Here is a 106,796-nt window from a genome sequence, read left to right on the forward strand (position 1 = left end):
ATCTGAGGTTGTCTTACTCTGTGGGGTCTTTTGTTTCTGTCTTTGAGGCCTTCTAAACCGTACTTTTTGTATCTATTTTTCCATTTGTAGAAGGTAGTTGGACTTATTCCGAAGTATCTGCAGGTTAGTCTTGCATTTTGGTGTTTTTCGTAATGTTGAATCCATTTAAGTCTTTTTCTCACGTTTGGGTCTTTTGTTAGGTCGAGTTTTGTTTTTATTTTCGTTCCTCTTTTGATTGTTTTTTTGAAGGGTGTATTTGATATGTGCAGGGATGTTCCTTTGAATTTCTTTAATTGTTTCATTGGTGGACACCTCCTTTTGTTGGAGTTCAAATCTTATTTTAGGGTGTCCACCTTCTTTCTGAACTTCAACAGTATTCCAGCTATAATTTTCTAACTTTTTAAAATTCCTTTTGGAGGAGCTCTTGAAAAAAACGGTCTGTACGTACTGTGGTGTTGGTTGTGAAATAGGTTTTGATAGGTCTTCTGTAGTTCCTATTCGTTCAGGAGTTGTCAGTAAGGGAAAGCTCTGTGTAAAGGGAAGGTTTGGCCATGAATTTGTTAACCATCCAGATAGGATAAAGGGAGCTCTCGTAAAAAAAAGGCTCTTAGATGAGTTTAAAATAGATACTTCCTACTTTGATAGGAGAGGAGAGTTTTTCTCAGTTCCCTACGAAACTGCCTATAAAATTGTAGCTGAAAAGCTTAAAGAAATAGTTTCTACCCATGGTTCCCGTTCCTTTGCAGCAGTCGGAGGAGCCAGAACCAACTGCGAAAGTGCATATCTACTTCAAAAATTTACAAGGGAAGTTGTAGGGTCTCCGCACGTTGATAACTGCGCAAGAATATGCCACGCTCCCTCTTTAAAGGGATTGAAGGAGACGGTTGGGGAAGGAGCAGCTTCGGTTCCCTTTGACGAGATTTACAACTCAGAGTTCATCTTTGTTTTGGGCTCAAACACAACTGAAGCCCATCCAATTGTCGCTCACAGGATTGTGGAACAGGCAAGAAAGGGTATCCCTTTAGCAGTTCTTGACGTTAGGGAAATAGGTCTTTTTAAGTTTGCCAAGTATAAGCTTGTCATACCATTTGAGTCCAATCTTCTATTTTTAAATGCAGTTGCAAGGGTAATAGTCGAAAACGGACTCTACGATAGAGATTTTGTTGAGAAAAGAGTTTCAAACTTTGAGGAGTTTAAGGAGAAAATACTCTCAGATGAACTCTCTAAACCTGAAGTGTTCAGGAAAATTCCTGGATACGAGTACTTAACCGAGGAGATTTACAGATTAGCTGAGGAAATTTCCAAGAAGAAGACACTCTTTATGTGGGGACTTGGAATAACTGAGCATGAGGATGGAAGTGAAACAGTTATGGCAATTGCAAACTTAGCTCTTTTAACGGGCAACGTGGGAAGAAAAGGTACAGGGCTTCTTCCCCTCAGGGGACAGAACAATGTCCAGGGTGCCTGTGATGTGGGAATGCTTCCATACTACCTACCGGACTATAAGAAACCAGAGGAAATCGGATACATGACTCCAGATATCATTGATGCCGCTTTAAGGGGGGAAATAAGAGCTCTCTGGGTAATGGGGGAGGATTTGGCCCACGTACATCCAAATTCAAACAAAGTGAAGAGAGCCCTTGAAAGTTTGGAGTTTTTAGTTGTAAATGAGCTCTTCCCCTGTGAGGTAACAAAGTTTGCCGACGTTGTATTTGGAGTCAAGAGCTGCTATGAGAAGACCGGTGTTTACATAAATGCAGAGAGGAGGATTCACCTTTCACAACCCGTTTTTGATTCTGAACTTCCGGACGATTGGGAGGTTATTTCAGCCGTTTCTCGGGAAATGGGAGTTGACTTTGGGTTTAAAACAAGCGAGGATGTTTGGAATGAGCTGAGGAAGGATGCTCCAGAGAGGTTCGGAGAAGCTTCCTACGAACTCTTGAGGAAAAACTTTGAGGAAGCTCCCCAGTGGCCCGTTAAGGATGGAAGGGGAACTCCTGTTCTCTACGAGGAAAAATTTTCAACTCCAGATGGAAAGGGGAGGTTGATTTATAACAGATACAGAGTAAGGGGAATGGTTGAGGAGCTCTTAGAAAAAAGGGAAATCGAAGGGTTCTACTTAACAACGGGTAGGGTTTTACCCCACTACAACAATGCGAATCAAACCTCCCGTTGCAAAACGTTAGAAAAGTTTAAGCTCTTTAAGGAGGACGTTGTCTATGCAAGTGAGAAGGACAGGGAAAGGTTAAAAAATGGGAAGAGAATAAAGCTCAAAACAGAAAACGGTGAAACTCCTTTTCTACCCCTTGAGTTCAACAAGCACGTAAGGAAAGGAACTCTCTTTGTTACATTTCACAGGGCTAAGAGTTCAATAAACTCCCTCTTTGGGGACGAATCCGACAGGTTTGTAAAAACTGCAAAGTTTAAGTCAATTAAGGTTGATGTTACTGTGGAAGAGTAATGAAACTAAAGAAGAGGTTCGGACAGCACTTTTTAAGGGACAGGAACGTAATAAGAAAAATTGTTGACTCTGGAAGTGTTTCAGAAAAGGATAGGATAGTTGAAATCGGCCCTGGAGGGGGAGCTCTCACCGAGGAAATACTGAGCAGAAATCCGAAGGAACTCCTCCTAATTGAAGTAGACCCCGATTGGGTAAACTACCTGAAGGAGAAATTTGGCAGTAAGGTCAAAATTGTTAAAGGGGATGCAACGAAGTTTCCATTTTCAGAGCTCCCCGGAAAGTGGAAGTTCTTTGGAAACCTCCCCTACAACGTATCGACTGCAATAATAAGAAATCTTCTGAGACACAGGAAGGTTTTTGACTCCGGTGTCTTTATGGTTCAGAAGGAGGTTGCCGATAGGCTGACTTCAAGGAGCGGAAAGAACTACGGCTACCTTCCAGCCCTACTCTCTCCCTTCTTCAAAGTAGAAAAGCTATTTGACGTTCATCCAAAATCGTTCATACCCCCTCCAAAGGTATTTTCAACAGTTATTAGAATAACTCCAACGGGATTTAGTATGGAGGACAGTGAATTAACGGAGTTTGAGGAGTTTTTAAAAAGGGCTTTTTCTCAGAGGAGAAAGAAACTAAAGAAGAACGTTGAACTGCCGGACGAGTTTAAAAGTTACGGAGAGAAAAGGGCTGAGGAGGTCTCTCCGGATGAGTTCTTAAGGATTTTCAGAGCTCTCAAGGAGGAATAAATTTTCCCCAAAAACTTAAAGGAGGTAGCCATGGAGCTCTGGGTTAGAGACGGAGGAAAGACCGTTAAGATTCAGGGTTCTTTAAAGGCTATCTCTGAGAAAATCTTAGAGCAGTTCAAGGAATCTCCGGAAATCCTCGCCTTTAACGGAACAAAGAAGGAGAGAAGGAGATTTAAGAGGGAGCTCCGCTGTTCTAAAAGGGACCTGATAAAGGCTGCTCAGAACTACCTCAACTGGTACAGGAACTGTAAGAGACTCTTCAGCTAAAGGCCGGGAACTTCCCGGTCTTTTAAGTTCTCCCTCCAATTCCCCTTTTTGTTTATAATTCCCTCCTACAAACAGAAGGAGTTTAACAAATGGCCGGAATTGAAAACCTTCAAAGATTAAAGGAAGAGTTTTTCAAAAGACTTGACGAATCCTCAAACCTTCAGGATGTTGAAAACTTAAGGGTTGAGTACTTGGGAAGAAAGGGAAAGGTTACAGAGCTCCTAAAAAAAATTCCTACACTTCCACCTGAGGAAAGGAGGGATTTTGGAAGAGCCTGTAATCAGCTGAAGGGAGAACTTGAAAGAGCTCTAAAGGAAAAAATTAAAGAGTTCAAGGAAAAGGAGAAACTTGAAAGACTGAGAAAGGAAAAAATAGATGTAACCCTTCCCGGAAGGAGAAAACCTTTAGGAGCTCTCCACCCTGTTACAAAAACACTCAAGGAGATAGTAAAAATTTTCACCTCAATGGGATTTTCAATTGCCGAAGGTCCCGAGATTGAAACTGACTTTTACAACTTTGAGGCACTAAACATTCCTAAAGGCCACCCTGCAAGGGAGATGCAGGATACGTTCTACATATCAGATGAGATTGTTCTAAGAACCCATACATCTCCCGTTCAGGTCAGGGTAATGGAAAAGCACCAGCCTCCCATTCAGATAATTGCTCCCGGAAAGGTTTACAGAAAGGATGCAGACGTTACACACACTCCAATGTTTCATCAGGTTGAAGGCTTAATGGTTGACCGGAGTGTTACGTTCTCAGATTTAAAGGGAGTTTTGGAACTCTTCCTTAAGGAAATTTTCGGCTCAGATACAAAGGTCAGATTCCGTCCATCGTACTTCCCGTTTACGGAGCCAAGTGCAGAGGTTGACATAGGTTGCGTTATATGTGGAGGAAAGGGCTGTAAGGTATGTAAGGGAACCGGTTGGCTTGAAATCTTAGGGTGTGGAATGGTAGACCCTGCAGTATTTAAATCGGTAAACATAAATCCAGAGGTTTATCAGGGATTTGCCTTTGGAATGGGGGTTGAGAGGATAGCAATGCTGAAGTACGGAATAGACGACCTGAGGCTCTTCTTTGAGAACGACCTGAGATTCTTAAGACAGTTTAAAGGAGTATAGGAATGAAGGTTACTTACAACTGGATAAAGGAGTTTATTGATATAGATGACCTTTCTGCAAATGAGGTTGCAGAGATACTTACAGACGTTGGAATTGAGGTTGACAGCGTAAGGTACGCCGGGGAGAACATCGAGAAGGTAGTAACGGGAAAAATCATAGAGATTTCTAAACACCCAAATGCCGATAAATTAAGGATTTGTCAGGTAGACATCGGTGAAACGGTCCTTCAGATAGTTACAGGTGCAGATAACGTCTTTGAAGGAGCCGTTGTTCCTGTAGCCCTCCACGGCTCAAAGCTCCCAACGGGAGTTAGAATAAAGAGGAGCAAGCTCAGGGGAGTTGTCTCAAACGGAATGCTCTGCTCTGAGGAGGAGTTGGGTCTAACGGAGAGCTCTTCAGGAATAATGATTCTCCCGGATGACACTCCTATAGGAAAGGACGTTAAGGAAGTCCTCAACTTGGACGACTGGATAATTGAGTACGAGATAACGACAAACAGACCCGACGCCCTCTCCGTCTTAGGAATAGCGAGGGAACTGAAGGCAGTTTTAGGGAGGCAATTAAAACTTCCAGATACATCATTTGATTTAGGGGACTTTAAGGCCGAAGATGAGGCCTCACTCTCCGTTTTAGACCCGGCAGGATGTCCGAGGTACGAGGGGTTCGTTGTTAAGGGAATTGAGAACAGGGAATCACCACTCTGGATGAAGGTAAGGCTCTATCTGGTAGGTTTAAGACCTATAAACGCTGTTGTTGATGTTACAAACTACGTAATGTACGAACTTGGACAGCCCCTTCACGCCTTTGACCTTGAAAAGATTTCAGAAAGAGAGGTTGTTGTAAGGAGAGCAAGGGAAGGAGAGAAAATAAAAACACTTGATGGAGTGGAAAGAGAACTAACAAAGGACGACCTCGTCATTGCCGATTCCGAAAAGCCCATTGCAGTAGCCGGCGTTATGGGCGGAGAGGAGAGTGGAACGGACTTTACAACAAGGGAGCTCTTTTTAGAGTCTGCCCACTTTGACCCTATGTCAATAAGGAGAACATCAAAGAGGTTGGGCCTATCAACGGATGCATCCTACAGGTTTGAGAGGGGAGCTGACATAGAGGCTTGTAAGTTTGCGGCTGAGAGAGCTCTCCACCTAATTCAAAGGTTAACAGGTGGAAAAGTTGCTCAGGGGAACCTCTCCTTCTACCCCAAACCCTACACCCCAAAGGTTATTGCATTTAATCCCGAGAGGGCGACTAAGCTCTTAGGCGTTCAAGTCCCTGCAAGGAAGTCATTTGAAATTCTTTCAGGTCTTGGCTTTCAGGTTAGAAAGGAGCAGGACTACATAGTTGTGAAGGTTCCTTCCTGGAGAAGGTACGACGTTTCGAGGGAGATAGACCTAATTGAGGAAGTTGTAAGAATTTACGGAATGAAGAACGTTGTAAGTACATATCCCCTCATGCACAGTGAAATAGAGAGGAACTTCGACTACTTTAAGGTCTCTGAGTTAAAGGATTTCCTATCATCGTTAGGACTAAACGAGGCCATAAACTACAGCTTTATAGGTGAAAGTCTGTACTCAAAGTTTGGACTACCCGTTGAAAACTTAGTGAAAATTTCGAACCCGCTCTCTGAGGAGTGGGTCTACATGAGGAACTTTATCTTTCCAAGTCTTGTAAAAAATGCCGTAACGAACATAAACAGGAACGAAAGGGACGTTTTCCTCTTTGAGGTTTCAAAGGTTTTCAACCCTACGGGAAAGGAGCTCCCCGAAGAGGTCTTAAAGTTGGGGGTTTTAATTTCTGGAGAGGTTCCGGAGCTCTGGAAGAGAAGAAGGGTAGATTTTTATGACATTAAGGGAATAGTTGAGTCGTTAGGGGAATACCTGAAGTTAAGACTTGAATTTAAAAGAACAGAGAAGTTTCACTTCCTCCATCCGGGACAGTCTGCAGAAGTTCTTGTTGATGGAAAGCATGTAGGTTTTCTCGGAAAGCTCCATCCGGACGTTAATGAGGCCTTTGATGTCAATGAGGAAATCTTTGTTGCCGAGGTTAACCTTGAAGAGTTCCTCAAACTTTCAAAAGAGACAAGAACAACCTTTAAGCCAATTCCAAAGTTTCCTCCCGTTAAGAGGGACCTATCACTGATAGTTGACAGGGATGTACCTGTTTCAGAAATTGAACAGGTGATAGAGGAAAGCGGAAAGTACCTTGAAAGGTTGGAACTCTTTGACGTCTACGAAGGGAAGGGAATTCCTGAGGGTAAAAAGAGTGTGGCATTTTCACTTACATTCAGAGCTCTAGACAGAACTCTTTCAGATGAGGAAGTTAACAGAATTGTGGATGGTATAATTAAGGAGCTTTCTAAAATAGGAGCTACGTTAAGGGGCTAAGAGGAAGGAAGATTGAGCTTACCGCAGACAGTTGAAGTTATAATAAATGGAAGGAAGTTTAATATAAAGACCGATAAGGACCCCGAATACGTTAAGGGGCTGGCAAGAAAGATTGAGTCCATGGTTGAGAGAATAAAATCTGGCAACAGCAGGGTTACGTTTGACAAGGCCCTGGTTGTTGCCTGTTTTTACCTATTGGACGAAAATGAGTCACTCAAGAAACAAATCAGGGAACTTGGCGATGAGATAAAGCGCCTTGAAGAGGGTGCAAAACTCCTCGTTAACAATCAGAAGAAGATAGCTCCCTAACACTTCCTCTTGCCCCTTTAAAGGGGTAAACGTTGAAGTTTCAAATCAGACATAGAATCCGCCAGAGAAGACTCCTCCTTACTGAAGATGAAAGGGAAAAGCTCAGTAGAAGGCTAATTGAGAGGCTCTCGAATCTCCTATCCCTAATTCCACACGCTGAGAGCTTCCTCTTCTTCTATCCAATAAAGGGAGAGCCAAACCTACTTCCTCTTGCAGAGAAACTTCTAAGGTTGGAAAAAACTGTTTCATTCCCAAAGGTTGAAGGGAAAGAGTTAATTCCCATTTCGATTTCTTCCCTAAGGGAACTAACTCCGGGTAAGTTCAACATTCCTGAACCACCTATGGACGTAAAGAGGGTCGTTAAATCGATAGATGTTGTTTTTGTTCCAGGCCTTGCCTTTGACCTTTTCGGATACCGAATAGGTTACGGAGGAGGCTTCTACGACAGATTTCTTTCAAAGAACCGCTCGTCAAAAAAGATAGGGGTTTGCTTCAGCTTCCAGCTATTTTCAGAGCTCCCTCACGACCCATTTGACGTTCCAGTGGACTACATTGTAACAGACAAAAATTGGACAAGGAGGAAAGAATGGAGACAATCTTAGTTGCCATATTTGCAGTTGTAGCAGGTCTTGCAGGGGGATACGTCTTTGGCTCCAAGAAGGGGCAGGTCGTAAGGGAGGAGTTGGAGAGGAAAATCCTTGAGGAGGCCAAGAAGGAGGCTCAGGGAATTATTAGCAGGGCAAAGGAAGAGGCAGAAGAGCTAAAGAGAAGGGCGGAGAAGTTAGAAAAGGAAGCCGAAACAAAGTACGAGGAGATGAAGAAAAAGGCCATTATTGAGGCTAAGGAGGAGCTCCTTAAGGAGAAGGAAAAGTTAGAGGCCGAACTAAAGGAGAAGAAGAGGGAACTCTCTGAGCTTGAAAAGAGGTTGCTCAGAAGGGAAGAGTACATAGAGAAGAGGGAGGAGAACTTAGATAGAAGAGCAACCTTTTTGGACAAAGTTGAGGCAGAATTGGAGGAGAAGAGGGCAGAGGTTGAAAAGTTGGAGGCAGAACTCCTTGAGAAGGAGGTTAAACTCAGCCAGCTTCTTGATGAGGAGATGAAGAAGTTAGAGGAAATTGCCGGAATGACCAAGGAGGAAGCTCAGGAAGAGCTCATGAAAAGAATGGAAGACGAAATAAGGAGGGACTTGGCAGTCAGGTACAAGCAGATTGAGGAAGAGTTTGAGCAGACTGTAGATAGAAGGGCGAAGAAGATTCTTGCAACAACGATTCAGAGGTTGGCTACAGACGTTGTTGCCGAAACGACAGTTTCTGTCGTTGACCTTCCAAACAACGAGATGAAGGGAAGAATTATAGGAAGGGAAGGAAGGAACATTAGAGCTTTTGAGCTTTCAACCGGTGTTGACCTCATCATCGATGACACTCCTGAAGCAGTAACAATTTCATCGTTTGACCCTGTTAGGAGGGAGATAGCAAGGATTGCCCTTGAGAGGCTCGTTGCTGACGGGAGAATTCACCCTGCAAGAATTGAGGAGGTTGTTGAGAAGGTCAAGCAGGAGATAGAACAGGAGATGATGAGTGCTGCTGAGGAGGTCCTCTTTGAGTTGGGAATAGAGAGGGTTCACCCTGAACTTAAAAAGCTCTTGGGAAGGTTAAAGTTTAGAACAAGCTACGGCCAGAACGTCCTTCAGCACGTTAAGGAGGTTGCTTACTTGGCCGGAATGATTGCTGCAGAGATAGGTGCGGATGAAAAACTTGCAAGGAGAGCGGGACTCTTCCACGACATAGGAAAGGCGGTGACCCATGAGGTTGAGGGTTCCCATGCAATAATTGGAGCAGAGCTCCTCAAGAAGTACGGAGAGCCTGAAGCAGTTGTCAATGCCGCTGCCGCCCACCACGGAGAGGTTGAGTTTACAACTGTTGAATCTGTGTGTGCTGCAACTGCCGATGCCCTTTCAGCAGCAAGGCCTGGAGCGAGAAGGGAGAGCTTAGAGGCCTACATAAAGAGAATTGAGAAGTTGGAGAGCATTGCAGAGTCGTTCCCCGGAGTTATGAAGGCCTTTGCAATTCAGGCAGGTAGAGAGGTCAGGATAATGGTTGAACCCGACAAGATAACCGACGAGGAGGCTGAATTCCTAGCTCACCAGATTTCAAAGAAGATTGAGGAGGAGGTTCAGTACCCCGGTCAGATTAAGATAACAGTTATAAGGGAAACAAGGGCAGTTGACTATGCAAAGTAAGAAGTTTTTGGTTGTTGGAACCGCAGGACACATCGACCACGGAAAAACGAGTCTAATCAGAGTTCTCACTGGGGTTGATACCGATCGTTGGGAGGAGGAAAAGAGGAGGGGGATGACTATCGATTTGGGATTTGCCCACTTAGAGCTCCCCAACGGCGTTTTGGCCGGAATAGTTGACGTTCCGGGACATGAAAAGTTCATAAAGAACATGCTTGCAGGGGCTCACGGCTTGGACTTAGTTCTATTTGTTGTTGCGGCAGACGAGGGGGTAATGCCCCAGACTGAGGAGCACCTGACTGTCTGCCAGACACTTGGAACAAAGAGGGGAATTGTAGTTCTTACTAAAAAGGACCTTGTAGATGAGGAGTGGTTAGAACTTGTAAAGGAAGAGGTAAAGGATTTTGTAAAGGGGACGTTTTTGGAGGGAGCTCCCATAGTTCCCGTCTCCTCAAAAACGGGAGAGGGAATAGATGAGCTCTTAGAGGAACTCTCAAAGGTTTCCTCACAGGTAAAACCAAAGAGTTCTGAGGGTTTTCTGAGACTTCCTGTTGATAGGTCGTTTACAGTTAAGGGATTCGGAACAGTTGTTACGGGAACTCTACTTTCGGGGAAGTTGGAGGTAGGGAAAGAGGTCGAAATACTTCCGAAGGGAATCAAATCAAAGGTCAGGGGAATTCAAGTTCACGGTAAGCCTGTTGATAGGGCATTTGCCGGCCAGAGAACGGCTGTCAATTTGGCCGGTGTCTCAAAGGAGGAGGTTAAGAGGGGAGACCTAATTTCAGCTCCCGGATACCTTAAGCCCACGAAATTGGTCGATGTTGTCTTAGAAGTGTCAAGGAGCGCAGATGTAGTTGTCGAATCCGGTTTTAAAGTTCACTTCCACCACTTAACGAGTGAAACGGAAGGAGAAGTTTACCTTATTGATAAGGAGGAGCTCCTTCCGGGAGAGAAAGCCCTTGCCCAGATAAGGTTGAGGGATGAGGTCGTTCCCGTTTACGGCGATAGGTTTATAGTCAGGAACTATTCACCTGCAAGGGTTATCGGAGGAGGGTGGATAGTAAACCCTCTACCTGAGAAAAAGTTTAGGAGGAGGTTCAGGGATAGGTGGATATCCTTTCTTACTCCCTTAACGGAAAGGGAAAAGGTTGAAGGGAAGTTAATTTATTTGGTTGGTAAGTTTCCGGGGAAGTTCTCCTACGGCGATTTTGTCCAGAGGTTGGCCTTATCTCCAAGGGAAGCTAAAGAATTGACAGAAAAACTCATTTCAGAGACTAAGATTAATGAATTCAACAGAAAACTCTATCCTCCAACGTTTAAGGAGGAACTAAAGAGGAAAATTTTGGAGGAAGTAGAAAGGTACCATGAGACTTATCCTGTTTCTGAGGGAATAAACAGGGAGTCCTTGAGGACAAATTTAAACATTCCTCAGGAACTCTTAGAAACGGTAATTTCAGAACTTTCAAGTGAAGAAAGGATTGAAGAGGTTGGCTCTCAGTTAAAACTAAAAGGATTTAAGCCAGAACCAAAGGGGGAGTTTTCAGAAATTGCAGACATACTGAGAAAATACTCTAAAAAAAGTTTGTTCTCTCCACCATCATTAAAGGAGATTTCTAAGGAAACGGGAATTTCTGAAACAAAGGTATACATGACTGCCGACTACTTAGTTAGAAATGAGGGATTTCACAAAATAGGCAACTTCCTTTTCTCTCCAGATGCCTTTAAGAAAATTGTCAAAATCCTGAAGGAGCACTTCTCAAGGGAAGAGACTCTATCGGTTTCCGAATTTAAGGACTACTTAGGGGTGAGCAGAAAGTTTGCAATTCCGATACTGGAATACCTTGACTCTATCCAACTGACCGAAAGAAAAGGTAACGAGAGAATAAGGGGAAGAGCTCTCTGATGGAGGAGCTCCTACTGAACGTCATTTTCCCCATTTACATTCTGATTTTTTTAGGATACGCTTTTGGAAAAATCTGGAAATCCTTGGAAACAAGGACAATCTCAACGTTAGTCCTCTACATTTTCGCCCCAGCTCTCATCTTTGACTCATTCAGGGAATTAAAAAGTTTTGAAAACTTAACATCTATTTCACTCTCTGGGCTAATTGTTTTTTTAGGTGTTTACTCTCTTTCGCTCCTCGTTGAAGGCCTCCTTTTAAAGGAAAAAAACCCGGCTTTTGAGCTCTCCTCAACGGTGATGAATGCCGGTTATTTAGGAATTCCCCTTATCTACTTAATGTTTGGAGAAGAGTCATTACCTATAGCTTTAACTTACATGGTTGTAATGGCTATATACCACTTTACTTTAGGAATTGTCATTCTAAATAGAGACCTATCATCGGGCTTTAAGGAGGCATTAAAAATCCCCCTTATATATGCGGTTCTTTTGGCCTTTCTCCTAAGGGAAGTTTCACTTCCCTCCGGAGTTGAGAAGATGATTAAGCTTACGGGAAATGCAACAATGCCATTAATGCTTGTATCCATAGGTATATCTCTTTCAAAAGTTGATTTAAAGGGATTGGAAGTAGGAGTGCTATCGACTTTGGTTAGATTTTTGGGAGGAACCGTTTTCTCGATATTTTCCGTTGAAATTTTAGGATTGAAGGGATTGATATCAAAAGTTTTAATTGTCCAATCGTCACTCCCTTCGGCAGTCCTCAACTACGTTCTCTGTGAAAGGTTTAACAAATCCCCCGAAATCGCCGCTTCCTCAATCTTCATTTCAACCATTCTTTTCCCCATCTATCTAATTCTTCTGAAGTTTCTATTGATATACTTATAGTTAACTGAATTTTAGAGGTTAAATATGAAATGGATTTTCATTTTTCTTTTTAGTTTTCCATTAAGTGTTTTTTCCGCTGAAACTCCGAATAAAACAACTGTAATCAAGGATACCGTAGAAGTAAGCAAAAGTGTTCAGCCGGACGTGTATTCCCTTACATTTAAGGTCTCCTCAAGGGGAAAAAGTGAAGAGAACGTCCTTAAGTCCCTCTCAACAGCAGATGAATACATTAGAGGGTTAAACCTCCCCTATTCTGGAGGGAACTTTATAATCTACCCACTAAAGGAGTGGGATTCCGTTAGGAAAGTTTACAGAATAGACGGCTTCTCAGGCGAGGTGCTTTACAGATTTAAACTAAAGAATGTTCTCCAGCAGGAGGATATTTTTAGAGCTCTAAACATGGCAAAGGAGAAGTCTCCCATTTCCTACTCTATTTTATACTCAAAATGGGTCGTTTCTGAGAAAAAAAAGAGTGGAGCATTAAAGAGTTTAAAAGTTGGAATTTTGAATACAGCAAGGCAGGAAAAGAAAATCTTTGAAAGGGAATTAAATAAAAGGTGTTTTATAAAGTCTATAAGCTTTAGTTCTGTTAATCCTTTCCCAATATTAGAAAATGTAAGAGCTTTTAAAATTACAGCTCCAAAACCTAAAAGAGAGAGGGAAGAAATTAAACTTAGGGCAAGGGTAGTTTACATCTGTTACTAAGGAGGAACCTTTGATAAGTAAGGAAACACTTAAGGAATGGGATAAGAGGTACGTCTGGCACCCCTTTACTCAGATGGCAGAGTACGTTAAGTACGAGCCGATAGTTATTGAGAGGGGAGAAGGATGCTGGCTCATAGATATTGATGGAAAGAAATATTTAGACGCTGTAGGTTCCATATGGTGCAACGTTCACGGCCACAATGTTAAGGAACTAAACGATGCTCTGTGTGAACAGGTTAACAGGATTGCCCACTCAACGCTCTTGGGACTTGCAAACGTACCTTCCATCTTACTTGCCAAAAGATTAGTTGAAATAACCCCTAAAGGGTTGAATCACGTTTTCTACTCTGACGATGGCTCTACTGCAATGGAAGTTGCCCTGAAAATGGCCTATCAGTACTGGCAGTTAAAGGGAGAAAAAAGAAGAACAAAGTTCATAAAGCTTGAGGAGGCATACCACGGAGATACAATAGGCTCTGTAAGTATTGGAGGAATTGACCTCTTCCACTCAATGTTTAGAGAACTCATGTTTGAAACCTTTAAGGTTCCAGCTCCCCATCCATACAGGTTTAACGGAACAGTCGAGGAGTGTAAAGAGTACTCGTTAAACAGATTGAAGGAAATTTTGGAAGAACACGGTGAGGAAGTTGCTGCAGTTGTTATGGAGCCCTTAGTCCAGGCAGCTGCAGGGATGATTGTCCACCCGGAGGGCTTTTTAAAGGGAGTCAGGGAGCTCTGCGACGAGTTTGGAGTTTTACTAATTTTAGACGAGGTTGCAACGGGATTCGGAAAGACAGGAAAGATGTTCGCATGTGAGTGGGAAGGTGTAGTTCCAGACATCATGGCAATATCTAAGGGATTAACTGCCGGATACATGCCGTTGGCAGCTACACTTTCAACTGATGAAGTTTACAGTGCCTTTTGGGGAGGAGACTACGGCAGCGGAAAAACGTTCTTTCACGGACACACCTTTACAGGAAATCAGCTTGGCTGCTCCGTTGCCTTGAAAAACTTAGAGCTCTTTGAAGAAAAGGATTGGCCAGAAAGTTTACGAAATAAGATTGATTATCTCCACAAGAAACTCTACGAAGAACTCTCGGAATTGAAACACGTTGGAGATATAAGGGGAAGGGGATTTATGGTAGGAATTGAGCTTGTAAAGAACAAGGAAACGAAAGAGAGCTTTAGCTGGAAGGACGACGTTGGAAGACGGGTTTCAAGGAGAATAGTTGAAAAGGGAGTATTTACAAGACCTTTAGGTCCTGTCCTTGTAGTAATGCCTCCCCTTGCAATAAGCAAAGAGGAGATAGACTTTATGATTAGAACCTACAGGGATGCCATTTTTGAGGAGTTGGAACGCTAAATCTCCTCGTTTCCTTCCTCCTCCTTTGTTTTTACTATCAGAATAGGAGATTCAATCTCCTTTATTATGTCAAGGACCTTTCCGACCTTGAAAAATGAGAGGGATTCATCCGTTATTCCAAGAGCTACGAGCTTGATGTTGTACTCCTTTGTATACCAACTGAGACTCTCTGCCAACTCACCTGAAATTAAGGAAACTCTTGTTTTTATTCCCCTTTCCTCAAACTCCTTAGCTAAATCCTTCAATTTCCTGTAGGTTCTTAAGAGGGCATCTACATAACCATCATCAATAGTTCCTCGTAGGGCCTCAATCTTATCTTCAGAATCGTACTCCTCTTTCTCCAAGATTCCCCAGTCTGATGGAATTAAAACGTAAACAATGTGAACCTCAATACAGCCGGCCTCTTTCAATTTTAGAATGTAAGGTTTAACGTTAATACTTGCTCTTCTAAGGTCTACCGGGTAGAGAATTCTCTCAAAAAGCATCACTCCTCCCTATTTTTAACTATTAGAACTGGACACTTGGCATTCCTTATAACGTCAGTTGAAACACTTCCTAAGAGAATTTCAGTTAAAAGGCCCTTTCCGTGAGCTCCCATCACTATTATCTTAACTTTCTCTTTTTCTGCTACATCAACTATCTGCTTCGGGATATTCCCGTATTTTAAGTAAATTTTTACAGATAACCCTTCCTCCTCTAATATCCTTTTCACAGCTTCCAACCTTTCTATCAGTGAAGTAACGTACTCCTGGTCAACCTCAGGAAGAATCTTGTAGAGCTCCTTGTCGTTTAAAAGGTCTGCCCCGTCGGGGAGCTCTATTGAAAGGTCATCAACTACGTGAACAACAACAACCTCCTTTTCTCCAGCCTCCTTTAGTTTTTTAACGTAGTCTAAGGCAAGCTCGGCAAGTGGTGAAAAATCCGTCGAGTAAAGAACCTTTTCAAACAGCGGCATCTCTCCCTCCTTATCCTGTTACAGAAAATTCCTTTGTATCAAATAGAGGTTCAACAGTTAATTCTTTAAATAGTTTACCATTTTTATACAGGGCTACTTTAACCTCCTTTTCACTCTTTGCATCGGAATATCTTGCAACTATCCCTGCAGCTTTTTTTAGAAGTTCTACAGATGGCTCCTCCTTACACCTCAAAATTGCCGTTGGGGATGGAACGTTTGGAACTTTTATAACAATATCCCCCCCCCTTGAGAATTCCTCTAACCTTTTATTCTCTTCTCTATTTCTTCCTACAATCAGTTTACAGTTTCCGAGTCTAAAGTGCCTTCCTATTTTCAGCAGCCTTACGTTTTCCCAGGAGAGCTCTCCGTGTTCCAACAGGTCCTTAACCTTCTTTGAGAAGGAGGGTTCGGTTAAAAGGCACCCCCCAGCTGGTGTAGGAAGCTCCTCAATGTTTACTCCTAACTTTTTTAAAATCTCAGGATACTTCTTCCTTGAACGTCCCCTTATATCAAGGAGTTTTTCCCTGTTGATTACTCCTTCCTTCTCATAATCTGTCTCCGGCAAAAGTTTCCCAGATAGTGGCCTTAAAACTCTACCTTTCAGACCTGAAAGCTTTTCGATTGAGTTAAAGGCTTGAAGGTGTTGAGACATAGGTCTCTGTCCTAAAACCTCTCCAGTTGCGATGATTCCATTCTCTCCTGCAACTTCCTTAACCTTCTTCAGCATGTAGGCCTTACAGTCAATACAAGGGTTGAGGTTCTTTCCATATCCGTAAACGGGACTCTTTAGCATTTCAAGATAGTCATCCCCCGCTTCAACAACTTTAAGCTCTATTCCCAGTTTGTTGGCTAAATCCTGCAGCTTTTCTAAGTCCTTTTCAAAGAACGGGGAAGTAATGTGGACACCCACTACGTCAAATCCAAGGTTCTTCAGCAGTTTTGCCGCAATTATACTGTCAAGCCCTCCTGAGAAGAGGAGGTAGACCTTCTTTCTCTCCATAGACACTCTCCCGATTTGGCCTTAATTTAAAGTTAGGAGATAAAAGAAAAGGAGGAAGGGATGGCCCAACTAAAGCTCAATCTCATAGGTCACGGAATCGACCTAACGGGGGCAATAAAAAACACCTTGGAGGAAAAATTTAAGAGGCTTGAGAAGTACCTGGGAAACGACGATAGGAGAGAGGTCTTTGCAGACGTTATTGTAAACAAGGAGAAGTACCGCTCCTCTGTGGAAATCGTTATCTACAACGTATTTGACCACACGTTAAGGATAAAGAAGGAAACTGACGACCTTTACACTGCCGTTGACTACGTTGTTGACTCTGCGGAAAAGCAGCTACGCCGTTTAAAGGATAAGGTTAAGACAGCATCAAAGAAGGAAGCCCAAAAAACAAAGCAGTTAACTTTGGTTGAGGAAGAGGCCGTTGAGAAGCCCATAGAAATCATTGAGGTTGAGCCCGAGCTCTACAAACCCATCTCTGTGGAGGATGCAGTTGTCCAGCTCCTTGGCTCAAAGAGGGAGTTTGTAGTATTCTGCAATGCCGAAACTGGAAATGCAGCCGTTGTCTACAAGAGAAAGGATGGAAACGTTGGTCTGATAGAGATGCCTTCGTGTAAGTAGGAGGGGGAAGTTTCCCTCCCTTACTCCACTTTTAAAACTGCTAAAAATGCCTCCTGGGGAACCTCAACTTTTCCTAACATTTTCATCTTCTTCTTACCCTCTTTCTGCTTTTCGAGGAGCTTCTTCTTCCTCGTAACGTCTCCACCGTAACACTTTGCTAAAACGTCCTTTCTCAGTGCCTTTACGTTTGAGCGGGCAATTATCTTGTTTCCTATTGCCGCCTGAATGGCAACCTCAAAGAGCTGCCTTGGAATTATCTCCTTCAGCTTATCAACCAACTGCCTTCCCCTCTGGTACGCTTTATCCCTGTGAACTATTACAGAGAGGGCATCAACAGGCTTTCCGTTTATCAGGATGTCAAGTTTAACGAGGTCTCCAGGCCTGTAACCTGCGAACTCGTAGTCGAACGATGCGTACCCTCTTGAAACGGACTTTAACTTGTCAAAGAAGTCAAAGAGAATCTCTGAAAGTGGTATATCGTAGCGGAGCTCCACCCTTTGCTGGTCTAAGTACGAAAATCCCGTTTGGATGCCTCTCCTATCCTGACAGAGCTGCATAACTGGTCCTACGTACTCTGAAGGAGTAATTATGGAAGCGGAAATGTAAGGTTCCTCAATCCTTTCAATCTTTTCAGGGGGAGGCATCTGGGCAGGGTTCTGGACATCAACAGAACTTCCGTCCTTAAGGTAAACCTTGTATATAACACTCGGGGCTGTTGCTATGAGGTTAAGACAAAACTCCCTCTCAAGTCTCTCCTTTATTACCTCCATGTGTAGGAGTCCCAAAAATCCACACCTGAAACCGAAACCTAAAGCTGCCGAAGTTTCAGGCTCAAAGAAGAGGGCAGCATCGTTCAGCTTTAACTTTTCTAAAGCTTCCTTAAGGTTTTCATAGTCGTCCGAATCCACAGGATACAGTCCGGCAAAAACCATCGGCTTTGCAGGTCTGAAACCGGGGCAGGGCTCATCTGTGGGATTTTCGGCATCGGTTATCGTATCTCCTACCTGGGTATCCTCAATGTTTTTAATGTTTGCAGCTATCCAGCCAACCTCACCTGCAGAGAGCTTTTCCGTCTTGACCATATTCGGAGACTGAGTTCCAACCTCTACAACTTCAAACTCCTTGTCGTTGGACATGAGCTTTATTCTCATTCCTGGCTTTATCTCTCCGTCAAAAACCCTTATGTAAGGGATAACACCCCTGTAGTTATCGTAAAAGGAGTCAAAAATCAGAGCCTTTAACGGCCTATTAGGGTCTCCCGATGGGGGTGGTACTTTCTTAACAATAGCTTCAAGAATCTCCTTTATCCCTATTCCCTCCTTTGCTGAGGCAAGTATGGCATCGTCTGGATCCAATCCCAAAACGTCTGCAATCTGCTCCTTTACCCAGTCGGGATTTGCACTTGGAAGGTCTATTTTGTTAATGACGGGAATTATCTCAAGACCGGCATCCAAGGCTAAGAAAAAGTTTGCAATTGTCTGGGCCTCAACTCCTTGAGTTGCATCTATGACTAAAAGAGCTCCCTCACAGGCAGACAGGCTCCTCGAAACCTCGTACGTAAAATCAACGTGGCCTGGAGTATCTATTAGGTGCATCGTGTAGGTCTTCCCGTCATCTGCAGTGTACTTCATTCTAACGGCGTTGAGCTTTATCGTGATTCCCCTCTCCCTCTCAAGCTCCAAAGTATCCAACATCTGCTCCTTCAGCTCTCTTTTAGAAACAGTACCAGTAAACTCAAGAAGCCTATCTGCCAACGTTGACTTTCCGTGGTCTATGTGGGCAATTATGCAAAAGTTCCTAATAAGCTCCTGGTTCATTCAACCTCTCCAAATGATTTTGTCTAAAAATATACGTTTTTAGAGTAATGAGTACAGCTGTTTAGCTCCACTCAAGAGTATTGATTTTCTCCTGTACTCCTCTAAGAACTTTGAACTTTCAAGAAATGCCTCACTTAGGGGTTTTCCCTTTGCAAGTAGTGCCGTTAGTGAAGATGAGAATGCACACCCCGTTCCCCTCACAACCCTACCGTCCCTCCTGTGACAGACCTCAGAAACAAGTTCACCCTCAATAAACAACCTATCACAAACAAGGTCACCCTTCGGAATTCCCTTTACAACTAAATTCTTCCCTCTAACAAAATCTCCTATCAATTTGTATTCATCAACGTTCGGCGTTAAGACGGTTGCAACATCTATCAAGGGAGAAATTACAGAAATCCTGTCTATAAATGACTTTCCAAAGGTAGGTGATAAAACGGGGTCAAAAACAACAGGTACATCCAAACTTTTCAACCTTTCTGCTATTTCTTCATTAACATCTCTATCCCTGTGAGGAATTCCGACTTTTACCCCCCTTACATCAATCTCGTCAAAAATCAGGTCAATCTGCTGTAAAAGGAGCTCCCCATCTGTGAATGAAACCGACAGAACTCCCTTAGTATTCTGTGAGGTGTTTACCGTAATAACGGCAGTTCCCAAAAAGCCAAAGATGTTAAAGGTTCTAACGTCCCTTAGTATCCCTGCTCCACCTGTAGGATCAAATCCTGCAACTGTTAGAAGGAAGTCCTTCATAACATCTCCAATAGTATAATCTGGGTTCAAAGCTAACAAATTAACTCTGGAGAGGCAATGAGGGAAATAGTAAAGGAGAGAGTCTTAAGTGCAGTAAGGAAAATTTACGGAGAGGATGCTGTAGGAGTTCTTGAAAGGGCAACTTTTGAGAAACCTAAAAGGAAGGAGTTTGGAGACCTTGCTACAAATGCAGCGTTTTTGCTTTCAAAGTTGACTAAGCAGTCTCCCACGGCTATAGCAGAAGAGATAAAGAAAGTTTTAGTGGGAAGTGGTGACTTTGAGAGCGTTGAAGTTGCCGGAGGGGGATTCATAAACTTCAGGCTCTCTCAAAAATTCTATATGGAGCTCCTTGAAAAAATAGTTGAGGAGGATTTTTATTTATCAAATATTGGAAAGGGGGAGAGGGTTCTCTTAGAGTACGTTTCTGCAAATCCAACAGGCCCTCTACACGTAGGACACGGAAGGGGAGCCGTTGTTGGAGATGTCCTTTACAGGATAATGAAGGTTACAGGCTACAGTCCTGAAAGGGAGTTCTACATAAACGATGCAGGAAGGCAGATAAGACTTTTAGGAGTTTCAATTTACCTTAGGATAAAGGAGTTAAAAGGAGAAAAGGTAGAGCTCCCCGAGGATGCCTACTCCGGCGAAATTGAAATCTGGGGAAGGAACTACATCAGGGAGCTTGCAGAGAAGCTCCTCAAGTTAAAACCTGAAATTCTGGAACTCCCTGAGGAGGAGGCTGTTAAATTAGCTGCCGAATTTGGGAAGGAGGAGATACTTAAGTGGATTCAGGAAGACTTGAAGGAGCTCCGCGTTGAGTTTGACAACTGGTTCAGTGAGAGGGCGCTCTACGAAAAGGGAGAAGTAGAAGAGGTCTTAGAACTCTTAAAGGAAAAGGGATACGTGTACGAAAAGGATGGAGCCCTCTGGCTTAAGACAACCCTGTTTGGAGACGATAAGGATAGGGTCGTAAAGCGCTCAAACGGTGAGTATACCTACTTTGCCTCAGATATTGCCTACCACTACAACAAAATTAGGAGAGGTTACGACAGAGGAATAGACGTATGGGGAGCTGACCACCACGGCTACATTCCCCGTGTTAAGGCCGCAATAGAAGCACTTGGAAAGAATCCTGATTGGCTTGAGGTTATACTCATACAGTTAGTTAAACTCTTTAAAAACGGTGAAGAGATAAAAATGTCAAAGAGAAAGGGAAACTTTATTCCCCTGAGATGGCTTATGGATGAAGTTGGTGTTGATGCTGTCAGGTTTTTCTTCCTCCTCAAGCGCCACGATACTCCCCTTGACTTTGACATTGACCTTGCCCTCTCCCAAAAGAGTGAGAACCCCGTTTACTACGTCCAGTATGCCCATGCAAGGCTCTGCAGTGTAATGGATAAAGCAAGGGAGAAGGGGTTCTTACCTAAAAAGGAAAACTTAAACCTTCTTAAATCAGAAGAGGAGAGGGAACTGATTCTCAAGGCTTACGGATTCAGGTACGAACTTCAGCAGTCCGCCTTGAAGAGGGAGCCCCACAGGATTACCTACTACTTAATAGATTTAGCCTCATCTCTTCACAGGTTTTACAACAAGCACAGGGTTATTGATGAGGAGAATAGGGAGCTCTCTGAAGCCCGCCTCTATTTAATAGAAGGGATTAAAAGGGTGATTAAATTAGGGCTTGGAATCTTAAATATAAATGCACCGAGGAGGATGTAATGGACGGGGATAGGAGATTTCAGGTGATTTTTGTCGTTATTTCAGCACTGCTTTTTGGATTTGCCTACGGGATAGGTTACTACGTTGGAAAGGGAAAAGGTATAGAAGAGGAAAAAAAGATATGTGAAATTGAGAAAAAACAGATTGTTAAAACACTATCAAGAATTGCCCCTGTATCAAGGCCAGAACCTATTGAGGAGAAAGTTGTTAGTGAAAAAACAGAGGTAGAAGCAGAAAGTGAGAATAAGTCGGAAGTTGCTTCAAATGGAACAGGTTCAAACGGGACAGGAGAGGAGATTACTCAGGTTGCACAGGTTACAAGTAATCAAACAGAAGTTGAAAAGACAAAAGAGATAGCAGAAGAAGAGGTTAAAAACAGGGAATCAGAAGAAAAAACTGAAGAGGTTAAAAGTAAAGAGGAGAAAATCGAGAAAGAAGGAGAGGTCAAACAAAACCAGTCTGGTAAGTACTATCTTCAAGTTGGCGTATTCAGAAATAAAGAAAATGCCTTAAAGCTTGCTGAGCGTTTACAAAAATTAGGTTTTAAGCCCAAAACCATATATACCAGCCGTTACGTAAAGGTAGTAGTTGGTTACTTCCAGACTAAGAGAGAAGCTTTAAAGGCCAAAAAGGAACTTTCCTCACATGGAATAAGTGCCATTTTGAAGAGGAGGAAATAGTGATAGACACCCATGCCCATATTCACTTTCCACAGTTCGATGAGGACAGGGAAGAGGTAATAAAGGAGTGTGAGGAAAAGTTAGATGCCGTTATAACGGTAGGTTGCGATTTAGAGGACAGTAAAAGGGCAATCGAGGTTGCAAACTCAAGCAAAAAAGTCTACGCATCTGTAGGAATTCATCCTCACGAGGCAAGGAACTATTCTGAGAGGGACTACGAAAGAATCGTTGAACTTGCCCAGAGTCCAAAGGTGGTTGCTCTTGGAGAAATGGGGTTAGACTTTTACAGAAACCTATCCCCGAAGGAAAGACAGTACGAAGTATTCCACATGCAGGTTGAAATAGCAAAGGAGCTTGACCTTCCTGTAATAATCCACACGAGGAATGCTGCCAAGGAGATGGCAGATTTCATAAAGAAGCACTTTGACGGGGTTAGAGGAGTTATCCACTGCTTTAGCGGTGAAAGAGAGCTCCTTGAATCCGCATTGGATGCGGGACTGTTTATCTCCTACGCTGGCATAGTAACGTATCCAAAGAACAGGGAGTTGAGGGAGACGTTAAAGTACGTTCCATCTTCAAGACTCTTGATTGAAACAGACTCCCCATATTTAGCACCTCAACCTGTAAGGGGAAGGAGAAATAAACCCACCTACGTCGCATATACGGCAATGACAGTAGCAAGAGAGTTGGGACTTTCGTTTAAAGATGTGGACAGAATAACAACCGTTAATGCAAAGAGGCTCTTTAACCTACCTCTAACAGGTGAAGAGGAAAAGAAGAGGTTGGTTTACCAGGTTGGAGATAAACTCTACATCAATTTAACCTCTAAATGTCCCTGCTCCTGTAAGTTCTGTTTTAGGGGGACAGAGGACTACGTCTTGGGATACAACCTACACCTCAAAAGGGAACCTATTCCGGAAGAGTACATGTACAGAATAAAAAACCCGGGAGTTTATAGTGAAATAGTCTTCTGCGGGTATGGAGAAGCATTTGAAAGGTACGAAGCCTTAAAGAAGGTTGCCGAGTGGGTCAAAAAGTTTTCAAAGGATACGCCAATCAGGGTTGATACCTGCGGGTTGGGATATCTGATAACAGAAAACGAGAAAATTTTGGAGGAATTGAAGGGACTAATTGACTCCTTCAGTATCAGCGTTAATGCTTCCAATAAAGAAGAATACCTGAGAGTTGTAAGGCCTAAATTCGGAGAAAGAAGTTGGGACTCGCTGGTAAAATTTATAAAGGATGCAAAGGAGCTTGGATTTAATGTGAGGGTAACTGCTGTTGACTACCCTGGATTTAATAGGAATGAGTTTGAAAAATTTGCAAGGGAGTTGGGTGTGGAGTACAGAATACGGCCATTCAAGAGGTTTAAGAAATGGGAAGAATAGTTAGGTTAACGGTCTCCCTTGAGGAAAAGTTATTTGAGAAGTTTGAGAAGTTTATCGAGGAAAAGGGATACCTCAGCCGTTCAGAGGCGATAAGGGATTTAATTAGGGCTGCCCTAATAGAGAAGGACTTAAAGCCTGAAAGCTTTGCCTTTGGAACGATAACCGTTGTCTACGACCACCACCAGAAGGACTTGGTTGATAGACTAACAGAAATTGAGCACAACTACTTGGAAAACATTATCTCTACAATGCACATTCACATAGACCACCACCACTGTTTAGAGGTAATAGCAGTTAAGGGGAGAGTAAAGGAGATAAAGGAGCTTGCTGACAAGATAACTTCCCTGAAGGGAGTTAAGCACTCAAAGTTAGTATTTACAGGAATTGAACCTTAACTTCACAGGTTTATATTCTCTGTAGCAATCAATTGGGAGGTTAGGATGGCTGGACACTCCAAATGGGCAAACATTAGACATAAAAAGGCAGCACAGGATGCCAAGAGGGGTAAAATCTTTACAAAACTTGCAAGGGAAATTACAGTGGCTGCAAAGGAGGGTGGAGGAGACCCTGAAAAGAATCCACGTCTAAGGGCAGCAATAGAGAAGGCCCGTAAGTTTAACATGCCAAAGGAAAACATAGAGAGGGCTATAAAGAGGGGAACAGGAGAGCTTGCAGGGGAGTCCTACGAAGAGGTAACCTACGAGGGTTACGGACCCGGAGGAGTTGCAATAATCGTTAAGTGTCTAACAGACAACAGAAATAGAACCGCAGCCGAGGTGAGACACGCCTTCTCAAAACACGGAGGAAACTTAGGAACTTCAGGTTGCGTTTCGTGGATGTTTGAGAGAAAGGGAGTAATCCTCATTCCGGCTGAAAACTACGACGAAGAGACCGTTATGATGGCCGCAATTGAGGCCGGAGCAGAGGACGTTGTGAGGGAGGACGATAAGTTTGTAGTTTATACAGAGCCCTCCGAGCTTGAAACGGTCAAGGAGGGGATTTCAAACAGTGGAATAGAGATAGAGGAGGCCAAGTTAGACCTCATCCCAACAACTACAACTAAAGTAGAGGGTGAAACCGCCTTAAAAGTCTTGAAGCTTTTAGAGGTTCTTGAGGACTTGGACGACGTACAGGAGGTTTACTCTAACTTTGATATGCCTGAAGAGGTTATGAATAATGCGTAAACTTTTCCTTACCGCTCTTTCTCTTTCCCTCCTTCCTCTCCCCTCCCTTTCCCATAGCTTGAAGGACTCTGTTTATACCGAGTCTAAAATTCTCCTTGAGTGTTCACTTAATAAAAATTCCTGTGAAACGTTGTTGGACATTCCCTGGGACAAACCGGCCTTTCAGTTTTGGCTCTCCTACTACAAAAATAGGTGGAATAAACTAAAACTGCTTTCACAAATTGACTCATTTAAGCTTTTCTATCCAAAAATTGTTGAAATTTTTAGGAAGGAGGGAATTCCTGAGGACTTGGCTCTCCTATCCATTGTAGAAAGCCAAGGGAACCCATCGGCCGTTTCAAAGGCCGGGGCTGCTGGGCTTTGGCAGCTTATGCCTTCAACTGCAAGAAGGCTCGGACTTAAGGTCAACTGGCTAATCGATGAGAGATTTGACCCTATAAAGTCAACAAAAGCTGCAGCTAAATACCTAAAGGAGCTCTACTCCATCTTCCACAGGTGGGACTTGGCAATAGCTGCCTACAATGCAGGTCCCGGAAGGATTAAGACCAGGTTAAAGAAATTAGGGAATGCAGACTTTTGGGACTTAACGAAACTTCCCGATGAAACTCTCAACTACGTTCCAAAATTTTACGCCGTTCTTTCTGTTGTAAAGGGAAGTAACATACTGAGAAATGGAAGTAAGGAAACACTAGTTACGATAAAAGTAAAAAGCAGAACAACCCTTAGGAGAATAGCAAAAGCCCTAAACGTTCGCTATTCAACGGTAAAAAAGTACAACAGGTTTTTTAGGAGAAACATCGTTCCTCCAAACTACTACATATACCTTCCGTCTAAATCAATAAGAAACTATCACTTATTGAAGTATGCAAAGTCAAAAAAAATCTTTATCTATGTTCCAAAAAGAAGGGAAACTATTACTCTGATAGCGAGAAAGTTTGGAGTGAATCCAAAGCTAATTAGGGAGATTAACAGGCTTAGGAATAACAGAATCTACTTTGGAAAGCCAATAATAATAGTTAAATTAGGTGAAAAAGGAAGAGATGGAAAGAGTTAAGGAAAACGACACAGTTATTCTTTTTGACCCAGAGAAGAAAAAGAAGTACTTCTTAAACCTATCACTGGCAAAGGGAAAGTTCAACACGGACAGAGGAGAGGTCAAACTGAGTGAAATTGTAGGAAAACCCTACGGTTCGAAGATAGAAACCCACAAGGGATTTTCCTACGTAATTCTCCCCGTTTCCATCTATGAGTTTATAATGAACAAACTGAACAGACTGACACAGATTGTTTACCCCAAGGATGCAGGGTACATCCTCTTGAGGCTCAACGTTAAACCTGGGGATACAGTAGTTGAGAGCGGCATAGGTAGTGGAGCTCTTACCTCAGTATTCGCTCAGGCAGTGGGAGAAAATGGTAAGGTTATTAGCTATGAGAGAAGGGAGGAGTTTATAAAGAACGCCCTGTCAAATCTGAGAAAGTTGAACCTTGAAAGTAGAGTTGAGGTAAAATACAGGGATATATCCGAAGGGTTTGATGAGGTTGAATCTGCCGATGCCCTCTTCTTAGACGTTAGAGAACCATGGCTATACGTAGATAAGGCCTATAGAGCCCTTAAAACGGGCCATTTTTTGGGAATTTTAGTTCCTACCGTGAACCAGGTAATTGAAACGCTTAAGGAACTGAAAAAACATCCATTTATGGACGTTGAGGTCAGTGAAATTCTACTTAGAAAGTACAAGAGGGTGCCTGAGAGGTTGAGGCCTGAGGACAGAATGCCTGCCCATACTGCATACCTAATTTTTGCGAGGAAACTTCCAGAGGATGTGAGGATTGAATGGGAGGAGTAGAGCTCTTAAACAAGGCGGGAATATCGGGCTATCTCATACTTCTTCTTTCCATTGTCTCATTGGCCATTGTATTTGAAAAGCTGTACGTATTGAGATTGGGAAAGTTGGTTCCAAAGGACGATTTGAGACTCTTGGTTGAGTTTTTAGGACAGGGAAATATAGGGGATGCTGTAGAGCTTTGTAAGAGAAGGAGGAGCCTCCTTTCGGCGGTCGTTTTCGATGCAATAAAGAACATGGGAAAACAGACGAGGGAAAACTTCCTCCACGCTTTTGAAGTTAGTGCAAGGAGGCACTTCATTGAGCTTGAAAGGGGAATGGCACTACTTGCGATAACTGCAGCAACCTCTCCCCTTTTGGGACTGTTGGGAACCGTTTTGGGGATGGTTAAGATATTTGGAGCTCTGACAGGCGGAACTGGGATGGGAAACCCTCAGGAGCTCTCTGCGGGAATAGCTGAAGCTCTCCTTACAACCATTATGGGACTGATAGTTGCTATTCCAGCAATTGCCATGTACAACATATTTAACAAAAAGCTTGACAAAATAGCTGCAGAAATTGAGGCTGCAGGAGTTCTCCTTGCAAACAACTTCAAAGGCCTGTCATGAAAATAGCTACGTGGAACGTCAACTCAATAAGGGTAAGGCTCCCTTTAGTTATTAACTGGCTTAAGAGTACAAAAACTGACGTTTTAGGAATGCAGGAGGTGAAGGTAGAGGAGGAGCTCTATCCTTTTTCCTACTTTGAGAAAATCGGATACAGGTGCTCCGTTCACTCACAGAAGGCCTACAATGGAGTTTCAACCTGTTCAAAAATTTCACCAAAGGAAGTTTTTAAGGGATGGCCGGACGGAGAGGATGATGAAAGGAGAGTTCTAATAACAAAATTTAACGGATTCTCTGTAATTAACGTTTACGTTCCAAGGGGTGGAAAGAGGGGAACGGAGAGACATGCTTATAAAATCTACTTCCTCACAAAGTTAAAGGTTCTCCTTGAAAATATGTTTTCTCCCGATTACCCCCTAATTCTTTTGGGCGATTTTAACGTTGCCCGCTCAGAAATGGACATTTACGACCCGACAATCTGGAAGAACAGACCGGGATTTATGGACGATGAGAGAGAAGCTTTGGAAGAGCTCCTCTCCTTCGGACTTTACGACCTTTTCAGGGAGAAACACCCAGATGAGAGAAAGTACTCATGGTTTGATATAGAGACGGGAGGTTTTAACAGAAATCAAGGATTGAGAATCGACTACATCTTTGTAACAAAGCCATTACTTGAAAAGTGTTTAGAGTGTGATATTGATTACGAGGCCAGGAAAAAGAGGGAAAATCTCCTCCCATCAGACCACGCACCAGTCTACGCAGTCTTTAATATATAATTCAATCTCCACAAAACCTTGGAGGTAAAAATGGAAGAACTGAAGGGACTCATTGAGGAAGCCTGGGGAAATAGGGAACTTTTAAAGGAAAAAAAGTACCAGGATGCGGTAAGGGAGGTAATTGAACTTTTAGATAAAGGAAAGGTTAGAGTTGCTGAGAGAGTAAGTGTTGGAAACTGGAAGGTTAACGAGTGGGTTAAAAAGGCAATACTCCTCTTTTTCCCAATTTCAGAGATGAAGGTTATGGAAGTAGGACCCTTTGAATACTACGACAAGATTCCCCTCAAAAAGGGCTGGGATAAATTGGGAGTTAGAGTAGTTCCCCCGGCAACTGCGAGGTACGGCTCCTACATAGAGCCTGGTGCTATTCTGATGCCGTCCTACGTAAACATCGGAGCTTATGTAGGTTCTGGTACAATGGTTGATACCTGGGCAACCGTTGGTTCATGTGCCCAAATAGGAAAGAACGTTCACCTATCCGGTGGTGTAGGAATAGGAGGGGTTTTAGAGCCACCAAACGCAACTCCAGTAATAGTTGAGGACAACTGCTTTATCGGTTCAAGGTGCATAATTGTTGAGGGAGCTGTTATTGAGGAGGAGGCAGTCTTAGGCGCTGGAGTTGTAATAACTGCCTCAACGAAAATTATCGACGTTACGGGAGATGAGCCTGTTGAGTACAGGGGAAGGATTCCTGCAAGGAGCGTTGTTATACCGGGAACGAGGGTTAAGAAGTTCCCTTCAGGAGAGTACCACATTCCATGCGCCCTCATAATTGGAAAGAGGAAGGAATCAACGGACAAGAAGACCTCTCTCAACGAGGTTCTAAGGGAATTTAACGTTCCCGTCTAAGGAGGGAGAATTGGAAAAGTTCTACGTGACAACACCTATATACTACGTTAACGATAAGCCCCACTTGGGGCATGCCTATACAACAACAGCTGCAGACGTTATTGCGAGGTTTAACAGGTTTTTGGGAAGAGACGTATTCTTCCTAACAGGTACAGATGAACACGGCCAAAAGATACAACAGGCTGCAGAAAAAAGGGGAATGTCCCCAAAGGAGTTTGTTGATTCACTCGTTCCAACGTTCAAGGAGCTCTGGAAGAGGCTAAACATCTCCTACGACCATTTCATTAGGACGACGGATTCTTATCACGTAAAGGCCGTTCAGCACATCTTTATGAAGTGTTACGAAAACGGGGACATATACTTAGGAGAGTACGAAGGTTGGTACTGTATACCTTGTGAAACCTACTACACGGAAAAGGACTTAATCGATGGAAGGTTGTGTCCAGCATGTAAGAGGGAAGTGGTTAGAGTAAAGGAGGAGAGTTATTTCTTTAGGTTGAGTAAGTATCAGGATAGGCTTTTAAAGTTCTACGAGGAAAATCCTGAATTTATAGCCCCTGAGTTTAGAAGAAACGAGGTTATAAACTTCGTAAAACAGGGATTGAAGGACCTCTCAATCTCAAGGACGAGCTTTACCTGGGGAATTCCCGTACCGATTAACGAAAAACACGTAATATACGTTTGGTTTGATGCCCTAACAAACTACCTTTCCGCTGTTGGCTATCCCGATGATACCGAAAGGTTCAACAAGTACTGGCCTGCGGATTTACACTTGGTTGGAAAGGACATTTTGAGGTTTCACGCAGTTTACTGGCCTGCTTTTTTAATGTCTGCAGGGCTTCCTCTGCCAAAAAGGGTTTTTGCCCATGGATGGTGGACTGTAGAAGGGGAAAAGATGAGTAAATCTAAGGGGAACGTTGTTGACCCCTTTGAGATTGTAGATAAGTTTGGTGTTGACCAAATAAGGTTTTTCCTCTTTAGGGAAGTTCCCTTTGGGCTCGATGGAGACTTTTCATACGAAAAACTTGTCAACAGAATAAACGGTGAACTTGCAAACGACTTAGGGAACCTGTTTAATAGAACCCTATCGATGGTAAAGAAGTACAGGGGCAGTATCGTTCCCGAATCCAAGGGAGAAGAGAGGGAGATTGACGTTGAGCTTAGAGAAAGGGCTCTTTCAACACTTGGTAGAGTAAAAGAACTCATTCCAAAAGGTGAAGTTTCGAAGGCTTTGGACGAAATCTGGAAGTTTGTAGGTTTTGTTAACTACTACATCGATAGGAGAGCTCCCTGGCAGCTCAACAAGGAGGGGAACGAGGAGCTTGACAGAGCTCTCTACAACATGGTTGAGTCCCTTAGGTTTATAACGGCATTTGTCTATCCCTATATGCCGGACTCAGCAGAGAAAATGGCTGAACTCCTGAACCTCGGAAAAAAAGCTGAGGAACTCCGAATTAGTGATTTCAATTCATGGGGAGGCTTTAAACCGGGAACCGAAGTCAAAAGGGGTGGAATCCTCTTTCCGAGAATTGAATACAACCCTGAAACGGGAGAGGTAAGGTTAGCCAAGACAAAGAAAGGAAATTAAAAGGGAGGGTACCCTCCCTTTTATACACTAAGTGCCCATCTCCCAGGAGTTTAGATATCTTATTTGTTCCTCTGTAAGTTGGTCTATCTCTATCCCTAAGGCTTTCAACTTAAGTTCTGCAACCTTCTTATCAATATGCTCGGGAACCACATAAACGTTAGGCTCCAAATTTTTCCCTTCCTTAACAATGTATTCAGCTGAAAGTGCCTGATTTGCAAAGCTCATATCCATAACAGACGCCGGATGCCCCTCAGCTGCAGAGAGATTGACGAGTCTTCCCTCGGCCAATAGGTAAATTCTCCTACCATCGGAAAGTTTGTACTCATCAACAAAAGGCCTAACCCTTCTCTTTTCAACTGCCAAGGACTCTAAAGCCGGAATATCTATCTCAACGTTAAAGTGTCCGGAGTTACAAACTATTGCTCCGTCCTTCATCCTTTCAAAGTGTTCCTTCCTTATAACGTGAATGTTCCCAGTAACTGTACAGAAGATATCTCCTTTTTCAGCAGCCTTTTCCATAGGCATAACCCTGTATCCGTCCATTCTTGCTTCTATTGCCTTGATTGGGTCAACCTCTGTAACTATCACCTCAGCTCCCATTCCCCTTGCTCTCATTGCAACGCCTCTACCGCACCAGCCGTAACCGGCAACAACGAAGATTGAACCTGAAAGAAGCCTGTTTGTAGCTCTCAAAATTCCATCTATCGTTGACTGACCTGTTCCGTACCTGTTGTCAAAGAGGTGTTTCGTCATTGCCTCGTTAACTGCAATAACAGGGTAGCGGAGAGCTCCATCCTTTGCCATTGCTTTCAGTCTAATAACTCCTGTAGTTGTCTCCTCAGTTCCACCAATTACGTTTGGAATCAAGTCCTGGTGCTTCATGTGAAGAGTAGATATTAAATCTGCTCCATCATCCATCGTTATGTGGGGTTTTCTCTTAAGAACCTCCTCTATGTGCATGTAGTATGTTTCCTCGTCCTCCCCCTTTATTGCAAATACGGGAATGTCGTAGTGCTTAACGAGTGCTGCTGCGACATCATCCTGTGTGGATAGGGGATTTGAAGCACACAGGTAAACCTCAGCTCCTCCTTCCTTTAAAGTCCTCATTAGGTTTGCAGTTTCTGTTGTAACGTGAAGACATGCCCCAATTCTAATGCCCTTGAGTGGCTTTTCCTCAACAAATCTCTTCCTGATTTCCTTCCTTAAAACGGGCATGTCCATTTCTGCCCATTCAATCCTGTTCTTTCCCAAGTCGGCAAGTGATAAATCCTTAACGTGAAACTCCACCGTTTCCTCCTAAAAGTTTCTTTATTTTTTCATAGACTTCGGGAAGTCTGTCTATAAGTACCTGCAACTTCCTCCACTCCCTGTAAGGTTTGGCAGGAAACCCTGCATAGACACCTGGCTCCTTCAAGCTTTTTGTAACTCCCGACTTTGCTGCAACCGTTATGTTGTTGCCAATCTCAATGTGACCCGCTACACCTACTTTACCAGCCAACGTAACGAAATCACCAATTTTTGTACTTCCAGAAATTCCAACCTGTGAGACAATAAAGCAGTACTTTCCGATTTTTACGTTGTGGCCAATTTGAACTAAGTTGTCTATCTTCGTCCCCTCTCCAATTACGGTTTCTCCAAGGGTTCCTCTATCTATTGTCGTATTTGCTCCAATTTCTACAAAGTCTTCGATAACTACCCTTCCAACCTGGGGAATCTTGTAGATTTTTCCCTCTTTTTTGCTAAAGGCATAACCAAATCCGTCAGAACCTATAACAGCTCCAGAGTGGATTCTGACAAATTTTCCAATTTCGGAATTATCGTAAATTGTTACATTTGAAAAAATTACCGTTCCATCACCTATCTTACAATTTCTTCCAATAAACGTTCCTGGGAAAATAAAAACGTTACTTCCAATTTCTGTACCTTCACCTATGTACGAAAAGTCACCTATGTAACATTCTTTTCCAATCTTTACATTTTGAGAAATAGTTGCTCTTTCAGAAATTTCCGGCTTTGGGAGATTTTCGGGATAAAATCTCTGAAGGAGCTTGGCAAATACGACGTAGGGCTCCTCGCAGACAACCTGAGGAATTTTTAATCCCTCAATGACACTACCTGTTAAAACTGCCGAGGCTTTTGTTTCCTTGAGGAACCTTTTGTATTTAGGGTTTGTTAAAAACGTTAAGTCACCTTTCTTTGCCCTGTGAATTTCCGAAATTCCCTCTATTTCAACGTTACCGTCACCTACAAGTTTGCAGTTGTACTCCTTTGCTATCTCCTCTAACTTCATTTTCCTGCCTGCTCATTGTAGAGCTTGATTATTCTATCTGTTAAATCGTACTTCTCATCGGCAGCTATTACTCCTGCCTCCCTCACCTCAACAATCATAGGAATGTTCTTTTCCTTTCTGTAGTTTTGAATGAGTTTTACAACTTCCTTAATAATTTCGGTTGTGTACTTCCTCTCTAAGTTGGCAACCTCCATCTGAGCATCCTGCTGAAATCTCTGTAAATCCCTTATCTTCTGCTGAAGCAAATCCTCCTTCTTCTCCTTTTCCTGCTTGCTCAGAACTGGGCTTTGGAGTTCCTGCTTAATCTTCTCAATCTCCTTCCTCATCTTCTCTATTTTGCTCTTTGCCTGATTAATCTTTGACTCTATTAAGCTCTTTGCCTGCTTACCTTTATTTGATTCATTGATAATTTTCTGCATATCCACGTAGTAAACTGCAAAGTTTTTTACATTTAAGTTCTTTTTCTCCGCTGATAGAGAAATATTTGGATTTACAAATGTTGCCAAAAGTAGAGCTGTAACTGTTAAAAGCCCCTTTCTCATAAAAACCTCCATTATTTAGAAGTAACTTCCCATTCCAAAGTGCCACTCTGAGGAGCTCTCTCCGCTCCTCCTGTCAAGCTTCCAACCCAAATCGAGCCTGATTGGTCCCATCGGTGTTAAAACCCTGAGTCCTATACCGGCAGACTTCCTCATATCGCCCAATTTATACTCGTCCCACCAGCCGCCACCTACATCGATGAAGCCTATGAGCCTCAACATCCTTGTTACATCGTAGCCTAATTCAAAATTGAAAATTAACTCCCTGTTTGCACCTTCAGGGTCACCATTTCTGTCCTTAGGACCGGCCTCACCCCACTTGAATCCCCTAACGCTCGTATCACCTCCAACGTAGAACCTATAATCAATGGGAAGTTTACTCGTATTTCCAAAGGCATCTGCATAACCTACTTTCGCGTGGACCGATGCAATGAAGGGGAGCTCCCAATCAACAGGCAGGTCGTTAAAGTTAAAGTAGTAAGCATACTCACCAACTAACTTGTAAAAGTCCTTATCCCCACCTAAGAAGTTTCCTGCCAACTGAGTGGTTAATTTAAAGTAATCCCCTTTATGGGGTAAGAACTTATTATCCCTTAAGTCCCTTGAAACAAAAAAGGTTGACATTCCTATTGTTTCCGTTCCTTCCTCATCCTTGACAATTTCAGGGGCATCCTCATCGATATCCGTAATCTTGTCCCTCTCTATCAGGTATCCCAATCCTACCTTCCAGTCCTCCCACAGTCTCCTACTTACGAGAGCTGAAACACCTGTCTTTTTCGAAGTGTACGTAAAGTACTCATACCTATTGTTGTAAGCACTCGTAGAGAGAGTCTGCGGTCTATCCAGCCACCACCTGTGGTTGTAGTTGATGTAGAAGTCCAAAACCCTTGAACCAAACTGTAGGTTAACAGAGCCTGAGTCTCCCGTTCCAAAGAGGTTACCCTTTGAAACACTTACCATTCCAACAAGCTTTGAAACAGAACTGTAACCTGCTCCTACTGAAAATACTCCCGTCAATCTCTCCTTAACATTAACTTTTACATCAACTTTGTTGCTCCCTCCTACTACTTTTGGCTTAACATCAACATTTTCAAAATATCCTGTATTGAACAGTCTCCTAATAGACCTTTCAAGGCGTACCGTGTTGAATATCCCAGTTTCGTAGAGGTCCAACTCTCTTCTTATTGTTCTGTCTCTCGTTGCAACGTTACCGGTTATGTTAATCCACCTAACGTAGGCTCTTTCTCCTTCATATATGTAAAAAGTGACATCTGCCGTATGTTTTTCCCTGTTGAGGGAAACCTCTGGAGATACATTTGCAAATATAAAGCCAATCTCTCCGTACTTTCTAACGATTTTCCTTTTTAGTTTCTCAATCTCCTTCTGGTTGTACCTCTTACCGGGGCGAATTCTCTTATCCAACTTTAGAAAGTCCTTTGAGGAGAACAGTTTGTTTCCAACAAACCTGATTCTGCCAAACCTGTAAGGCTTTCCCTCTCTAAGTATCCTGTAAACTACCTTGTAGCAGGAGTTACCCATACTGACGACTTCTGGTTCTCCTATCTCAACGTCCAAGTATCCCCTTTCCTTGTAGAGCTCCTCTATCCTCTTAACGTCCTCCTCAAGGTTTTCCCTTGAAAGGGGTGCATTAAACCTCAAGTGGAGAATGGATTTCTCCTTTGTTAGAAGGACATCTTTTATATCACCGGAGCTAATCTTTTTATTTCCCTTAATTTCTATCTCACATACGTTTGCTTTCCTTCCTTCGTTTATAATAAACGTAACAACAGCCCTTGTGGGAGAAATCCTGTCTATTGTATAGTAGACCTCAGTTCCGGGGAAACCTTTCTTGAGGTAAATCTCCTGGATTTTCTCCTTTAGAGTATCCAAGTACTTGTAATCAAGAGGCTTTTTAAGTTTAGTCTCCTCTCCCTCTTCAGTTACAAGTCCCAGTTCTTCCTTCAGTTTTTTACTCGATATGGACGAGTTTCCCTTGAATACAATATCCGTGATAATGGGTTTCTCCTTGACAAAGTATCTTAAGATAAGTCCCCTCTTTCCTTCCTTTACATCGACAGATATGTTTTCAAAATACCCCAATTTAAAGAGTCTCTTTATGTCTTCGGATACTGCTTTAGGGGAAAATTCCCTTCCAGGTTTTTCAGATATGTAGTAAAGAATCGTACTTTTGGGAACGGATTCATTACCTATAATTTCAACTTTTTCTATAATTTTTTCCTTCTCTGTAGCTTGAGAATATCCGGAAAAGGCAGTGATTAACGTTAAAAACAGTACTATGATTAGCCTCAATTCCACCCCCGATTCTAATCGTCGGTGCTAATAATACCACACCTCCTTGGCAGAATAATAGAAAAGCAAGAGCCCTTTCCCTCTTCACTTTCAACCCTTACCTTTCCCCCTAACTTTTCTACGGCTAATTTAACGATTGATAGACCTAATCCCGTTCCTCCCATTTTCCTTGACCTTGACTTCTCTACTCTGTAGAACCTCTCAAATATGAAGGGAATGTGTGACTTTGGAATTCCAACGCCGGTATCACACACTCTCACTTCATCCTCATTCTGGTGTTTTATGTAGGTTATTTCAACCCTTCCCCCATCTCTGTTGTACTTTACTGCATTGTCTATTAAATTCTTGAGTGCTGCATGGAGGAGTTTTCTGTCTGCACAAACCTCAGTATTTTCATCAACGTTGACAGAAAATGTTATACCTCTTTTCTCAGCTATTTCCATTAGATGGCTTGTAATACTGTTTATAATTGGTAAAAGTTTCAATTTTTTCGGCTTTAACGTTAAATTTGTGCTTTCAAGGAGGGAAAGGGTTATAAGGTCTTCGATTAACTGTTCCATGTATTCTATCCTCTCCTGAGCTTTTTTTATGTATTTAATCGCCCTTTCGTTTCTTCTACAAACATCCTCTAAAGTTTCTAAGGATATCTTAAGTGCTGCAAGTGGGGTTTTAAGCTCATGAGAAGCATTAGCTATGAAGTTCTTCTTTAAGTTTTCGTACTTTCTCATCGGTGTCTGGTCAATTAGGAGGAGAACTTTTTCATCGAGGTCTGAACCAAAAATAACTTGAACGTATCTATCGTTAATTTTCTTATCGTTCCATACTCTGTAACTTTCGTTGAAGGCCTCGTTTATCAGTGATACTACGTCGAAATTTTTTATTACCTGGTAAAAAAATTTGCCTGTATCGTTCTCATCTATTCCAAGGAGTTCCCTTGCAAACCTGTTTGTAAATACGATTCTTCCGTAAGGGTCCATAATAACAATTCCTTCCTTTATAAGGCTGAGAGCTCTACCAAGTAACTTTGACCTATCTATGTATTGAGCTTTTTTTTCCTTTTTCTTTTCCTCTCTAACCCTGAAAAGGACTTCTTCCCTCTTTCTCTTTTCCCTAACGGCAATTCCCATGAAAATTACCATGAGAAAAAAGGAAAAGAGAAAAAGCGCTAAAAAGAGCCCACTCAATACCTCTGTTTGTTATCGTCTAAAGAATAGTTTATCATTAACTTAAAAATTTTCCTTATTTTGGGAGGAATTATGGCTGTTAGAGTAGCAATTAACGGTTTTGGAAGAATTGGGAGAAGTTTCTACAGAATCGTTCACAACGACCCTGAAATTGAGGTAGTTGCAATCAACGATTTGACAGACGCTCCTACCCTTGCACACCTCTTAAAGTACGACTCTGTCCACGGCAAGTTTGAGGCCGAGGTTACGTGCGATGGAGATGAGCTTGTTATAGATGGAAGGAGAATAAAAGTCCACGCAGACCCGAATCCCGAGGAGCTTCCATGGAAAGATTTAGAAGTTGATGTTGTTTTAGAGGCCACGGGAAGGTTCAGGGATAGGGAAGGAGCGGGAAAGCACCTCAAGGCTGGTGCTAAGAGAGTTGTAATTTCAGCCCCGGGGAAAAATCCCGATGCTACCTTTGTTATGGGTGTTAACCATAGGGAGTACGACCCTGAAAAGCACAGAATCGTCTCAAACGCCTCCTGTACAACAAACTGTCTCGCACCTATTGCAAAGGTTCTACTTGAAAATTTTGGAATAGTTTCCGGATTCCTAACTACTGTACACGCCTACACGATGGACCAGAGACTCTTAGATGCTCCCCATAGGGATTTAAGGAGGGCAAGGGCAGCGGCCGTTTCAATGGTTCCAACAACAACAGGAGCAGCAAAAGCTGTAGGTCTTGTTATTCCAGAACTTAAGGGGAAATTTAACGGAATTTCCATAAGGGTTCCAACTCCTGACGTTTCTCTTGTGGATTTTGTGTGCGTTTTAGAGAGGGAAACGACGATTGAGGAGGTGAACGGAGCTCTTAAAGCTGCTTCAGAAAATGAGCTAAAGGGAATTCTTGCCTACTCTGAGGAACCTTTGGTCTCAATTGACTACCTTGGGAATCCCCACTCATCAATTGTTGATGGACTATCAACGGACGTTATAAATGGAAACTTGGTAAAGGTAATTGCCTGGTACGACAACGAATGGGGATATTCAAATAGACTTGCAGATTTGATTAAGTACATGGCTAACGTTGGAGTTTAAGGGGGAAAATTCCCCCTTTTAAATAACGTTTAAAAATAAAGTTTTTCCACAAGGTTTCCCTTGCTATCTTCCACTTCCTTATGATTGGGTCTTCATTCCTATGTTTCATTGGCAGATAATGAATAATCCTATCCATTACAGGAACAGCAATACCACCTAAGGAACTCTTTTTAACAAGGTAACTGTTTGGAGCAACAACAGATACTCCAAAAACAATTAAAGAGCATATAAGAATTCCTCTAAAAATTCCAAATAAGAAACCTAAGATGTGATTGATAAATCCCAAGTTCGTTTTATTTACCAGTCTATTTACAGAAAATGCAATGTACTTTGTAATTAAAAATAGGATAAGAAAGATAAGTAATCCCGATACAAATACCTCTCCTGTTTGAGGTTGGGATTCTGAAACTATAAATTTCGCTACCGGATGAGCGAAAAGGTATGAAATGTAGATATCTAAAATAATTCCAGCTATTGAGATAATTTCCTCAATAAATCCCTTGTTAAATCCCCTTACAAAGTTCCATCCTAAAGTAACAATTATTAACCCGTCAAGGACGTTAAGAGGTGTTAAGTCCATTCTACCTCCAGGCTGAGATCTATCCACCTTGCAGCCGTTACGATTTTACTCGTTGAAACGAAATCCACAGGTAAATTCCTGATTTTTGGAAGCCTATCTATCGTTATTCCACCTGAGAGCTCTATTCTTACTTCCTCCTTCTTCTCCTTTATCCTTTTTACACCTTTCTCAACGTCCTCATCCCTCCAATTGTCAAGCATAACTATATCAACGAGCTCAATGACCTTTATTAAATCCTCTATCTGCTCCATATTTTCAACTTCCACCTCAATCTTTGTAGTTACAGGAATGTTTTTAGAAATTTCCCTTACAGCCCTTTCGATACTTCCAAATGCCTTAATGTGATTGTCCTTTACCATAACTGCATCGTAAAGGCCAAACCTGTGGTTGAGAGCTCCTCCAACCTTAGTTGCATACTTTTCAAGAACCCTTAGTCCTGGGGTTGTCTTCCTCGTATCAAGAAGCTTAATCTTTGAACCCTTTAACCCATCTACATACTTCCTTGTCTCGGTAGCTATTCCTGAAAGCCTTTGAACAATGTTTAAGGACGTTCTTTCTCCCGTTAGAATTACCTTTAAGTTTCCCTCCATCTCACAGATAACGTCACCCTTCTTAAAGGGTTTTCCCTCCTCAATGTACCAATTAAAAGAGATTTCCTTAGATAGAACCCTGTAAACCATTTCGAAAAATGGAGCCCCGCAGAAAATTCCGCCTTCCTTAGCTATTAGACAGGCCTTACCTGAAATGTCTGAAAGGGAGGAGGTGGTAATGTCTCCCAAGTAACCTAAATCCTCGTTTAAAAAGTTTAGAATTAAGTTTTTAACGTAGAGCTCATTCATTAAAACCCTCCGGAGGAAGTATGGTAAATATACCCAATATAATAACCTTAATCAGAATATTTTTAGTTCCGGTATTCATCATGTCCGTATTCTACGGAAAATTTAAAGAAGCTTTAAGTATTTTCTTCTTCGCAGCCTTAAGCGATGCACTGGATGGATTTTTAGCGAGAAAGTTCAACAAGGTAACAATGTTGGGAGTAATATTGGACCCCCTTGCCGACAAGGCACTTATAGATTCCGGCTATTTCCTTCTCTCCTACACGGGAAAGTACATTCCTATCTGGCTAACAGTTATAGTTTTAAGTAGGGACGTTTTAATACTAATGGGAAGCTGGATTCTTTCAATCTTTAACAAAATGGATAGGATTAAGCCTACCTATTTAGGAAAGGCTACTGCATTTCTGCAGTTCTTCACACTTCTTGCAACCCTTCTAAAACTCAACTGTGGTTTTCCAAATGGTAGTATTTTAGGTGTACTGTTTTTTACCACTGCAATTTTTACAGTTGCTTCAGCTCTCCAATATACCTATAGGGGGATTAAGGAGCTAAACGGTGCGTAACTATCTTACCGAAATTTATCTTACATCAACGGTAATTCTCCTTCTAATTTTACTATTTCTGTTCGAACCGGCCCTCTTGCCATTCTTCATCGCTTCTGCAGTAGCCTACGTGTTCTATCCGGTTTTCCTCTTCTTTAACAATTTAACGGGAAATAGAAGGAGATTCTCAGCGTTTTTGACTTTACTCACAATGTTTTTAGTCCTTTCCTTTGCACTGTTTATTCTGATTCCATCGATAATTGAGCAGATTCAGAGTTTCCTAAATTTCCTCCCAATCCTGTTTGAAAAATTGGATTCATTCTTTATTAAATTTTTCGGCAAGCATTTCCCACTTCTACACCCGTTCAAACTTACAACATTGAAGGAAATAATCAACGAAATTTATCAGAAATTTGGAACTATTCCAATAGCAAACCTAATTTCAAAACTCTTTTCTGGATTTTTTTCTGCAATATCAATTATTATTAATCTGATTGTTATTCCGTTCCTCACCTACTACCTTCTCATAAATTCCAGAAAAATTGTTAGAATTTATCTGTTAATCGCTCCCTGTTCAATTCAGAAGGAGTTAAAACTACTCCTCCAGAAAGTCCACAGCTCCCTTTCAAGCTATCTAATAGGCCAGATGGCAGTTGCCCTCTTTGTCGGTCTCTACATTGCAATAGGACTCCTTTTTGTCGGTATCAAGTACTCACTGCTCATTGGCTTTGTTGCAGGAGTCCTCAACATGATACCTTACGTGGGTTTCTTTTCAGGCCTTGTACCATCACTACTCCTGGCTATCTTTGACAACGGAACACTTGAAGCAGTGATTGGAGTTCTTACAGTCTTTTTAACGGAGGTGGGGCTCGAAAATCTCATATATCCGTTAATTATGAGCAGAACAACGGGAGTCAACCCTATACTCATCCTACTCTCCATATTCTTGGGAGGTTACTTAGGCGGTCTTTTAGGTATTGTAATTGGAGTTCCCTTAGCTGTTATTTTGGTTCCCATTTTTGAAAGCTTTATAGAAAAGAAGGAGAGGTTAAAGAGTGCTTGTGGGAGTAACGGGTAACATCGGTTCCGGGAAGTCAACTCTATGTAAATTTTTAGAACTTGAGGGCTTTCCTGTATTTTATGCAGACATCATCGGAAAGAGGGCCTTATACAGAGTGAAGGAAAAACTGTTAGAAACCTTTGGTAGTGAAATTTTCAAAGAAAAAGGGGAGATTGATACTAAAAAGATTTCAAGTATCGTATTCTCCTCACCGAAAAAGTTGAAAACTCTTACAGAAATAACACACCCGTTGATAAAAGAGGAAATATTGAGAATAAGGGACGAGTTTTCTGACGAGGTTGTATTTGTTGAAGCTGCAGTTCTAATAGAGGCAGGCTGGATGGATATCTGCGATAAAATTGTTTTGGTTTTTGCATACAGAGGACAGAGAATTCTAAGGGCTTCGAGGAAGTTTGGCTTAAGGGAAACTTTAAGGAGGGATTCCCTTCAAAAACCCTACAGTGAAAAGTTAAAATATGCCGACTACTTAATCTGCAATACGGGGGATTTAATCCACCTGAAGGAGCAGACAATTTCCCTACTGAAGGAGCTCCAATGAGAATTTTACTGGTGGGAGATGTTGTAGGAAGGCCGGGGAGGAGAGCTCTCCACCTCTACCTTGAGGAGAACAGGAATAAGTTTGACGTATGTATAGCAAACGGTGAAAACGCAGCAGGGGGATTTGGGTTAACAGAGAAGATTGTCAATAAGCTACTTTCTTACGGTGTAAACGTTATAACTGGGGGAAACCACACGTTTGACAAAAAGGAAATTTACCAGTTCATAGATAAGTATCCGATTCTAAGACCGGCAAACTATCCTGAGGGAGCTCCGGGAAGGGGATTTCTAACCTTTGATTTTGAGGGTACAAAAATCTCAGTTATCAACCTCATGGGTAGGGTATTTATGGAGTGCCTCGATAACCCATTTAGGAAGTTCGATGAAATTTACGAGAGTAACGAAGCGGATATCGTTATTGTTGACTTTCACGGTGAAGCATCATCTGAGAAACAGGCCTTTGGGTTCTACGTGGATGGGAAGGCAACTGCCGTATTTGGAACCCATACACACGTTCAGACCTCAGACCTGAGAAGGTTACCCTCAGGCACCCTATACATAACGGATGCCGGAATGTGCGGAGCTCTCAACTCAGTAATAGGGATAGAACCTAAAGAGGGAATAGAGAGGTTTGTTAAACAGTTACCTGTAAGGTTCAAAGTTCCAGAGAAGGCTGAACTCATTCAGTTCTGCGGTGTTCTCTTTGAAGTCGACGACAGATTCAGAGTAGTTAGGTATGAGAGAATTTACGAAATATACGAGAGGAGAGAGGATGGCAGTTATACTAGACGGGAAAGCCCTATCTAAAAAGATAAGAAACTCTTTGAAGAATGAGGTTAAGGAACTGAAGGAAAAATTTGGAAGACCTCCCTCTTTAGCAGTTGTACTGGTTGGAAACAACCCTGCAAGTGAAATTTACGTGAGGAACAAGATAAAGGCCTGCAGTGAAGTGGGGATAGATTCCATAGACAGAAGGCTTCCCGAGACGGTAACACAGGAGGAGCTTAACTCCATTGTAAAGGAGCTGAACGAAGACCCCAACGTTGATGGAATAATCGTTCAACTTCCACTTCCCAACGGTCTGTCCTGCAGGGAGGTTGTCAACTACATATCACCTGAGAAGGACGTTGATGGCTTCCACCCCGTTAATGTTGGAAAGTGTACTTTGGGGCTGTACGACCAGGGACTAATGCCGTGCACTCCTGCAGGCGTTATGAAGTTTTTTGAGGAGTACAATATCCCACTACAGGGAAAGAACGCAGTAATGGTTGGTCACAGTAACATAGTCGGAAAACCCCTTGCAAATATGCTGATAAATGCAAATGCAACGGTTTCTGTCTGCCACGTCTATACTAAGGACCTTTCCCACTACACAAGGTACGCAGACGTACTCTGCGTTGCTACAGGTGTTCCAGGCCTAATAAAGGCAGACATGGTTAAGGAGGGAGCTGTAGTCATTGATATAGGAATCAGCAGGGTAAATGGTAAGATTGTTGGTGATGTCGATTTTGAGGGTGTAAAGGAGAAGGTCTCAGCAATAACTCCAGTTCCTGGAGGAGTAGGACCTATGACGATTACGATGCTCCTTTACAATACGGTAAAAGCCTTTAAGATGAGGAACGGTATTTGAAGGTAATCCCCTACGTTGATAACGAAAAGTGTATCGGTTGTAAAATCTGTGAGGAGGTTTGTCCTCACGGAGTATTTGTCATGAGTGAGAGCAAGGCAGTGGTTATGTATCCCGAAAGGTGTAACGGTTGTGGTCTCTGTGTGGAGAACTGTCCTGTCGATGCCATAACGTTGAAGTGGACAGACCTGTAGAAGGAGAGAAAAATGATTTTTCTACTTAAGTCCATTTATCTTTACTCAATTTCTCTGTGGGTAGGAGCTCTCTTCTTCTTTACTGCAGTTGGAGCTCCATTGGCATTTAGAGTACTTCCCAAGGAGGAGGCTGGAAAGTACACAGGAGCCGTCTTTCCGAAGTACTTCTCCTTAGGATACATTTTTGGAATTTTAGCCCTCCTCTCGTTCTACCTTTTGGTCAGGGAAAATTTAGGAGTTGTTTCTTCAGTAAACCTACTAATTTTGATATTGATGAACCTGTCCAACTTTATAAACGGCCTGTTAATCGTTCCAAAGGCGGGAATTCTAAAGGCTGAGTTTTACATGACGAAGGAAAAATCCCTTTACGACAGATTTTTAAAACTCCATGCAGTTTCAATGGCCCTAAACGGAATAAATGTTATTTTAGGCCTTATGTCTGTCGGTTTAACCTCTCTCTACTTAACATTTTAGGGGAAGCAATGACTTTAAAGCAGTACTTTTACTCAGTTGTTGTAACTTCAATTGTTTTAGCCGTTTCCCTCTTTGCCCTTCAGAACTTTCAGGATGTTGAGGTTACAATTCCATTCATCGGTGTTTTTAAAACAAAGCTCTTTGTTGTTATAGTTTTCTCCTTTTTTTCCGGATTTTTAACTGCCGGATTTCTCTCACTCATATTTAAGATTTTTTCAATTCCTTCAAACATAAAACGAAAAAGGGAAAAGAACGTTGAGGATAGACCAGTTTCTAAAGGTAGCGAGAATAGTAAAGAGGAGAAGTCTGGCAAAGGAGCTCTGTGACGACGGCGTAGTTAAGGTTAACGGAGCTCCAGCCAAGCCCTCGAGGGAAGTAAAAGTAGGAGACGTTGTAGAGGTTGATACGATAAGCAGGTTTTTAAAGTTCAGAGTCCTTGAAGTTCCGATTTCAAAGTCAGTCTCAAAGAAAAAAGCCAGAGAGTTAGTAGAAGTTATCGAAGACAGAAAGAAGGATATAAGGGACATTATTGACCTTATATAGGGGTTACAGGATGGGAAGTTTTTTGGAAAGAGTCCTTGAAAATATTGAGGAGAGTCCTGAAAAGACGGCCTTTGTTAGGAAGGAAAATGGTAAATACAGGGAACTAACATTCAGGGACTTTGGGAACCAGATATCAACGTTGGAGGAGCTCCTTAGGGGAATCTCTCCTGAGGACAGGGTTGTCATCTTCATGGAGAATAGACCCGAGTGGGTATCGTCACTCTTTTCTATTCTTTTCTTAGGGGGAATTGCCGTTCCCGTTGACTACCTCCTCACTCCCGAGGAGCTCTTTAACATTTTAAAGGACTCACAGCCCAAGTACCTCATAACAAGCTCTCAAAACTTAAAGACTGCGGAGAAGGCGGTCTCAAACTTGGGCTACCACGTGAGAGTGATAAACGTTGACGATATCGAATGGAGGGAGGGGAAAATTCAGTACAGAAGGAGACGTTTGGACGAGGTAATCCTCATCCTCTACACATCCGGAACCACAGGAAACCCTAAAGGGGTTATGCTTACACTTGGAAACTTAGACCACAATATAAGGGCTGTTGAGAACTTGGGATTTTTAAGGGAGGACGACAGGTTTGTCGCAATACTTCCCTTCCACCATACGTACCCCCTCATGGCAACTGCAGTCCTGCCGGTTTCACTGAAGCTTCCACTCGTCTTTATTGAAAAGCTCACCCCAACAGACATCCTATCAACGGTAAATGAGCAGAACGTTACGATAATGGTGGGAGTTCCCAAACTCTACCAGGTGATACACCACAACATAATGGCAGAAATTAAAAAACTACCTCCGGTAAAGAGAAGGTTGATAGAGGGAGCCCTTAAGCTCTTCAGGAAGGGAGCTCCAACTTCTGTCAAAAGGAGGTTCTTCTCAAAGGTTCACGAGAGGATAGGTAGGAACTTACGGTTTATGATAAGTGGTGGAGCAAAGCTGAGCGAGGATGTCTGGAGAGACCTTGAAGCTATGGGATTTAACATTTTGGAAGGGTACGGTTTGACCGAAACCTCACCTCTGATATCTGTCAACAGGCCCGATAGGAAGAGAATAGGAACGGCAGGACCTCCTGTCGATGAGGTTGAAGTAAAGGTTACGGAGAAGGGAGAGATAATTGTAAGGGGCCCTAACGTTATGAAGGGCTACTACAACAAACCTGAGGAGACCAGAAAAGTCATAAAGGACGGCTGGTTCTACACGGGAGACCTTGGGTTTGTCGATGAGGATGGATTTATACACATAACGGGAAGGACCAAGGAAGTAATAGTCCTTGAGAGTGGCAAGAATGTGTATCCAGAGGATATAGAGATAGAGCTCCTTAAAAGTCCCTACATCTTAGAGGTGGGGGTTTTCTACTCTGATGGAAGGCTCAGAGCTCTCGTTAGGCCCGACTTTGAGCTCTTAGTTGACGAGGGCGTTTCAGACGTTAAATCCTTCATAAAAAAGGAGATAAACAGACTTTTAAGGGGATTTCAGCCCTACAAGAAGATTAAGGAGTTCAAGATTGTTGACAGGGAGCTCCCAAGGACGAGGATAGGAAAACTGAGGAGGTTTCTCCTTCCTAAAGTTTGGGAAGAGGTAGAGTGATGGAGTTTTCAAAGATTCAGGGAACGGGAAACGACTTTATCATTATCGACAACAGGGACGGCAAGTTTGATAAATTCTGCGGAGATTTCCCAGTTGATTCAGTGGTAAGAAAAGTTTGTGAGAGGAGAAGGGGAGTAGGGGCAGACGGTCTTATTCTGATTGAAAGTTCAGAAGTTGCAGACTTTAAGTGGAGGTTCTTTAACTCAGACGGCTCCGTTGCTGAAATGTGCGGAAACGGAGCAAGGTGTGCATCGAGGTTTGCCTACGAAAGGGGAATAGCTCCTGAAAGAATGAGGTTTGAAACGCTGGCCGGAATTGTTGAATCTGAGGTAAGGGGACCTTCAGTAAAGGTTAGATTAACCCCACCTACCGATTTAAAACTGAACATAAATGCGGAGGGGTTAAACGTTCATTACATAAATACGGGAGTTCCTCACGTTGTTGTACTTGTTGAAAGGTTAGACCAGATTGACGTTGAGAAGTTGGGAAGGAAACTGAGGTTCTCAGAGGTCTTCTCTCCAAAGGGTGCAAATGTCAACTTTGTTGAGGTAATGTTGGATAGGATTAGAGTAAGAACTTACGAAAGGGGAGTTGAGGGGGAGACGTTGGCCTGTGGGACAGGTTCTGTTGCATCTGCAATTGTCTCATCGCTCATCTTTAAACTTAAACCTCCCGTTGAGGTTGAAGTAGGAATGGGAGAGAGGTTAAGGGTTTACTTTGATGGTGAACTAAGGGAGGTTTTTTTGGAAGGTCCTACAGTATGGGTCTACGATGGTAAACTAAGGGAGGAGCTCCTTGGAGGAGCTTAAAAAGTTTGTTGAATTTCTCAACCTCATAGGTTACAACGAAGTTAGATTAAGAGAGAAAACTGGAGATGGGGCAATGAATCCGATTGAGGAACTTGAAAAGCTGAAGGAAGAGGCACTTAAGTGCTGTAGGTGCAGACTCTGTAAACACAGGACTCACGTAGTGTTTGGGGAGGGAGACCCTCAAACCGACCTCATGTTTGTAGGTGAGGCTCCGGGAGAACAGGAAGACCTTCAGGGAAGACCCTTTGTCGGAAGGGCTGGACAGCTGCTTACGAGGTTTTTAAACCTTTACGGCGTTTCAAGGGAGAAAATCTACATAACAAACGTTGTTAAGTGCAGACCACCTAACAACAGAAACCCTGCTCCTGACGAGATAGAGGCCTGCTACCCTTTCCTTGAGAAACAGATAGAGTTAATCTCTCCAAAGGTTATCTTCTGCTTGGGGGCTTTTGCTGCAAGAACTGTTCTGAACCTCCCTGAAAAAACTCCGATTTCAAAAATAAGGGGAAAGGAACAGAGAATAAGAGTAGGTGATAGAGAAGTTACTGTTATACCTACGTTCCATCCGGCATACCTACTTAGGAACAGAAGGGGGGAGCCTGAATTTCAGAAGGATTTGGAAAGAGCTCTTTCAATTGCAGGTTTCCTAAAGTGATGGAAAGGGAAGCTTTAATCGAAAGGGTAAGGAAGGTTAAGGAAATTTTGGATAGGTACTTTCCCGAGGCCTACAAACCAAGGAGAACACCATTAGAACAGGCTGTCTTTACCGTTTTAAGCCAGAACACAACTGACAGACAGGCAGAAAGGTGTTTAGAGAATCTGAAAAATTTGACAGGGAACAGACTCCTGTTAATCAAGGACCTCCCTGAAGAAAAAGTCATTGAGGCAATTAAACCCTGTGGGATGTACAACCAAAAGTACAGAGCTCTCAAATCTCTACTTTTTGACTGGAAGGAGTTAGAGGAAAAGTTAAGGGTTCTTCCAGAGAGGGAGGCAATAGAGCTCCTCAAGTCCTACCCATTTATCGGCTCAAAAACGGCAAGGGTTATACTTACGTTTGGATTTGGAAAGAATACATTTCCAATAGATACCCACTGCAGGAGAGTGCTGAGCAGGTTGGGAATTTTTCCCAAGGACTGGAGTTTGGATGAGATTTCGGAGTTTATGGAGGAAAACTTTTCGGCAGAATTCAACAGGAAGCTCCACTACGACCTGATAAGAGTTGGAAGGAAGTTCTGTAAACCTAAAAAACCAAGGTGTGAAGAGTGCCCCCTTAGGGAAGTTTGCAAATTTCACAAAGTTTAAAAGGGAGAAAATGGAGTTTTACATAGGCTTTGACAGAGCTCTTGAAATTATCTCCTCACAGGAATTTTTACTTCCTTCAGAATTTGCTTCCCTCTTTGACTCGTACGGCAGGGTTTTGAGGGAGAATTTAATTGCAGATAGGGACGACCCGCCTGCCCCGGTTTCTGCAATGGACGGCTATGGAGTGAAGAAGGAAGATATTAAATCAATCCCTGCGAAATTGAAAGTTGTTGGAGAGGTTCCAGCAGGAAAAATTCCTAACATTAAAGTTAGCAAGGGAGAGGCTGTAAAGCTCTTTACCGGCTCCTTAGTTCCAGAGGGGGTTGATACTGTAGTTCCCGTTGAGGAAACTGAAGGCTCGGGAGAGTTCGTCGTTATAAAAAAATCGTATCCACAGGGGCAGAATGTTAGGTTAAGGGGTGAAAACTACAAGGTTGGCGATATTCTTGTAGAAGAGGGAGCTGTTCTGAGAGCCCCAGAGGTTGGAATAGCTGCATCTATTGGAAAACCTTATCTAAGGGTGTCGTCCAAACCGAGAGTAGGAATTATCACAACGGGAAACGAAATTTTAGAACCCTGGGATGATTTGGATTCTATCTCTCAGATACACAATACAAATGCCTATACTCTTTACTCCCTTGTAAAGGAATCGGGAGGAGAGCCTATCTATTTAGGGATATTGAAGGACTCAAAGGATGAAACGGCTGAAAGAATTCACAAGGGAATAGAGACCTGTGATGTCCTCATTACAACCGGTGGCGTTTCAATGGGAGACTACGACTTTGTCAAACAGGTTGTTAAGGAATTGGGTATAGAGGTTCTATTTTACAAAGTAAGAGTAAAACCGGGAAAACCTGTCCTCTTTGGAAAGAGGGGAAGTAAGTTTTTCTTTGGACTACCGGGATTTCCCGTTTCTACAGTTGTTAGCTTCAACCTCTTTGTTCTTCCACTGTTAAGAAAAATTCAGGGAGCAAGGGAACTGTTTAGAAAGAGGGTTAAAGCAAAACTTTTAATGGATTTCAAGAGAAGAAAAGCAGAAAGAAGGGAGTTTGTCAGGGCAGAACTTATCAATAAAGACGGTAAATTTCTTGTAAAACCCCTAAGGAAGCAGGGGTCAGGAGTTCTAACTTCCCTTGTTGGGGGTAAAGTTCTCATGATGGTTCCTGAAGGAATAAGGGAGATAAAATTCGGTAGTGAAGTTGAGGTTGTTCTTATTTAAGGGAGGATGAATGGTTCCTGTAGTTTCCTTTATTGGCTATCACAACTCAGGTAAAACAACGTTTGCAACAGAGGTTGTAAAGATTTTAAAGGAAAGAGGATATAAGGTAGGAGTTCTAAAGTCCACGAAACACAGACAGTTAATAACCGATACTCCTGGAAAGGACTCATTTAAGTACAGGGAAGCAGGGGCTGACGCTGTAGGAATAGTTTCTCCAGATGAATTGGTTTTATTTCAGGATATAGATAGGGATAGTTTAGATCTTAATTTCCTATCCTTTCTGCTCTTTGGCGAATACGATATAGTTGTGTGTGAGGGATTCAAAAATGCCGACGTTCCGAAAATAGAGGTTTTAAAGAAGGAAAACTCCGAAAAACCCCTGTTTAAGAAGGTGGAAAACGTAATAGCCGTTATTTCCGATTTTCCCGTTGAAGAAGGAATTAGGAGATTTAATAGAAATGACTACGATAAGGTAGCAAAATTTCTAATAGAAAACTTTATAGAAAAAGGAACAGAAGGATTTGAGAATGAGGTGGAGCTCTTCATAAATGGAAAGAAAATCCCAATAAAATACTACGATGGAGAAACGCTGAGAGAGATTCTTAACAGTTTTATAAAGCCTTTAAAGGGAATAGAGTATCCTGTTAAGAGAATGGACGTTAGGATTGTTAGAGGGAAGGGAAGGAGAAGTTGAACTCTGATAGCAAATTTTGAAAGGAACCAACAAATTTGACCTTTCCTCTTTCTAAAAAGATGACTCTATCGGAAAGTTCCTTTATTTCAAATGGGTCATGGGTTATGTGTATTACCGTTGTTTTTTCCTTAAGGTCTTTGAGAAAGGGTATTAGTGACGTCTTTGTAAAAAAATCGAGTTGATTCAGTGGTTCGTCAAGAATTAGAAGATGGGGTTTTGAGAGAAGAGCTCTAACTATGGCTACCCTTTGAGCTTCTCCCCCGGAAATTTTGGAGGGTATCTCCTGAAGAATTTCTGAGATTCCAAAGTGTTGAGAAATTTCTTCTATTTCTCTTAGTTTAGGTTTTAGACCTCTCACTTTAAACGGGAAACACAGATTTTCTAAAACGTTCATATGAGGAAAAAGAGAAGGGGTCTGGGAAATATAGGCTATCCTTCGCTCTTCAATGGGAAGGTTTGTAATGTCTTTTCCATTAAGGTAAATCCTTCCTTTGTCAGGTTTTTCTATTCCAGTAATTATTTTTACAGTCATGCTCTTACCTGCACCACTCCTTCCGAAGATGAAAAAGTACTCCTTTTCCTCTACCTCAAATGAAACCGATAGTTCAAACTTAGAGAGCTTCTTTTTGAAGTTGACCTCAAGAAACACGGGAATATCTCCTGTAAGGTAGGGATAGAACGATGGAAAAAATTACCAAACTCAGAAAAGTTACAAGAGCAGCTATCGGCGTTGAGGAACTTAAGCCGTAATTTTCAAAACGCTCGTACATCAAGATAGGAATCGTCTTTGGATAGTAGGCTACTATTAGGAGAGCTCCCATTTCACTCACAGCCCTGGCAAAGGCAAGAACGGCTCCCCTTAAAATAAAGGGAATACTCAGAGGAAAAATTATCAACCTGAAAACTTTAAACGGAGAGGCACCTAAAGTCCTGGCTGTCCAGATTAACTCCCTATTGACAGATTCAAACCCGGCAAGTGATGATGCTACAATGTACGAGATACTGACAAAACACATAACAACAACTATTCCGTAGATAGTATCTACAAACGTTATTCCCAACTTGGAAAGGAGCTCTCCTAAAAGGGACTTTGAATTTAGAAGTTCCAGAAATATTATTCCAACGGCAGCGTGTGGAATTACTATAGGTAAGTCAAAGAGTCCTTCTAAAAATTTCCTTCCTTTAAAGTAGCTTTGAGAGAGAACGTATGCTACAGGAACTCCCAACGTAACTCCTAAAATCGTTGAAAGGGTTGCTCCCTCAAACGTAGTAAAGAGGGCATTCCAAACTTCCCTGTCCTTTAGAGTTTTAAGGAAACTTTCCGTGTTAAGGGAAAAAAGTAGATGAAGAATAGGGAGGATTACAAATAAGAACGATAAGGTAGAAAAGGTTAAGATTAAGAACTTAAAGTAACTTCTTTTTCTCATTTCTTAATTAAAATAGGAGGATACATAGGTTCCTGATAGTTCCTCCTTAAAATTTCTGCTCCTTTTCCTGAAATTATAAAATCTTCCCAGAGTTTAGCCTCTTTTGGATGGGGAGCTCCCAACACGGTAGTAATTCCGTAAACTATTGGTTTTCCCTTAATCAACTTCCCATTCGCCAACTTAACATAAACTTTTGAATAAAAGTCCTTAAACTTGATACTGGATAAGTTTATTTCAGGAGGTAACTCTACAAATTTTAGCTTGTGTTGAAGAGCTACACTTTTGTACTCGAATGCGTAATCTATAGTGCCACTCTCGAGTAATCCTAAGAGAGCAACAGCTTTTGGTCTTATAAAAATGTGATGGTTCGTCTTTAAGCTATTTGGAACGGTAATTAAGATTCCATCCTGTTCCCTTGCTAAAGAGAGATTGGAATTTGACAGGAGACTCTCAAATATTGGCTTTTTGTAGTAAAAATCAGCCAAACTTAAGGCCATAAGAGTTCTGTATCCACAAGGGTCAAGGTTCGGATTTGAGAAACCCCATTTAACATTACTTTTCTTCAGAATCTCGTACCAGTTGTTCTCATTAATTTCATTAGAGTATTTAGAACTATTAGTGTAACAGAGAACGAGTTCGTTTCTTGCGAATGCATAAACGTGGTTTGAGAACTTTGGAAACATCAACTTGGGAATCAATGAATAATCGGCACTTGCAACAACATCACAAGGCTTCTTTAAATCTATTACCTTTCTTATTGCCTGTACACTACCACTCGGTTCAAGTCTTACATCAATTTCAGGATGTAAACGTTCAAACTCCTTCTTAGCAGCCTCAAACGGCACAGTTAAACTGCCTGCATGAAATACTATTAAATTGACTTTATCTGCTGAAAAAGAAGGAAAAGGGAAAATAGCAAAAAATAACAAAATAAAATGAAAATATTTCATCATACAATCTCCTATAAAGCTAAATAAAAATCTATTCTTTCTCCACCTTAATTAAGTGGTGGGAGAGTCCTGCCTTGTCCTTATCAATTCCGAAAGCGTAGGCCATTATCTCCGGTAAAAAGGAGGATGGAACGTTTGGGGGATTTTCCATGTTTGTTTGGTAAATATCAAATGATTTGAAACATAAAGGACAGGGTGTAGCAACGATGTCCGCACCTACTTTTTTAACTCCTCCCAAAATTCTACCAAGCTTTTTTAAAGTCATTGATTTGTCCGTAAAGAAGGCGTGATATCCACAGCAGGCATCTTTTCCCTCAAAGTCATCAACAACCTCAGCTCCTAATGCCTTAAGTATCTCCTGAAGGGAAGATGGGTTGTCACTATTATCTATTGCTATTTCTTTTGGATAGAGAACGTGGCAACCGTAGTAAGCCGCAACTTTCCAGCCTTTTAAAGGTCTCCTTACAGCCTTTTTAATTCTTTCGTATCCTACAACATCCCTGAAAAAGTCCAAAAGGTGATAAATTTTATTTGTTCCTCTGTATTCGAGTCCTTCTTCCCTTAACAGTTCGTTTATCTCATCCCTGAGTTTTTTATTGGTGTCGAGAGCTCTCTTTGCTTTTGCAATAACCATGTAACACGTATTACAAGAAATCAGCATATCTAAACCTTGAGCTTCGGCAAGAGCAATGTTCCTTGCATTTATTGCATAAGATAGTTTTCTGTTCTCCTCATCAATTGTATTCCCACCACAACAGGTAGTTTCCTCTAAAAGGCCAAGGTCAACGTCCAACCTTCTAAAAGTCTCCTTCATCGTTTCAAACATATGGGCATCCTGTCCCTGAAAACAGCATCCTTGATAAAACCCTATCCTAATCACTATTCACCTCCAAAAAGTCCTTTTAACTTTGAAATGAGGCCCTTTGAGCTCTCCCCCTTCTCGTGAACCCTATCAACTATCGTACATATATCGGCCTTGAAGATATCACTGACCATCTTGTCAATCTTCCTAACATGGGAGAAGTCCAAGTCAAGAGCTCTGTCCTCTTTAGAGAGAATTTCAAGGTATATGTCCCTAAACTTCATAAGTCCCTTTGTAGGCTTAGGAACTTCCCACACTTCAACTCCCATCTCCGTATAGGTCTTGGTGAGTTTTTCCCTTGCCTCCCTATTTCCGTAAACCTCTTCAGGCAGGTAGAGCCTGTTAATCTGTCCCGTGGCGTATATCCAATCAACAAAGTGTTTGAGCTTTTTGGCTCCAGGCTTATCAGTAAACCCTTTCTTAACGGCCTGTCCTCTCAAGTTCTGAATGTCCTCAGCAGGCTTTACTCCCTTTGGACAAACGTACAGACACTTCTGACACTGAACACAGCTCCAAAGTCCTCCAGAGATTGAGTACCTTATTCTCTTTTCTTTTGCGGTTTCTATGTCCCTTCTATCAACCTGAAATCTATAGGCCCTTGAGAACGCAAAGGGCCCCCTGTACCTATCGTTGTCGGCAACAGCTTCACATTCGGAGTAGCATGAAAAGCAGAGCATACAGTGAATCTGGTCTTTGTAGGCCTCCAGCTCCTCAGGATAGATAATGCTCTCGTGCATCGGGTCGCTCGGAACAACTCTCGGGTCTGGGACAAGCCACGGAATTAGGGTTTTCATCTTTTCAATTGGTTTATCAATATCAACAACCAAGTCCTTTATAACTCTCATGTGGTTGAGAGGTTCTACTCTCAGAGGCTTTCCTTTCCAGGTCTCAACCAGCTCCTTCATAGGAGTCTTACATGCAAGTTTTGTTTTTCCGTTAACCTTCATGGAACAGGAACCACAGACCTCACTCCTGCAGAAAGCCCTGAAGGCCAAAGTCGGGTCAATGTTGTCCTTTATGTAGAGAAGGGCATTTAGTAATGTACCCTCAACGGGAACTTCATAATCCTTATAGTAAGGAGCTTGGTCCTTTTCAGGGTCGTATCTAAAAACTCTGAGTATTGCGGTTTCCATAACTATCCTCCTTAGTACTTCCTTTCCTCAGGTGGAAACTTCTTGATAACTACAGGTTTCCAAGAAAGTTCGTAAGAGCCATCCTCTTTAAGTTTAATTACAGAGTGCTTTAAGAAGTTTTTATCGTCCCTATTAGGAAAGTCCTTTCTTGCATGAGCTCCCCTGCTTTCCTTCCTCTCTATAGCAGGGACGGCAATAGCAGGAGCCAAATCAACTAAGTTGAGAAACTCAAGGGCTGTGATTAAATCGGTGTTAAACTTTTTACTTGAATCGTAAACTTTTATGTGTTTAGCCCTTTCCTTTATCTCGTAAAGTTTTTCCAATCCTTCCTTCATTGAGGACTCTTCCCTAAATACTCCAAAGTGTTTCATCATAACGTTCCCAAGCTCTTTCCTCAGGTCGGCAATTTTTTCCTTTCCATCAGATTCCATAAGCTCAAGAATCCTTCTCTCATCATCTTTGACCTTTGCCAGTGAAGGAGTTGTCTCAGGAGCTTCATCGGCATACTTAACCGCTTCAAGGGCCGTTAATCTCCCGTAAACCAAAACATCAAGGAGTGAGTTTCCTCCAAGTCTGTTTGCTCCGTGAACAGAAACACAAGCACACTCACCTGCTGCATAGAGTCCCTTAATAGGGGTTCTTCCTAACTTATCCGTATCAATTCCGCCCATTGAGTAGTGAGCCGTTGGAGCAATTGGAATTGGTTCCTTAACAGGGTCAACTCCCTCGTAAAGAATTGCATGCTCTCTCGTTTGAGGAAGCCTCTCGTTTATTTTCTCCTCACCTAAGTGGGTTAAATCCAAACAGATGTAGTCACCATTTGGCCCGCAACCCCTACCTTCATCAATTTCTGTCTGTATAGCTCTTGCAACAATATCCCTTGGAGCAAGCTCCATCTTCTCGGGAGCATACCTTTTCATGAATCTTTCACCTTCCTTATTTCTCAGGTAACCACCTTCTCCCCTTGCTCCCTCTGTAACTAAAATTCCCGTTTTTGCAAGTCCTGTAGGGTGAAACTGAATGAATTCCATATCCTTTAAAGGTAATCCAGCTCTAAGTACAGCTGCAGTTCCGTCTCCCGTATTTCCTAAGGCATTTGAAGTCCTGTTCCAGTAAACCCTTGCATGTCCTCCGGTAGCTAAAATTACAGCCTTAGTCTTTATTAGGTGAACTCCCCCATTTCTAATATCCCAGGCTGTTATTCCCTCAACCCTTTCTCCGTTGTGAATAATTGAGAGGAGAAACCACTCGTTTAAGAAAGTCACATTGTTCTTTAAACACTGCTCGTACAACGTTTGAAGTATGTAAAACCCTGTCTTATCAGCTGCATAGCATGTTCTCGGAAAGGATGCACCTCCGAAAGGCCTTTGAGCTATTCTTCCATCAGGTCTTCTTGAAAAGGGAACCCCTCTGTGGGCTATATCGTATATAACAGCTGCCCCCATTTTACACATTATGTCAACGGCATCCTGGTCAGCTAAGAAGTCGCTCCCCTTTACGGTATCGTAAGCATGGGCCTCAGGGCTATCTCCAACGGAGTGGGTTAAAACTGCGTTAATTCCCCCCTCGGCAGCTCCAGTGTGGGAACGCGTAGGATAAACCTTTGTTATAACTGCAACCTTTAAAATTGTGTTTTCGGCCGTCCAGAGTGCAGAGTAGAGTCCTGCTCCTCCGCCACCAACTATAACTATGTCGTACTCTATCATTAAAAAAACCTCCATATAATTAGATTGTTTTTATTTTATGAATTTTCTCAATCAATACTAATTTTACAAAATTTTTACAATTTATTTAAGCTGACTTTCAGGAGAAAGTTTCCAATTCAAATTCCAATTCTGAAATTAATAAATTGATAGAAATAACTATAAATAAGAGATAAAATCTCACAATAAATGATAATGATAAAGAAAAACTCAGGGAGGTTGTATGCTTCAGTACGACATTTTAATAGTAGGTGCCGGAGGTGGTGGCCTCTATGCGGCTCTGGAAACGAGCAAAAGAAAGGGGCTTAGAGTCGCAGTAATAAGTAAGGTTTTTCCTACACGCTCCCATACGGGGGCAGCTCAAGGAGGAATAAACGCGGCCTTGGGGAACGTAGCTCCAGACAGTCCTGAAAAGCACACTTACGACACTGTAAAGGGAAGCGATTTCTTGGCCGACCAGGACGCTGTTGAGCTTATGTGTGATATGGCCCCAAAGATAATAAGGGAAATGGAACACATGGGTCTTCCCTTCTCGAGGTTAAAGGACGGAAGGATAGCTCAGAGGCCTTTTGGAGGAGCTTCATTTCCAAGGACCTGTTACGCAGCTGATAAAACAGGACATGTCATGCTCCAAACCCTTTACGAGCAGTGTTTAAAAAACGAGGTGACTTTCTTAAACGAGTGGTTTGCTCTCAATCTAATTCACAATGGAGAGAGAATATCAGGAATAGTAGCCATAAACCTTAAAACTGGAGAAGTTGAAGGAATCAGAGCAAAGGCTGTTATTCTTGCAACGGGGGGACATGGGAGAATTTACTGGAACAGAACCTCAAATGCCTTAGGAAATACGGGAGATGGTCCTGCAATGGCCTTAAGGGCAGGAGTCCCCCTTAAGGATATGGAGTTTGTTCAGTTTCACCCTACAGGACTTAGGAGAACCGGGATTTTAGTCACAGAAGGAGCAAGGGGAGAGGGTGGTTACTTAATAAACAAAAATGGTGAAAGATTTATGAAAAGGTACGCTCCAGAAAAGATGGAGCTCGCTCCAAGAGATTTGGTTTCAAGGGCTATAGAGACAGAGATAATGGAGGGAAGGGGATTTAAAGACTCTGAGGGTAACGAATTTGTTTACCTCGATTTGAGGCACTTAGGAAGGGACAAAATATTGGAGAGACTCCCTCAAATTAGAGAACTTGCAATTGATTTTGAGGGAGTTGACCCTATAGAGGAACCTATTCCTGTAAGACCAACAGCTCACTACTCAATGGGCGGAATTGATGCAGATAAGTTTGGAAGAACTCCTCTAAAGGGACTCTATGCAGTGGGAGAGTGCGCTTGTATTTCCGTTCACGGAGCAAACAGGCTTGGAGGAAACTCACTCCTTGATATCGTTGTCTTTGGAAAGATTGCCGGAGAGGATGCTGTTAATTTTGTTTCGGAAGTTAGTTTCTCAGATTTCAGCGAATCTGCGGTTAAGGATGAAGAGAGGAAAATTGAGAGGCTGTTTGAAAATGAGGGGACGGAAAAACTCCATCAGCTCAGGAGTGAACTTTCAGATGCAATGAGTAGAGGTGTTGGCATATTCAGGGAAGAGAAAAGGATGAAGGAAGCCCTTGAGAAGGTAAGGGAGATTAAGGAAAGGGCTAAAAAGCTTAAAGTTTACGATAGAGAAAGGTGCTTTAACACAAATCTCCAGCAGACGTTAGAATTTCTAAATATGGTTGAGGTTGCAGAGACAATTGCCTTTTCGGCCATAGAGAGGAGGGAGAGTAGAGGAGCTCACTATAGAACGGACTATCCGAAGAGGGACGATGAAAATTTCTTAAAACACTCTCTAACTATTAGAAAGGAAGATGGAGAGCTCTCAATCTCCTGGAAGCCCGTAAAGATAACAAAGTTCCAGCCTGAAGAGAGAAAGTACTAAGGGGGAGTTATGGAAAGTAGGAAGGTAACTTTTAGAATAAGGAGGTTTAATCCCAAAAAGGACGAAAAGCCCTACTATCAGGACTTTGAGTTGGAAGTTTCAAGGGGAATGACAATTCTCGAAGCCCTTCAGCAAATTAAGGATACTCAGGAACCAACCCTTTCCTTTAGGGCATACTGCAGGAGTGCAATTTGTGGTTCGTGTGCAGTAAAGGTCAACGGCTTTCCTAAGCTCGCCTGTAAGACACAGGTTTTTAACGAACTTGATAAGTTTCGAACTAATACATTAACAATAGAACCCTTAGACAACATGGAAGTTGTAAGGGATTTAATCGTAGATTGGGACAAGCCTATAGATAAATTGAAAAAAATGAGAACTTACCTTATTCCAAATCCGGAGGTTGTTCCAAGTACTCTGGATGAAGAGAGCCGGGTTTACCCTGAGGAGCTTAAAAAGTTTGATACCTTTACAGACTGTATCCTCTGTACTTCCTGTTTCTCCTCGTGTACAGCCTCTCAGTTGGACGAGAACTACGGAGGTCCCTTCCAACTTTCAAGGGTTTACAGGTTTGCAGTTGACCCGAGGGATGCTTTAGGGAAAGAAAGGTCAAAGGTAGGTTATGCCTTTGATATGTGGAACTGTGTAAGGTGCAACAAGTGTGCCGATGTTTGTCCAAAGCACATATCACCTGTTGATGGAATTATGAAGTTAAGGGGACTCTCTATTGAGGCCGGCCTTAGAAACAATCCCGGTGCAAGACACGTCATGGCATTCTACAAGTCTCTCCTTGATTCTGGAATGTTAAACGAGGTTCTACTTCCTCTGAGAACGAAGGGAATTAAGGGAATTTTGGAAAACCTTCCCGTTGGGATAAAGATGATTTTGAAGGGGAAAGCCCACTCTCCTATTCAAAAGCCGATTTCTGAACACGAGAAATTGGTAAAACTAGTTAAATTAGCCATGGAGTTGGAGGTTTAGGTATGAAGGAGTATGCATTCTATCCAGGATGTGCGGCAAAGGGGGCCTCTAAGGAGCTCTACGAGTCAACTATAGCAGTTTCAAATAAACTCGGTCTAAAACTTAGAGAGCTCCCTCAGTTCAGCTGCTGTGGAGCTGGGGTTCTTGAGGAGGTAAAGGAAGCTGTTGACTTAGTTGTAAATGCCAGAAACATTGCCTATGCAGAGAGGGAAAATTTAGACATCGTAACAGTTTGTAGCACATGCCTTTTGGTCTTGAGGAAGACAAAGTACCTACTTGATAACGATAAAAAACTGAGGGAGGAGGTAAACGAGCTCCTTTCTGAAGTAGGACTTGAATATAAAGGAACGGGCCAGATTAAGCACTTTCACTGGGTTTTACTTGAGGAGTTTGGAGAGGAGGAATTGAGAAAAAGGGTTGAAAAGCCACTTTCAGGAATAAAGGTCTATCCGTACTACGGATGTCATACCGTTAGGCCTTACGATATTTTAGGGTTTGAACCTTCTGAAAATCCGCAGTCGCTAGAGAGGATTATAAGAGCTCTCGGGGCAGAGCCTGTATCCGGAAGGAGAAACTTGGAGTGCTGTGGATTCCATGCCTTTTGGCCGGCTCCAAAAATCAGCATGAGGCTAACGGGACTCAACCTTAAGGATGCTAACGATTTTGGAGCCGACTGTATAGTAACTCCCTGCCCTTTGTGCCACATGAATTTAGATGCAAACCAGAAGAGAGCTCTAAGCGAAGTTGGAGAAAACTTCCAGATTCCCGTTCTCCACTTACCTCAGTTGGTTGGAATTGCCCTCGGAATTGAGCCTAAGAAACTGGGACTCCACAGAAATATTGTTCCTGTTAACTGCTAATGGAGGGATTTTTCCCTCCACTCCCCTTTCCAATATAATTTCCTCAAAATGTAAATACCGGAGGATAGAATGGTTATTCTCCTCTTTCTGACAGCTGCCGTTATATTTGCAGTTGCTTATATAACCTACGGTAGATTTTTGAGAGACAGGGTTTTTAAACTGAAAAAGGAGAATAAAACTCCTGCCCACGAATTTAGAGACGGTGTTGATTACGTTCCAGCCCCAGCCCCCGTCCTCTTGGGACACCACTTTTCCTCGATTGCAGGAGCAGGTCCCATCGTTGGTCCTATAACTGCAGCATCATCTTGGGGATGGTTACCTGCCTATCTATGGGTTCTCATAGGAAACATCTTTATCGGCGGCGTTCACGATATGAGCTCTTTAGTTGCATCAATTAGAAACAAGGCAAAGTCAATTGCAGAAATAGGGGGAATGTACCTTTCAAAGAGGGCTGGATTTTTGTTTAAGCTCTTCATCTGGCTTGCACTCCTCTACGTTGTTGCCGTTTTCATAAACGTTGCTCAGATAACCTTTAACGCCAAGGTTCCGTTGATTGAGGGTGGAAAAGTTGTAGAGCTCCTTCCTATAGGTGGAGGTGTAGCAACGTCTGCACTAATCTACATAGTCCTTGCCGTTATTTTCGGGATTTTAATCTACAGGTTCAATCTATCCTTAAAAGTGACAACTGCAGTTTTTGTCATTTTAGTCTATCTGGCAGTCTACGTTGGACAGCTCTTTCCGATTAACCTTTCCCCCAACGTTTGGAACGTAGTTTTGCTCATATACGTTGCCGTTGCATCGGTTACTCCGGTTTGGATTCTCCTCCAGCCGAGGGACTACCTTTCAAGTTTCCTTCTGTACGGAGCTCTAATTGGAGCTGGCCTTGGGATTCTCCTATCGTTTGGGAAGTTTCAGCCTCACATTCCTGCCTTTTTAGGATTTAACAGCGACATTGGACCACTCTTTCCCCTTCTCTTTGTAGTTATTGCCTGCGGTTCAATTTCAGGATTTCACTCGTTAGTTTCGTCGGGAACAACATCTAAACAGCTAAACAGTGAACCCGACGCTCTAACCGTTGGTTACGGGGCAATGCTCTTAGAGGGAATCGTTGCAGTTATGTCAGTCATCTTTGTCCTCATTCTCACAGTTCCAGAGTTTCAAATTCTGAAGAAGAACGTCGCAGCGATTTATGGAACGGGAGTTGGGAGGTTTATGTCAATTCTTGGAATTCCTGAAAATATAGGTGTTGCATTTGGAATGCTTGCCCTCTCTTCCTTTATACTTACAAGTACAGATACAGGTACAAGACTTGCCCGCTACGTTTTTACAGAATTAACGGGAGTTACAAACAGATTCGTTGCAACGGGGATTTCCCTCATTATTCCAGCTATTTTAGTTTTCCTAAAGTACAAAGACCCCGCTACGGGAAAGGTTCTTCCCGTCTGGAAAGCCCTCTGGCCTGTATTTGGAGCTACGAACCAACTTATAGCGGCACTTTCCCTGTTTGTCGTTATGGTTTGGATGATTAAAACCGGAAAGTACTGGTTTGTCACAGGAATTCCCTCTCTCTTTATGGCAGTTATAACACTCTGGGCTTTAGTTATGCTCTTTTTAAAGTGGAAATTTACGGTAATAGGAGTTGCAGCCCTAATTCAGGTTTTCTTAGCCCTCTGGATTTTTTACGAAGGTTTCTTAGCACTTAAAAAACTTAGAGAGGAGACTTTTAATGGCGGAGGCTAAAAGTTTAAGTGAAAAGGTATTTTTCATCGCAACTGGAATCAGGCTCCACTTAAAGGAATACTTTTTGAGAATTACTGGACTTTTCAAACAATACGAATACTGCATCTCCTTTCCCTCAATTCCTGAGGGTTTAAAGGCTGAGAAGTACTTGAAGGAGTTTAAGGCCGTATCAATTCCAATTCCAAACGAGATTTTTGAAGGTTGTGGAGTAGGTATTTTGGTTAAGGAGGAAGACCTTGAAAATCTGTTAAAACACTTAAAGGAAAAGGGAATTTTAGTTTCCGGTGTATTTAAGAGGGAGGGAGAAAAATTTGTTGAGGTGAAGCGTTGAAAATAGCAGTTTTGGGCTCTGGAAGCTGGGGTTCGGCACTCTCCATCCACTTTGGAAGGAACGAATTTGATGTTGTTCAGTGGTGCAGAGAGAGGGAGGTTTCTGAGGAAATTAACTCCTTTAGGGAGAATAGAACCTATCTTCCCGGATTTAAGTATCCGGAAAGGGTAAGGGCAACTTCCTCCGTTGAAAGAGCTTTAGAGGGTGTGGAGATTGTTTTCTCTGTAATACCAACTCAGTTTACAGCCTCTTTCTGGAGGGACAATAAGGAGCTCCTACATGGAAAATCCTTGGTCTGTGCGAGTAAGGGAATAGAGATTGAAAGTTTAAAAACGCTCTCTGAACTTTACGGTGAGATATTTGGCTCTTTAGAGAACTATTACGTCCTCTCGGGTCCAACCTTCGCGAGGGAAATTGCTTCAGGTCTTCCTGCTGCAGCTGTTGTATCAAATGAAAACTTGGAGAGGGCTCTCAATATAGTTAAGCTCCTAAATACTCCCTCCTTCAGGCTCTATGCCTCGAGTGATGTTAAGGGAGTTGAATTGGGGGGAGCTCTGAAGAACGTTATTGCAATCGCAACGGGAATTTCCGATGGCATGGGATTTGGAAACAACGCAAGGGCAGCACTGATAACGAGGGGACTCCACGAAATTAAGAGGCTTGGAAGGAAATTGGGAGCAAGGGAGGAAACCTTTTACGGCCTTTCGGGAGTCGGCGACCTTGTTCTAACCTGTACAGGAGACCTTTCAAGGAACAGACAGTTTGGAATCTCAATAGCCAAAGGAGATAGGAGGGAAGGAAACTTCGTCGTTGAGGGTGTTTACACAGTAAAGGCCGTTCATGAGCTATCCAAGAGGCTAAACATTGAGATGCCAATATCTGAGGCCGTATATAGAATTATCTATGATGGAGTTGAACCGAAGGAGGTAATAAGGGAGCTCCTTTCAAGGCCTGTAAAGGAGGAAAGCAGTTAATGGGATGTTGCAACTTTGGAAGAGAAGATGAGGAATTTCCGTTTGAAACAGAGGCAGAGAAACTAATAGAGGGAATAAATCCCCAGTGGAAGTTAAATAGAACATTCAGGGTAAGAACAAAAAAGGAGGAAATCAAGAGGAAGCTTGAATCTGTAAGGAATGCACTTATTGGTTTTCCAGAAGAGGGAAAAATCAACTATCTAATATCGCTAATGGAAAGACCTATTCCGGAGGAAAATAGGGATAAATTTTCCTTTATAGTTGATAAATACCTCATTCCCTTTTTAAACAGGTTGGTTTTTTACAGGGTTAACGAGCCGGAAGGGGCTGAGGAGCTTAAGTTGATAATCGAGGAAATTTTTAAAGAGGTTTCAACTTTTAAAAAGAGGTTGAGGGAAAAGGAGATAGAATCTGCTTTGGATGTACTGATTGGAGCTCTATACCAGCAGCTGGAGGAGGGAAATGATTGAAAAGTACGTTTTAGACCTTGATGAGCTTAAGAAGAGTTTTATTGAAATGGCAGATATGTCTAAAAAGATAATAAACGATGCCATGGAATCCCTCATGGAGAGGGACAAGGAAAGAGCAAAAGCCACGTACCAGTACGATAGACTCATTGACCTTAAGGAACTTGAAATTGAGGAGAGGTGCATAAGAATTCTTGCCCTCTACTCACCCGAAGCTGCAGATTTGAGATTGGTTGTTTCCATTCTAAAGAGCATAGTTGACCTTGAAAGAATAGGTGACTTGGCAAGGGATATATGTGAAACGGCAATTAGGCTTTCAGAAGTTCCACCAATAAAGCCCTACGTTGACCTTCCGAGGATGCTTAAAATTGTTTCAGACATGCTGAAGGACTCAGTAATGTCCCTTTTAAGGGGTGATGTTGAGCTTGCAAAGGATGTTATAGACAGGGACGATATCGTTGACAGCTTCTACGAAAGGCTCTTCGATGAACTTGTTGAAATTTCTCGGAAAAATCCTGAGAGTGCTGCAGTTGCCGTCAGACTGATACTCGTAATCAAGTCCTTAGAAAGGGTAGGGGACCACGCAACAAACATTGCAGAGTACGCAATTTACTACAAAACGGGGGATGTTGTTAAGCACAAAAAGGCTCAGGAGTACCTGAAAAAACTTAAAGAGAAGGAGAAGAATGAGAATAGAGGAGATTAAACCTCCAAAGAGCGATGCTCCGAGAATTTTAATTTTGTTTATCCTAATAATCCTAATTGGTATTGCCCTCTTTCAGTCTGTTAAGGTCATAGAGACAGGTGAAGTAGGTGTAAGGTTAAGGCTTGGAAAGATTGATAGAGAGGAACTGTACCCTGGCGTCCACTTCCTCATTCCTATCATTGATAGAGTAGTTATCTTTTCAACGAGGGTGAACAAGATAGACTTTTTGAATGCAAAGGGGAACCCCGTTACGGCTCTGAGTGTTGAGGGACTCCCTGCAAAGTTGGACATAACCGTTCTGTACAGAATAATTCCCGACAAGGCCGATGAAATATACAGGAATTTCGGAACGGACTATGCAGAAAAAATAGTTGTTCCAATTGTCAGGGAAACTGTTAGAAACGTTGTAGCCCAGTACAAAATAGAAGATTTGTATTCAACAAACAGGGGAAAGCTTCAGAAGGAAATATACGAGAGGGTAAAGGAGAAGCTTAAAAGTTCAAACATCGATATCGTTGACGTTCTACTTAGAAACGTAGCCCTTCCTAAAAAGGTTGTTGAGAAAATTGAGGAGAAGCTGAGGGCCAAAGAAGAAGCCGAGAAGATGAAGTACGTTATTGAGAGGGAGAAGTTAGAGGCTCAGAGAAAGATTACAGAGGCAAAGGGTATTGCAGAGTCAAACAGGATAATTTCAGACTCCCTCTCTGAAAAGTACCTCCAGTGGTACTATCTAAAAACACTAAAGGAGCTCGCTTCAAGTCCTAACAATACATTTGTAATAACACCCTACGACCAGAAGCTCATTCCTATGCTCAACCTAAACGGAAAAACAAAATGATTCAGAATCCCCTAATCTTCTTAGGCTATGACTTTGGAATTAATGCCCTGATTTCCTCAATCCTTGCCGGTCTTTCCTGTTCTTTAATCGGTTCCTACGTGGTTTTGAGGAAGATGAGTTTTGCAGGAGCAGGGCTCTCACACGTTGCATTTGCCGGAGTTGCTTTTGGTTTTTTATTGGGAATATCTCCAATACTGTCTGCCTTTCTATTTTCAGTACTGGCCTCTTTTGTCCTATGGTACTTTCAAACGAAGAAGGGACTCCATTTTGATACCACAATGGGAATAATTTTTGCTACAAGCATGGCTTTAGCCGTTATTTTTTTAAGTCTTTCAAAAACTTACGGAGCTGCAGTCCTTTCGTACCTCTTTGGAAGTCCGTTAGCGGTTGAGAAAGTTGATATAACAGTTCTCGCTCTCGTATCGGTAACCGTTTTAATCTTCTACATTCTCTTCTGGAGGGAAATATACCTCATTAGCTTTAGTGAGGAGATTGCAAAGGCATCGGGTTACAACGTTGAACTAATCACTCTAATTATGAGCTTTTTGGTAGCTTCCGTTGTTACGCTCTCTTTAAAGTCCGTTGGAGCTCTTTTAGTATTTTCCCTCTTGGTTATCCCTTCTGCATCTGCCTATAAACTTGCCAAGAGCTACTTTCAGTACATCCTCTACTCAGTTATGTTTGGCCTTCTGTCTGGAGCTTTAGGAATGTTAATATCCTTTTCCTTGGATGCACCTTCAGGAGCCACAATAACCTTGGTTTCCTTTCTGCTCTTCCTCTTAACAAACTTAAAGTCCCAATAACTCCTTTAATTTTAATGCATTAAAGACAGCACTTCCATCTGCAGTGTTGTTGAAGAAGGCGGCTTTCACCCTTGATTTAGCCTTCCTAATCCTCTCTGAAATCTCCCTTAGCTCATCATCGGAGTAGCTACCTCTGTAGAGCTCCTTTCCGTGAAACCTGAAGTAGGAGAGCTCCTCCGTCCCATTACAGTCCCTCAACCAGTTTAAGCCCTCCGGAAAGTATGAACAGACAACAGTTGTTTTTATTTCCTTTAGAAAATCCTTCCAATCGCTGTTTCTCAACTCAACGGAAATCAAAATTCCCTCATTACCGAACCTGTCAATCAAGGAGTTTAGAAACTCCAAATTCCTTTGATTTGGTCTAAAGCTACTTGGAAACTGGGCAAGTAAGCAAATGAGTCTTTCACCTAAAATCTCCTTTACTTCAAGAAAGGGAGAAATGTTTTCATCTGTCAGTTTTCTGTAGTGGGTTATTCCTCGGTAGAGCTTAAAGACAAAACCTAAACTCTCGCCGTCCCTCTTTAACCTTTTCAGGGAAGATTTTTTCGGTAGCCTGTAGAAGGTTGAATTAACCTCTAAACCGTTAAAGTGCTTTGAGTAAAATGAAAGCCACTTACTCTGAGGTAAATCCTCAGGGTAGAAGATTCCCCTCCACTCCCTGTAGAAAAAACCGCTGATCCCTACAAAAACCATCACTGCAGTTAGGGGGGGAGATTAAGCCTCCCCGAAAACTCTCTTGAATATGTAGTCTACGTGCTTGGTGTGGTAGGAAAGGTCAAAGATTTCCTCTATCTCCTCCTTAGATAAGACCTTTCTAACCCTCTCATCCTTTAGAAGGAGCTCCTTAAACTCAACTCCCTCCTTCCAGACCTTCATCGCATTCTCCTGAACAACTGCGTAGGCATCCTCCCTTGAAAGTCCTCCCTTTTCGATGAGAGTTAGAAGAACTCTCTGGCTGAAGATTAGTCCTTTGAGGAGGTTTAGGTTCTTCAACATGTTTTCTGGATAAACAACCAAGTTTTCCATGAGGTTTGCAAACTTCTGAAGCATGTAGTCAAGGGCTATACAGGCATCTGGAAAGACCGTTCTCTCTGTTGATGAGTGGGAAATGTCCCTTTCGTGCCAGAGGGGAACATTCTCCATACCGACTATTGATGCACTCCTTACAACCCTTGCAAGTCCACAGAGCCTTTCAGAGAGTATTGGATTCCTCTTATGGGGCATTGCAGAAGAACCTTTCTGACCCTTTCTAAAGGGCTCTTCAACCTCCCTGACCTCAGTCCTCTGAAGGTGTCTAATTTCTGTGGCAAACTTCTCTATGGAGGATGCCGTTAGGGCAAGGGAGTTAAGAAACTCAGCGTGTCTATCCCTCTGGACAACCTGGTTTGAGGCCTTTGCGTGTCCTATTCCTAACTTCTTACACGTGAGCTCCTCAACCCTTGGGTCAATATTTGCAAACGTTCCAACTGCTCCAGAGAGCTTACCTACAGCTGCCCTCTCCGTTGCGGCCTTTACCCTCTCGTAGTTTCTCCTCATTTCGTCGTACCAAATCGCAAGCTTTAAGCCGAATGTTATGGGTTCAGCGTGTATTCCGTGGGTCCTTCCAACCATAACCGTCATTTTGTGCTCGAATGCCCTCTTTTTTATGGCCTCCATTACCCTTTCAATATCCTTTAGTAGGAGCTCCCCAGCCTGCTTTATTTGAAGTGCAAAGGCTGTATCCAACATATCTGAAGATGTCATACCGAAGTGGAGGTACTTTGCCTCATCTCCAACAATTTCCCTTATGTACGTCAGGAAGGCTATAACGTCGTGGTTTGTTACTTCCTCTATCTCGGAAATCCTCTTTGTATCGAAATCCTTCTCTCCCTTTAGGTATGGTTCAACCTTTTCCTTTATTTTTTCAACGGCCTCCTTTGGAATTTTTCCAATCTCTGCCCAGCTTTCAGCAGCAGCCACTTCAACCTTTAACCAGTTTTTCAGTTTGTTCTGCTCGTCCCAGATTCTTCCCATCTCAGGCAGTGTATAGCGAGGTATCATTCTCTCCTCCTGAATTTTTGAAGGGAATTATATTTCACTCCAAAATCTCCTTAGCCGTTTCTTCGGCAAGTTTTGTGCAATCGTTGACTCCAACTCCCCTGTAGGCATTTGAGCAGAAGTGAAGGTTTCCAATCCTCCTTCCCAATTCAAAAATCCTGTCAACCCTTTCAGAGTGTCCAAGACTGTAGTGGGGAATGCCCTTTTCGTGCTTAAAAACTTTAATAAACTCCGGGTAGTGACGAATCTTCATAATTCTCCTTAACTCCTTCAGAGAAATTTCAACGAGCTCCTCCTCTGAAAGCCCTGCAAGCTCTGGCTGTCTTGCTCCTCCTACCATAACCCTTATGAGTACCTTTCCCTCTGGAGCTCTGTTTGGAAAAACGGAGCTGTCCCAGAGAGCTCCCAAAATCTTCCTACCTTCACTCTTCGGGATTAAAAATCCAAATCCGTCAAGGTCGTGACCCAAACCTTTACTTTGAAAACCTAAGGCAACAACGGAAATTGGAGAGTACTCTATCTGGGAAAGGAGGTGTGAGAGCTCCTCGTTAACGGACTTTAAGAGCTCCGATGCAGAGTAGGCAGGAGTTGAAAGAATCAAGTGTTCAAACTCATCAGATTTCTCCTCTCCTCCTTCTCTCCAGGTAACAACCCAGTATTTTCCTCTTTTTTCAATATTCTCTGTACTTACGCCGGTTTTAAGGTCGTTTCCAAGTTTTTCAGAAAGGGCATTGATAAGGTCGCTAACCCCTCCGACAAAGGAAGTCAAAACTCCCCCCGGCCCTGCAGGTCCAGATGAGGAACCCTTAGACTCCTTCATCTTGGCAATTAATCCCTTTATCAAACCGCCGTACTTTTTCTCCAATTGGTAGATGGCCGGAAATGAAGCCTTCAAGCTCATCCTTTCGGGGTCACCTGCAAAAATTCCTGCAACCATAGGGTCTAAAAGTTTTTCTAAGGCCTCCTCTCCGATTCTCCTCCTTGCAAAGTCTGCCAGCGTTTCGTCTGACAAATCCCTTTTTGGAGGGACAAAAAGTTCTCCAACCAACCTTAACTTTCCCTTCCAGCTTAAAAGGTAGGAGGAGAGAAAGGCAATTGGGTTTTCGGGAAGCCTCACTAACCTCCCGTTTGTATAGATAAACCTCTTTCTTGACTTATCGGAGCTCCTGTAGAGTTTATCCTCTATTCCCAAAGCCTTTACAAGGTTTAAGGTGTAGGGTTTTCCGTCCAAGAATCCGTTTGGTCCCGTTTCAACGATGTATCCCTTCTCGTAAACGGTCCTCATCTTTCCACCGGGTCTCTCTTCTCTCTCAAGAACAGTAACATCAGCTCCGCCCCTTTTTAGATAAAAGGCAACGGAAAGGCCAGAAACTCCTGCTCCTACAACGCAGACCTTCATTTCTACTCCAAATTAGTTTTTTCTTAATTTATTTATTTCTTCAGAGATTGCAGATATTAAAAGGGGGTGTTTGTGGTCCAACTTAACTCTCCTGTAGTCTAACCCTAAATCCCTGGCCAGATTCCCGTACTCAACATCAAGCTCGTAAAGTGTTTCTATGTGCTCAGAAACAAAACTTATCGGAAAAACAACAACCCTTTTAAATCCCTCCTCTCCAATTCTCCTTAACGTTTCCTCCGTTGAGGGTTCCAACCACTCTATGGGGCCAACTTTGCTCTGGTAAGAAATTCTGAACTTGTACTCAGGGAAAGACCTCATGACTTCTGAAATGGTTCTTCTAATCTCCTCGGGGTACGGATCCTTCTTTTCCTCAACAAAGTACTTTGGAAGGCTGTGGGCGGAAAAGAGAACGACCGTTTTATCAGAGGGTAGATTCCTTAACTCCTTTTTTAAAAGCTCCCTTATCCAGTTTAGGTAATTTCTATTTAGAGTCCACGATTTAACGTGTCTTATCTCCGTCTTTCCCTTTAGTAACTTATCCACATCCCTGATACAGGCCCCGACAGTTCCGTAGGAAAATTGGGGGTAGAGGGTTATGTGGTAGAGTTTCTCAACTCCACTTTTTAGAATTTCCTCTGCAATTTTCTCAAGGAGTGGCTCTGAGTAGAGCATTCCTAAAAATGTTTTTAATCCTACATTCTCCTCAACTAACCTTGACTGTTCCACCGAGTTTTTAACCAAGGGGCTCCCTCCCCCTATTGCCTCGTACTGAGGTTTAACCTTTGGAGCTCTGAAAGTTGCTATTAAGTAGGCAAGGGGCTTTTGAAAAATCTTTGGAACTCCAAAGTTAATAAGGTCTCTATCTGAAAAGAGCCTGTAGAGAAAGGGCTTAATCTCTTTTAAGTTTGAGGGAGCTCCCATGTACGTAATTAAAACGGCTTCTCTCATCTACTCTCCAATAATTTTGATAATTACCTTCTTTGGCCTTTGACCGTCAAACTCTGCATAGAAAATCTCCTGCCAGGGGCCGAGGTCTAACTTTCCGTCCGTTATAGGAAGGACCACCTGAAGGTGAACAAGGAGATTTTTCAAATGGGCATCACCGTTGTCCTCACCCGTTCTGTGGTGTTTGTAGTCAGGTCTAAAGGGAGCCAATTCTTCCAGCCACTCCCAGATATCCTCGTGGAGCCCTTCCTCATCGTCCTGAATTATCACGGCTGCAGTCAGGTGCATTGCAGAGACGAGGCACAGTCCCTCCTTGACTCCGGACTTTTTAACTGCCTCCTTAACAGTATCCGTAATCCTTATTAAGTCTCTCCTCTTTTTCGTATTAAAGGTCAAGTACTCTGTGTAGCTCTTCATAGAGGCCTCCTTAAAAATTTGAAAATGATACTACATCGGAACAATTTAAATTAAAAACTTTCAGGAGGAGAAAATGTACTCTGTTGCCATTGTAGGAGGAGGACCTGCAGGACTCTCCTGTGTACTGACACTTGCAGATGGAGCAAGGAGGTTTGACTTTGCCAAAGAGAAGAAGTTTTTAGTTGTTGACAGCGGTTCTTCGGATGTCCTTAAGGCCGTTTTAAACAACGTTCCGGGAGTTAAAAGGGGAACAACGGGAGAGGAGTACTTAAACCTTCTAAGGGCTCAGGTAGAGGAGTTTGAGGATGTTAATATCGTTGAAGGGGAGGTCTGTGAGGTTAACGGGGAGAAGGGAAACTTTACAGTGGTTCTATCGGATGGAAGGGAATTTAAAAGCGAAATAGTTGTCTTTTCAACGGGATTTCACTCCTTCAACGTAAAAACTGAATTGGTTGAAGTTATTCCACATCCAAGGTCTCCAAGGCCTGGAAAGATTGCACTTAAACCGAAAGCAGAGGGAGTTTACATTGCAGGGCTTTCTGCAGGAGAGATAACAATGGTTGCAGTGGCTTCAGGGAGTGGAGTTGACGTAGCTTGCAGGATACTGTCGGATTGGGCAGGAAAGGTTGTTGTAGGCCACGACTCCATCAAGTAGAATATCGGCAATTCCATTTAGGAGAGAGGAAATGAGAATAGGAACGCCTCTATCGCACAACGCTACAAAGATTCTCCTTTTAGGAAGCGGGGAGTTGGGCAAGGAGTTTGTAATTGAAGCAATGAGGTTGGGAGTTGAGGTTATCGCCGTTGATTCGTACCAGGGAGCTCCTGCCCAGCAGGTTGCCCACAGGTACTACGTTGTTGATATGAAGGACGGAAAGCAGCTCAGAAATATCGTTTACAGGGAAAAACCGGACTTTATAGTTCCGGAAATTGAGGCAATAGATACCAACATGCTCATTGAGCTTGAAAAGGAGGGTTTTAACGTCGTCCCTTGTGCAAAGGCAACAAAGATAACTATGGACAGAATTGGAATAAGGAGACTGGCAGCAGAGGAGTTGGGTTTAAAGACCTCAAAGTACAGGTTTGCAGAAACCTATGAGGAGTACAAAAGGGCAGTAGAGGAGTTGGGATTTCCCGTTGTCGTAAAGCCCGTCATGAGCTCCTCAGGAAAAGGACAGAGTGTAGTTAAGAGTGAAGAGGAATTAGAAAAAGCCTTTAAATATGCAAAGGAGAACGCAAGGGGAAAGGGAAATGCCCTCATCATTGAGGAATTCATAAACTTTGATTTTGAAATAACCCTCCTAACAGTTAGAACAAAAAATCAGGGAACACTTTTCTGCGAGCCTATAGGCCACAGACAGGTTGAAGGGGACTACCACGAGAGCTGGCAGCCTCAACCTATGAGCGAAGCTGCCCTTTCTAAGGCAAAGGAGATGGCCAAAAAAGTTACTGATGCTTTGGGAGGGTACGGAATATTTGGCTGTGAATTCTTCGTTAAGGGCGATACGGTTTGGTTCAGTGAGGTCTCCCCGAGGCCCCACGATACGGGAATGGTAACGATGGCAAGCCAGAACATGAGCGAGTTTGAAATTCACCTGAGGGCAATCTTGGGACTTCCCATACACATTGAGCTGATTTCCCCGGGGGCTTCGTACTGCTTCCATGCAAGGACAAACTCTGTAGCTCCATCGTACGAAGGAATAGAGGAAGCCCTTAAAGAGCCGAACGTCTGGGTCAGGATATTTGGAAAGCCAACGACAAGGCCAAAGAGGAGAATGGGCGTTGCCGTTGCAAGGGCTGAAACCGTTGAAAAAGCAAGGGAGAAGGCAAAGAGGGCTGCAGAGTCGATGAGGGTGATAGAGGAGCTCTAAGTTGGAAAAGGTTGCAACCTTTGCAGGTGGGTGCTTCTGGTGCATTGAGGAGGCTTTTAGTAAACTGCCGGGAGTAGTTGAGGTTACTCCCGGTTACTCGGGAGGAAACTCAGAAAACCCTACCTACGAGGAGGTCTGTACTGGCAAAACGGGACACGTTGAGGCAGTTCAAGTTAAGTACAATCCTAAAGAGGTTTCATACAGGGAGCTCCTCATAACCTTCCTGACCTCCATTGACCCGACAGACAGAAACGGCCAGTTTGCAGATAGGGGAAGTCAGTACAGACCTGTTATCTTCTACCACGATGAAGAGCAGAAGGAACTTGCAGAGAAAGCCCTCAAGATTCTTTCGGAGAGTTCCCTCTTTTCAGACCCTATAGCAGTAGAAGTAAGACCCTTCAAAAACTTTTACCCTGCCGAGGAGTACCACAGGAGGTACTTTGAAAGGGAGCCCATGCACTACTATTACTACAAGGAGGTCTCCGGAAGAAAGGCCTACTGTGAAATAGTTTGGAAGAAAAAGGGAGGAAAGGAGCTCCTTGAGAAAAACCTTTAAGGCTTACTCCATCCAGTTTGAATCTTTCCCTTGTGGATTTAAGAAAAACTACTCAAAGTTCCTTACCCTTTTAAACCTGTGTGAGAGGGACTCTTTAGTTGTAGCTCCCGAGGTTTTTCCTACGGGATTTTGCTACAAAAATATTGATGAGGCTGTTAGATTTTCGGAGAAGGTCTGTAACGACCTTATGGGATTTTCCGAAGGCCTTAATCTAACGGTAGTTTTCTCCGTTTTTGAAAGAATTAATGGAAAACTTTTTAATTCGATTAAAGTTCTAAGCAACGGCAGGGAGCTCCTTTCAAGGCCAAAGGTTAAGCTCTTTAAGCCCGGAGGTGAGGGTGAGTACTTTACGGAAGGAAGATTGGAAGACCTAAAAGTCGCGAAAACTCCATTTGGAGTCGTTGCTCCCGTTGTCTGTTTTGAGCTTAGGTTCTTTGAAATTTTAAAGAGACTGAAGGAGCTGGGAGGAGAGGTCTTTACAGTTTCAGCCCAGTGGGGAAGGGCAAGAAAGTTCCACTGGGAAATCCTAATCAGAAGCAGGGCTTTAGAACTCCAGAGGTTTTTCGTAGGAGCAAACGGAACGGGGAAGGAGATGGGAGGGAGCTCTGCGATAGTTGACCCTTGGGGAAGAGTCATTTCAGAGGCCGGAGATTCTGAAGGGATAATTTCTGGAAGTATTGACTTAAAAGTTATCAATCAAGTTGAGAAGAAATTACCACTAAACTAACAAACTCTCTCCTCTAATCTCCTTTCAAACAGCCTTTTCATTCTTTCCCTTAAAAAGTAGTCTATCGTTTCAACCCTGATTTTTATAGAGCCTGACGGCCTGTTCTCGTCAATCTCGTGGAAGGTAAAGTAGGGAGTTCCTGTCTTTTCAACGATTTCCTCAACAACCGAATAGATGGGGGCATCGTGTCCGCACCTGAAGGACGAAAGGTCAAGGAGCGCAATGTTTGGATGTCTTGAGCCGTAGAGAGCTCCCCAGACCTTTTTAGTACTGTTTTCACTGTAGGCCTTTTTCCAGATATCCCTTATTTTAAACGGGTCTCTATCGGGAAATACTCTCTTTAAAAATTCGTCTGTCAAAGGTAGTGAATCTATCGTTAAAATCGGATATCCCAACTTCTGGAGCTCCTCAGTTATCCCGTGGTTTATTCCTGGGTCGTTGTGGTAAGGCCTTCCTAAAACTAAAATTGCTATTCTTCCCTCAGACTCAACTCTCCTTAAAATTTCCTCTCCCAACTTTCTCATCTCACTCTGGTACTCGGATAGAGCTCTAAATCCCTCATCAACAGCCCTGTCGCTCTCCCTTCTTGTCAATTTCAAAATCTCCTTAAAGGCCTCGTACATTTCCCATCTTAGGAGTTCCTCATCGTCAAAGTGCAGGAGAGGGTCAAGGTAGACTATTCCATTCTTTTTAAAAATGTCCTCCTCCTTTGTTAAAACGGACCTTACCGAAATCGGGGTTGCCGTAACTGTAGGACATGCATGGGAACCTTCAGCATCCTTAAACATTCCCCTTAACGTTGCAACCTTTGGAAAGAGAATAACGTCGGGCTTTTTCTTTATCAAATTCCTTATATGTGCAAGGGCAACCTTACTTGGAAAGCATGGGTCTATAGCCCCTCCTCGGAGTTCCTCCCTCACCATCCTTTCAGATGTGTAGTCGGAGAAAACAAAGTTTTCAACCCCTAACGACTCCAAGTACCCCCTGAAAAATGGAGTTAGTGAATAGAAGTTAAGAACTCTCGGAATTCCAATTTTTAACTTTTTCCTCGTACCAATAACTCTTCTTCTGCTTAGAATTCCAAATCTCCTCTCTTCGTAAACTTTTCTAACTGGATAGCTTTCAAAGACTTTCTTAGCTGAAATTTCCTGTAAGTTTGGATTTTCTCTCTTTATTCTGTTGATTTTCTTTACAACTTCTTTCACGTCGGAAATGTCCGTTACAGTTCCCTTTTCACAGGGAGCAATTATGTAGAGTCTATCTCCGGATTGGGTTTTAACGTTAATAAACGTTCTCTGACACCTGTTTGTACAGAAGTTACACCTTGTTGTTTCGTCGCTCTTTACTTCAAAGTCAAGGTTTATAAGCCTGTCAAGGCCTATAAAGGAGGTTCTCCCAGTGTAGTTCCTCATTGCCTCAACGGCAGCTCCAAAGGCTCCGGCCTCACCGGTTATCGGGTGGACTAAAATTTCTGCGTCCGGAACTTTCTCCTTTATGAAGTCGTACTGGGCCTTAACTGCTGCAAGGTTCCTCTGTGTTCCCCCCTGAAGGAGGAATCTCCTTCCAAGTCTCCTAAGGTTCGGTTCTTTAACGACGTAGAGCCATATATTTTTCGGCAGAACCTTTGCAAGGCCCGCCATTATCTCGTGGGGTTCCCATCCAAGCCTTTGAAAGTTAACAATGTCCTGTTCCAAAAAGACAGCACAGCCAAAGTTGAACCTTGGAGCGTACTCTGCCTTAAAGGCAACATCAGCAAACTCTTCGACCCTGTATCCAAATTTTTCCGCCGTTGACTGGAGAAAGTAACCGTTTCCCGCTGAGCACTGGGTATTCAGCTTAAAGTCCTTAACCTCTCCGTTTCTCAGAATCATTACCTTAATGTCCTGACCTCCAACATCAACTATAACGTCAATGTCTTCAAAGAAGTGCTTTGCAGAAATTGTGTGAGCCACAGTTTCAACGACTGCAACATCGGCACCTATTGTCTCCTTTAGCATCTCCTTAGCATATCCCGTTGTCCCGACGGAGAGAATCTGGAGCTCCGCGCCGTTTTCCTCTATCTGTTCCTTCAAACTTCTAACAACCTCTTTAGTATCAGAGAGGGGATTTCCCTTAGAAAGTGTGTAGGCAGTTGCAAGGAGTTCCCCATTTTCATCAATCAAAACGGCCTTTGTTGAAGTGGAGCCTCCGTCTATTCCCAAAAATGCTTTAACTTTCTCTCCCGGTTTAAACTCCCTCGGTTTAAATGGCTTTACCCCGTACTTTTCCCTAAACTCCTCTAAACTCTCCCCCGGCTTTAAGAGTCCCCTCTCCCCAGTTTTCCTCTTTAAATAAACAAGGGACTTCCTAAATTCCAAAAGTCCTTCCATTCCCCTGTAGGGACTCTCTTCGTAGTTTGAGTAGAGAGCTCCACCGATTGCCGCATAGAGGTGTGAGTTTTTAGGAAGGAGTACAGAACTTTCGTCAAAATCAATTCCCTTTTCTCTCCACATCTTTTCAAGGTGGTATTTCCAGGCCTCAACTAATGCCGGAAAGTAGGTGTTTGGACCCCCCAATAGAAGAACGACCGGCCTTAGAGTGTGTCCCCTCGTTAAAACTGCCAAGTTCTGGATGACTATTGCATTGAAGAGGGAAATTAGAAGCTCGTCTGATGGAACACCTGCCTTCTGGAGGCTGTTTATATCGGTTTCTGCAAAGACGCCGCATTTTGCTGCAACGGGATGCACTTTTTGAGGATTAAACCCTACCTTCGTTGCAATCTCAGGAGGGATTTTTAATTTTGAGACGATTCTATCTATAGTGGCTCCCGTTCCGCCGGCACACTTATCGTTCATCGTTGTAACTTTTCTCCTTACACCACCGGCATCTATCCAGAAAATCATCTTTGCATCCTGACCGCCCAGTTCAACAACGGAGTTAACTTCAGGATGAAGAGTTTCAACTGCAAGGCTTACAGCATTTACCTCTTGAACAAACTTTACATTTAGAACCCTTGCAATGTCTCCTCCACCGCTTCCGGTCATAAAGAGCTGAAACTCCTTTCCTGCTATCTCCTCAAATTTTTTAAGGAGCTCTGCTACTTTTTCAGACTGCTTTGCCTCATGCCTTGTATAGTGGCTAAAGACAATTTCATTGTTCTCATTCAGCAAAACGCCCTTAACGGTAGTTGAGCCTACATCTATTCCGGCTTTAAACATTACCCCTCCAAAATTCCTTTAAAAGCGAGATTGACAAGCTCCTCTACTGCCTCATCAATATTTACCTTCCCCTCAACGATTCCCTTTCCTGTTTCTAAAAAAGCTCCAACAATCGCCCTCGATACAACTTGGACGTTGCAACTTCTAACAAGGCCTAACTTCATTCCCGTTAAAAGGGAGTGTTCAACGAGAGAGTAGACTTTTTTGAAAAATTCCTCAATGAGCCTGTCAAACTCAGGATTTAACTTGTGAGGGTGATTGAGAATGAGAAGGGCCAACTCCCTATCTTCCTCAAAGAGACTTAAGAGACTCCTCAAGTTTTCCCTTAACTGGTCGACGGGATTTTCCCTCGGTAGGAGCTTTAACTTTGAGGATATTTCAAGAACAAGCTCCTCAAGAACCCTCTTGTAAACATCGTTTTTGTTTTTGAAGTAGAGGTAAAACGTTCCCCTTGCAATTCCTAAAGAATTAACAATGTCTGAAACCGTTAAATTGTAGAAACCCTTTTCTGAAAAGAGCTTCCTTGCCCTTTTAAGGATTTCCCTCTCCCTTGTTTTCAACTTCTACCCCCTGAACTGACACGTCAGTTCAATACTAATTCCAAAGTGGTAAAATTTCAACCGGAGGGAAGGATGAGAAAGGGCTTACTTTTAGGGATGGTAATTTTCCTATCGGGATGTGTCACCTCAGGGGGAGAGAGGATAAACTCAATCGAAGCACAACTCCAGGTTTTAAAGTTGGAAAATGAGAATTTGAAGAAGGAGGTTTCGGAGCTCCAAAAGAGGCTTGTGTCCCAGAGAGAGGGGTTAGCTAAACTTTCTACTCAGTTTGAAAATTTAAGAGAGAAGAGTTCTCATTTGGAGGTTAATAACATTAAATTAAAGAAAAACATTAATCAAATTTTAATATCTACCAAGAAACTAAAAGATGAACAGAAAAAACAGTTATCTAAAATTGAATCTGAAATTATTAGTCTAAGAAAGAATATCGACTCTTTAAAGGGAGAAATTCAAAATTTGGAATCCTGCTGTAAATCAAATACTGAAAACACCAGCAGTTTAGAGAAAAATGTAAAAGACTTAGAAGTTAGAGTTGAAAAATTGGAAGAAAAAGTTAAAAATTTAAGAATCCCTTCAATTAAAATTGAAAAGGTAAAGCCTAAATAAAAGACTTTATTAAAATAAAGAGTAAGACGAGGGAAGCAATTAGAATGATTGCATTTGAGGTGTAGGAACGTTTATAGGAAGACGCCACCTCCTTAAAGTTACTGCTAAGTTTACTGGGAACTCTCCTTTCCACCTCTTTTAAGAGCTCCTTAAATCCATCTACAGAGTCATCGACGACTGCAAGTTTCCCGTCCTTAGATGAAATAAAGAGGAAATATCTTCTTCCAGGAGTTAATGAAATTTCCTCAATCTCATTCCAATTTATTTTTTTCCTTCCAGTAATTCCAAAAACCTCAATTCCATCGTTAGATACAGTCACCTTTTTCTTCAGGAGAAAGAAAAAGTATCCAACAACGGGAAGGACGAGGAGAAGGAAAACAACGGAGGTAAGGGAGAACTTCCCCGACCTGTAGAGGAGAGCTCCAAAGAAGAGTGAGTAGGAAACAACCAAAAGGGCGTAGGAAATCAGTGTAAACCAATCCGTTCTAAATTCCTTTCTATCCATTTAACCTCTCAATAACTGCCTTTTTAAACCTTTCCAGTCCCTCTACAATATTTTCCATTGAGGTTGCATAGGAAAGCCTCAAATATCCAGGGGAACCGAAAGCTGTTCCGGGAACAACGGCTATCTTAGCCTCCTCTAAAAGGTACTCAGCAAGGTCAAAGTCATCCTTAAATCTACCCTTTTCTATCAGCTCCTTGACGTTTGGAAAGGCGTAAAATGCCCCTTTAGGCATTAGGCACGAAACTCCAGGAATCTTGTTTAATTTCTCAACCATATATCTCCTTCTCTCATCGTAAGCCTTAATCCAGTCGTTCAAAAAGTCCTTTGGCTTAACAAGAGCTGCAACTGCTGCCTTTTGTGCGATTGAATTTACATTTGAAATTGACTGAGAATTAATTTTAATCATCGCATCAATTATTTCCTTAGGACCTGCTGCATAACCAACTCTCCATCCCGTCATTGCAAAGGTCTTTGAAAGGGCATTAATAGTAACCGTAACCTCTTTAATCTCTTCAGAAATAGAGGCAGTGCTCGTGTGCTTAAATCCGTCGTAGGTTAGCTTCTCGTAACACTCGTCGGACGCTATTAAAATTCCCCTCTCTGCACAGAATTTTCCAATCCTTTCCAACTCCTCCTTCGGAATAACTGCTCCTGTTGGGTTGTGGGGAGTACAGATGATTATTAATTTAGTTTTACTCGTAACGGCAGGCTCTATATCCTCCAGTGTTAGTGTAAAGTTCTTTACTTCCTTCGTTTCAACAAAAACAGGTTTTCCCCCTGCAAACTTAACCTGTTCAGGGTACGTAACCCAGTAAGGTTTAGGAATTATTACTTCATCTCCTTCCTCAATCACAGAGAGCATCAGATTAAAGAGAGCCTGTTTAGCTCCGTCTGTTATAACAATTTGCTCCGGTTCGTAGTCAATGTTGTTCTCATTCTTTAACTTGTAGGCAACAGCCTCCCTTAACTCAGGGATACCTGCAGGTGGAGTGTACTTTGTAAATCCCATATCGATTGCTTCCTTTGCAGCTTCTTTTACGTGTTCAGGGGTGTCAAAGTCCGGTTCACCGGCACCAAAGCCTATTACATCAATCCCCTTTGCTCTCAACTCTTTAGCCTTGCTTGTTATCGCCATTGTAGGAGATGGCGACATATTTAAAACTCTCTTTGACAGCTCCATTACGTCCCCCTGTAAAATTGTCGTTGACATTTTACACCCTTATTTATACCTTTCCCACCAATCACGGCAGGAGGAAGAGATGAAAGGGAACAGGTGCCTAACAGCAGAACAGATGAAAGAACTGAAGGAAATCTTGGAAAAGAAAAGGGAAGAAGTTTTAGAGGACATAAAGAGAGGACTTGAGGAGAATGCCCATTCAGAGAGGGAAGTAGGAGACATTGTTGACATGTCAACCGACGAAATTTTGAGAACTTTTGAGATGAGAATCAGGGATAGGGAAGCAAAGTACCTAAAGAAGATAGAAAAAGCCTTGAGGAAAATTGAAGAGGGAACTTACGGGATATGTGAAAACTGTGGAGCATGTATTAAGTACGAAAGACTTAAGCTGAGACCTGTAGCGGAGCTCTGCATAAAGTGTAAGTTAGAGCAGGAGAAGATTGAAAGGAAGTTTGGAGAGGAATAGCTAAAGGGGGGCTAACGCCCCCTCCAACAAACACTCAGCCTACACTTGCGCAGAATGTAACTTCCTCGTTTTCGTTAACAACACCCCTAAAGTGAACGTTCTTTTCAACCCTTTCAGGATTTAACTTATCTACTATGTAATCAAAGGCCTTGAAGGCGTTTTCATGGTCTCCACACGTATAGACATCTATGGCAACGTATCCATGCTCAGGCCAAGTGTGGAAGGATAGGTGAGATTCTGAAATAACAACAACCCCCGTCGCCCCGTAGGGCTCAAACTGATGGTAGTAGGCTGAGAGCTTGTTGAGGTTGGCGTGTTTCACTGCCCCCTCAAAGATTTCTGCCATACTTTCGGCAGACTTAAGGACTTCCGGGTCGCAGCCGTAAAGGTCTGCTACGATGTGGACGCCGAGGGTCTTGGCCATTTTCCTTCCTCCTCTATTTGTGTTTTAATAGAAATTGGCAAAAGTCCTCCCCTTGCCGCGTATAATTATATGCTTAGTTAAGAAAAAGTTAAGGGATATTTGGAGGGGAAAGATAGAAAAGCCCGTTGTATACGTGTTCTTCCTCTCATTCCTTGTTTTAACGGTTAAGGAGCTCCAAACTCCCTACTTTCCACTTCTCTTTCTATCGACCCTTCTAATTTTTCTCAACTACTCACTCAGGTTTAGAGTCAGGGAGCTCCTACCGGGAATAATTTTTGTCGCTGTTCTTTTAGGAGTTTCATCCCTCTTAAGTAGACCTCCTGGAAACCAAAATGTAAGAGAAGTTCTTTGGATTAAGGAGCTCCCAAATGAAGAAAAAGTTGCAGTTCTTGAGGGTCATAAGTACATAAAGCTAAAGGATGACGCCCTTCCCGGTGACAAAGTTAATTTAAACGGAAGATTGGTTGAAAGGAGTAACTTCTCCCTTGAAAAAGTCAGGTATGAACTTTACAGGAAATTGGAGGAAAACATTGACTATCCCATATCCTCTCTCGTTGGAGCGGTTACGTTAGGATTAAGGTACGAGCTTCCCGATTCAATCAAAGGGTACTTTTCCTTAGCCGGCATCTACCACTTTTTAGCAATATCGGGCCTTCACGTTGGAATTGTTGTCGGTTTCCTTTCCCTCCTTTTCAAAACCTTAAGAATAAGAAGGCCTGTGACTCTATCCTCCATCCTAATTCTTCCCCTTATTCCCCTAACGGGCCTCACTCCTTCTGTCTTAAGAGCATACCTCTTTACGTTTCTCTTAGGTTTGGGATTGGAAGGCTACAGAAAAGTAAATCCTCTTTATCTTTTGGGTGTCGTTCTTCTAATAAGCGTTACTTTCACAGAGTTTAACTTGTCTGCAGCCCTATCTTTTTGTGCAGTAGGTGGCATACTGTTAGCACTAAAGGGAAGGGAAAATTGGTGGTTAAAAACGTTAAAAGTTTCCATCTCTCCGGTTTTATTTACACTTCCATTAGTTTTAACCGTTTTTGGAACGTTCAACTTATTAAGTTGGATTAATTCAATCGTTTCAACATTCTTGTTCGTTCCCTTTCTCGTATCCTCATTCGCAGAACAAATTACATTCGGAAAGTCAGAACTTATCAACAACTTAACAGAAAACTTGGGATTTTTCTTTATAGAGAGCTCCAAGTTCCTCTTTAAACTGACAAAGTGGGCAGTTGTTCACTGTGAGGTTCCCCTCTTTATCTCCGGAGCTGTAATGGTTTTAAGCCTCTTTTTAATTCTATTCTCTAAACCGATCTACGGCTTTGTTCCTTCCATCTTATTAATTATCTACTCTCTTATTTTTCCAACCTATATTACTAAAAATGTCTTTATCGATGGAAAGAAGCTCAACTCTTTCTACTTCATATCAACAGAAGGTCAGAGGTATAGTAATTCCAAAATAGAGAGCAACTACGTCCTTCCCTACACGAGGGAGCTCCTCTTTAAAAGTAAACTTGTCGATTTAAGGTTGAGGAAAAATTGTTCTAAAATTCCCAAAACAAAAAGGAAGAGAGGTCGGTAATGCTTGAACACCTTGGAGAATTCAAGAGAACCCACTACTGTGGAGATGTAACTGGAAAGGACGTTGGAGATAGAGTAAGGGTTGCAGGTTGGGTTGACTCAACGAGGGACCACGGAGGAGTTGTTTTTGTTGACCTAAGGGACAGAACGGGGAAGGTTCAGGTTGTCTTTTCACCTGAAATCTCCGAGGAAATCGTTGAGAGGGCTAAAAAACTTAGGGATGAGTTTGTGATAGCCGTTGAGGGAGAGGTTAGGAGGAGACCTCCGGGAACTGAAAACCCGAAACTTAAAACGGGACAGGTTGAAATATATGCTGAGAAATTACAAATCCTGAACAAATCCCTTCCGCTTCCGTTCCCTATAGAGGACGATGTAAAGGTTGGGGAGGAGACAAGGTTAAAGTATAGATTCCTTGACTTGAGAAGAAAAAAAATGGCTGAAAACATTATCTTCCGTCATAGACTCTATCAGATTACAAGGAGAGTCTTTAACGAGGAGGGATTTGTAGAGATTGAAACTCCATACCTTACAAAGAGTACTCCTGAGGGAGCAAGGGACTTTTTGGTTCCGAGCAGAATCTATCCCGGTAAGTTCTACGCCCTTCCTCAGTCCCCACAGCTCTTTAAACAGATTCTAATGGTTTCGGGATTTGACAGGTACTACCAGATTGCAAGGTGCTTCAGAGATGAGGACTTGAGGGCAGACAGGCAGCCAGAGTTTACACAGATTGATTTTGAAATGTCCTTTGTAACTGAAAGGGACGTGATGGACGTTGCAGAGAGGCTTTTGAGGGAGCTCTACTCGGAGCTCTTAGGGGTTGAAATTGGTGAAATTCCCGTGATGACCTACGATGAGGCAATGGACAGATTTGGAACGGATAGACCGGACACGAGGTTTGGACTTGAGCTAAAGGAGATTACGGACATTGCCAAGGAGTGTCAGTTTAAGGTATTTAGAACTGTTGCTGAGAAGGGAGGAATAGTTAAGGCTATTAACTTTAAAGGTGGAGCGAAGCTCTCGAGGAAGGAAATAGACGAACTTACAAAGTTTGTTGGAATATACGGAGCGAAGGGACTTGCCTGGATAAAGGTTCTCTCGGAAGGGCTCCAATCCCCAATTGTTAAGTTCTTCTCAGAAGGAGAGATGAACAGGATACTTGAAAGGTTAGAGGCTGAGGTTGGGGATATTCTCTTCTTCGTTGCAGACAAAAAGGACGTCGTTAACCAGGCACTTGCAAACCTGAGGCTGAAACTTGGAAAGATGGCAGGGCTGATTGATGAAGACAAGGTTAACGTTCTCTGGGTTGTAGACTTTCCAATGTTTGAGTGGAACGAGGACGAAAACAGGTGGGAAGCTCTCCACCATCCGTTTACAAGCCCGAAGGAGGAGGATGTAGAGATTCTCCTTGAATCTCCAGAAAAGGTCAGGGCAAGGGCATACGACATGGTACTAAACGGCGTTGAAATAGGTGGAGGAAGTATCCGTATCCACAGGGAGGACATTCAGGAAAAGGTCTTCAAGGTTATAGGCCTTTCGGATGAGGAGGCGAAGGAGAGGTTCGGTTTCCTACTTGAAGCTCTAAAGTACGGAGCTCCACCCCACGGAGGAATGGCTTTTGGACTTGACAGGCTGTGTGCAATCATGAGAAAAGAAGAGTCAATCAGGGACGTTATAGCATTTCCGAAGACTCAGAGGGGACAGTGTTTACTTACAGGAGCTCCAGATACAGTAAGGGAGGAGCAGTTGGAAGAGCTTCACATAAAAATTGAATCTGAAGAGAACGAAGAATAGGGAGGATTCTCTCCTCCCTTTACTTTAAAAACTCCATGTTCATCAAATCCTCTAAAAGTCCCTGTAAATCCTCCTCGTGTTCAACCTCATCCGTCATTATCTGAAGTGCAATGTTGTAGGTAACAGGGTCTATGTCCTTTGTAAATTTAACAATTTTGTTGTAAGTATCTATTGCACACTGTTCTCCCTTAATGTTCTGCTCCAGAATCTGCTTAACAAAGGGATTTTCAGGTGAGTCGTAACCGCAGTTTGTAAGCTCAAACCACTTCTTTGGAGTCAGAACAGGTGTTCCGCCAAGCTCTAAAATCCTCATTGCAAGCATATCTGCATGGCGGAGCTCATCCTGGGCGTGCTGTACAAGTTCAGCAGCAACTGCCGACTTCATAGGTCCCTTAACAACCTTTGAGCCTATCCAGTACTGGTAGTACGCAAGCCATTCATCACAGAGAGCTCTGTTTAGGAGCTCCACAATCCTATCTGCATGTTCCCCAACAAGTTCCCTTGCCTTTGTTCCCATGGTACCTCCTTTCTCCTTTTAATTAAATTTCTCTTACTTCTTCAACTTAATGCCAAAGTTTCTATTTGCAAACTATTCACATTTAGCTCTTCTTATAAAGAGCTCTACCTTCTCCCTATCCTTAATCCCAGGAGCTCTCTCAACGCCGCTGCTTACATCAATGGCGTAAGGATTAACCTCTTTTATAGCATCCCTCACGTTCTCAGGATTTAGACCACCGGAGAGAATCAGAGGAATTTGGGGAAACCTCTCCTTTACAGCCCTTGCTATTTCCCAGTTAAACGTTTTTCCAGTTCCCCCGTAGGAGCTTTCGGAGTAGGTATCAAGGAGGAGAGCTCTAATTTTTCCGATGTAGGGTTCTATTTTCTCAACTTCGTCAATCGATTTAAGCCTGAAAACTTTTATTACTCTTTCCTTTCCTATGTATTCACACTCCTCAGGAGACTCATCTCCATGAAGTTGTGCAAAGTCAAGGTTTGCGTAGCTTAGAATCTCCAAAATTGCATGGAGGTCTTCGTTGACAAATACACCGACCTTGAAAATAAAAGGAGGTAAACCTTGAGTTATCCTTCTCACCTCTTTCGCCTTTATAAACCTCTTGCTTTTTGGATAGAGGATAAAGCCAACCGCATCAGCTCCGGCCTTAACAGTAATTAAAGCATCATTTAAATTTGTTATTCCACAGACCTTCACTCTAACCATTTATTACTCCTCCTTTTAATGTTTATTTATTCTAAACCTTTTCTTATCTGACAAAATTTGTCATAAATCATGACAAAAATTGTCACTTTGTTAAATAAATAGGATTTATTTTTCTACTGCTCAAAAAGTTTGCAGTTTGGTATAAAATTTGCTTATACTTTAAGTTGGAAAACAAAATTTAGGAGGTGTTTTATGAGAAGGGCATTTACACTTGTTGAACTGTTAATCGTTATTGCAATTATTGCAATTCTCGCAGCAATTGCAATTCCTCAGTTCAGTAAGTACAAACAGAGAGCTTACGTTGCGGCAATGAAATCGGATGCTCACAATATTATTGCTGCAGAAGAGGCCTACTTTGCTTCACAAGATAAATATGCAACAGGTGATTTAGTTAACTACAGCAATGGTAAACTTCAATTAAAAGATTCTAATGGAAACGTTGTAGCTGAAGTTCCCCTTTCAAATAATGTTGTGATGTTAAAAGTTGAAGGCAATGAAGCTAACCTTACAGTAACTAAGGATAAAAAAGCTACTTCTGGAAGTGAAGCAATTGCCAGTTTAACTTGCTCTGATGGCTCACCAGGGTACGGATTTGCCCTTGGACATGAATATATGAAAAGTAATAATAATTATGTTCCATATGTTGAGTTTAACTCATGCACTGACAAAGCACCCGTAGAAAAATTACAATAAATCTTAGGCCCCTATTGGGGCTTCTTCTTTTAAAGGAAATTGAAGTAAAATGTTCAAAAAAGAAGGATTCACGTTAGTTGAAGTTTTAATAGTAATTGTAATTATTAGTATTCTAACAACAATAGCTATAGCTTCATTTAAAATATACAAAACTCTTACAAGAAACTCAATTGCTCTATATGACCTTAAAAATTTAATAAATGATGAACTTGCTTACTATTCAATAAATCAGAAATTCGCTCCCTTTTCTGCAGAAGATGTAACTCAAAACGGAATAATTAGAGTAGATGGTTTTGAACACAAGTATCTATCAAAGGATATTAGGGCTGTTGCAAAAGTTAATGGAAGCTATGCGAACTTTTGCACAAAGCATACTTACGGCGATAAAATATACGCATATCAAACAGAAAACGATATGATTTACTGGAAGAAAAGTTCAATAGGCTATCCGTTACAGGACGATGACTGCCCCGATGCAACTCCAAACAACGACTTTGTAGGGTGGCATACGCTGGCTCAAAAACAGTAGAAATCCCCCAAAGATATTCTCAATCCTATATTTAAATCTCCAAAAACTCAAATTAAAAGAGGTAAAGATATGTTTGAAACAAAAATTCCCGAAAGAAGGTGTTCGTTTTGCGGTAGGGGTCAGAATGAAGTAGAGGCTTTAATAACCGGTCCAAAGGGTGTAGCAATTTGTAACGTATGCGTTGATGAGTGTTACAAGATGCTCCATGAGAATGAGGAGAGTAAAAAGGGAGCTCCTGTCAGCATAGACAAACTCCCAACTCCAAAGGAGATTAAGGAGTTCTTAGACCAATACGTAATAGGTCAGGAGGAGGCCAAAAAGATTCTCTCCGTTGCAGTTTACAACCACTACAAGAGGATACTTTCAGGTGGAACTGTTGACGATGTAGAGATTGAAAAGAGCAACATTCTCCTTATAGGCCCGACAGGTTCAGGAAAAACGCTCCTTGCAAGGTCTCTTGCAAAGCTCCTTGACGTTCCCTTTGCAATTGCAGATGCAACAACCCTAACTGAGGCTGGATATGTAGGTGAGGACGTTGAGAACATTCTGTTAAGGCTCATTCAGGCTGCAGACTACGATATTGAGAAGGCTGAGAGGGGAATTATCTACATTGATGAGATAGACAAGATTTCGAGAAAGAGTGAAAATCCATCAATAACGAGGGATGTTTCGGGGGAAGGCGTTCAGCAGGCATTACTTAAAATTTTAGAGGGAACTATTGCAAACGTTCCTCCTCAGGGTGGAAGAAAGCACCCTCATCAGCAGTACATTCAGATTGATACATCAAACATCCTGTTCATCTGTGGTGGAGCATTTGTAGGACTTGAAGAGATAATTTCAAGGAGAATTGGAAAGGGAAGTTTGGGATTTACCGCAGACGTTGACAAGAAAAAGTTGGAGAGGGACGAACTTTTAAAGCACGTTGAGCCTGACGACCTTGTTAAGTTTGGGCTCATTCCGGAGCTCATAGGAAGGCTTCCTGTTGTTGCAACCCTTAAGGAGTTGGGAGAGGAGGACTTAGTCAGGGTTTTAACAGAGCCTAAAAACGCTTTAGTTAAACAGTACAAGAAGATGCTTGAGCTTGAAGGTGTAGAGCTAGAGTTTACAGAGGGAGCTCTAAGGGAAATTGCAAGGGAAGCGATAAGGAGAAAGACGGGAGCAAGAGGACTCAGGGCAATCATGGAAAAGCTCATGACGGACGTTATGTTTGAAGTTCCTACGAGAAAGGACATAAAGAAGGTTATAATTGATGAGGAATCTGTAAAGACGGGAAAGCCGAAGTACGAACTGACCAAAGCATCTTAGGGGGAAAAGTTGAGGAGGCTTTTAATAGCTGGAAACTGGAAGATGAACAAAACTGTTCCTGAAGCACTCTCACTCGTTAGGGAACTTAAAAAACTTGTAAGTGATGTGAACGATAGAGACATTCTTGTCTGTCCTCCATTTACAGCCCTCTATCCTGTTGGAAAGGAGCTTAAGGGTTCAAACATCCTCTTAGGTGCTCAGAATATGTTCTACGAGGAAAAGGGAGCATTTACCGGGGAAATTTCTCCAATTATGCTAAAGGATGTTGGAGCTTCCTACGTAATATTGGGGCACTCGGAGAGAAGACACATATTCGGAGAGACCGACGATTTAATCAATAAAAAGGTCATCTCTGCAGCAAAGCATGGTTTAACACCTATTCTGTGTGTTGGAGAGCTCTTAGAGGAGAGAGAGAGGGGAGAGACGGAAGTAGTCGTTGAAAGACAGGTTAGGGAAGGGCTCAAAGGATTAAGTAGGGAGAGTGAGTTTGTAATAGCCTACGAGCCGGTCTGGGCGATAGGGACGGGAAAGACGGCAACTCCGGAGCAGGCCCAGGAAGTCCACAAATTTATAAGGGGACTTCTATCGGAAATTTTTGACAGCGAAAAGGCAAAGAGAGTTAGAATTCTCTACGGTGGAAGTGTAAAACCTGAAAATGCTAAGAGTTTGCTTGAGATGTCCGACATTGATGGAGCTCTCGTTGGAGGAGCAAGCCTTAAGGCAGAGAGCTTTTCGAAAATAGTTAAGTTTGATAGGGAGGAGTAATGTTTACGTTTCTCTTGATAGTTCACGCACTCCTGGCCCTTCTTCTTATTCTTGTTGTCATTATCCAGCCGGGTCAGAGTGAAGGTGGAGTTGCAATGATGGGTGGAACTGCAACGGGCTCTGCATTTGGAGCTGAGACAGGAGCAGTTCTAACGAAAACAACGGCGGTTTTGGGTGCACTTTTTCTACTAAATTCACTGCTCCTTTCAGTTGTCGGTTCAAAGTACTTGGGACAGTCCTCAGTTGTAGAAAAGGTAAAGGTTGAGAAGAGGGCAAAGTGAGGTTCTTCCTCCTTACCCTTATTTTCTCCATTTTCCTTTTCGGATGTGAAAATAAACCAGTATCCTATCCCTCAGGAAGTATAGAAACCTCAGCCTACTTTTCACCTAAGGGTGGCTGCACAAGGGAGATTGTTAATTTAATAAACCACTCCCATAGGAATATAGATATTGCTATTTACTCTTTTACAAGCAGGAGAATAGCAAAAGCCTTGATTGATGCCCACAACAGGGGAGTAAAGGTTAGAGTAATAATAGACGAGGGGAACGGTAAGTCCCGATTCTGCGTAGGCCCACTCCTTCAAAGTGCAGGTATAGAGGTAAGATACAAAAGGGGAAGCGGTGGTGGGCTTATGCACAACAAGTATGCAATTTACGATAATAAAATAGTATCAACGGGAAGTTTCAACTGGACAGGAAGTGCTGAGCGAAGGAACGATGAGAATTTGGTTGTTATTAAGAATAATGGAAAATTGATTAAACTCTACAGGAAAAACTTTGAAAAACTCTGGAAGTTGGCAGGTTTAACAAATTGAACCTCGAGGCTTTAAAGGAAAAGTACTTTGAAAAGTTAGAGAAGGCAAAAGAGTTCCATTACAGAAAAAAAACGGGCTTTGAAGTTGCCGAAGAACTGAAAAAAGCTTTGGATGCCCTGTTAAAGCCCGCTTTTAAAGAGTTCTTTGGAAAGTGGGATATTCCTGTAGCTCTCTTTGCCTTGGGGGGTTACGGAAGGGGAGAGCTAAACTTCCACTCAGATATAGACGTTAACTTGATTTACGCTGGAAAACTCTCTGAAGCCCACACTGAGGACATTGAGGGTTTCTACTACTTTCTACTCTCACTTAACAGGGACCTGGGGTTTTCACCAAGGAGCGTGGACGAGGCTTTGGAGCTCTCAAAGAGCGACCTCTCAATCTTCACAAATATCCTCCAGAGGAGGTTTTTAACAGGAGAAGAGGAGATAGAGGAAAAGTTAGGAGGTCTCCTTTCCGAATTTATCAGGAAAAACAGGAAAAACCTGGTCAATGAGATTTTATCTGCAAGAAGGGATAGATACAGGCGTTTTTACGGAACTGTTTACTACCAGGAACCAAATGTGAAGGAGAGTAAGGGAGGACTCAGGGACCTACATGAGGCCTTCTGGATAGCAAAGGTTGTTTTTGGTATAGAGAACTATTCAGGATTTTTAGACAGAAAGATTTTAGACAGACAGAGCTTCAGGGAGGCAATTTCAGCCTATGACTTTTTACTCAGAGTGAGGAATCAATTACACCTCTTGGCCGGGAGGAAGAGCGACATCCTCTCATTTGAGATGCAGAGGGAGGTTGCAACATTCTTCGGGTTTCCCTTAGATAGGCAGGGGGTTGAGCTATTTATGAAGAACTACTTCAACTCTGCAACAGACATAGCCGTTACAACTAAGGAGGTAATAAAGACCTCTTTGGAGGAGCTCCAGGAGGAAAAAAAGGAGTTTCCATTTATACTGAGTGAAAATCGGGAAGACTTTGGGGAGTTTTTTGCAGAGAGGGGAACCCTTTACATCAAGGAGGAGTTTAAGAGCTCCATTTTAAAGGAGCCGAAACTGGTTCTAAAGGGATTCAAGATTCTACAGGAAACAGGTTATTCAATGTCTGCAGAGACCTTTTCAATCTTTAAACTCTCTGCAGAAACCCAGAAAAACAGGTTCAGGGGAAAGAGGGTTTTAAGGGAGTTTAAAGGTATCTTAAAAAACCAGAAGAGGCTCTCCTTTGTTTTGGAGGCCATGCACGATACGAAAGTTTTGGGAGCTCTCATTCCAGACTTTGAGAGGTTGAGGGGACACTTTCAGTACGACACGTACCACAAGTTTACAACGGACATTCACTCAATTCTGACCGTTAGGGAGCTTGAAAAGTTAGAGGAAAAGGGAACAAATGAGACATCCGTTCAGGAGAAGGAGAAACTCTCGCAGATTCTAAAGGACTTGGAAAAACCTCAAACCCTCTACGTTGCAGCCCTCTTTCACGACATAGGAAAGGGAAAACCGGGAAAACACGAGATTGTAGGTTCAAAGCTAACAGAGAAGTACACATCTGTAATGGGCTTTTCAGAGGAGGAGATTGAGGAAATATCTTGGCTTGTGAGAAACCACCTCCTCATGTCCCACCTTGCGTTTAGAAGGGACATAACGGATCCTAACCTGATTGAAAAATTCAAGGAGGAGTGTAAAACTGAGGAGAAGTTGAAGAAGCTCTTTTTACTAACCTATGCAGACATTAAGGCAGTTGGGCCCGGTGCTTGGGATAATTGGAAGAGCTCCCTTCTCTGGCAGCTCTACAATACAACGTACAACTTATTTGTAGAGAATAAAACGGCAGAGGAGCTCATTGAGGAGAAGCTAAAGAGGAGAAGGGAAAAGGTTAAGGAGTTATTAAAGGGAAAAATAAAACCGGAGTCTGTTGAGAGGTTCTTTAAAAATGCAGACAGGGATTACCTAATTACTTACTCATCCTCAGAAATCTCAAAACACCTCTTAATGATGAAGGAAATCAGAAGGGAGGGAAGGGAGTACGAGTTCTACCACGAGAGCTTCCCCGATATGGGATACACGAAATTGACGATAGTTACAAAGTACAGAAGGGGGCTCTTTAACAGAGTTGCAGGGCTTCTTTCATACTTAGGTATAAACATCAAGGGAGCAAACATAAACAGGGCAATTGAGGACGACTGCGACTGTATGGTCTATACGATTCAGGTTTCAACTGTAGCTGATGAGGCTTTACCCTGCGATACGGTTGAAAGGTTGGAGAAAAAATTGAGGGAGCTCTACGAGGGAAGGTTAAACTTTGAGGAGATAGAAGTTGTTATGAGACCAAAGGCTTTTAGAAGAAACGTTCCAATTCCTGAAACGAAGGTAAAGGTTGACAATAGAACGTCTGAAAAGTACACGATAGTTGAGGTTTCAACTCTTGATAGGTTGGGCGTTCTCTACACAATAACGAAAATTCTTTTGGAGGAAAAAACGAGGCTCAGGAGAGCTCTCATAACAACGGAAGGAAACAGGGTAATAGACAGCTTCTACATAACAGACATGGATTATAAAAAAATTACCGATGAGGAGAGAATAAATTCCCTAAAGGAGAGAATAGAGGAAGCAATTAGACCCTAACGACAAAACCTCCCCTCCTCGGGTCTCCTCCGCCCGAAAACTTGAAGTCAACGGACTGAACTCCTCCAAAGAAGAGGCTCTTCTCCTTGAAAAGTGTCGTTCTGTAATGCCTTCTAATTTCATCTATCGTACTCTCAGGAAATCCCGGCTCTACAAAGACCTCTCCATTTTCGTAGTGGAGCCTCGGGGCTGAGACGCTATCAGCCACGCCCATTTTAAAACATAGGTAGTTTAGAATGGTTTGAACTATTGCGCTCCTTATCCTGTTGCTACCGGCGCTTCCTAAGAGGAGGAGGGGTTTTCCATCCCTAAAAACTGCCGTTGGGGACATCATAGAAGGAAGCCTTACGTAGGGAGGCCACTTAAAGAAGCCCAAAGGATTTAAATCCTCCTCTCCCAACATGTTGTTTAGCATAACACCGGTTTTTGGAATTAAAACACCGGAACCCTCGCCGTTTGTCGTTGTAACTGAAACACCGTTACCCTCAGAGTCTAGAACGCATATGTGGGTTGTATTTCCCCAAAGATTTAATTTGTTCTTAAAAAGGTTGTGGTAGGAGTCTATAATTTCATCCCTGTTTAGTATCCCTTCAAATCCCTCCTCGTGAAGATGCCCGTTGACAAAGTCCTTTCTAAACTTCTGAGTTGTTCTCATGGACTCAATGAGAGCTCCAGCGTGGAGAACTGAACCCCATTCGTCAAATTCAACCCTTGAGAGAAGTTTAAGTGTAAATCCTATAAGAATCCCGCCGGAGGATGGAGGGGGATTTGTAAAGACCTCGTAGTCCTTGAAATTTACCTTAATGGGTTTTCTCTCAACTACCTTGTACCTCTCAAGGTCCTCCTTCCTAAGTATTCCTCCCCTCTCCCTCATAATTCTATCTATCTCATCGGCAATCTCCCCCTCGTAAAAAGCCCACTGACCTTCCTCAGAAAGGAGCTCCAAAAAATCGGCATAGTCGGGATTTTTAAATTCCCTTTCACTGTCTATGAGTTTTCCGTCGGGAGCGTAGAGCTCCCTTGACTCGGGAGTTGCAGTAAATATCGGTTCAAGGAGCTTAATGAAAGAAGCCTGGAGTTTTGAAAGCTTTACTCCCCTCTTTGCATACTCAACAGCAACGGAGAGAACCTCCCTTAGAGGGAGCTTCCCCCTTTCTGTGTGAACCCTTAAGAGACCTGCAACAAATCCGGGAACGGCAACTGAACCGGCTCCTATGTGGAAGGTCTGCTTGGTGTCTCCAAAGTCAACCTCAATGGGATAGAATTCAGGAGATTCAATCCTTTTTGGGGGAACGTCCACAAAAAAGTCGTAGAGGAGAGGTCGTTCAGAACCTGAAACGGCGAGGAGAAACCCTCCGCCACCTGCCGATGTCAGAGCAGGTTCAGTAATCGGTGCGGAAAAACAGGCTGCAACTGCAGCATCAAAGGCGTTACCTCCAGCCTTTAAGATTTCAGCTCCTGCCTCTGCTGTAAGTCTATCTCCGGCCGCAACTACTCCCTTCAACTACTCCTCCATTCTTACGAGGGACTTCTTTACAACAGATTTTAGGTCCTTCGTTCTTCTATACTCTTCTATCTGGAGCTCCGCCTGAGTTGGAAGTGAGATTAAATCGACCAAAACTCTTGCACTCTCTCTCAGTCTCCCAAACCTCTTCCCGTACTCCTTAACAATCTCGTGGAGCTCCCTTCCAACCGTTGTGGTTCCTTCCCTCTTCACAAATTTTCCCTTTAAACCGTACCTTGCTGCATTCCACTTGTTTTGAACGTGTATCTGGTGAAAGTCAATCTGAACCTCCTTTATTAGGGAGAGTTCCCCAAGGATAACGGCTAAAGTTGCAAGCCCCTCAATTCTCCTAAAGCTTGAAACGGAATCGCAGACCCTGAGCTCAACGGTTCCAAAGTCAGGCCTTAACCTGACGTCCCACCAGACGTCCTTTAGCGATTCAATTAAACCTGCCTCCTTTAACCTCTCGTAGAGCTCCACAAACTCACCGTATTCTGAGAACTGCTGGGGTATTCCTGCCCTTGGAAGCTGTTCAAAGATTTTAGTCCTGTAGGAGAGAATTCCCGTATTTCTCCCTCTAAAGAAGGGAGATGAGGCAGAGAGTGCAAGGAAGAGGGGTAGGTACTTAACGTACAGGTTGTATGCATTTAGAGCTCTCTCTTCGTCAGGAAATCCGACGTGGATGTGGAGGCCGTAAATCAGGAAGTTGCGAAGGACCTCCTGAAACTCCTCCAGGAGTTTCAAGTACCTATCGTTCTCCGTAACTCTAATCCTTGAAGGGTCTGCAAAGGGATGGGTTCCCGAAGCTGAAAGGAAAAAGCTTTCATTATCTCCCATCTCCAAAACTTCCCTTACCGATTCTCGGAGCTCCTCAACGGCTTCCTCCGGTGATTCGTTTACTCCAGTTACAAACTCGACCATAGATTGAAGGAATTCCTTTTGAACGTTGGGATTTTTGATATTTTCAAAAATGACCTTTGATTTGGGAGTTAATTCAAAGCTCTCCCTGTCAAGAATTTGGACCTCAAGTTCAATTCCGACCGTAAAGGGCTTAGACTTTTTAAACTTCACAACTTCCTCAAAAGTTTAAATCTTAAAGATATCTTCCAAAATGTCCTCTTCAACCTCGTGGGGGAGCCTGTGGGAGATAACCGATGAGATTAGGGATGTAGCAACAATTATTAGAAGAAGGGAAACGTAGGTTTCCTCATCTATAAGTCCACTCTTTAGACCGAAGAGGGAGGCAACAATTCCAAAGGTCAGCCTCATGTTGAAAAATAGTCCTGCAAGCTTATACACCGTTCCCCTGAAGAGGTTTGCTGTGGCATAAACTGTTCCAACGTACTTTGTAATAAAGGCAACAGAGCCCAAAAACAGGGAGAGAAAAATTACCTTCAGATTGATGACCGATAATTTTACAGAGTAACCGGCCTTAAAGAAGAAGAAGGGAGCTAAAAATCCAAATATTATGGCCTTTATCTTCTTCTCTATTACGTGGTCCTTCCTAAAGAGCTCTGCAAAGAAAATTCCCGTTGTAAACGCCAAAACTGCTTCATTGATGTGGACGGTTTCAGATAGGAAACCCAGAGAAACCAAAACTAATAGAATGAACCTCGTTTTAAACTCAATCTGGTTTCCCTCGTACCTCTTAAAGAGCCTCTCTCCCCACTTAGGAAGCCTCAGGAGTAGGAGAATCAGGGCAATTGAAAAGAGTATATTGTAGATGTTTATCCCTTCAAAGAGGAAGCTCAGGGCCATCATACTTGATATATCAACAACCATTGCGGCAGACAGTAAAACCTGACCTGTAGTGTGTTTTAAAAGTCCCTTCTCCTTAAGCAGAGGGTAAACAAGTGCCAGTGACGTCGTTGAGAGAGCAATCCCTATTAAGAGGGAAGCCTCGAAGGAATAATTTAAGATGTGATGGGAGACGTAGAAGATACTCACAAGGGGGAAGAAGAAAGAGGAGAAGCCTATGAATATGCTCTTGAAAAAGTTCCTCTTCATAAGTTCCGGGTCCGTTTCAAGGCCTGCAAAGAACATAAGTCCCAAAAGCCCTACGTTCGATAGGAAATCAATCCACCTAAGGTCTCCCAACTTAAGAAAGTTTGAGGCAAAAACTCCAGAGAGAATTTCAAAGATAGCCGACGAAAACCCGAGTTCTAAAGCACCTATTCCTGCAGCTATTATTAGAAGGCTTACAATTAAACTTTCTGTGTGAAGTTTCATAAAAACCTCCGTAGAAAGGATACCAGAAATGAGGAACGTTAAACTAACATTGGAGTACTTGGGAACGAACTACTACGGATGGCAGATTATTCCGGGGAAACCGACTGTTCAGGGAAAACTTAAGGAAGCTCTCGAAAAAATACTTCAACACGAGGTAAAGGTTACAGGAGCAAGCAGGACAGATGCGGGAGTCCACGCCTTGGGTCAGGTTGCAAACTTTAAAACAGTGAAGGAGATTGAACTCTACAGGTTGCAGAGAGCTCTCAACGGCATACTTCCACCTGATATAAAGGTGATTGATGTTGAGGAAGTCCCTTCTAATTTTGATTCAAGGAGGTGGGCAAGGGGAAAGAGGTACAGGTACAGGATTTTTAACAGGGACGTTCCGAGTCCCTTTGAGTACAGAAGGAGCTGGTTCATTCCCTACGAATTGGACATAGAGGGTATGAGAGAAGCCTCAAGATTTTTGATTGGAGTTCACGACTTTTCTTCCTTCTGTAAAAAGGATAGGAAGAGGGAGGTAAATCCCTTAAGGGAGGTTAATGAGATAGAGATTTTCAGAGATGGCAACACGATTGAACTTGTCTTTTACGGCCGTTCATTCTTAAGGCATATGGTTAGGGTAATGGTTGCTACACTCGTTGAGGTCGGAAGGGGAAAGTTAAAGCCGACCGAGGTAAAGGAAATTTTGGAGGAAAGGAACAGAGAGAGAGCTCCCTTCTTAGCACCTCCTGACGGCCTTTACCTTGAAAAGGTCTACTACGGGGACTATCCTTATTGAAAACAATTTTCAATAAAAAGGGGTTAGGAATGGCAAAGTTTGTTACTCTCGTAATCTTAGACGGATTTGGATACAGTCCAGTAAAAGAAGGAAATGCAATAGCACTGGCAAACACTCCATTCTGGGACTATCTCTGGAGCACCTACCCAAAGGGTCTTTTGAAGGCTTCAGGTGAAGCAGTAGGGCTTCCAGAGGGTCAGATGGGAAACTCTGAAGTTGGACATATGAACATTGGAGCGGGGAGAATAGTTTGGCAGGACATAGTTAGAATAACGAAGGCCTTTGAGAGCGGTGAGATAGAAGAGAACCCTGTTTTGAATAGAGCTCTGAATACTACAAAGGAGAAGGGAAAGAAGATTCACTTTATAGGTCTCCTCTCTGATGGGGGAGTCCACAGCCACATTAAGCACCTCTTTGGACTCTTAGAGTTTGCCAAGAAGAAGGGAGTGGAGAGAGTCTGCATCCACCCAATTTTGGACGGAAGGGATACTCCACCAAAGAGTGCAGAGAATTACTTGAGGGAGCTCCAGAAGGAAATGGAGAGGTTGGGAGTTGGCTCAATAGGAACTATGGGTGGAAGGTACTACTACATGGATAGGGATAAGAGGTGGGATAGAACAGAAAAGGCTTACAATGCAATGGTTTTAGGTGAAGGATACAGGTGCAGTGACCCAATTAGAGCTCTCCATCAGGCTTACGAAAGAGGGGAAACCGATGAGTTTGTAAAACCATACGTGATAAATCCAGAGTGTTTAGTAGAGGACGGAGATGTTCTCTTCTTCTTCAACTTTAGGGCAGATAGAATGAGACAGATTGTTTCTGCTTTGGGACTTAGGGATTTCAAAGGCTTTAAAAGGAAGAGGATAGTTGAGCCCTCCTACGTTGCAACAATGACCCTCTACGACGAGACGTTCCCCTTTGAGGTTGCATTTCCTCCTCAGGAGTTGAAGAACGTTTTAGGTGAAGTAATCTCAAAGTTGGGATACAAGCAGCTTAGGATAGCAGAAACGGAAAAGTACGCCCACGTTACCTACTTCTTTAACGGCGGTAGGGAGGAGCCCTTCCCCGGAGAGGACAGAATTTTGGTCCCTTCACCTAAAGTTCCAACCTACGATATGAAGCCTGAAATGAGTGCTCCAGAGGTTACAGAAAAGGTTGTTGAAAGGATAAAGAGCGGAGAGTACAAGCTAATTGTTCTCAATTTTGCAAACCCTGATATGGTGGGACACACGGGAAATTTGCAGGCAACAATCAAGGCCATTGAAACGGTAGATAAGTGTCTAAAACAGGTTGTAAAAACTACACTTGAAATGGAAGGGGTCTGTATTGTCACGGCAGACCACGGAAATGCGGAGCAGATGATTGACCCTAAGACTGGAGGTCCCTGGACTGCCCACACCACAAACCCTGTTCCTTTTGTCGTTGTTAAGGGAACCTGTGGAAGTTACAAGGTAAAGAGGAGGGAAAAGAGGGATGTGGAGCTCCCAGAGGAGTTTGGAGGGGTTCCTGTTGTTGGAATATTGGGAGACATAGCTCCAACAGTCCTCCGTATTTTGGGAGAAGAAGTGCCTGAGGAGATGACGGGAGACGTAATAGTTGAAGGATACTTTGGAAGTTGTAAATTGTAAATTAAAGAAACCAAATTAGGAGGGAGAGATGAGTATTGAAGTTCTCACTGAAAATCTAAAGGAGGCAATTAAGGCCGATAAGGAAAAGGCTGAATTTGGGCATGTAAACGTCCGTAGGGCAAGGGAGCTAATCAGGGACTTAGGAGCTTACGTTCTTGATGTGAGGCCTCCACAGCACGTTGAAAGTGAAAACGCTGAGGAGGCAGGAATTCCTGGAGCCCTTTACATTCCATTTACTGAACTCCCGGAATCCCTTGATAGACTTCCAAAACCAAAGAACCACCCGATAATCGTTGGATGCAAACTAACAAGACTTGCAAACAGGGTTGCAGGAATTTTAGAGGCTTTAGGATATATAAACGTTTACATCCTTGATACAGACATAGACAACCTCATAGAGTGCCACAGAGCCCATACTCAGGAGTAGTTCCCAGGGGAGGGTTCTCCCTCCCACTTCCCATTCAAGTCTGATAAAATACCCCCGTTTCTCAATTCCTTAGGAGGACTCCTATGAGCAAGAAGGACTACAAGGAAACTCTCAATTTGCCAAAAACAGAATTTCCAATGAGGGGAAATTTACCCAAAAAAGAACCTGAAATTCTCAAGTACTGGAGTGAAATTAACATATACAAAAAACTCTTAGATGAACACAGGTGCGACGACCAGTTTACTCTCCACGACGGACCTCCCTACGCAAACGGCCACATTCATATTGGCCATGCACTCAACAAAATACTCAAGGATATTGTTGTTAAATCAAAAGTTTTACAGGGGTACAGAGCTCCCTTTGTTCCCGGATGGGACTGCCACGGACTTCCTATTGAGAGGGCAGTTTTTAAGGAACTCAAAAAGAGAAAGGACGAAGTTGACCCGTTAGAAGTTAGAAAGCTCTGTAGGGAGTATGCAGAAAGGTGGGTAAATACACAAAGGGAAGAGTTTATAAGACTGGGAGTTTTTGGTGATTGGGAAAACCCCTACATCACTATGGACCCTAAGTATCAGGCAGACATCGTCAGGGAGCTTGGAAAGTTCTACGAAAAGGGGCTCGTTTATAGGGCTAAGAAACCTGTTTACTGGTGTCCTTCCTGTGTAACAGCCCTTGCAGAGGCTGAAATTGAGTACTCAGACGAAACCTCACCATCAATATACGTTGCCTTTAAGGTTGGGGATTCAAAGGAAAAACTTCCTGAAAATACTTATTTAGTCATCTGGACAACAACTCCTTGGACTTTACCTGCAAACGTTGCAATTGCTGCAAACCCTGAGCTTGACTATGTAGTTTTGAGAAGCTCCGATAAAAATTACGTAGTTGCAGAGAGTCTCCTTGAGGACTTTAAGGAAAAGACGGGAATTGATGGAGAAGTTGTCAAAAAACTAAAGGGAGAGGAGCTTGAAGGGATTACCTACAAACACCCGTTCATAGATAGAACGGGAAAGGTGGTTCTTGCAGATTACGTTGCAGCCGATACGGGAACAGGGCTCGTTCACATAGCCCCAGGACACGGAGAGGAGGACTATCAGGTCGGTTTAAGGTACAACCTTCCCATTCTCGTCCCTGTTGATGACTACGGAAGGTTTACGGACGAGGCCCCCGAATGGTTAAGGGGAATGAAAATCTGGAATGGAAATAAAGTAATAATTGAAAGATTGAAGGAATCAGGGCACCTTCTCTACAGCGGGAAAATCACCCACTCCTACCCCCACTGCTGGAGGTGTAAGGGAAAAGTAATCTTTAGGGCCACTCCCCAGTGGTTCATAGCAATGGACCGGGGGAATCCTACTCTGAGGGAAGTTGCCCTCTCAGAGATTGAAAAGGTCAAGTGGATTCCCGAGTGGGGAAGGATAAGAATAAGGAACATGGTTGAACAGAGACCTGACTGGTGTATCTCGAGGCAGAGAATCTGGGGAGTTCCAATAGTTGCATTCTACTGTAAAAACTGTGGAGAGGTTATCTACTCAAAGGAAATTGCAGATAGGGTTGCCGATATTTTCGAAAGGGAATCCGCAGATGCCTGGTACAGTAAAGCTCCTGAGGAGCTATTACCTGAAGGCTTTACCTGTCCAAAGTGTGGTGGAAGGGAGTTTGAAAAGGAAACGGACATTCTTGACGTCTGGTTTGACTCAGGTTCGTCCCACGCCGCAGTTCTTGAAAGGAGGCCTGAGCTCTCCTGGCCTGCAGACCTCTACTTAGAAGGCTCCGACCAGCACAGGGGCTGGTTCCAGGCGAGTCTATTGGAGTCGTGTGGAACGAGAGGTAGAGCTCCCTACAAATCCGTTCTCACCCACGGCTTCACCCTCGACGAGAAGGGAAGGAAGATGAGCAAGTCCGTTGGAAACGTAGTATCTCCATTGGACGTTACAAAGAGGTACGGAGCTGAAATTCTGAGGCTGTGGGTTGCAAGTGAGAACTTTACAGAGGATGTGAGGATTTCTGACAACATACTCAAAAAGGTGAGTGAGGTTTACAAGAAGATAAGGAACACTCTCAGATTTATGATTGGAAACTTGAAGGACTTTACACCCAACAGAGCTCTCCCCTACGATGAGCTATCGGAAATAGACAAGTGGGCACTCAATAGGTTCTACCAACTTAGGAACGAAATTGTTGAGAATTACAACAGTTACAGGTTCAACAGAATATTCAGAAAACTCTACGAGTACTGTTCAATTGAGCTTAGCTCAATCTATTTGGACATAAGTAAGGATACACTCTACTGTGAGCACCCTGATTCGAAAAAGAGGAGGAGCTCCCAGACGGCTATCTACACAATTCTCTACGGTCTAAATACACTCATCGCTCCGATACTCTCCTTTACTGCAGAGGAGGTTTACAGGTACATACCGGGAGCAGACAAGGAGTCTGTCTTCCTGGAGGAATTCCCTCCTGCCTGTGATGATTTTGATTCAGAGATTTTAGATAGGTGGAATAGACTGATAAAAGTCAAGGGAGTTGTGAATAAAGCCCTCGAGAGAGCGAGGAAGGAAGGAGTTATAAGCCACTCCTTAGAGGCCTCTGTCGATGTCTTTGCAGAGGGTGAAATTTACGAGCTTTTAAAGAGATATGAAAAGGAGCTACCTTTTATATTCATTACCTCACAGGCTATCGTTAGGCCTATAAGTGAAGCTCCTGAGGACGCAGTTTCAGATGAGGAGCTAAAGGGAGTAAAAGTCGTTGCAAGGAGAGCAGAAGGAAGAAGGTGTGAAAGGTGTTGGGTCTACAGTACGACTGTAGGCGAGGACAATGAGTACCCGGACGTTTGCAGAAGATGTGCAGAAGTTTTGAGGAATCTGGAGAAGTAGTTGTGTACTCTATAAAGGAGCTCCCAGAATCTGACAGGCCAAGGGAGAAGTTGGAGAGGTTAGGGGCTGAAAACCTCTCCGACTCGGAGCTCCTTGCAATTATCCTTAGAACAGGAACATTTGGAAAGAACGCCTTAGACCTTTCAAGGGAACTCATAAAAGAGTTTGGGGGATTGAGCAACCTCTCGGAAGCCTCCCTAAGCGAACTGATGAGGATAAAGGGTTTAGGAAGGGCAAAGGCAGTTACACTTTCAGCACTTTTTGAGCTATGTAGAAGGATAAGGAGTCAAAAGTTTGACAGGAAAATATCCTCTCCGGAGGATGCTTTCATACTCCTCAATCCGGTGTTTTCTGAAAGGAAAACGGAACACTTTGGAATTGTAACTCTCAACAGGAAGGGAGCGGTAATAAACATTCACACGGTTTCGGTGGGAGGTTCGGGAAAGGTTGCCGTTGAGCCAAAGGAGGTCTTCAGACCTGCAATAAAGGACCTGGCAGAAGCCGTAATTCTCTTTCACAACCACCCATCCGGTGACCCAAAGCCAAGCAGAGAGGACATAGAAGTAACTAAGAAACTCTTAGAAGTGGGAAATTTAATTGGAATAGAGGTCTTAGACCACATAATTTTAGGAAGGGAGAGATTCTTCAGCTTTAAAGGAGAAGGTCTTGTTTAGAAGAGAGCTCCTTAAAAAGTTCTGGGATAGGAAAGTCCTTGTAATTGGTGATTTTATGTTGGACGAGTACATAGAAGGAAAGGTAGAGAGAATCTCTCCTGAAGCCCCTGTTCCGATAGTTGAGGCAAGGGAGACAACCTTCAGACCAGGAGGAGCTGCAAACGTAGCTGTAAATGTTAGGAGCTTGGGAGGGAGTGTAACGGTCCTTGGAGTTGTTGGAAATGACGAAGGGGGAGAGAGGTTAAGGAAAATCCTAAGTGGGAAGGGTATCAATACAGAACTCCTTTTGGAGGATACCTCAAGGCCAACAACCAGAAAAACGAGGATAATCTCGGGCTCTCAACAACTTCTAAGGGTTGACTGGGAGAGTAAGAACTACATATCTGAGAAACTGAGAAAGGAACTTCTTACCTACCTTTTGGAAAACTACAGAGACTTTGATGTTATCGTTATCTCAGACTACGGAAAGGGGGTTGTAACAAAAGAGCTCTTTGAAATAACCGGAGAAATTAGAAGAAAAACTCCCGTATTTTTAGACCCAAAGGAGAGGAACTTTCCGATTTACAGGAACGTAACGGCAATGACACCGAACATAAAGGAAACCTTCCAAGCAGTTGGAATTAAACCGATTTCTGACGAGGATGCAGAAAGAGCTGGTAAAAAGCTGATAGAGAGGTTTAATTTAGAGTATGCAGTAGTAACGAGAAGCGAAAGGGGAATTTCAATAGTTACAGGGAAAGAGGTAAAACACATACCGACAAGGGCCAAGCAGGTATTTGACGTAACGGGAGCCGGCGATACCGTAATCGCCTCATTCTCACTGGCAGTTGCAGCGGGAGCTCTCCCGTTTGAGGCGGGAGAAATTGCAAATTTAGCAGCAGGAATTGTCGTTGGAAAGCTCGGAACAGCAACAGTTACAGTGGAAGAAATAGAAGAGGCATTAAATGCTCTGCAGAATCTGTAAGTCAAAGGGTGAAAGAAAAAAGGCCGTTGTATACATAAGACACCACAGACTTGCCCTGTGTAAGGAGCACTTCTTAGAGTGGTTTGAGAGGCAGGTTCAAAGGACTGTAAAAAAGTTCAAAATGTTTAACAAAAACGAGAAGGTTTTAGTTGCAGTTTCTGGGGGAAAGGACAGTCTCTCACTCTGGTATGTTTTGAACAAATTGGGTTACGAAACGTACGGATTCCACGTAAGTTTAGGGATTAAAGGGTGGGAGTACTCAAAAAAATCACTGGAAGTCTGTAAAAAGTTCTCAGAGAGGATAAATCGCCCGTTAATAGTTTTCGACCTTAAGAAGGAGTTTGGTTATTCAATTGAGGAAATAGCAAAAGGAGTTGGAAGGAAGGATGTCTGTTCTGTATGTGGAACCTTCAAAAGGTATTTAATGAACAGGGTAGCCATAAAGGAGGGATTTAAGGTTGTTGCAACGGGGCACAACTTGGACGACGAGTCTGCCCTGCTCCTATCAAACACCATGAGGTGGGAGGTTGGTTACTTAGGAAGGCAGTACCCTGTACTTCCCGAGTTTGGAGGATTTGCAAGGAAGGTTAAACCTTTCTGTTTTTTAACGGAGAAGGAGATTGTCAGCTATGCAATACTGAACGAAATCAAGTACATGGAAACGGGATGTCCGAACGCCAAGGAAGCAACTTCGGCAGTTTACAAGAGAGCTCTTGCAATGTTGGAACACGAAATGCCTGGAACGAAACTCAGGTTCTACAAGGAGTTTTTAGAAAGGGCAAGACCTATCTTTGAGAGAGAGTTGAAGGAGAATTTGGAGCTCAACGAGTGTGAGGTCTGCGGTATGCCAACAACAGCTCCTGTCTGTTCAGTTTGCAGAACGTTAGAGAGGTTAAAAGGTAGATGCTGAGGGTTGGAAAGATAGAGTACTTGAACACAGTTCCCGTTTACTACGGCTTTATAAAGGGAGTTGTTAAGTGTAAAGAAGTTGAATTTGTGGAGGACGTTCCCTCTGAGCTCAACAGACTTCTCCGAGAGGGCTTCTTGGATGTATCGGTGGTATCCTCGTACGAGTACATAACAAACTGGGACAAGTACTTAGTCCTTCCAGACCTGTCAATTTCCGCATACAGGAAGGTTAAAAGCGTTCTCTTCTTTTCAAAAGTACCGATTCACCAGCTCCACAGGAAGGATGTCTGGATTACAAGGAGCTCCATGACCTCAAGGGAGCTTTTAAAGTACCTTCTGAAAAACGTTTACGGTGTTGAGCCTAACTTCTACTACTACTCAATGAAGGAAGGAGGACTTCCAAAAAACCCCAAGGCCCTTTTAGCTATAGGAGACGATGCACTGAAACTCCTGCCAAAGAGAACATTTCCCTTTGTCTACGACCTTGCCGAGGAGTGGTTCAACTTAACGGGACTTCCCTTTGTCTTTGCAGTCTGGGCCGTAAGAAGGGACTCTTACGAGAAGAAGAGAGAGAAGGTTAGGGAACTCTACAGGAAGCTCATTGAATCAAGGGACTTTGGAGAAAGGAGTTTCGATGAAATATGTTCTGCTTACAGTAAAAAAATTCCCCTAAATGAAAAGTCCTGCAGAAACTACCTTAACTGTCTCAACTTCCACCTTGGAGAAGAGGAAGAATCCTCCCTTAAGACGTTCTCTGAAAAAATAGGAAAGCCTTTTAAACTTTACTACTTAGAGATTTAAGTTTTTTGGCAATTTCCTCCCTTTCCTTTCCCTCCAACTGTGAGGAGACTTCTCTGATAAAATCTTCAAAAGATTTATCCTTCGTCCTTTCAAGAGCCTCCTCAAAAACAGAAAGTGCCATTATTCCAAAGTAGTTATTCAAAATTTCCAATATTTCATCTTTTAACTTTTCAAAAATTTCAACTTCTTTACCAAGGAGTTCTTCAAGTTTACCGTGGAGTTTTTCCCTCTCTTCTCCTGAAAGCTCTCCTAGGAGCTCCTCAATAAACTCCTCCTTAGATGAAGCTGATGAAAGGGCTTCATCGATGACAAACGTCGAAGCTACACCATAAAATGGAGAAATTAAATTTACAATTTCCTCGATTTCCTTATCAGTTAAAGAGACCTCTTCATTTCCTCTCTTCTTAGTTCCTCCTTTCTTTGCAGATAGGAGTTTATTTACAACTTCCAAATGGAAACTCTTAACCTCCTCCTCAATATTCTCCTCTGGCTCTACCTCCTTTTCGAGTCTTTTTAGGGCTACTCCTTCTTTAAAGATGTTTGAAACAACTTTTCCAGACGAATGGTAAAACTCTGTTTGAACGTGAAACTTTGTACTTCCAATTACTACATCCTCATTTATGGATGTGGCCATTGTTCCTCCTTACTAAAATGTGTGTTATTATTTTATTAAAATAAAATCCATAGAGAGGATAAAAATGGAATTAAAGGGGAGCTTCCACTCAGAAGTAGAACTTTCCGACCTCTTTCAGGTTGTAACTCTAGGTAAAAAAACGGGGGAAGTAAAGCTTTCCAACAATGGTAATACGGAAAATATAACCTTGTTTATAGAAAAGGGAACTATTGTCAACTTTTCCTCAAACTTACCAATTATTAAAGTTTTGAAAGAACGGATTGCCTCAGGAGATTTAGATTTTTTTGAAGCCCTAAAATTCGTTTTCCACTACATCAACCTCTGGAATGGGGGAAAATTTCTCTTTAGAGAAAAAAAACTAAGCAATATAGAAAAGCTTGGGAACCTTGATGCACTTAATGTAATTATGGATTATACAAAAGAAAAGGATGAAATTAGTAAGATTGACTTGGAAAAGATTCTTGATTTTAACTCTAAATACGTTTTATCAAAGAATGCTGAACTTCCCATAACGTTCGACAGGGATTCTTGGAATATTTTAGTTGATATTCTCTCTGGAAAATCTATTTTAAGTTCTATTTTTCTCAATGCCCACTCATTTAAGTCGGGTTTAGAGATAGTAAATTCACTGGTTCAAAAGAATATTTTGAAGAAGAAAACCGAAGAAGAAGTTATTTCAGAGGAGTCTGAAGAACTTAAAGCTGAAGTTAAAACAATTCCTAATGAAAAAATTAATGCTTTCAGAGAACTTTTAACAGAAATCATGGGACCTATGGGAGAATTTTTAGTTGACGAGACCTTAGAGGATTTGGAAGTAAATGAACTGCCAGTTCATTTAGCTAACGAATTCATAGAAAAATTGCTGGATAAAATTCCTGAGACATGCTTGATAGAAGGTGAAAGTTGTAAAGAAAGATTAAAGAACGATTTTGAAAAAATAATTGCCGAGGAAAAGGGAGGTTAAAATGAAGAACCTGTCCATCTTTCACAAAGTTTTAATAGTTTTTGGAATCGTTGTTCTATTGGCTTCATTTTCATTTTTGCACCTAATCAATAAAACTTACGAGAAAGCTCTGATAACACAAGGTAGGAACATAGCTCAACTTGTAATCACCTTTAGAAAGTGGATTGCAAACTACGGGGCTGTCTGGACAAAGGACAAGTACGAGGAGGATAAAGGTTATCTTTTAGCCCTTGAGGGACAGAATGGAACTTTGAAAAGCTACGGAACTAATGAAGTTCTCGGTACTATTCCCGCTTTCCACTTTTATGCTCACAACCCTGCCCTTGCCACAAGGGAACTCTCTGGTCTAACGAGCAGTGATTACGGTTGGAGCTTTAGGGCCGTTTCAGACAGGTACCTCTCTCCAACGGACAAGCCAGATAAGTGGGAGATAAAGGCTATATCAAAAATAAAGGAAGAGTTCAAAAAAGGTAGTAAAACTGGGGAATTTTGGGGATGGGACAGAAACAAATTTAGATTTGCCAAGGCCCTGAAGGTTAAGAAAGGGTGTTTAAAGTGTCATTGTTGAAGTTCAGAAAGAAGGTGGACACCCTAAAATAAGATTTGAACTCCAACAAAAGGAGGTGTCCACCAATGAAACAATTAAAGAAATTCAAAGGTGCATCCCTGCACATATCAAATACACCCTTCAAAAAAACAATCAAAAGAGGAACGAAAATCAAAACCAAACTCGACCTAACAAAAGACCCAAACGTGAGAAAAAGACTTAAATGGATTCAACACTACGAAAAACACCAAAATGCAAGACTAACCTGCAGATACTTCGGAATAAGTCCAACCACCTTCTACAAATGGAAAAATAGATACAAAAAGTACGGTTTAGAAGGCCTCAAAGACAGAAACAAAAGACCTCACAGAGTAAGACAACCTCAGAT

Annotated in this window: 111 protein-coding genes; 76 read left to right on the plus strand and 35 right to left on the minus strand. The window is 42.6% G+C overall.

Annotated elements, in window-relative coordinates:
- The coding region (locus FN732_RS02440; RefSeq protein WP_142933554.1) for a helix-turn-helix domain-containing protein at positions 1-302 on the minus strand (302 nt) is incomplete at its 3' end.
- A gap of 122 nt (positions 303-424) precedes the next feature.
- Here FN732_RS02440 and FN732_RS02445 point away from each other — a divergent pair.
- From FN732_RS02445 to bioA, 12 genes are all read left to right on the plus strand, one after another.
- Positions 425-2,461 (plus strand): molybdopterin oxidoreductase family protein, encoded by a 2,037-nt coding sequence (locus FN732_RS02445; RefSeq protein ID WP_142934316.1) that lies wholly within the window; start codon positions 425-427, stop codon positions 2,459-2,461.
- Positions 2,461-3,201: a 16S rRNA (adenine(1518)-N(6)/adenine(1519)-N(6))-dimethyltransferase RsmA gene (gene rsmA, locus FN732_RS02450; RefSeq protein ID WP_142934319.1), complete on the plus strand. Its 741-nt coding sequence runs from the start codon at positions 2,461-2,463 to the stop codon at positions 3,199-3,201. The genes FN732_RS02445 and rsmA overlap by 1 nt, the downstream gene beginning before the upstream one ends.
- A 30-nt stretch (positions 3,202-3,231) precedes the next feature.
- Entirely contained in the window at positions 3,232-3,468 is a 237-nt protein-coding gene (locus FN732_RS02455) for a hypothetical protein (protein WP_142934321.1), read from the plus strand.
- Positions 3,469-3,557: 89 nt separating this feature from the next.
- On the plus strand, positions 3,558-4,589 hold the full coding sequence (gene pheS / locus FN732_RS02460; RefSeq protein ID WP_142934323.1) for a phenylalanine--tRNA ligase subunit alpha: 1,032 nt from the start codon (positions 3,558-3,560) through the stop codon (positions 4,587-4,589).
- A gap of 2 nt (positions 4,590-4,591) precedes the next feature.
- Positions 4,592-6,970: a phenylalanine--tRNA ligase subunit beta gene (gene pheT / locus FN732_RS02465; protein ID WP_142934326.1), complete on the plus strand. Its 2,379-nt coding sequence runs from the start codon at positions 4,592-4,594 to the stop codon at positions 6,968-6,970.
- 12 nt (positions 6,971-6,982) lie between these two features.
- The gene (locus FN732_RS02470) at positions 6,983-7,279 is read left to right on the plus strand and encodes a cell division protein ZapA (protein ID WP_142934328.1); all 297 of its coding nucleotides are present in this window, start codon (positions 6,983-6,985) and stop codon (positions 7,277-7,279) included.
- 32 nt (positions 7,280-7,311) lie between these two features.
- Positions 7,312-7,881: a 5-formyltetrahydrofolate cyclo-ligase gene (locus FN732_RS02475; RefSeq protein WP_142934330.1), complete on the plus strand. Its 570-nt coding sequence runs from the start codon at positions 7,312-7,314 to the stop codon at positions 7,879-7,881.
- The gene (rny, locus tag FN732_RS02480; protein WP_142934333.1) at positions 7,866-9,518 is read left to right on the plus strand and encodes a ribonuclease Y; all 1,653 of its coding nucleotides are present in this window, start codon (positions 7,866-7,868) and stop codon (positions 9,516-9,518) included. Before FN732_RS02475 ends, rny begins: the two co-directional genes overlap by 16 nt.
- Positions 9,508-11,418, plus strand: a complete 1,911-nt coding sequence (gene selB, locus FN732_RS02485; protein ID WP_142934335.1) for a selenocysteine-specific translation elongation factor — start codon at positions 9,508-9,510, stop codon at positions 11,416-11,418. Before rny ends, selB begins: the two co-directional genes overlap by 11 nt.
- Positions 11,418-12,299, plus strand: coding sequence for an AEC family transporter (locus tag FN732_RS02490; RefSeq protein ID WP_142934337.1), 882 nt, complete (start codon positions 11,418-11,420; stop codon positions 12,297-12,299). Before selB ends, FN732_RS02490 begins: the two co-directional genes overlap by 1 nt.
- 24 nt (positions 12,300-12,323) lie before the next feature.
- Positions 12,324-13,004, plus strand: a complete 681-nt coding sequence (locus FN732_RS02495) for a hypothetical protein (RefSeq protein WP_142934340.1) — start codon at positions 12,324-12,326, stop codon at positions 13,002-13,004.
- Between the two features lie 10 nt (positions 13,005-13,014).
- Positions 13,015-14,367 carry an adenosylmethionine--8-amino-7-oxononanoate transaminase gene (bioA, locus tag FN732_RS02500; RefSeq protein WP_142934342.1) on the plus strand — a complete coding sequence of 451 codons (1,353 nt, stop codon included), beginning with the start codon at positions 13,015-13,017 and terminating at the stop codon, positions 14,365-14,367.
- Here bioA and FN732_RS02505 read toward each other — a convergent pair.
- From FN732_RS02505 to FN732_RS02515, 3 genes are read right to left on the minus strand one after another with little or no spacing between them, the layout of a single operon-like run.
- Positions 14,364-14,852 carry a universal stress protein gene (locus FN732_RS02505; RefSeq protein ID WP_142934344.1) on the minus strand — a complete coding sequence of 163 codons (489 nt, stop codon included), beginning with the start codon at positions 14,850-14,852 and terminating at the stop codon, positions 14,364-14,366. The genes bioA and FN732_RS02505 overlap by 4 nt on opposite strands.
- A complete protein-coding gene (locus tag FN732_RS02510; RefSeq protein ID WP_142934346.1) occupies positions 14,852-15,322 on the minus strand; it encodes a universal stress protein in 471 nt (156 codons plus the stop codon). Before FN732_RS02510 ends, FN732_RS02505 begins: the two co-directional genes overlap by 1 nt.
- A gap of 10 nt (positions 15,323-15,332) precedes the next feature.
- A complete protein-coding gene (locus FN732_RS02515; RefSeq protein WP_142934348.1) occupies positions 15,333-16,322 on the minus strand; it encodes a DUF814 domain-containing protein in 990 nt (329 codons plus the stop codon).
- Positions 16,323-16,382: 60 nt separating this feature from the next.
- Between FN732_RS02515 and hpf the strand changes: the two genes are divergently transcribed.
- Positions 16,383-16,943, plus strand: coding sequence for a ribosome hibernation-promoting factor, HPF/YfiA family (gene hpf, locus FN732_RS02520; protein ID WP_142934350.1), 561 nt, complete (start codon positions 16,383-16,385; stop codon positions 16,941-16,943).
- 20 nt (positions 16,944-16,963) lie between these two features.
- Here hpf and lepA read toward each other — a convergent pair whose 3' ends face one another.
- Complete coding sequence (lepA, locus tag FN732_RS02525) at positions 16,964-18,760, minus strand: translation elongation factor 4 (protein WP_142934352.1); 1,797 nt, start codon at positions 18,758-18,760, stop codon at positions 16,964-16,966.
- A gap of 39 nt (positions 18,761-18,799) precedes the next feature.
- Positions 18,800-19,513, minus strand: a complete 714-nt coding sequence (locus FN732_RS02530; protein WP_142934354.1) for a hydroxymethylpyrimidine/phosphomethylpyrimidine kinase — start codon at positions 19,511-19,513, stop codon at positions 18,800-18,802.
- 57 nt (positions 19,514-19,570) lie between these two features.
- Between FN732_RS02530 and argS the strand changes: the two genes are divergently transcribed.
- The 11 genes from argS to metG are packed head-to-tail and all read left to right on the plus strand — an operon-like array spanning position 19,571 to position 30,146.
- Positions 19,571-21,232 (plus strand): arginine--tRNA ligase, encoded by a 1,662-nt coding sequence (gene argS / locus FN732_RS02535; RefSeq protein WP_142934356.1) that lies wholly within the window; start codon positions 19,571-19,573, stop codon positions 21,230-21,232.
- Positions 21,232-21,912: an SPOR domain-containing protein gene (locus FN732_RS02540; RefSeq protein WP_142934359.1), complete on the plus strand. Its 681-nt coding sequence runs from the start codon at positions 21,232-21,234 to the stop codon at positions 21,910-21,912. Before argS ends, FN732_RS02540 begins: the two co-directional genes overlap by 1 nt.
- Positions 21,912-23,300: a TatD family hydrolase gene (locus FN732_RS02545; RefSeq protein WP_142934361.1), complete on the plus strand. Its 1,389-nt coding sequence runs from the start codon at positions 21,912-21,914 to the stop codon at positions 23,298-23,300. Before FN732_RS02540 ends, FN732_RS02545 begins: the two co-directional genes overlap by 1 nt.
- Positions 23,288-23,695, plus strand: a complete 408-nt coding sequence (gene nikR, locus FN732_RS02550) for a nickel-responsive transcriptional regulator NikR (protein ID WP_142934363.1) — start codon at positions 23,288-23,290, stop codon at positions 23,693-23,695. The genes FN732_RS02545 and nikR overlap by 13 nt, the downstream gene beginning before the upstream one ends.
- Before the next feature lie 45 nt (positions 23,696-23,740).
- The gene (locus FN732_RS02555) at positions 23,741-24,484 is read left to right on the plus strand and encodes a YebC/PmpR family DNA-binding transcriptional regulator (protein ID WP_142934365.1); all 744 of its coding nucleotides are present in this window, start codon (positions 23,741-23,743) and stop codon (positions 24,482-24,484) included.
- Positions 24,477-25,538, plus strand: a complete 1,062-nt coding sequence (locus FN732_RS02560; protein ID WP_142934368.1) for a lytic transglycosylase domain-containing protein — start codon at positions 24,477-24,479, stop codon at positions 25,536-25,538. The genes FN732_RS02555 and FN732_RS02560 overlap by 8 nt, the downstream gene beginning before the upstream one ends.
- Positions 25,525-26,331, plus strand: coding sequence for a tRNA (adenine-N1)-methyltransferase (locus FN732_RS02565; protein WP_142934371.1), 807 nt, complete (start codon positions 25,525-25,527; stop codon positions 26,329-26,331). Before FN732_RS02560 ends, FN732_RS02565 begins: the two co-directional genes overlap by 14 nt.
- On the plus strand, positions 26,319-26,936 hold the full coding sequence (locus FN732_RS02570; RefSeq protein WP_142934373.1) for a MotA/TolQ/ExbB proton channel family protein: 618 nt from the start codon (positions 26,319-26,321) through the stop codon (positions 26,934-26,936). The genes FN732_RS02565 and FN732_RS02570 overlap by 13 nt, the downstream gene beginning before the upstream one ends.
- Positions 26,933-27,709, plus strand: a complete 777-nt coding sequence (gene xth, locus FN732_RS02575) for an exodeoxyribonuclease III (protein WP_142934375.1) — start codon at positions 26,933-26,935, stop codon at positions 27,707-27,709. Before FN732_RS02570 ends, xth begins: the two co-directional genes overlap by 4 nt.
- Positions 27,710-27,739: 30 nt before the next feature.
- The gene (locus tag FN732_RS02580; protein WP_142934377.1) at positions 27,740-28,558 is read left to right on the plus strand and encodes a 2,3,4,5-tetrahydropyridine-2,6-dicarboxylate N-succinyltransferase; all 819 of its coding nucleotides are present in this window, start codon (positions 27,740-27,742) and stop codon (positions 28,556-28,558) included.
- Positions 28,559-28,568: 10 nt separating this feature from the next.
- Complete coding sequence (gene metG / locus FN732_RS02585) at positions 28,569-30,146, plus strand: methionine--tRNA ligase (RefSeq protein ID WP_142934379.1); 1,578 nt, start codon at positions 28,569-28,571, stop codon at positions 30,144-30,146.
- Between the two features lie 27 nt (positions 30,147-30,173).
- Here metG and ahcY read toward each other — a convergent pair whose 3' ends face one another.
- From ahcY to FN732_RS02610, 5 genes are read right to left on the minus strand one after another with little or no spacing between them, the layout of a single operon-like run.
- Positions 30,174-31,433, minus strand: a complete 1,260-nt coding sequence (ahcY, locus tag FN732_RS02590; RefSeq protein WP_142934381.1) for an adenosylhomocysteinase — start codon at positions 31,431-31,433, stop codon at positions 30,174-30,176.
- Positions 31,417-32,436, minus strand: coding sequence for a UDP-3-O-(3-hydroxymyristoyl)glucosamine N-acyltransferase (lpxD, locus tag FN732_RS02595; protein ID WP_142934383.1), 1,020 nt, complete (start codon positions 32,434-32,436; stop codon positions 31,417-31,419). Before lpxD ends, ahcY begins: the two co-directional genes overlap by 17 nt.
- Entirely contained in the window at positions 32,433-32,978 is a 546-nt protein-coding gene (locus FN732_RS02600) for an OmpH/Skp family outer membrane protein (protein WP_142934385.1), read from the minus strand. The genes lpxD and FN732_RS02600 overlap by 4 nt, the downstream gene beginning before the upstream one ends.
- A 15-nt stretch (positions 32,979-32,993) precedes the next feature.
- Entirely contained in the window at positions 32,994-35,285 is a 2,292-nt protein-coding gene (gene bamA, locus FN732_RS02605; RefSeq protein ID WP_142934387.1) for an outer membrane protein assembly factor BamA, read from the minus strand.
- Between the two features lie 14 nt (positions 35,286-35,299).
- Positions 35,300-36,424, minus strand: a complete 1,125-nt coding sequence (locus FN732_RS02610; RefSeq protein ID WP_142934558.1) for a sensor histidine kinase — start codon at positions 36,422-36,424, stop codon at positions 35,300-35,302.
- 117 nt (positions 36,425-36,541) lie between these two features.
- Here FN732_RS02610 and gap point away from each other — a divergent pair, with 117 nt between their 5' ends.
- On the plus strand, positions 36,542-37,549 hold the full coding sequence (gene gap / locus FN732_RS02615; protein WP_142934389.1) for a type I glyceraldehyde-3-phosphate dehydrogenase: 1,008 nt from the start codon (positions 36,542-36,544) through the stop codon (positions 37,547-37,549).
- Here the strand turns inward: gap and FN732_RS02620 are convergent.
- Together FN732_RS02620 and nadC are read right to left on the minus strand one after the other, a co-directional pair.
- Positions 37,533-38,129 carry a CvpA family protein gene (locus tag FN732_RS02620; RefSeq protein ID WP_142934391.1) on the minus strand — a complete coding sequence of 199 codons (597 nt, stop codon included), beginning with the start codon at positions 38,127-38,129 and terminating at the stop codon, positions 37,533-37,535. The genes gap and FN732_RS02620 overlap by 17 nt on opposite strands.
- Complete coding sequence (gene nadC / locus FN732_RS02625) at positions 38,120-38,968, minus strand: carboxylating nicotinate-nucleotide diphosphorylase (RefSeq protein ID WP_142934393.1); 849 nt, start codon at positions 38,966-38,968, stop codon at positions 38,120-38,122. Before nadC ends, FN732_RS02620 begins: the two co-directional genes overlap by 10 nt.
- A gap of 20 nt (positions 38,969-38,988) precedes the next feature.
- On the opposite strand from nadC, the gene FN732_RS02630 reads away from it, so the two are divergent.
- Genes FN732_RS02630 through mobB form a run of 15 tightly spaced genes read left to right on the plus strand, consistent with a single transcriptional unit; the run spans position 38,989 to position 49,584 of the window.
- A complete protein-coding gene (locus tag FN732_RS02630) occupies positions 38,989-39,528 on the plus strand; it encodes a CDP-alcohol phosphatidyltransferase family protein (protein WP_142934395.1) in 540 nt (179 codons plus the stop codon).
- The gene (locus FN732_RS02635) at positions 39,521-40,585 is read left to right on the plus strand and encodes an AI-2E family transporter (protein ID WP_142934397.1); all 1,065 of its coding nucleotides are present in this window, start codon (positions 39,521-39,523) and stop codon (positions 40,583-40,585) included. The genes FN732_RS02630 and FN732_RS02635 overlap by 8 nt, the downstream gene beginning before the upstream one ends.
- The gene (gene coaE / locus FN732_RS02640; protein WP_142934399.1) at positions 40,563-41,126 is read left to right on the plus strand and encodes a dephospho-CoA kinase; all 564 of its coding nucleotides are present in this window, start codon (positions 40,563-40,565) and stop codon (positions 41,124-41,126) included. The genes FN732_RS02635 and coaE overlap by 23 nt, the downstream gene beginning before the upstream one ends.
- The gene (locus FN732_RS02645; RefSeq protein ID WP_142934401.1) at positions 41,123-41,932 is read left to right on the plus strand and encodes a TIGR00282 family metallophosphoesterase; all 810 of its coding nucleotides are present in this window, start codon (positions 41,123-41,125) and stop codon (positions 41,930-41,932) included. The genes coaE and FN732_RS02645 overlap by 4 nt, the downstream gene beginning before the upstream one ends.
- Positions 41,898-42,755, plus strand: a complete 858-nt coding sequence (folD, locus tag FN732_RS02650) for a bifunctional methylenetetrahydrofolate dehydrogenase/methenyltetrahydrofolate cyclohydrolase FolD (protein ID WP_142934403.1) — start codon at positions 41,898-41,900, stop codon at positions 42,753-42,755. The genes FN732_RS02645 and folD overlap by 35 nt, the downstream gene beginning before the upstream one ends.
- The gene (locus FN732_RS02655) at positions 42,752-42,946 is read left to right on the plus strand and encodes an ATP-binding protein (RefSeq protein WP_142934405.1); all 195 of its coding nucleotides are present in this window, start codon (positions 42,752-42,754) and stop codon (positions 42,944-42,946) included. The genes folD and FN732_RS02655 overlap by 4 nt, the downstream gene beginning before the upstream one ends.
- A gap of 12 nt (positions 42,947-42,958) precedes the next feature.
- A complete protein-coding gene (locus FN732_RS02660; RefSeq protein WP_142934407.1) occupies positions 42,959-43,420 on the plus strand; it encodes a DUF4149 domain-containing protein in 462 nt (153 codons plus the stop codon).
- 8 nt (positions 43,421-43,428) lie between these two features.
- Positions 43,429-43,746 carry a lipopolysaccharide assembly protein LapA domain-containing protein gene (locus FN732_RS02665; RefSeq protein WP_142934409.1) on the plus strand — a complete coding sequence of 106 codons (318 nt, stop codon included), beginning with the start codon at positions 43,429-43,431 and terminating at the stop codon, positions 43,744-43,746.
- Complete coding sequence (locus FN732_RS02670; RefSeq protein ID WP_142934411.1) at positions 43,676-43,963, plus strand: RNA-binding S4 domain-containing protein; 288 nt, start codon at positions 43,676-43,678, stop codon at positions 43,961-43,963. The genes FN732_RS02665 and FN732_RS02670 overlap by 71 nt, the downstream gene beginning before the upstream one ends.
- A gap of 10 nt (positions 43,964-43,973) precedes the next feature.
- The gene (locus tag FN732_RS02675; protein ID WP_142934414.1) at positions 43,974-45,557 is read left to right on the plus strand and encodes an AMP-dependent synthetase/ligase; all 1,584 of its coding nucleotides are present in this window, start codon (positions 43,974-43,976) and stop codon (positions 45,555-45,557) included.
- On the plus strand, positions 45,557-46,366 hold the full coding sequence (gene dapF, locus FN732_RS02680) for a diaminopimelate epimerase (RefSeq protein WP_142934416.1): 810 nt from the start codon (positions 45,557-45,559) through the stop codon (positions 46,364-46,366). Before FN732_RS02675 ends, dapF begins: the two co-directional genes overlap by 1 nt.
- Positions 46,353-47,021: a uracil-DNA glycosylase gene (locus FN732_RS02685; protein ID WP_142934419.1), complete on the plus strand. Its 669-nt coding sequence runs from the start codon at positions 46,353-46,355 to the stop codon at positions 47,019-47,021. Before dapF ends, FN732_RS02685 begins: the two co-directional genes overlap by 14 nt.
- The gene (locus FN732_RS02690) at positions 47,021-47,671 is read left to right on the plus strand and encodes an endonuclease III domain-containing protein (RefSeq protein WP_246051308.1); all 651 of its coding nucleotides are present in this window, start codon (positions 47,021-47,023) and stop codon (positions 47,669-47,671) included. The genes FN732_RS02685 and FN732_RS02690 overlap by 1 nt, the downstream gene beginning before the upstream one ends.
- A gap of 10 nt (positions 47,672-47,681) precedes the next feature.
- Entirely contained in the window at positions 47,682-48,890 is a 1,209-nt protein-coding gene (locus tag FN732_RS02695) for a molybdopterin molybdotransferase MoeA (RefSeq protein ID WP_142934423.1), read from the plus strand.
- A 10-nt stretch (positions 48,891-48,900) separates the two neighbouring features.
- Positions 48,901-49,584: a molybdopterin-guanine dinucleotide biosynthesis protein B gene (gene mobB / locus FN732_RS02700; protein WP_142934426.1), complete on the plus strand. Its 684-nt coding sequence runs from the start codon at positions 48,901-48,903 to the stop codon at positions 49,582-49,584.
- Here mobB and FN732_RS02705 read toward each other — a convergent pair.
- From FN732_RS02705 to FN732_RS02730, 6 genes are read right to left on the minus strand one after another with little or no spacing between them, the layout of a single operon-like run.
- Positions 49,559-50,233 (minus strand): ATP-binding cassette domain-containing protein, encoded by a 675-nt coding sequence (locus FN732_RS02705; protein ID WP_142934428.1) that lies wholly within the window; start codon positions 50,231-50,233, stop codon positions 49,559-49,561. The two genes, mobB and FN732_RS02705, sit on opposite strands and share 26 nt — an antisense overlap.
- Positions 50,223-51,011, minus strand: coding sequence for an ABC transporter permease (locus FN732_RS02710; protein ID WP_142934430.1), 789 nt, complete (start codon positions 51,009-51,011; stop codon positions 50,223-50,225). Before FN732_RS02710 ends, FN732_RS02705 begins: the two co-directional genes overlap by 11 nt.
- Positions 51,008-51,964 carry a tungstate ABC transporter substrate-binding protein WtpA gene (wtpA, locus tag FN732_RS02715; RefSeq protein WP_342778600.1) on the minus strand — a complete coding sequence of 319 codons (957 nt, stop codon included), beginning with the start codon at positions 51,962-51,964 and terminating at the stop codon, positions 51,008-51,010. Before wtpA ends, FN732_RS02710 begins: the two co-directional genes overlap by 4 nt.
- Before the next feature lie 28 nt (positions 51,965-51,992).
- Positions 51,993-52,841 (minus strand): CoB--CoM heterodisulfide reductase iron-sulfur subunit B family protein, encoded by an 849-nt coding sequence (locus FN732_RS02720; protein WP_142934435.1) that lies wholly within the window; start codon positions 52,839-52,841, stop codon positions 51,993-51,995.
- Positions 52,841-53,956 (minus strand): succinate dehydrogenase/fumarate reductase iron-sulfur subunit, encoded by a 1,116-nt coding sequence (locus FN732_RS02725; RefSeq protein ID WP_142934437.1) that lies wholly within the window; start codon positions 53,954-53,956, stop codon positions 52,841-52,843. Before FN732_RS02725 ends, FN732_RS02720 begins: the two co-directional genes overlap by 1 nt.
- Before the next feature lie 11 nt (positions 53,957-53,967).
- Positions 53,968-55,662: an FAD-binding protein gene (locus FN732_RS02730; RefSeq protein ID WP_142934439.1), complete on the minus strand. Its 1,695-nt coding sequence runs from the start codon at positions 55,660-55,662 to the stop codon at positions 53,968-53,970.
- A gap of 220 nt (positions 55,663-55,882) precedes the next feature.
- Here FN732_RS02730 and sdhA point away from each other — a divergent pair, with 220 nt between their 5' ends.
- The 10 genes from sdhA to FN732_RS02780 all read left to right on the plus strand — a co-directional run bounded on the left by sdhA (position 55,883) and on the right by FN732_RS02780 (position 65,280).
- Positions 55,883-57,583 carry a succinate dehydrogenase flavoprotein subunit gene (sdhA, locus tag FN732_RS02735; RefSeq protein WP_142934441.1) on the plus strand — a complete coding sequence of 567 codons (1,701 nt, stop codon included), beginning with the start codon at positions 55,883-55,885 and terminating at the stop codon, positions 57,581-57,583.
- 9 nt (positions 57,584-57,592) lie between these two features.
- Positions 57,593-58,561 carry a succinate dehydrogenase/fumarate reductase iron-sulfur subunit gene (locus FN732_RS02740; protein WP_142934443.1) on the plus strand — a complete coding sequence of 323 codons (969 nt, stop codon included), beginning with the start codon at positions 57,593-57,595 and terminating at the stop codon, positions 58,559-58,561.
- 2 nt (positions 58,562-58,563) lie between these two features.
- The gene (locus FN732_RS02745; protein ID WP_142934445.1) at positions 58,564-59,421 is read left to right on the plus strand and encodes a CoB--CoM heterodisulfide reductase iron-sulfur subunit B family protein; all 858 of its coding nucleotides are present in this window, start codon (positions 58,564-58,566) and stop codon (positions 59,419-59,421) included.
- Between the two features lie 69 nt (positions 59,422-59,490).
- Positions 59,491-61,161, plus strand: coding sequence for a carbon starvation CstA family protein (locus tag FN732_RS02750; protein WP_142934448.1), 1,671 nt, complete (start codon positions 59,491-59,493; stop codon positions 61,159-61,161).
- Entirely contained in the window at positions 61,148-61,492 is a 345-nt protein-coding gene (locus FN732_RS02755) for a putative Se/S carrier protein (RefSeq protein ID WP_142934450.1), read from the plus strand. The genes FN732_RS02750 and FN732_RS02755 overlap by 14 nt, the downstream gene beginning before the upstream one ends.
- Positions 61,489-62,466 (plus strand): NAD(P)H-dependent glycerol-3-phosphate dehydrogenase, encoded by a 978-nt coding sequence (locus tag FN732_RS02760; RefSeq protein ID WP_142934452.1) that lies wholly within the window; start codon positions 61,489-61,491, stop codon positions 62,464-62,466. The genes FN732_RS02755 and FN732_RS02760 overlap by 4 nt, the downstream gene beginning before the upstream one ends.
- A complete protein-coding gene (locus tag FN732_RS02765) occupies positions 62,466-62,936 on the plus strand; it encodes a hypothetical protein (RefSeq protein ID WP_142934455.1) in 471 nt (156 codons plus the stop codon). Before FN732_RS02760 ends, FN732_RS02765 begins: the two co-directional genes overlap by 1 nt.
- Complete coding sequence (gene phoU, locus FN732_RS02770; RefSeq protein WP_142934458.1) at positions 62,929-63,639, plus strand: phosphate signaling complex protein PhoU; 711 nt, start codon at positions 62,929-62,931, stop codon at positions 63,637-63,639. Before FN732_RS02765 ends, phoU begins: the two co-directional genes overlap by 8 nt.
- Entirely contained in the window at positions 63,620-64,477 is an 858-nt protein-coding gene (locus tag FN732_RS02775; RefSeq protein ID WP_142934460.1) for a prohibitin family protein, read from the plus strand. Before phoU ends, FN732_RS02775 begins: the two co-directional genes overlap by 20 nt.
- On the plus strand, positions 64,474-65,280 hold the full coding sequence (locus tag FN732_RS02780) for a metal ABC transporter permease (RefSeq protein ID WP_142934463.1): 807 nt from the start codon (positions 64,474-64,476) through the stop codon (positions 65,278-65,280). Before FN732_RS02775 ends, FN732_RS02780 begins: the two co-directional genes overlap by 4 nt.
- On the opposite strand, the gene FN732_RS02785 is transcribed toward FN732_RS02780, so the two are convergent.
- From FN732_RS02785 to FN732_RS02805, 5 genes are read right to left on the minus strand one after another with little or no spacing between them, the layout of a single operon-like run.
- Positions 65,266-65,973 (minus strand): DUF72 domain-containing protein, encoded by a 708-nt coding sequence (locus tag FN732_RS02785; RefSeq protein WP_142934465.1) that lies wholly within the window; start codon positions 65,971-65,973, stop codon positions 65,266-65,268. The two genes, FN732_RS02780 and FN732_RS02785, sit on opposite strands and share 15 nt — an antisense overlap.
- Positions 65,974-65,994: 21 nt before the next feature.
- Positions 65,995-67,320, minus strand: coding sequence for an adenylosuccinate lyase (gene purB / locus FN732_RS02790; protein WP_142934467.1), 1,326 nt, complete (start codon positions 67,318-67,320; stop codon positions 65,995-65,997).
- 34 nt (positions 67,321-67,354) lie between these two features.
- Positions 67,355-68,716 (minus strand): protoporphyrinogen oxidase, encoded by a 1,362-nt coding sequence (gene hemG / locus FN732_RS02795; RefSeq protein ID WP_142934470.1) that lies wholly within the window; start codon positions 68,714-68,716, stop codon positions 67,355-67,357.
- A 12-nt stretch (positions 68,717-68,728) separates the two neighbouring features.
- On the minus strand, positions 68,729-69,664 hold the full coding sequence (gene hemH / locus FN732_RS02800; protein WP_142934472.1) for a ferrochelatase: 936 nt from the start codon (positions 69,662-69,664) through the stop codon (positions 68,729-68,731).
- The gene (locus FN732_RS02805; RefSeq protein WP_142934474.1) at positions 69,665-70,078 is read right to left on the minus strand and encodes a secondary thiamine-phosphate synthase enzyme YjbQ; all 414 of its coding nucleotides are present in this window, start codon (positions 70,076-70,078) and stop codon (positions 69,665-69,667) included.
- A 73-nt stretch (positions 70,079-70,151) separates the two neighbouring features.
- Between FN732_RS02805 and FN732_RS02810 the strand changes: the two genes are divergently transcribed.
- Genes FN732_RS02810 through FN732_RS02825 form a run of 4 tightly spaced genes read left to right on the plus strand, consistent with a single transcriptional unit; the run spans position 70,152 to position 73,232 of the window.
- A complete protein-coding gene (locus FN732_RS02810; RefSeq protein WP_142934476.1) occupies positions 70,152-70,733 on the plus strand; it encodes an FAD-dependent oxidoreductase in 582 nt (193 codons plus the stop codon).
- A 31-nt stretch (positions 70,734-70,764) separates the two neighbouring features.
- Positions 70,765-71,949, plus strand: a complete 1,185-nt coding sequence (gene purT, locus FN732_RS02815; protein WP_142934479.1) for a formate-dependent phosphoribosylglycinamide formyltransferase — start codon at positions 70,765-70,767, stop codon at positions 71,947-71,949.
- Between the two features lies 1 nt (position 71,950).
- Entirely contained in the window at positions 71,951-72,505 is a 555-nt protein-coding gene (gene msrA / locus FN732_RS02820) for a peptide-methionine (S)-S-oxide reductase MsrA (protein ID WP_142934481.1), read from the plus strand.
- Positions 72,489-73,232 (plus strand): nitrilase-related carbon-nitrogen hydrolase, encoded by a 744-nt coding sequence (locus tag FN732_RS02825; RefSeq protein WP_142934483.1) that lies wholly within the window; start codon positions 72,489-72,491, stop codon positions 73,230-73,232. The genes msrA and FN732_RS02825 overlap by 17 nt, the downstream gene beginning before the upstream one ends.
- On the opposite strand, the gene FN732_RS02830 is transcribed toward FN732_RS02825, so the two are convergent.
- Together FN732_RS02830 and FN732_RS02835 are read right to left on the minus strand one after the other, a co-directional pair.
- A complete protein-coding gene (locus FN732_RS02830; RefSeq protein WP_142934485.1) occupies positions 73,229-76,429 on the minus strand; it encodes a BadF/BadG/BcrA/BcrD ATPase family protein in 3,201 nt (1,066 codons plus the stop codon). The two genes, FN732_RS02825 and FN732_RS02830, sit on opposite strands and share 4 nt — an antisense overlap.
- A complete protein-coding gene (locus tag FN732_RS02835; RefSeq protein WP_142934487.1) occupies positions 76,429-76,989 on the minus strand; it encodes a TetR/AcrR family transcriptional regulator in 561 nt (186 codons plus the stop codon). Before FN732_RS02835 ends, FN732_RS02830 begins: the two co-directional genes overlap by 1 nt.
- A 192-nt stretch (positions 76,990-77,181) precedes the next feature.
- Between FN732_RS02835 and FN732_RS02840 the strand changes: the two genes are divergently transcribed.
- Positions 77,182-77,595, plus strand: a complete 414-nt coding sequence (locus tag FN732_RS02840; RefSeq protein WP_142934490.1) for a hypothetical protein — start codon at positions 77,182-77,184, stop codon at positions 77,593-77,595.
- Here the strand turns inward: FN732_RS02840 and FN732_RS02845 are convergent.
- Positions 77,588-78,100 (minus strand): PH domain-containing protein, encoded by a 513-nt coding sequence (locus tag FN732_RS02845; RefSeq protein WP_142934492.1) that lies wholly within the window; start codon positions 78,098-78,100, stop codon positions 77,588-77,590. The genes FN732_RS02840 and FN732_RS02845 overlap by 8 nt on opposite strands.
- Positions 78,093-79,280, minus strand: coding sequence for a pyridoxal phosphate-dependent aminotransferase (locus FN732_RS02850; protein ID WP_142934494.1), 1,188 nt, complete (start codon positions 79,278-79,280; stop codon positions 78,093-78,095). The genes FN732_RS02845 and FN732_RS02850 overlap by 8 nt, the downstream gene beginning before the upstream one ends.
- A gap of 79 nt (positions 79,281-79,359) precedes the next feature.
- Between FN732_RS02850 and FN732_RS02855 the strand changes: the two genes are divergently transcribed.
- On the plus strand, positions 79,360-79,743 hold the full coding sequence (locus tag FN732_RS02855; RefSeq protein WP_142934496.1) for a TraR/DksA family transcriptional regulator: 384 nt from the start codon (positions 79,360-79,362) through the stop codon (positions 79,741-79,743).
- A 34-nt stretch (positions 79,744-79,777) separates the two neighbouring features.
- On the opposite strand, the gene speD is transcribed toward FN732_RS02855, so the two are convergent.
- On the minus strand, positions 79,778-80,167 hold the full coding sequence (speD, locus tag FN732_RS02860) for an adenosylmethionine decarboxylase (RefSeq protein WP_142934498.1): 390 nt from the start codon (positions 80,165-80,167) through the stop codon (positions 79,778-79,780).
- A 52-nt stretch (positions 80,168-80,219) separates the two neighbouring features.
- Between speD and FN732_RS02865 the strand changes: the two genes are divergently transcribed.
- Together FN732_RS02865 and aspS are read left to right on the plus strand one after the other, a co-directional pair.
- On the plus strand, positions 80,220-81,746 hold the full coding sequence (locus FN732_RS02865; protein WP_185954221.1) for a ComEC/Rec2 family competence protein: 1,527 nt from the start codon (positions 80,220-80,222) through the stop codon (positions 81,744-81,746).
- A complete protein-coding gene (gene aspS, locus FN732_RS02870; RefSeq protein ID WP_142934502.1) occupies positions 81,746-83,536 on the plus strand; it encodes an aspartate--tRNA ligase in 1,791 nt (596 codons plus the stop codon). The genes FN732_RS02865 and aspS overlap by 1 nt, the downstream gene beginning before the upstream one ends.
- 19 nt (positions 83,537-83,555) lie before the next feature.
- Here aspS and FN732_RS02875 read toward each other — a convergent pair whose 3' ends face one another.
- Positions 83,556-84,053 carry a ferritin-like domain-containing protein gene (locus FN732_RS02875; protein ID WP_142934504.1) on the minus strand — a complete coding sequence of 166 codons (498 nt, stop codon included), beginning with the start codon at positions 84,051-84,053 and terminating at the stop codon, positions 83,556-83,558.
- A 72-nt stretch (positions 84,054-84,125) separates the two neighbouring features.
- The gene (locus FN732_RS02880) at positions 84,126-84,755 is read right to left on the minus strand and encodes a phosphoribosylanthranilate isomerase (protein ID WP_142934507.1); all 630 of its coding nucleotides are present in this window, start codon (positions 84,753-84,755) and stop codon (positions 84,126-84,128) included.
- A gap of 192 nt (positions 84,756-84,947) precedes the next feature.
- Here FN732_RS02880 and FN732_RS02885 point away from each other — a divergent pair, with 192 nt between their 5' ends.
- The 7 genes from FN732_RS02885 to glnD all read left to right on the plus strand — a co-directional run bounded on the left by FN732_RS02885 (position 84,948) and on the right by glnD (position 91,473).
- Positions 84,948-85,448, plus strand: a complete 501-nt coding sequence (locus tag FN732_RS02885) for a prepilin-type N-terminal cleavage/methylation domain-containing protein (RefSeq protein WP_142934509.1) — start codon at positions 84,948-84,950, stop codon at positions 85,446-85,448.
- Positions 85,449-85,497: 49 nt separating this feature from the next.
- Entirely contained in the window at positions 85,498-85,977 is a 480-nt protein-coding gene (locus FN732_RS02890; RefSeq protein ID WP_142934511.1) for a prepilin-type N-terminal cleavage/methylation domain-containing protein, read from the plus strand.
- A 69-nt stretch (positions 85,978-86,046) separates the two neighbouring features.
- On the plus strand, positions 86,047-87,282 hold the full coding sequence (gene clpX / locus FN732_RS02895; protein WP_142934513.1) for an ATP-dependent Clp protease ATP-binding subunit ClpX: 1,236 nt from the start codon (positions 86,047-86,049) through the stop codon (positions 87,280-87,282).
- A gap of 9 nt (positions 87,283-87,291) precedes the next feature.
- The gene (tpiA, locus tag FN732_RS02900) at positions 87,292-88,047 is read left to right on the plus strand and encodes a triose-phosphate isomerase (RefSeq protein WP_142934515.1); all 756 of its coding nucleotides are present in this window, start codon (positions 87,292-87,294) and stop codon (positions 88,045-88,047) included.
- Positions 88,047-88,328, plus strand: a complete 282-nt coding sequence (gene secG, locus FN732_RS02905) for a preprotein translocase subunit SecG (protein WP_142934517.1) — start codon at positions 88,047-88,049, stop codon at positions 88,326-88,328. Before tpiA ends, secG begins: the two co-directional genes overlap by 1 nt.
- Positions 88,325-88,861, plus strand: a complete 537-nt coding sequence (locus FN732_RS02910; protein ID WP_142934520.1) for a phospholipase D family nuclease — start codon at positions 88,325-88,327, stop codon at positions 88,859-88,861. Before secG ends, FN732_RS02910 begins: the two co-directional genes overlap by 4 nt.
- Positions 88,858-91,473, plus strand: a complete 2,616-nt coding sequence (glnD, locus tag FN732_RS02915) for a [protein-PII] uridylyltransferase (protein ID WP_142934522.1) — start codon at positions 88,858-88,860, stop codon at positions 91,471-91,473. Before FN732_RS02910 ends, glnD begins: the two co-directional genes overlap by 4 nt.
- Here glnD and ggt read toward each other — a convergent pair.
- The 3 genes from ggt to FN732_RS02930 are packed head-to-tail and all read right to left on the minus strand — an operon-like array spanning position 91,463 to position 95,206.
- Positions 91,463-92,977, minus strand: a complete 1,515-nt coding sequence (gene ggt, locus FN732_RS02920) for a gamma-glutamyltransferase (protein ID WP_142934524.1) — start codon at positions 92,975-92,977, stop codon at positions 91,463-91,465. The two genes, glnD and ggt, sit on opposite strands and share 11 nt — an antisense overlap.
- Entirely contained in the window at positions 92,978-94,048 is a 1,071-nt protein-coding gene (locus FN732_RS02925; protein ID WP_142934527.1) for a carboxylate-amine ligase, read from the minus strand. It abuts the gene before it with no gap.
- A gap of 15 nt (positions 94,049-94,063) precedes the next feature.
- Entirely contained in the window at positions 94,064-95,206 is a 1,143-nt protein-coding gene (locus FN732_RS02930; protein WP_142934530.1) for a cation:proton antiporter, read from the minus strand.
- A gap of 28 nt (positions 95,207-95,234) precedes the next feature.
- Here FN732_RS02930 and truA point away from each other — a divergent pair, with 28 nt between their 5' ends.
- The 8 genes from truA to FN732_RS02970 all read left to right on the plus strand — a co-directional run bounded on the left by truA (position 95,235) and on the right by FN732_RS02970 (position 104,263).
- Positions 95,235-95,987 carry a tRNA pseudouridine(38-40) synthase TruA gene (gene truA / locus FN732_RS02935; RefSeq protein ID WP_142934532.1) on the plus strand — a complete coding sequence of 251 codons (753 nt, stop codon included), beginning with the start codon at positions 95,235-95,237 and terminating at the stop codon, positions 95,985-95,987.
- 29 nt (positions 95,988-96,016) lie between these two features.
- On the plus strand, positions 96,017-97,615 hold the full coding sequence (gene gpmI, locus FN732_RS02940; RefSeq protein ID WP_142934534.1) for a 2,3-bisphosphoglycerate-independent phosphoglycerate mutase: 1,599 nt from the start codon (positions 96,017-96,019) through the stop codon (positions 97,613-97,615).
- Between the two features lie 28 nt (positions 97,616-97,643).
- Positions 97,644-98,042, plus strand: a complete 399-nt coding sequence (locus FN732_RS02945; RefSeq protein ID WP_142934536.1) for a rhodanese-like domain-containing protein — start codon at positions 97,644-97,646, stop codon at positions 98,040-98,042.
- Positions 98,043-98,125: 83 nt separating this feature from the next.
- The gene (gene ileS, locus FN732_RS02950) at positions 98,126-100,915 is read left to right on the plus strand and encodes an isoleucine--tRNA ligase (protein ID WP_142934538.1); all 2,790 of its coding nucleotides are present in this window, start codon (positions 98,126-98,128) and stop codon (positions 100,913-100,915) included.
- Positions 100,882-101,589, plus strand: a complete 708-nt coding sequence (gene radC, locus FN732_RS02955) for a RadC family protein (protein ID WP_246051305.1) — start codon at positions 100,882-100,884, stop codon at positions 101,587-101,589. The genes ileS and radC overlap by 34 nt, the downstream gene beginning before the upstream one ends.
- A complete protein-coding gene (rfaE1, locus tag FN732_RS02960; RefSeq protein ID WP_142934543.1) occupies positions 101,582-102,553 on the plus strand; it encodes a D-glycero-beta-D-manno-heptose-7-phosphate kinase in 972 nt (323 codons plus the stop codon). The genes radC and rfaE1 overlap by 8 nt, the downstream gene beginning before the upstream one ends.
- Positions 102,534-103,463: a TIGR00269 family protein gene (locus FN732_RS02965; protein WP_142934545.1), complete on the plus strand. Its 930-nt coding sequence runs from the start codon at positions 102,534-102,536 to the stop codon at positions 103,461-103,463. The genes rfaE1 and FN732_RS02965 overlap by 20 nt, the downstream gene beginning before the upstream one ends.
- Entirely contained in the window at positions 103,457-104,263 is an 807-nt protein-coding gene (locus tag FN732_RS02970) for a menaquinone biosynthetic enzyme MqnA/MqnD family protein (protein ID WP_142934548.1), read from the plus strand. The genes FN732_RS02965 and FN732_RS02970 overlap by 7 nt, the downstream gene beginning before the upstream one ends.
- On the opposite strand, the gene FN732_RS02975 is transcribed toward FN732_RS02970, so the two are convergent.
- Positions 104,238-104,897 (minus strand): hypothetical protein, encoded by a 660-nt coding sequence (locus tag FN732_RS02975; RefSeq protein ID WP_142934550.1) that lies wholly within the window; start codon positions 104,895-104,897, stop codon positions 104,238-104,240. The genes FN732_RS02970 and FN732_RS02975 overlap by 26 nt on opposite strands.
- Before the next feature lie 64 nt (positions 104,898-104,961).
- Here FN732_RS02975 and FN732_RS02980 point away from each other — a divergent pair, with 64 nt between their 5' ends.
- The 3 genes from FN732_RS02980 to FN732_RS02990 form a co-directional block, all read left to right on the plus strand.
- Positions 104,962-105,861 carry a DUF4388 domain-containing protein gene (locus tag FN732_RS02980; protein WP_142934552.1) on the plus strand — a complete coding sequence of 300 codons (900 nt, stop codon included), beginning with the start codon at positions 104,962-104,964 and terminating at the stop codon, positions 105,859-105,861.
- A 1-nt stretch (position 105,862) separates the two neighbouring features.
- Positions 105,863-106,429, plus strand: a complete 567-nt coding sequence (locus FN732_RS02985; protein WP_142934554.1) for a Tll0287-like domain-containing protein — start codon at positions 105,863-105,865, stop codon at positions 106,427-106,429.
- Positions 106,430-106,494: 65 nt separating this feature from the next.
- Positions 106,495-106,796: helix-turn-helix domain-containing protein (locus FN732_RS02990; protein ID WP_142934556.1), on the plus strand; the 302-nt coding region annotated here is incomplete at its 3' end.

Origin of the sequence: Balnearium lithotrophicum, assembly GCF_900182585.1 — a bacterium.
In the GTDB taxonomy this organism is placed as follows: domain Bacteria; phylum Aquificota; class Aquificia; order Desulfurobacteriales; family Desulfurobacteriaceae; genus Balnearium; species Balnearium lithotrophicum.

Coding starts and splice junctions, on each gene's coding strand:
- rsmA (WP_142934319.1), top strand. CDS start 2,461: ATGAAACTAAAGAAGAGGTTCGGACAGCACTTTTTAAGGGACAGGAAC.
- FN732_RS02455 (WP_142934321.1), top strand. CDS start 3,232: ATGGAGCTCTGGGTTAGAGACGGAGGAAAGACCGTTAAGATTCAGGGT.
- pheS (WP_142934323.1), top strand. CDS start 3,558: ATGGCCGGAATTGAAAACCTTCAAAGATTAAAGGAAGAGTTTTTCAAA.
- pheT (WP_142934326.1), top strand. CDS start 4,592: ATGAAGGTTACTTACAACTGGATAAAGGAGTTTATTGATATAGATGAC.
- rny (WP_142934333.1), top strand. CDS start 7,866: ATGGAGACAATCTTAGTTGCCATATTTGCAGTTGTAGCAGGTCTTGCA.
- selB (WP_142934335.1), top strand. CDS start 9,508: ATGCAAAGTAAGAAGTTTTTGGTTGTTGGAACCGCAGGACACATCGAC.
- FN732_RS02490 (WP_142934337.1), top strand. CDS start 11,418: ATGGAGGAGCTCCTACTGAACGTCATTTTCCCCATTTACATTCTGATT.
- FN732_RS02495 (WP_142934340.1), top strand. CDS start 12,324: ATGAAATGGATTTTCATTTTTCTTTTTAGTTTTCCATTAAGTGTTTTT.
- FN732_RS02505 (WP_142934344.1), bottom strand. CDS start 14,852: ATGCTTTTTGAGAGAATTCTCTACCCGGTAGACCTTAGAAGAGCAAGT.
- FN732_RS02510 (WP_142934346.1), bottom strand. CDS start 15,322: ATGCCGCTGTTTGAAAAGGTTCTTTACTCGACGGATTTTTCACCACTT.
- FN732_RS02515 (WP_142934348.1), bottom strand. CDS start 16,322: ATGGAGAGAAAGAAGGTCTACCTCCTCTTCTCAGGAGGGCTTGACAGT.
- hpf (WP_142934350.1), top strand. CDS start 16,383: ATGGCCCAACTAAAGCTCAATCTCATAGGTCACGGAATCGACCTAACG.
- lepA (WP_142934352.1), bottom strand. CDS start 18,760: ATGAACCAGGAGCTTATTAGGAACTTTTGCATAATTGCCCACATAGAC.
- FN732_RS02530 (WP_142934354.1), bottom strand. CDS start 19,513: ATGAAGGACTTCCTTCTAACAGTTGCAGGATTTGATCCTACAGGTGGA.
- argS (WP_142934356.1), top strand. CDS start 19,571: ATGAGGGAAATAGTAAAGGAGAGAGTCTTAAGTGCAGTAAGGAAAATT.
- FN732_RS02540 (WP_142934359.1), top strand. CDS start 21,232: ATGGACGGGGATAGGAGATTTCAGGTGATTTTTGTCGTTATTTCAGCA.
- nikR (WP_142934363.1), top strand. CDS start 23,288: ATGGGAAGAATAGTTAGGTTAACGGTCTCCCTTGAGGAAAAGTTATTT.
- FN732_RS02555 (WP_142934365.1), top strand. CDS start 23,741: ATGGCTGGACACTCCAAATGGGCAAACATTAGACATAAAAAGGCAGCA.
- FN732_RS02560 (WP_142934368.1), top strand. CDS start 24,477: ATGCGTAAACTTTTCCTTACCGCTCTTTCTCTTTCCCTCCTTCCTCTC.
- FN732_RS02565 (WP_142934371.1), top strand. CDS start 25,525: ATGGAAAGAGTTAAGGAAAACGACACAGTTATTCTTTTTGACCCAGAG.
- FN732_RS02570 (WP_142934373.1), top strand. CDS start 26,319: ATGGGAGGAGTAGAGCTCTTAAACAAGGCGGGAATATCGGGCTATCTC.
- xth (WP_142934375.1), top strand. CDS start 26,933: ATGAAAATAGCTACGTGGAACGTCAACTCAATAAGGGTAAGGCTCCCT.
- FN732_RS02580 (WP_142934377.1), top strand. CDS start 27,740: ATGGAAGAACTGAAGGGACTCATTGAGGAAGCCTGGGGAAATAGGGAA.
- lpxD (WP_142934383.1), bottom strand. CDS start 32,436: ATGAAGTTAGAGGAGATAGCAAAGGAGTACAACTGCAAACTTGTAGGT.
- FN732_RS02600 (WP_142934385.1), bottom strand. CDS start 32,978: ATGAGAAAGGGGCTTTTAACAGTTACAGCTCTACTTTTGGCAACATTT.
- FN732_RS02610 (WP_142934558.1), bottom strand. CDS start 36,424: ATGGTAATTTTCATGGGAATTGCCGTTAGGGAAAAGAGAAAGAGGGAA.
- gap (WP_142934389.1), top strand. CDS start 36,542: ATGGCTGTTAGAGTAGCAATTAACGGTTTTGGAAGAATTGGGAGAAGT.
- FN732_RS02620 (WP_142934391.1), bottom strand. CDS start 38,129: ATGGACTTAACACCTCTTAACGTCCTTGACGGGTTAATAATTGTTACT.
- nadC (WP_142934393.1), bottom strand. CDS start 38,968: ATGAATGAGCTCTACGTTAAAAACTTAATTCTAAACTTTTTAAACGAG.
- FN732_RS02630 (WP_142934395.1), top strand. CDS start 38,989: ATGGTAAATATACCCAATATAATAACCTTAATCAGAATATTTTTAGTT.
- FN732_RS02645 (WP_142934401.1), top strand. CDS start 41,123: ATGAGAATTTTACTGGTGGGAGATGTTGTAGGAAGGCCGGGGAGGAGA.
- folD (WP_142934403.1), top strand. CDS start 41,898: ATGGCAGTTATACTAGACGGGAAAGCCCTATCTAAAAAGATAAGAAAC.
- FN732_RS02660 (WP_142934407.1), top strand. CDS start 42,959: ATGATTTTTCTACTTAAGTCCATTTATCTTTACTCAATTTCTCTGTGG.
- FN732_RS02665 (WP_142934409.1), top strand. CDS start 43,429: ATGACTTTAAAGCAGTACTTTTACTCAGTTGTTGTAACTTCAATTGTT.
- FN732_RS02675 (WP_142934414.1), top strand. CDS start 43,974: ATGGGAAGTTTTTTGGAAAGAGTCCTTGAAAATATTGAGGAGAGTCCT.
- dapF (WP_142934416.1), top strand. CDS start 45,557: ATGGAGTTTTCAAAGATTCAGGGAACGGGAAACGACTTTATCATTATC.
- FN732_RS02690 (WP_246051308.1), top strand. CDS start 47,021: ATGGAAAGGGAAGCTTTAATCGAAAGGGTAAGGAAGGTTAAGGAAATT.
- FN732_RS02695 (WP_142934423.1), top strand. CDS start 47,682: ATGGAGTTTTACATAGGCTTTGACAGAGCTCTTGAAATTATCTCCTCA.
- mobB (WP_142934426.1), top strand. CDS start 48,901: ATGGTTCCTGTAGTTTCCTTTATTGGCTATCACAACTCAGGTAAAACA.
- FN732_RS02710 (WP_142934430.1), bottom strand. CDS start 51,011: ATGAGAAAAAGAAGTTACTTTAAGTTCTTAATCTTAACCTTTTCTACC.
- wtpA (WP_342778600.1), bottom strand. CDS start 51,964: ATGATGAAATATTTTCATTTTATTTTGTTATTTTTTGCTATTTTCCCT.
- FN732_RS02725 (WP_142934437.1), bottom strand. CDS start 53,956: ATGGAAACCGCAATACTCAGAGTTTTTAGATACGACCCTGAAAAGGAC.
- FN732_RS02730 (WP_142934439.1), bottom strand. CDS start 55,662: ATGATAGAGTACGACATAGTTATAGTTGGTGGCGGAGGAGCAGGACTC.
- sdhA (WP_142934441.1), top strand. CDS start 55,883: ATGCTTCAGTACGACATTTTAATAGTAGGTGCCGGAGGTGGTGGCCTC.
- FN732_RS02740 (WP_142934443.1), top strand. CDS start 57,593: ATGGAAAGTAGGAAGGTAACTTTTAGAATAAGGAGGTTTAATCCCAAA.
- FN732_RS02745 (WP_142934445.1), top strand. CDS start 58,564: ATGAAGGAGTATGCATTCTATCCAGGATGTGCGGCAAAGGGGGCCTCT.
- FN732_RS02750 (WP_142934448.1), top strand. CDS start 59,491: ATGGTTATTCTCCTCTTTCTGACAGCTGCCGTTATATTTGCAGTTGCT.
- FN732_RS02755 (WP_142934450.1), top strand. CDS start 61,148: ATGGCGGAGGCTAAAAGTTTAAGTGAAAAGGTATTTTTCATCGCAACT.
- FN732_RS02765 (WP_142934455.1), top strand. CDS start 62,466: ATGGGATGTTGCAACTTTGGAAGAGAAGATGAGGAATTTCCGTTTGAA.
- phoU (WP_142934458.1), top strand. CDS start 62,929: ATGATTGAAAAGTACGTTTTAGACCTTGATGAGCTTAAGAAGAGTTTT.
- FN732_RS02775 (WP_142934460.1), top strand. CDS start 63,620: ATGAGAATAGAGGAGATTAAACCTCCAAAGAGCGATGCTCCGAGAATT.
- FN732_RS02780 (WP_142934463.1), top strand. CDS start 64,474: ATGATTCAGAATCCCCTAATCTTCTTAGGCTATGACTTTGGAATTAAT.
- FN732_RS02785 (WP_142934465.1), bottom strand. CDS start 65,973: ATGGTTTTTGTAGGGATCAGCGGTTTTTTCTACAGGGAGTGGAGGGGA.
- purB (WP_142934467.1), bottom strand. CDS start 67,320: ATGATACCTCGCTATACACTGCCTGAGATGGGAAGAATCTGGGACGAG.
- hemG (WP_142934470.1), bottom strand. CDS start 68,716: ATGAAGGTCTGCGTTGTAGGAGCAGGAGTTTCTGGCCTTTCCGTTGCC.
- hemH (WP_142934472.1), bottom strand. CDS start 69,664: ATGAGAGAAGCCGTTTTAATTACGTACATGGGAGCTCCCTCAAACTTA.
- FN732_RS02805 (WP_142934474.1), bottom strand. CDS start 70,078: ATGAAGAGCTACACAGAGTACTTGACCTTTAATACGAAAAAGAGGAGA.
- FN732_RS02810 (WP_142934476.1), top strand. CDS start 70,152: ATGTACTCTGTTGCCATTGTAGGAGGAGGACCTGCAGGACTCTCCTGT.
- purT (WP_142934479.1), top strand. CDS start 70,765: ATGAGAATAGGAACGCCTCTATCGCACAACGCTACAAAGATTCTCCTT.
- FN732_RS02830 (WP_142934485.1), bottom strand. CDS start 76,429: ATGTTTAAAGCCGGAATAGATGTAGGCTCAACTACCGTTAAGGGCGTT.
- FN732_RS02845 (WP_142934492.1), bottom strand. CDS start 78,100: ATGGATAGAAAGGAATTTAGAACGGATTGGTTTACACTGATTTCCTAC.
- FN732_RS02850 (WP_142934494.1), bottom strand. CDS start 79,280: ATGGAGCTGTCAAAGAGAGTTTTAAATATGTCGCCATCTCCTACAATG.
- FN732_RS02855 (WP_142934496.1), top strand. CDS start 79,360: ATGAAAGGGAACAGGTGCCTAACAGCAGAACAGATGAAAGAACTGAAG.
- speD (WP_142934498.1), bottom strand. CDS start 80,167: ATGGCCAAGACCCTCGGCGTCCACATCGTAGCAGACCTTTACGGCTGC.
- aspS (WP_142934502.1), top strand. CDS start 81,746: ATGCTTGAACACCTTGGAGAATTCAAGAGAACCCACTACTGTGGAGAT.
- FN732_RS02875 (WP_142934504.1), bottom strand. CDS start 84,053: ATGGGAACAAAGGCAAGGGAACTTGTTGGGGAACATGCAGATAGGATT.
- FN732_RS02880 (WP_142934507.1), bottom strand. CDS start 84,755: ATGGTTAGAGTGAAGGTCTGTGGAATAACAAATTTAAATGATGCTTTA.
- FN732_RS02885 (WP_142934509.1), top strand. CDS start 84,948: ATGAGAAGGGCATTTACACTTGTTGAACTGTTAATCGTTATTGCAATT.
- FN732_RS02890 (WP_142934511.1), top strand. CDS start 85,498: ATGTTCAAAAAAGAAGGATTCACGTTAGTTGAAGTTTTAATAGTAATT.
- clpX (WP_142934513.1), top strand. CDS start 86,047: ATGTTTGAAACAAAAATTCCCGAAAGAAGGTGTTCGTTTTGCGGTAGG.
- secG (WP_142934517.1), top strand. CDS start 88,047: ATGTTTACGTTTCTCTTGATAGTTCACGCACTCCTGGCCCTTCTTCTT.
- FN732_RS02930 (WP_142934530.1), bottom strand. CDS start 95,206: ATGAAACTTCACACAGAAAGTTTAATTGTAAGCCTTCTAATAATAGCT.
- truA (WP_142934532.1), top strand. CDS start 95,235: ATGAGGAACGTTAAACTAACATTGGAGTACTTGGGAACGAACTACTAC.
- gpmI (WP_142934534.1), top strand. CDS start 96,017: ATGGCAAAGTTTGTTACTCTCGTAATCTTAGACGGATTTGGATACAGT.
- FN732_RS02945 (WP_142934536.1), top strand. CDS start 97,644: ATGAGTATTGAAGTTCTCACTGAAAATCTAAAGGAGGCAATTAAGGCC.
- ileS (WP_142934538.1), top strand. CDS start 98,126: ATGAGCAAGAAGGACTACAAGGAAACTCTCAATTTGCCAAAAACAGAA.
- radC (WP_246051305.1), top strand. CDS start 100,882: ATGTGCAGAAGTTTTGAGGAATCTGGAGAAGTAGTTGTGTACTCTATA.
- FN732_RS02965 (WP_142934545.1), top strand. CDS start 102,534: ATGCTCTGCAGAATCTGTAAGTCAAAGGGTGAAAGAAAAAAGGCCGTT.
- FN732_RS02970 (WP_142934548.1), top strand. CDS start 103,457: ATGCTGAGGGTTGGAAAGATAGAGTACTTGAACACAGTTCCCGTTTAC.
- FN732_RS02975 (WP_142934550.1), bottom strand. CDS start 104,897: ATGGCCACATCCATAAATGAGGATGTAGTAATTGGAAGTACAAAGTTT.
- FN732_RS02980 (WP_142934552.1), top strand. CDS start 104,962: ATGGAATTAAAGGGGAGCTTCCACTCAGAAGTAGAACTTTCCGACCTC.
- FN732_RS02985 (WP_142934554.1), top strand. CDS start 105,863: ATGAAGAACCTGTCCATCTTTCACAAAGTTTTAATAGTTTTTGGAATC.